Below are 115343 nucleotides of genomic sequence, written 5' to 3' on the forward strand. Positions count from 1 at the left end.
GTAACTGTACCATCCACCGGAGATTTCAATTCTTTGCCGTTCAAAGTTCCAATAATTTGCCCGGCAGTGATTTTTTCTTCTAATTCTACCGCTGTATTAAATATGCCATTTTCGGGTGAGGAAATAATAAACGGTACTGCCGGAACAATAGTCGTTTGCGTTGAAACGGTTGGAGTAATTGTCCCTCGTACAACTGATACCGTTTTTTCTGCGGATGTTGCGCTATCTATAAGATTGTTTTCGTCTGTCTGCCCAATTGCAGAGCAGGCAGATAGCGTAAATACAAGAAACAAAATAGAACATAGCAGCATTTGTTTTCTTAGCAACTTCATCATTCCTCCTTATGCTGTATCACAAAAAATACGAGCCTCTATCTTGATACTTTTATTGTACCAAAACAGAAGCCCGTATTTTCTTGATTGCTCGTAAGATATTCCTCTTTTTTTCTATGCAAATTCTTACAATTTTCCTACGCCAACGGCAAAGTAATTGAAAACTTGTTTTGATCCTCTTGGCTCTCTGCAACGATTGTACCATTGTGTAGTTCAACAATCTGCTTTACAATCGCCAAACCTAATCCAGCTCCTCCACTGCTTGTACTTCTCGCTGCGTCAAGCCGATAAAACTGCTCGAAAATCCTGTTTAACTTTTCTTCCGGCAGAGTATCGCCGTGGTTACAAAAAATAATGCTGACCGTATCTTCCTGACATTGTGCGCTGATCGTGATATCCGTATTTTCAAAACTGTAGATAACCGCATTTCTCAAAAGGTTATCAAAAACACGCTGAATTTTGTCTGCGTCACATCGAAGCATTATATCATCATCAACACAAAGATTACATTGCAAATTCTTTGTGTTGAGCATAGGCTTAAATTCATATACAAGTTGCTCCAGCAGGCGAGTTAAATTGATTTTCGTGTATTGTAATGTAATATCGTATATATTGAATCGTGTTATCTCGAAAAACTCGTTAATCAGATCCTCTAACCGTTCTGCCTTACCAAGAGTGATTGAAAGGTACTTTTCTCGAAGTTCCTTTGAGATTTGCGACTCATCACGCAGTAAAGTAAGATACCCGATTACAGAAGAAAGCGGTGTTTTCAAATCGTGTGCAAGATACATAATCAGGTCATTTTTTCGCTGCTCATTTTCTTTTGCAAGCCTTGCATTACTTTCAGCCTCCTGTTTTAACTGATTGATGTTAGCGGCGATTTCACTCAACTCCGGGGACATTTCAATGTAACTGACATTCTGATCGAACATTTTTCCTGTCGCAGCCTGTACCTCGTACACGTAGGCGACTACTTTTTTCAAAAGTAGGTATGTCAAGTATATAATACAGCCACCCCACACGATTACAGCCACTATATAAAGATATTCTGTTCTGTAATACAAGTAATAATACAAAACATACTTGCGGAGAATTTCTTCTGCCATAATTCCTAAAAGAAAAGTACCGCCTAAAATAAGCACAGAGCAAATCGCACATTGAATTACATACCCTTTGAACAAGGTAGAGAGCAGATAGTTTTTTTCTTTTTTATTCAATTTCATACCCTACCCCCCAAACAGTTTTAATGAACTTCGGATTTTTTGAAGGTTCATTCAATTTTTCCCGAAGCCGCCCAATGTGCGCCATTACCGTATTGTTACTGTTGCGAAGATACTTTTCTTTCCACACGGCTTCAAATAATTCCTCCGAGGCGACAACTTTACCCTGATGTTCGCACAGATACCACAGAATAGAAAACTCCAACGGAGTCAAGGCTATTTCTTTGCCATACAAGTAGCACTTGTGGCTGACTCTGTTTATCAGTAGACCTCTGATGTCATACTCGTCTTTTTCTTCGGATTGGCTCAAATTAGGACTGTTATAGCTCTGATAACGCCTTAATTGCGTCTTTACTCTTGCCACAACCTCTAAAGGATTAAACGGTTTCGTTATATAATCATCCGCACCAATCGTAAGCCCCATAATCTTGTCGCTATCCTCAATTTTGGCGGTAAGCATAATAATAGGGAAGTAAAACTTTTCCCGAATTTTTTGGCAAAGTCGAAAACCATCAATATCCGGCAGCATAATATCAAGTATCGCTAAATCAATCTGCGACTGTTTGATACATTTCATCGCCTCTAACCCATTATAACATTTATATACTGAATAACCATCGTTACTCAAATACACTTCAAGCAGATCAACGATTTCTTTTTCGTCATCCACAATTAAAATCTTCTTGTTCATTGATCCTACACCTCATTTTCGGGTACGGCTTCCATTATGTCGCCAAAATCACACTCTAAATATTCGCATATATTCAACAGCACGGGAAGGGTAACATTTTCATTTTTTCCGAGTTTCGCAAATGTACTTTTGCTTGCCCCGACCGCTTCTCGTAATTGACTCTTTTTCATTCCCTTGTCAATCAGTAGTTTCCAAAGTTTGTTGTACCGTACTTTCATTTCCGCACCTCCACCCAAATATAGTTTGTATTATAGTACTTTGAGAATGAAATTGCAATTATTAAGTCTGTATTTTGATACTTTTAGTTTTCAAACCGGCGCAATATCTTTCTGATATGTAATCCAGCCATTTGAACATATTTACACAAGATATATGTTGCTCCGGCACGAGTAAGGGGGTTGCCCTGCCGATTTACAAAAAATGCTCTGTCTAACCTTTCTGGCGCTGACAGACTAATTGTATGTTGGACTGCCCGTTGCTTCAAGCAACGCATATTAACATTCAAGGCTTTTGTCTCGATTTTGAGCTGAAATATGTGTATTGTTTAACTCGAATACAGAAAAGGACGATGTCCGATAATTTCAGACACCGCCCTTATAAATTCTGTTGTATCGCCTGTAATTATGCGATTTTTTAGGCTCTGCACCGTTTCAAGCACCATTTGGTGTAAATTTGGTGTATTTGTGTATTTTCAGAGCTTTTTCACAAATGAAGTACATCCCGTTTTGTAAGATAAAACGGTACTTCTTAATAGAGCTTTGCACCTGCCGGAATGTGGTCATCTACCATCAGAAGGTTTAGTCCTTCGTGACCGTCTTCCTCGTGTACTGCTGAAATCAGCATACCCTCGGAATCAATTCCCATCATCTTTCTCGGTGGCAGGTTCACGATAGCGATTGCTGTCTTACCAACCAGTTCTTCCGGCTCGTAATAGTCGTGAATACCGCTTAAAATCACACGGTCTTTGCGTTCTCCGTCATCTAATGTAAACTTCAGAAGCTTCTTTGACTTCGGTACTGCTTCACAAGCTAAAATTTTAACTGCACGGAAATCAGATTTTGCAAATGTATCGAAATCTACCATTTTTTCAAAGATTGGCTCAATCTTCACATTAGAGAAATCAATCTTTTCAGACTCAGTTTTTACATTTTTTTCAGGTGCTTCAGAAGCTGTATTATTTACATCATTTTTCTTATTTACACCATCTAATGACTTCATTGTCGGGAACAGGAGAACATCCCTGATCGCCTGTGAATCTGTAAGGAGCATAACCAGTCTATCTATACCATAACCGATACCGCCTGTAGGTGGCATACCGATCTCAAGTGCATTGAGGAAATCCTCATCTGTGTGCTCAGCCTCGTCGTCTCCGGCTGCTGCGTTCGCATCCTGAGCGGCAAATCTCTCACGCTGATCGATCGGATCGTTCAGCTCTGAGTAAGCGTTACACATCTCCCATGTGTTGATAAAGAGCTCGAAACGCTCAACCTTTGTAGGATCTGAAGGCTTCTTCTTTGTAAGTGGTGAGATCTCTATTGGATGATCCATGATAAATGTAGGCTGGATCAGGTTCTCTTCACAGAACTCCTCAAAGAACAGGTTCACGATATCGCCCTTCTTGTGACGCTCCTCGTACTCTACATGATGCTCGTCAGCGATCTTCTTCGCCTCAGCATCATCAGCAACCTGATCAAAATCAACACCTGTATATTTCTTGATAGCATCGACCATAGTCAGACGCTCAAATGGCTTGCCAAAGTCGATCTCTATTCCATTATATGAAATCTTGGTGCTTCCACATACCTTTTCTGCGAGGTAACGGAACATTGACTCTGTCAGCTCCATCATACCATAGTAATCTGTGTACGCCTGATATAACTCCATAAGGGTGAACTCAGGGTTGTGACGTGTGTCAACGCCCTCATTACGGAACACTCTTCCAATCTCATATACTCTCTCAAGACCACCGACGATAAGTCTCTTGAGATAAAGCTCCAATGATATACGAAGCTTTACATCCTCATCGAGTGCATTGTAATGTGTCTCAAATGGTCTCGCTGCAGCACCACCTGCATTGGATACAAGCATAGGAGTCTCGACTTCCATGAAATCACGTCCAGCCAGGAAATTACGGATCTCCTTTAATATCTGTGATCTCTTGATGAATACCTCCTTGCTGTCCTGATTCATGATCAGATCCACATATCTCTGACGATATCTCATATCTGTATCTGTCAGTCCATGGAACTTCTCCGGGAGCATCTGAAGTGACTTGGACAGAAGTGTTATCTCTTCAGCATGTATGGATATCTCGCCCATCTTTGTTCTGAAAGCATATCCTTTTACACCATATATGTCACCTATATCTGACTTCTTAAAGTCAGCATATGACTCCTCGCCGATCTGATCTCTGGCAACATATACCTGAATATTGCCCTTGAGATCCTGAATATTACAGAAAGAAGCCTTACCCATGACACGCTTGAACATCATACGTCCCGCAATGCTCACATTGATAGGTGAAGCGTCCATGATTGCTCTTCTCTCATTGTAATCGTTGTTGATAACTTCTCTCTTCTCTGCCTCGTCAAGACCTTCTACTGAAGGCTCCTGTCTTCCCGCAAGGAGCTCAGCCTCGAGTGCTGTGTACATGTCCTTTACTTCTATACTGTGCTGCTGCACATCGTACTTAGTTATAACAAATGGATCCTTGCCTGCTGCCTGAAGATCTGCCAGTTTCTCGCGGCGAACCATCTTCAGCTTATTAAGATCCTGCTCATTTCCCTTGTTATTCTGCTCTGCCATCTTCTCCTACAGCTCCTGTCTCTTAATATCAAGTACTCTGTACTTAAATTCTCCGTCCGGTGCCTCAACCAGAACTTCCTCACCGACCTTTGCACCCTTGAGTGCCATTCCAACCGGTGACTCATCTGAGATCTTGTTGTTCATGATATCTGCCTGTGATGAACCAACGATATCATACTCAATTTCCTCATCATACTCATAATCATACACTATTACCTTACAACCGATACCGACAACTCCTGTATCGACCTCATCCTCATCTACGACCTCAATATTCTTAAGCATTGCCTCGAGCTGTTCGATCCTCGCCTCGATGTCTCTCTGCTCATCCTTTGCTGCATCGTACTCTGCATTCTCTGACAGATCTCCCTGCTCTCTTGCCTCCTTGATCTTGGCTGCAATCTCTCTACGTTTGTTAACCTTCAGATCCTGAAGCTCTTCCTCAATTTTTTTGAGACCTGAATAGGTAACTACATTCTTTTTCTCTGCCATCGCCGCACATACCTCCTAAAATATTCTTATGATTATATCCTATACTATGGTATAAAAAAATGCGGAAGATGGGACTTGAACCCACACGGTATTGCTACCACAGGCACCTGAAGCCTGCGCGTCTGCCAATTCCGCCACTTCCGCATGTTCACAACGAACGTTAATATAATAAACTGTCAGCTATGATATGTCAACCACTTTTTTCAAAATAAAGGCTGTACCTTTTTACAAAAATACAGACCACACGACATAATATCGTATGATCTGTACTTATTTTCTGCTGATTTCCGTCTTTTATATCCTGTACGGAATCTTTATGCTTATATACTACTTAGAGCTCTTAGCACCTGCTACTGCTGAATAAGCTGACTGAGCTTTTACTCCGGCACCGCTCACTGCAGCAGCTGCAACCTTATAGTAATATGTGCCGCCCTTTGCCGCCTTCTTGTCAACATAGCTTGTTGTTGCCACACTGGCGATCTTGGTGTACTTACCATTCTTGCTTGTAGAACGGTATACCCAGTAACGCTGAGCACCTGCCACGGCATACCACTTTACTTTGACCTGTCCCGCTGCTGTGTTCTTTGCGCTGCCCATCTTTGGTGCTGCAAGCTTGTGCTGGTATTTAGCGAAGTACTTTGCATTACCCTCATATATATAATGGCTATTACCCCAAGCTCCTTCAAAAGATGACTGTGCCACTACATAGTATTCATAATCTGTCTTTACCGAATAATCCTTGTCCTCATACTTTGTAGCAGTTACATTACCCCTACACTGGGTTTCTCCGCTCTGCTTGTTTGTTCTGTATACAGAATATCCTGATGCACCCGGCACAGCCTTCCAGGAAATGACAGCCGATGAATTGGTCTTTCTGGATACCTTGACTCCCGATGCAAACGGCATACAGTTTACATTGATCTCAATTGGGGTGTCGCTGACAACTGAGCCCTTGTATGGTCTCACCCTCACATATGTGTATTTCATTCCCTTGGTACTTGTTCCAGGGTTCTTAAATCTGTATGTGTTCTTTGTGCCAGAAGAGATCTTTGCGACATTCTCTTCCTTGCCTGTATATCTGTTATACGCTGTGATCACATATCCTGATGCCCAGTAGTTCTTATCCCATGCCAGATTCGTATATATCGCAAGTGTCTTCTTGTCCTTGCTGATGGCTGTACTTATATATGTAGCTCTGAGACTATATATATTATCATCGTAGCCCATAATGACTCTTCCGGTATCATTCTGGTTCTCACATACGACCTTGCCATTTGATACATTCTGTGCCTTGAGCATAAATCTGTAAAGATGACCATTCTTCAGTCCCTTGACCGTATACGAATTGCCCTTTGTGACTCCCAGCTTGCTGTACTGATTACCGCTGATATCGGTCTGCATATACCATATCTCATATACATTAGCGCCTCTGACCTTATCCCATGTCAGCTTCACCGAAGTAGATGAGGTGATCTGCGCGATAGGAACCGGAGTGCCCATAGTCACCTTCACACCGACGGCCGCTGTGGTATTTCCAGATACCAGCTTGCCAGTCCTTGTCTCATAGTACTTTGGGATCACCTTATAATAGTAGATCTTTCCCGCCTTGACTGTGGTGTCTGTAAACTCATCACCGGTTATCGTCTTGATCTTCTTGTAGCCGCCATTTTTACTTGCCGATCTATAGATGTCAAACTGATTATAAATTCCTCTGTCTTCGATGTTTAACTTAACACCTTTGTGGTCCAACTCGGCATTTACATATATATTTTTCCAATTGTCTGCACTGACTTTAATGACAGGGGATGTTGCAATCACCTTTGTGGTCTTTATATAATCGTCCTTTTCAGCGACTACCTTTATCTGATAGTAGTACGTCTTTCCATATGCTGCATTGTAGTCATAATTGTAACAGTTCGTTCCGCCATACACCGTGTTGCTGGATATCTTCTTGAACCCGGTCTTTGGATTTGTCGATCTGTATACATAATAGTCGTATTTAGCCGAAACTCTTGATAAAAATTCTGTATTTACGTATAGTGATGCATATTTAGAGTAGCCGGTCTCGTCTATCTCACTGTTCCACCAGCCGCGTGTCGTACTTTTATCAAAAACAGGAGTTTCAAACTTTCTGTTGAAAGTCTTTGTGACTGTTGAGCCATCACTTCCCTCGGCTTCAAGCTTAAATGTGTATGTCACACCGGCCTTTCCGTAGAAATCTGTGTTTATATCCCAGTATCCATATGACGTCTTTCGTGACTCGAATTCAACTCCATTTACATATAATTTGGCACTCGTTCCTGAGCCCCAGGCACTTATCCCAACATGGTTATCTGTCACTGTAGCAGAATTTCCTGCTTCTATTCCGTCTATTGAAGCAGAAAATGTATCCTCTGCAACAACAGCCTGTCCCTGATCCAGGCTCTTGGTAGCCGCCATAGCCGGCGCAGCCTCTCCAAACATCAGTACAGAGGCAAGCGCTACGCATAATGCTTTGCTGATTATCTTTTTCTTCATACTCTACCCCTTTCCCTTTATTTGCTTATCTTGACGCCCTTTGCCTTGGATGCCGCTGACTTTACTGTCTGTCCGCAGTCATTTATTGTGTAGGCAACTACCTTGTAGTAGTACGTCTTTCCCTTTTTAAGCTTCTTATCTGCATATACACACACATTCTTGGACGTCGAAGCAACCTGTACATACTTTCCGTTTGCCTTATCTGAACGATATACCTTGTACACCTTTGTGTTAGCAGTCTTTGCCCATTTTACTGACGCGGTTCCCTTTACAGGGTTTGTGACCGCTTTGATCTGAGGCGTTGAGAGTTTGTGGAAATATATACCATACCCTGCACTCCATCCACTGTTGAACGCCGTCTTTGATGTTGACGCATACACGCTGTATGTATATCCCAGTCCATTTGTCACATGTGTATCTACATATGAGGTTCCCTTTACCGTTGCCAAAGTCTGTGTGACACCCAGAGCCGTGGTCCTGACCACTGTATATTCCGTTGCGCCCTTTACCGCTGTCCATGCAACTGTGACTGCTGTACCGGATTTTCTTGAGACCTTCACCTTCGCAGGACTTGGAAGCGTGTTAAGCTCATATCCATCATATTCTGATACACCGATGGTCTTTCCCTTGTATGGCAGTACCTCTATATCGGTGTACTTAAGCTCCTTTCCAACTACTCCCGTGTTCTTAAATGTATAGGATGTAGTCTTTCCGGATGTGATTGTCTTGACCGTCTCTTTCTTGTTTGTATAGTTGTTGTAAGCTGTTATCTTGTAGCCCGATGCATTCCAGTCTCTGTACCATGTCATCTGGTAATAAACTGCAACTGTCTTGGAATCTGCATTTGACTTTACAGGAGTCCTATTCAGATCCTGTACCGAGCTTGTGTATCCCATAATACGTCTGCTGCTTGCACTCATAGCATACTTTACTACGCTTCCAGCCTTCTTTACTGTGCGTATCTTCACATCATACTCGCCATTTGCTGCAAGGCCCTTGATGACGCATGAATTTTTCTTTGTGACAGCCTTCTTTACAAATGCGTCACCTACCACATCTGATCTTCTGCACCATACCTCATATGACACATCTGCGCTGTTTTCTGCATACCATTCACACTTCATTGAATTTGTGCCAACCTGTGTGAGTGTTGGTGCCGAACCGTCCATAAGATACTTTGCTGCAACGGCTTTTGTCGTGTTACCAGTAATCGTCTTACCGGTTGTCGAATCATAGTACATTGGAATTATCTTGTAATAATATACAGTTCCCTTTTTCACTTTTGCGTCAGTGTAATAATTTGCATATGCCGTAGCTATTTTCTTAAAGCCCTTCGTCGCACTGGTAGAACGGTATATATCATATCTGTTTGCCAAGTCCGACCATATACTCAGATTAACAGTTCCGTTTGCACCCTTATCTCTTCCTGATACATATGCATCAAAGCTGCACTCAGGCTTTCCATAACGAACTCCCGCAGCTCCAGACACCGCCAGAACCTTATCTGACGTAACATACTCACTTGTTCCTCTGAGTATCCTTACCTTATAGTAATATGCTGCTCCCGCCTTTGCCGTGGTGTCAACATACTCCAGGCGCCAGCTCTCTGAGGAAGTTCCCTTGTAGATGCACTTGAAACCGCCATTTGACTTTGTTGATCTGTAAACCTCATACTTATAATTGTGGCCATTCTGATTGTGGATATTCGCTGACACACGAATTCCGTCCGGCTGCTTTATACCGGTCTCACTCACCTTTCCACTTATGCTTTCGGCTGTTATTGCCGATGTACCACTCCTAAAACCAACTGACGCAGCAACCAATTTCTCCTGGGACTTAACCACCGTGCCCTCAGAATTGGCAATCCTGACCTCCACTGTGTAGGTTGCTCCCGGAACGGCATCTATCTCCTTGCTCACGCTCAGATAATATGAATCATAATCATATGACTCTTCCGCCGCTTTCTTGCCGTTGATATAAAGTACCGCCTTACAGCCAGCTCCCCCTGCACTTATCCTTATGTCTGATCCGTACTCCTCGTCAACATTCAAATAGTCTACACGCGGGGCACTCACCGCCACATCTGCTGTGCTCTCGTCAGCCACTACACTGACCGCTTCCTTGCTGTCTGCCGAGCTGCTCTCCGCCGCTGACACTATTCCCACATCACCGAATACCATCGCGGAGGCAAGAGCAATGCACAGACACTTGCTTGCAATGCCTTTTCTCATAAATTCCCCTTTCTCTTTCCCGGTCAGGTGCATCCCATGCCCTGATCCTGTCCACTTAGCCAGTCTTACAGCCTTCAGACAGGTGTTGCCATACAGGAACACCACTTCCCTGTTTTAAATAATATTAATTCTTTTTCATTTTATATACATATTTTGTTTTAGTCAACATGATTAAACTACAAAGACAAAATTATTCAAAATGCACAATCCCTTATATGCAAAAAGGCAGTGGAAATATCGTCTACTTCCACCGCCTTACATGCGATATGTTACATCAGCTATTTATTCTTCTGTTGTACTCTCATCTGTCGCAGATTCACTGTCCGCATCAGTTGCTGTCGCAGTCGTCTCCACCGCTCTCTTCATAAGGAAATCAAGGACGTTCTCCTCCGTCGCATAGAAGTTTAGGTCGTCCTCTGAATAGTACTTGTCAACGTCCTCATCGCTCTCCAGATCGTTCTCTTCAACAACCTTGGCCCTGTATGCTTTCACGTCCGCATCGTCAGCTATCAGGTTATTGTCAAGAGCTATACATGATACTACGATCTTCTCCTTCATGACGCTCTCAACTATTGTATGAAGCTTCTCAAGGAACGCTGCCTCATCGCTGCATCCGTAGAAATATGCCATATAAGTGCTGAAATCTATTCCATAATTCTCTGCATTCTGCTTTGCATTGTCTACAGTTGTCTGGATATATGTCTTTATCTCATCCTCTGGATACTTGTCAAATGTGACCTTCTCCTCTACCGCCTTGAGGACTGAGGTTCTATCCTCATCATCAGCTGACTTGTCCTTATCTGTCTGAAGGTCCTTCCTGAGGTGCTCTGTGTATGCATCCGTTGTGGTGTACTCTCCACCTGAAGCCTTCTTTACAAGTGCATCTGTGTACTCCGGCACTGTTGTGACCGAGATATAGTTTACGGTAACCTTGTAAGTCGCAGTCAGTCCTGCCACTGTGGTATCTGAATAATCGTCTGGATATGTAACAGTGATCTCCTTCACGTCACCAGCCTTGCTGCCTATGAGCTGATCATCACTGCCGTCACCCAATGTATTGTTGCCAATAGTAAGAGAATAACCTGTCTTGCTGTCTTTCTCCGTTCCGGATATCGTCTCAACATAGTCAACGTTAACTTTATCGCCATCTTTTATGGCGCTGGTCTTATCTTCGCTTGTCTCAGAGTTATCGTTGCAGAAACTATCTATAGAACTCTGAACATCGTCATCTGTAACCTCTCTGGAAGCCGGGACATACTCTATATCAGTATATGCTGCCTTGTCCACCACTGCGCATTTTGAATACTTGTTAAACTGGCTTTTGTTGCTGCTGCATCCGGTCATAAGTCCCGCACACATCGCCGCCATGATTCCGGCTGCTATTATCTTCTTAGCTCTCATAATATTTTTCGCTTACCCCTTCGTTATCTTTTATATATCCAGCACTTTACTCTGCTGCTTCTGTATCTGCTTCTGTATCTGCTTCTGTATCTGTATCTTCTGCTGTTGTAGCTTCTGTTGCAGCTGCTGTTGTCGCATCCACAGCCTTCGCATCCTTGTAAAGCACATCGTTCATGACCTTGTAAGCAAGAGCATTGTACTTGATGTCAATAGCTGACACATTGCTTCTAACGCTCTCCTCATCAACATTGTTCTTGGCTGCATAATCAGCAATATATTCATCAGTCTCCTGATCTGTAACTGTCAGTCCCTCAGCCTTCGCTATGGCACACATTACCATCTTCTCCTTCAGAGACTCCTCGCAGATATTGTATATAACCTGAGCAAATGCATCCTCGTCATCATATCCATAATAGTACTTGATATATGTTGCATAATCCATACCGTAGTTCTCAGCCTGACTCTTGATGGATGTCACAAGCTGCTGTGCACTTGCCTGTACCTCTTCTGCAGAGAGATTCGAGATCTTACAGTTGTTGATGACCTTGGTCATGATATCGCTCTGTGCACTTGCAAGGGCTGAATCCTCCTTGCTTTTATTCAGCTCCTCACGTACAGATTCCTCGTACTCCTTTGTCGTCTTGTAATCTGTGTTGTCTGAAACAAGCTTATCGTTGTATGTGGCAGGCTTATCAATCTTGATATAGTTGAGAGTAGTCTTGAACTCCGCCTCCTTGCCCGCAAGGCTTGTCTCACCATAATTTTCTGGGAATGTAGCCGTTACAGTGAATGTCTCTCCCGGCTTATGGCCTATGATCTGATCCTCAAAATTATCTATGAATGCACCGGAACCAAGTACAAGATCATAGCCACTTCCGTTGGTATTACCACCGTTGAACTCCTCTCCGTCAACTGAACCTACATAATCTATATTGACAGTGTCTCCCTTCTTTGCTGCATTTGTTGTATCCTTGTCAAATGTTCCAAGTCCATCAACAAACTCATCTATCTTCTGCTGAACCTCGTCGTCTGTAACCTCAACGTCCGTCTTGGTATACTCAATACCCTTGTAATCGCCAAGCTCAACATTCTCTGCATATTTCTCTACATACTCATCTATGCTCTCTTCATTCGCCGCTACATCCTCTGCCACGTCAGAAGCTGTAGCCTCTTTCTGAGTATCACCCTTCTTATCATCGCTCTTATCTCCGCATCCGGTCATAAATGACATGGACAATGCCAGTGCAAGAACGACCACACACCCTTTTTTAAACTTTCTCATAAATATTACCTCTTTTATTTTTTATTTGTAGAAAACCCATTTGTTAATGATAATCTTCAACGAATTAACTTATATCATATTTCTTTGTAAAAATAAAGCAATTTGACTTAATTCATACAATTCTCACAAATAGCTGTATATATGATTACTGCCTGATACCGCTTTCTATTTTGGATACGTTTTTGTGACGCAATCAGCATCTTCCACATTAATCAAACGCAAAACTACAATATGTTGTGCCCACATATTTTTTTATTTTCTATATTTTGTATTTTTTACAAATAACATATGGACAAACATTTTTACGGGTGATATAATCAACGATATTGACACACGCTGTAAAAATTCTTATACACAGATCATCTGTGCAGAACATTTTACAAAGCTAGGGAAACTTGCGACGGAGCACTTAATTGTCGCTAATTTTTTTGCGGCTTTTTCAAGCCAAACACGACATATTGTGTTTCTTTTTGCTTTATCCCACTATATTTAGTGTCATATAGTTATGCATAGAATTCACAACACACAGGGAGAATGGGAAATGTTAGTAATCAAAAGAGACGGCCGTGCAGTCAATTACGACCGCAGCAAGATAATCTTAGCCATCCAAAAGGCCAATTCCGAAGTTGAACCTTGCGAAAAGATTTCTGATGAGAAGATCGAGGATATTGTCGGAAGCATCGAGGCCAAGAATAGAAAAAGAATGCTGGTCGAGGATATACAGGATATCATCGAACAGGGAATAATGGCGGACGGAAAGTTTGTCCTCGCCAAAACTTACATTATATATAGATACAGCAGAGAACTTATCAGAAAGGCGAACACCACTGATGATTCCATACTGAGTCTTATTCAGAACAGAAATAAGGACGTTATGGAGGAGAACTCCAACAAGAACGCCACAGTAGCATCGACACAGCGTGACCTCATAGCTGGCGAGGTTTCAAAGGATCTTACCAAGAGAATGCTCCTCCCTGAGAAGATATCAAAGGCTCATGAGGAAGGTGCCATCCATTTTCATGATGCTGACTACTTTCTTCAGCCTATCTTCAACTGCTGTCTTATCAACATTGGAGATATGCTTGACAACGGGACTGTCATGAACGGCAAACTCATCGAGAGTCCTAAGAGCTTCCAGGTTGCATGTACCATTGTCACACAGATCATCGCATCTGTTGCGTCAAGTCAGTACGGTGGTCAGTCTGTTGACGTCCGTCACCTGGGCAAGTACCTCAGAAAGAGTTATAACAAATACAAGAAGAGATATACTGAAGAATTCGGGGATAAAATAGATCCTGAGACACTTGAGAAGCTCATCACCGAGCGACTCAAGGACGAGCTGAAATCAGGCGTACAGACTATCCAGTACCAGATCAATACCCTGATGACGACCAATGGCCAGTCTCCATTCGTCACCCTGTTCCTCAATCTGAGGGAAGATGACGAATACATCAAGGAAAATGCCATGATCATTGAAGAGATCCTGAGACAGAGACTTGAGGGAATCAAGAACGAGGCCGGTGTATATGTAACCCCAGCTTTTCCTAAACTCATATATGTCCTCGACGAGCACAACTGCCTCAAAGGCGGCGAGTATGATTACATAACCGAACTTGCCATAAAGTGCTCAGCCAAGAGAATGTACCCTGATTACATATCAGCCAAGAAGATGCGTGAGAACTATGAAGGCAACGTATTCTCATGTATGGGATGCCGTTCATTCCTCTCACCTTGGAAGGACGAGAACGGTGAGTACAAATGGGAAGGACGTTTCAACCAGGGTGTTGTCAGCCTGAACCTTCCACAGATAGCAATACTTGCAAAGGGTGACGACGACAAGTTTTGGAGTCTGCTGGACGAGAGACTTCAGCTTTGCTACGATGCACTTATGTGCCGTCATAGAGCGCTCGAGGGTGTCACATCGGATGTCAGTCCGGTCCACTGGCAGTACGGTGCCATAGCAAGGCTCAAAAAGGGCGAGGTCATAGACCCTCTCCTCCACAATGGATATTCGACTATTTCTCTGGGATACATCGGAGTATACGAGACAACGAAGCTCATGCGTGGCGTAAGCCACACCGATCCGGTCGGGGAGGAATTTGCACTCAAGCTTATGCATAAGCTCCGCGCAGCCTGCGACAAGTGGAAGTCCGACACAGGTCTTGGATTTGGTCTCTACGGCACGCCTGCAGAGAGTCTTTGTTACAGATTTGCAAGAATAGACAAGGAACGCTTTGGAACCATCAAGGATGTCACCGACAAGGGTTATTATACGAACTCATATCACGTTGATGTCCGTGAGAAGATAGATGCTTTCAGCAAGTTCAGGTTCGAGAGTCAGTTCCAGACCATATCATCGGGTGGCGCTATCTCCTATGTCGAGATACCTAACATGAGAAACAATCTGGATGCTCTGGCAGAGGTCGTCAGATACATCTATGACAATATACAGTACGCCGAGTTCAACACCAAGTCAGATTACTGCCATGTGTGCGGATATGACGGTGAGATCATCATCAACGATGACGGTGAGTGGGAATGCCCTCAGTGTGGCAACAAGGATCACAACAAGATGAACGTCACTAGAAGAACCTGCGGATACCTCGGAGAGAATTTCTGGAACGTTGGCAAAACCAAGGAGATCAAGGCAAGAGTTCTCCACTTGTAAAAGATAAGTTGGATCAAAGGAAAATAAGCAAAAAGCTGTTAAAACCTCTTGATATATCAGTCATACTGGTATATTATTAGAGCATGCAAGTAGTTCTGATATCATATATCAGTTATTTATGATCAAAGTTTTTGAACAGTTTTTATTCGTATTTAACTAAGTGCATTAATAATTTCAACTGTATGGTCTGCATGTCGTAGAGGGCAACGCAGGCCATACTTTTGTGTTAAGGTTTTTTCACAAATGTTTATTTCATAAATTTGAAAGGATTTTATTATGAATTACGCAGACATTAAACAATTCGATGTGGCAAACGGCACTGGCGTGCGCGTATCAATATTTGTGTCCGGCTGCACGCATCACTGCAAGGGTTGTTTCAATCCCGATACATGGGACTTTGGATACGGCAAACCGTTCACTGATGTGGAAATCGAACATATAATAGACAGCTGCAAGGAGGACTATATCGCAGGCCTGTCACTTCTAGGCGGAGAGCCAATGGAATATGTGAACCAGCAGGGACTGCTGCCACTTGCGCGCAGATTCAAGGAAACATACCCGGACAAGACTATATGGTGTTACACCGGCTACACATTTGATACAGATCTTCTGAACAGAATGTGCAATGAATGGGAATACACCCGGGAACTTCTCTCTTATATCGACGTTCTTGTGGATGGAGAATTTATGGAGGACCAGAAGGATCTCTCCCTCAGATTCAAGGGATCACGCAATCAGCGCATCATCGATGTTCCTGCATCCCTCGCCGCCGGAGAGACTGTACTTTGGAATGAAAAGGGTCGATACTTCTGATATAAGTATTATAGTAAAAAGCTGTGAGCCTCTCTTCTGCTTTATAGCAGAGCTGAATTGAGACTCACAGCTTTTTTATTTGCTTCTTAGTCTTTTACTTGCTTCCTGTCGATCCAAAACCTCCCTCACCACGAACTGTCTCTGAGAGCTCATCCACCTGATGAAATGCCCCTACTATATATGGAGCGATCACAAGCTGGGCAATCCTCTCTCCCGGCTCCACGGGCTGTGCCTGTGTACCATGATTGTGAAGAGCCACCATGATCTCTCCTCTGTAGTCCGCATCAATGACGCCAACCTTGTTTGCAGGTGCCAGTCCTTTTTTGGATGCCAGACCACTTCTCGCATATACCAGTCCTGCATAACCTGCTGGAATCTCCATAGCTATGCCTGTGTGTATCAGCACTGTCTGTCCCGGTTCTATATCCACCGCCGAGTCAAGGCACGCATACAGATCTGCTCCGGCAGCATATTCTGAACCGTATGTTGGTATGATCGCCTTGTCATCAAGTTTTTTTATATTTATATCGTATATCATAATTCACATATCTCCTCTTTTTCTGTAATATAAACTGCTAATCTGCATTTTCACATCATTTGAACGATATCTTGTTGTACACATCCATATCCACTCTCTTACTGTATGAATAGCTGCTGTCCAACTCATCTATCCAATCTGACATCAGATTGTCGTAATACTCTCCATCCGCAGCCTCCGTAAGTTTCTCCTTGTTTTCAGCAGTTGCGGTCTCATCTGTGAGGCTTATCATTTGGAATATATGATATCCATACTCAGTCTGTACGACCGGCGAGATATCCCCATCCGACAGGCTGTAGAGTATATCTAGTGTATCCTGACCGTATGTGCTGACTATCTCATCCCTGCTCATTGTGTGTGTTCCCGCATACTTCAGGGATTTTGCACTTCCAAGGAACGAAATGTTGAGATTTGAATTGTCTGACTCCTCAACGATAGCTGCATATGCCTCATCAGCTTTCTTTTTCTGAACATCTATCTTCGACTGAGGATACAGGGTTATATTTCCAAAGTCATCCTCCGAATAACATTCAAAGAACATATCATAAAATGTGCTCATCCGCGCCTGCTCATCAGATATCTCAGTTGAACTCTGTTTCATGACATAAGTGTATATCTTGTCAGCCAGAGCACTCTCCTCAAGAACCTGTTTCACTGTGTTTTCCTCAAGTCCAACCTCGGCTATCTGCTCATCCGTCAGCAGTTCGTAAAACTTTTCTGCATCCTGCTCCTGCATTCTCTGCTCACTGTCGGTAAGGCTTATTCCATACTCATCCGACTTAGTGATCAGTGTCTTGGTCTTGACTATTCTTGATATCGTCTCTCTTCTCGCAGAATCCTCGGCGTTCATTTCTAATCCGTCGTCCGTAACTATGCTCTGTCCCCACACATCCTTGCCATACTTTGACTCATATCTTTCCTTGACCGTCCTGGCGTACACATATACCTCATCAATATATATATCCTGTCCATTGTATCTGAATACAACTTCTTTTTCCGTGTCCGCGTTGCCATTTCCGCCACATCCCACAAGCATCATGCCGATCACGCAAGACATTATCATCCATATAAATCTTTTCAACTAATCGGTGCCTCCATTCTTCGTTTCATTATCTGAGGTTATGAGAAGCTGTGAGATATCCGCAACGACAAATTCTGCCTGTCTCAGTATATCCCTCTTCTCCTCCTTTGAAAGCTTTAACACAAATTCAGGCTTTGCGCCCATCTGAAACTTCATCCTGCCCATATAATTGTTCACCAGATCTTCTATTCCGTCAACATTTATATTTGCCTTATTGTACATGGAAAATCTTAGCAATCCATCCCTGTACCATATCCTGGTTATATAACACACATACGCTCTCGCCCTGAGAAGCGCCGCATCCAGAAGATTCATAGTCTCATCCGGTATGTCCCCGAATCTGTCTATAAGTTCATCTATTATATCGTTATACTCGTCCTCGTTCTTGATGAGTGATATCCTCTTACAGAGCTCAAGTTTTATGAAGTCATTCTTCACATATGTTTCTGGGATAAATGAATCTATCGGTATATCAATCTCAGTCTCATAATCATGAAATACTGTGTCTCCCCTGCGCTCTCTGACCGCATCATTGAGCATCTTGCAGTAAAGATCATATCCGACCACCTCATAATTGCCCGACTGACTCTCCCCGAGCACACTACCCGCACCTCTTATGTTGAGATCTGCCTTGGATATCTTCACGCCAGAACCAAGGTCTGTGTACTCCTTTATCGCCCTGAGCCTCTTCTCTGCAACCTCAGATATCACCTTGTTCCTTCTATAGAACATGAATGCAAATGCACTTCTATCAGAGCGGCCCACACGTCCTCTCAGCTGATAGAGCTGTGCAAGTCCGAAATTATTAGCATCATGGATGATGATCGTATTCGCATTCGGTATGTCAAGTCCCGTCTCTATTATCGTGGTGCAGACCAGAACGTCTATCTCCTTCTTGTTGAAGCGATACATTATATCCTCAAGGGTTCGTCCATCCATCTGTCCATGAGCAAATTCTACATTTGCATTTGGTACCAGCTTCTGAACCTCCGCAGTAAACTGCTCTATATCATTTACCCTGTTATATACATAATACACCTGCCCCTGTCTCGCCAGCTCTCTGGCGATAGCCTCCCTGGCAAGCTCTTTGTCGTACTCCATAACATATGTCTGTATAGGTCTTCTGTCAACCGGAGCCTCCTCAAGCAGGCTCATATCCCTTATTCCAACCAGGCTCATGTGAAGAGTTCTCGGGATAGGTGTGGCTGTGAGTGTGAGGACATCCACGTTAGTCTTCATCTCTTTTATCTTTTCTTTGTGATTGACACCAAATCTCTGCTCCTCATCTATGATCAAGAGTCCAAGATTTTTAAACTCAACATCCTTGGACAGAAGTCTGTGGGTTCCTATCACTATGTCGACTTTCCCCTCCTTGAGTTCTCTGAGTGTATTCTTTATCTCCTTCTGCGTACAGAATCTACATAGAAGTCTTATAACCACCGGATAATCCTTCATTCTCTCGGTAAATGTCTCGTAGTGCTGTTCTGCCAGAATCGTCGTTGGCACCAGATACGCAACCTGTCTGCTGTCCCCGACCGCCTTGAACGCAGCCCTTATTGCAACCTCCGTCTTGCCAAATCCAACATCTCCACAGACAAGCCGGTCCATTATACGGCTGCTCTCCATATCCGCCTTGACATCGGCTATGGCGCGTAGCTGATCGTCAGTTTCCTTATATGGGAAGGTCTCCTCAAATTCCTTCTGCCACTCAGAATCCGGAGAATACGCATGCCCCTCCTTCGACTGTCTCTCGGCATACAGCTTGACGAGGTGTTCTGCCACCTCATCAACGTGTCCCTTGACTCTGTTTCTGACCTTCTGCCATTCATTTCCGCCAAGGCGGTTTATCTTAGGAGGTCTGCCCTCCTTGCTCCTGTACTTCTGTATCCGGTCGGTTTCCGATGCCAGGACATAGAGTTTGCCACCCTCGGCATACTCTATAACCAGATAATCCTTGAGTGCGCCGTCCACCTCTATCTTCTCTATACCCTTATAGACTCCTATTCCATACTTCTCGTGTACGACATAATCACCCACACTGACATCCGAAAATGACTTGATTATCTCTCCTGAATATGGGAGCTTCTTCTGTGTTCTCTTTCCTGACGATGATCTGCTTGAGAATACATCGCCCTCACTAACGACCACTAGATGCATAGCCGGTATCATGAATCCGGATCTGAGTCTTCCCGCCATCGCTGCAATCTCACGAGGGGTAAGTACTTTATCCGCATCGCTCAGATAATGACAGATGATATCCGCATCCATAAGATTATCCACCATTCTCTTTGCACCCACCGAAGAAGGCGACACAAAGAGCACACTGTTCTTGTTCTTCTTCCAGGATCTTATATCCGCTACAAGTGTGTCAAAACTGTTTCTGTAACTGTGCACTTCGTGGCATTCAATCTCAGTTTTATGTGCATAACTTATCCTGTCATCCCTGCCATCAAACGCGTCAAATCCTACGACATTGTACTTCTTGGCCTTATCTATCACATCATCATAGCTGTACATGACATTCATCTGTCCAGGAAGCACGTAGCCGCCCTCAAGTCTGTGCACCATGCTGCTTCTAAAGCCCGTCTCGTCCGTTGCAGCCCTGTCACTGACCTTTCTCGTCTCATCTATGAGCACGTAAGAATCATCCGGCAGACAGTCTATGAGTGAAACTGTGTCACTGTAAAAATAGTCGACATAACTGTCAACTCCGTACACAGCACTGAACTCCGTGAGCTGTTCCTTAAGCTCCGCCACCTCACGTTTTATCCTTGCATATGCCTCCGTGTGAAATGACTCCTTAAGCTTCTGTGCGTACGGCTTCAGTTCCGCCTCAATCTTCCTGATTCCACGGTTTATTCTATCCTGGGACAGCACTATCTCTCCTGCAGGGTAGATCACAATCGAATCAACCGTCTCTATGGATCTCTGGCTCTCAGCGTCAAATGTCTTGATGGTATCCACCTCGTCATCCCACATATCTATTCTGTATGGACACTCCTCAGTGAGTGGATAGATATCTATGATCCCGCCTCTCACTGCAAACTGACCTGGCTCCTCTACATTGTCCACCTTATCATATCCGAGCGCTGATAATTTCTGCCTGAGATCATCAACATCAAGCCTCTGTGCAGTACATATGTTGATGATATACTTATTCATATATGAAAGTGCAGGGATCTTGTCAAAAAGAGCATCCACAGTTGCAACTATCGTGCACGGTTCTCCTGAGACAAGCCTTCGCAGTACATCCATACGTTTTCTCGTTATGGCATTTCCATGGACATCAGCGCTGAAGAACAGGATATCCTTTGCCGGATACATGTACACATCCCTGCTGTAGAATCTGAGGTCACTGTACAACTGCTCTGCCCTCTTGTCGCTGTACGTCAGCACCAGTTTCACCGACGACTCATCAGACACTGCATTCATGAGAAACACCCTGTCTGTTCCCTCCATTGAGGAGCCGATAACGTCCACAAATCCATCGCCGGCAGCCAGCCAGTCCTTTATCTGTCTGTATATATTCAGTTGTTCGAATGGCTCCTGAAATACTCTCATAATCTATTCCCTATCCGCTTGACACATATACAAATCCTATCCATTATACCTGTTCATGGCCGCAACTGCGCCGTCAGACAATATGACCTCCAGCGCGTCGCACGCTTTACCGCAGCTCTCCCTCATAAATGGAAGATCTTCCCTGCTAAATCTTGAAAGTACATGATCCGCCAGATCCATATGCTCCGGCTTTTTTCCAACACCGACTCTGACTCTCACAAAGTCCTGGCTTCCACTGTGCAGGATGATATTTTTCATGCCGTTGTGGCCTCCGGCGCTGCCTTTCTCTCTTATGCGGATTTTCCCAACATCAAGATCTATGTCGTCATAAACTACTATCAGATCATCAACTGTAAGTTTGTAGAAATCCATGATAGCCCTGACACTCTCTCCGCTCAGATTCATAAACGTCTGAGGCATAGCAAGAATAACTTTCTCTCCATTTATAACGCCTTTGCCGATGAGTGCCTTGTGTTTGCAGGTGTCCACCTTGATATTGTGTCTCTCTGCAAGCTCATCTATTACAGAAAATCCAGCGTTGTGCCTTGTTCCGGCATATTTTGCCCCAGGATTTCCAAGTCCCACTATGAGTTTCATAATATATCCCCTTTTATCTATCTGTTCTTCATTATCTCTTCAGCTTCAACAAGCTGTTCGAGAGTATTCACTCCACGTATCTGGTCAGCATCATCCATTGGGACCGCATCAACCGGAAGTCCCATCGCCTTGATTATACCTATCGTATCAGGCAGATAATACTCGCCCTGAGCATTATCATTTTTCACCTGGGAGAGAGCACTCAGAAGTGCGTCACACTGGAATATGTACATTCCCGAATTGACCTCGCACACTGCCTGTTCCTCCTCAGTAGCATCCTTCTGCTCAACTATTCTGTCAAGTCCCTTATCATCCCTTATAATCCTTCCATATCCAAATGGATCGTCCAACATAGCTGATATGACAGTTACACCATTGCCGTCTGTCTTGTGTCTTCTGATGGCACTTTCCAATGTGTCGGCAGTAACTAGCGGTGTGTCTCCGCAGAGTACCACAACATCACCATCATTGCCTATAAAGTCTGACGCACATTTTACCGCATGTCCTGTACCAAGCTGTTCTTTCTGCAGTGCATAACTGACTCTGTTATTCATCTCATCCGCAAGTCCAAGGCTTTCATATGTGGCATGTATGCTGTGTTCAACTTCTTCCGCCTTATATCCTACTATCACGCATACCTTTTCGCAGCCTGCATTCTTTGCCGCCTCTATAGAATAATACACCATTGGCTTTCCGAGCACCTCATGCACCACCTTTGGCTTGTCTGACTTCATTCTAGTTCCCTTGCCCGCAGCAAGTATGATCGCTTTAAGCATATCTGCCTCCTATAAACATCTTATATTATTCATCCAGATATTATTTCATATTTATATTCACACACAAATACTTTCTGTCCGGATCCTTTTTCATCACTGCCCACAATTTTACTGTATCGCAGGCACTTTTTCAACCCAACCAGAGATATATTCAGCGTTACAGTCGTCACCTGTGCTGAAGCCAATCCAACTCCGCTGTCCATATACAGCAAAACCAGCCACCGCATTACTGCAATGGCTGGCCATTTCTGCTTATTCTGCTGTTGTGTATCACACCCAGATCTATTCTTCTTCCTGAGTCTCGCGATACTTTGCAAGTATCATATTCTGCAGACGCTCTCTGGTGGCTGTATTGATAGGATGTGCTATATCCCTGTACTCACCATCTGAAGCTTTTCTGCTAGGCATAGCAATAAACATTCCCTTTTCACCCTCTATGATCTTGATGTCATGGACAACAAACTCATCATCTATGGTGATCGAGACAACCGCCTTCATCTTGCCTTCCTTCTCAACACTTCTGATTCGGATATCTGTTACCTGCACTTTGTTTACCCCCTTAACCCTGACGCACTCTGTAATCCCACACACAGATTGTCATTTGTATTATTTTGTATAAGCCCTCTTTTACGCTTCTGACTAGAGAGCGTATCTGAAGTTCTTCTCCACTATAACCTTTATATCTTCTGGCGTTCCCTGATGAACTGTATTCGCGCGGAGAGTATCCCGGCTCTCCACAATACAATTCTCTATGATGGAATTGTCCCCGATATTAACATCGTTAAGTATGATAGAATTCCTTATCACACAGTTGTTGCCGATGTATACCTTCTTAAATATGACTGAGTTCTCAACAGTACCGTTGATGATACATCCGCTTGCTATCAGACTATTGTTGACAACCGCATCAGCATTGTACTTTGCAGGTGGAAGATCGTCTACCCTTGAGTAGATATCAGGATGCTGCTTGAAGAAGAAATCTCTTACATCTTTCTTGAGAAAATCCATATTTGCTCTGTAATACGATTCCTTTGTTCCTATATTTCTCCAATAAGTATCCATCTTGTATCCGTATATTCTCTTGACGCCCTTATATCTCACGAGAATATCTCTTACGAAGTCATTTCTTCCCTCGTTGGCGCATGTCTCAAGGAGCTCTATGAGCTGTCTTCTTCTTATTACATATACACCGATAGAAACGGTGTTAGTTCCTGCAACAAGCGGCTTCTCCTCGAAGTCAATGATGCGTCCATCGTCGTTCATCTTGACAACACCAAATCTGTTGATGTCATCCTCGCCCGGTGCCATATCCTTACATACTACTGTGATGTCTGCACCATTGCTTATATGCTCTTCGAGAACCTTATTGTAGTCCAGTTTGTAGATTCCATCACCTGATGCGATAACTACATATGGCTCATGGCTCTCCTTGAGGAACTTGATATTCTGATAAAGTGCATCCGCTGTTCCCTTGTACCAGTAGCTGTTCGCTGCTGTAATGGTAGGAGTGAATATAAACAGACCTCCCTGCTTTCTTCCGAAATCCCACCACTTGCTTGAGTTCAGATGCTCGTTCAGTGATCTCGTATTGTACTGTGTAAATACCGCTACCTTCTGTATATGAGAATTCGTCATATTGGAAAGTGCGAAATCGATTGCTCTGTAACTTCCTGTGATAGGCATAGCTGCAACGGCTCTCTTAGCTGATAAATCTCCCAGCTTATTGCTGTTACCACCTGCCAGAATAATTCCTAATGCTCTCATGTCTACTCACCTGCCTTTATAATACTACCGCCACTTGGGAGCTGTCCGTCCGGATAATCAGATGGATCTGTGTCTCCAAATATAGCAGTGTTCTTACCTATCGTTACGCCCTCAGGTATAACGGAGTTCTCACCTATAGTTACAAGGCCAAATGCGTAGATATTAGGTTTCATCTCATTGACAGCCTCTTCTCCAACACCAAGCTTGGCATTTGCTCCAACCTTTACATTCTCAGCTATAATTCCCTTTTCAATGTAAGCTCCGGCCTCGATCGTAACCCCATTCATGATAATTGAATCCTTAACGACCGCACCCTCTCCTATTGTTACACATGATCCTATAACTGAGTTTTCCACAGTACCATATATCTCGGTTCCCTCTCCGATGATACACCTTGTCACCTTCGCTGACTCATCTATGTACTGAGGTGGTATTGCGTCTGTCTTTGTATATATCTTCCAGAACTCCTCATAGAGGTTGAACTCAGGAACTATATCAACCAGCTCCATATTGGCCTCCCAGTATGAGCCAAGAGTTCCTACGTCTTTCCAGTAGCCCTTGAAGTCATATGCACAAATCTTGTTGCCATTCTCATGGCAGTATGGAATGATGTGCTTACCGAAATCGCATCCAGGCTGATCCTTCATTGTGACGAGTGCCTCACGCAGGATCTTCCAGTTGAATATGTAGATACCCATGGAAGCTTTATTGCTTCTAGGATTCTCTGGCTTCTCCTCGAACTCGGAGATGATTCCATCATCGTTTGTTATAACGACTCCGAATCTGCTTGCCTCCTCCCAAGGAACCTGATATGTTGCAAGCGTTACATCCGCATTCATGGATTTATGATATTCGAGCATATGCTCATAATCCATCTTGTATATATGATCTCCTGAAAGTATGAGTACATAATCCGGATTATAGTAATCGATGAACTCGATATTCTGATAAATGGCATTCGCTGTACCGGTATACCATTCGCTGTTGTTGCTCTTCTCATATGGCGGAAGAACTGTAACACCGCCTATGTTCCTATCCAGATCCCATGGAATACCTATTCCGATGTGCTGGTTAAGTCTGAGTGGTCTGTACTGTGTAAGTACACCTACTGTGTCAATCCCCGAGTTGATACAGTTACTCAGTGGGAAATCGATTATCTTGTATTTGCCGCCAAATGCTACGGCTGGCTTGGCAAGCTTGGATGTAAGAACCCCAAGACGGCTGCCCTGTCCGCCCGCAAGAAGCATGGCGATCATCTCTTTTTTAATCATGTAAGTCACCTCTCCATGCAAAATTATAAAATCATTATACCATTCTTTTTATAATAATCAAAGTTTTTTATGCATTTTCACAAAAAGAATGCGCATTTTTCGATTTTTTTAAACATTTTTTACCCAGTATATATTTTTTCTTGATGGAATTTGTCAATATATGGATATTTATTTTAGTTATAAAGCACTTAAACTTTCCATTCGACAATATTTAAGTGTATAATAAGCGAGTGGGAATCGTATCAATACCGCAGTTTTGTATTATACTATTCCATAAGCAGCACTAAACATAAGAAAAGTATTTATAAGGAGTAATCATATATGTCAGAAGTACTTATAAAAGAATATCGCGGTAATATTGTTGAGAATGTCCACCGCGGCTCGATCGCCATAGTGTCTTCCACCGGCGATACCGTAGCCTATCTGGGCGATATCGAGAAACAGACCTACATGAGATCAGCCAGCAAACCTATACAGGTCCTGCCTACACTTCTGGCCGGACTTCACAGAAGATTCAACCTCACGGATGAGGATGTTGCCATGTTTAACTCATCCCATTGGGGCAGTAACCACCACATATTTGTTCTCGAAGAGATAGCGAGAAAGACCGGTCTGAATCCGGATGACATGATCATGAAGCCATGCAGCTCCACATCGGCTTCTGCCCTTGCAGCTAAGCTTACAGACAGGTCAAAGCTCCATCCAAGGCAGGGACAGAGCAAGCTCCAGCACTGCTGCTCCGGCAAACATTTCAGCCTTATGCTTCTTCAGCGTGAACTGACAGGTAAGCCGGACGGATACTACCTGAAGGATTCACCTGTCCAGCAGCAGATAATAAACTTCATATCAATGCTGAGCCAGACCCCGACCTACAAGATTGGTCTGGGTATCGACGGCTGCGGTGTTCCTGTATTTGCGCTGCCGCTCAGAAGCATCGCCATGTCCTACGCCAAGCTCATGGATCCGTTCAGTATGTCCGGGGAGCTCAGAGACATCATAGACTACAACTTCTCATGTATCCACAAATACCCTGAGAAGATCAACGACTACGGCACACCTTCCTATTATATTAACCAAAATCCGGACCTGATAATGAAGGACGGCTCAAGGGGCGTGATCTGCATGGCCATAAAGAGCATGAAGCTCGGAATAACGGTCAAGCTTGAGGACGGCTGGACTGACGAATTTCAGGGACTCATCATCGCAAATATTCTTGAGCAGCTTAAATATGATGACACAGAGCTTATCGAAAAACTTAAAAACTGCTATTCCACAAAGCTGTACAATGACTGCGGAATAGAGGTCGGCCACTCAGAGGTCGACTTTAAGCTTAATATAGATCCGATTTTCTTTGAACCAGCAGAGGAATACATTGATACGGACGGTGACGCCGAAACCGATGAACTTAACGATGAAGGTGGATCTGATATATCCACGGATGATGATGCCTCTATTCAGGAATACATCCCTGACCTAGGCAAGGATTCAGCTTTTGAACAGGGCTCACAGGACGTCAACTCCGCCTTTTCAAAGGATGCAAGCACCTACGATCCGGATGCTGACAGTGCTTTCGCTGACGGGGAACCATACTCACCTGAGAATGATTCGGCATTTGACCGAACACCTGACGAGATTCGCGCTGCATTTGACCGAAAAGTAGCCGAGGCTTACGACAAGGTATCAAAGGCGACCGAAGAGGCTGATGATGACTCTGTTATAGACGATATAATTTCAAAGGAAAATGAGAAGCAGACCATAGAGAAATCCGATATATCTGAGGAAGAACAGAGAGCCATGCGCAATAAAAAGTCTATACTAGGCATGAATGTTGTAAGGCCGTCAGCCAACCGCACCGTTATAAGCAATCCAAGAGTGGACCCTATAAGCGTAAAACCAGGCCAGGCAGCCCCAGCCGAGCAGGCAAAACCTGTCTCCCAGACTGAGACCTCAGGGATTGCTGAGCAGGCAAAGAATACGGTGAGATCCAGTTTTCAGGTATTTTCCCCAGTATCAGCGGAACCGACCAGGCACGTCGCACAGGATTACACCAGCAGAGACATCAAGCTCGCCAACATAATCTCACAGAAAAAAAAGGATGATTGACCAGCGGGATCACCCTTATAACGCAAAAAATCTGCAGTCCGTACCAGATATGGACTGCAGATTTTTTTGAGCAAATGATCACAAACTCTTCAGACTGTCCTTACAGTTCGGGCAGATTCCGATAAATTCCAGGTTGTGGGACAATATGACAAATCCACTGTCCGTCTCCACTCCCATACGTGTGATGGAATCCTGATATGGAAGCTCACTGTCATATATCCTGTCACACACTTTGCATCTTATATGGTAATGCTTTTCCGTGTTGCCATCGTAGTGTTCCATCTTGTCCCCAGAATATACATTCATGACGATTCCTTCATCAACCGCATCCGAAAGCACCCGGTACACTGTTGATTTGCCAATCTTGTACCCTCTCTTTTCCAATTCATCTATCAGACTCTGGACTGTAGGATGAGTCTTGAGCTCTTTTATAACAGAGTAAATGACCTTTTTCTGCCATGTATTTCGCTTGTCACTCATTATATAGTCCTCCTTCTGGAATTTGTAGACATTTATTGAGGTCCGCCCCACTGATAAATATTACAGACATACAGATCAAATTTATCAAGAACAATTCTCTATAAGAGTAAGATAACACATTTTAGATATTATTTCCACTATTTTTAAAATGTAAGTTTTTTCCAACTCCTCGATCCAGTATATTAATGTTGCATGTAGTAATATACGTCACTGTCTAGTGAAGGTATATAATCTCAGTCCATGCTCCGTCCATAGAGCCGTCTGGTCGTTGTATCCCGTTCCCGCAAAACCAGGCGCAAGGTTCACTCCGACACGGTTAAACACCGCACCGGACGCTTTCACGCATTCTTTCTCGCCGGGCAGTTTAACCACTTTGTCTATCGCACTCTGAGTCAGAGAATCCGGCTTTACATGAACCGGTGTCACCATGTTGATGAGATCTCCCATGATTTTTACGCTGTACTGCAGGTTTCTGCCCTCCAGGACATACATAGCGTTTTCATCAAGTCCTTTTGTTCTCAGGTGCTTGTAAGTGTAATTCGGTATCACCTGGCCCTCATAATAGCAGGCTACTGCATCTGAGCCATCCTGCGCCACCGTCATAAACTGGTACACATTTCTCTTTAGTTCTGACACCGTGCCATTCTCAATCCTGTGATACTCACCGAACTGAAGTGTACGCCTGTGTTTCTTGTAGAACTCCACCTGCTCTTTTATAGCCTCAAGATCTTTCTTCTTCATATCGCACAGGTTGCACTCATAGCCCAGCACTCCAAATGCCGCTACTCCGAATCTTGTCTCAAGCGGAGTAACCCTGAGCGTCTGATGATTCGGACATCCCGACACATGACTGCTGACGACCGACATAGGGTAGCCATAGCTGTAACCAGTCTGTATCTCAAGCCGTTCCCTGGCATCCGTATCGTCACTTGCCCATATCTGCGGCATGTAACACAGTATGCCGAGATCAAATCTGTTGCCCCCGGCGGCACATCCCTCAAACAGTATCTCAGGGAAACGCTTCGTAAGCCTTCCCATGATATCGTAGAGTCCCAACACATACCTGTGTCCAAATTCGCCTTGCCTGTCAGATGGCAGCGTCTGGCTGTAACGATCCGACATGATCCTGTTCATATCCCACTTAACATATGAAATATTCGCAGATGAGAACACCTTCGTCATAGAGTTCACTATATGATCTCTCACTTCCTTGTTAGTGAGATCCAGCAGCATCTGATGACGTCCCTCGGCATGACTCTGTCCCGGCACTCTGACCGCCCACTCTGGGTGCGCCCTGTAGAGGTCACTATCCTCGTTCACCATCTCAGGCTCAACCCATATGCCAAATTCCAGTCCAAGTGCATTTATCTTATCCGCAAGCTGTTTTACTCCTCCCGGAAGCTTGCTGAGGTTCTCCTGCCAGTCCCCAAGTGAGGATGTGTCATCATCCCTGTGCCCAAACCATCCGTCATCCATGACGAACAGCTCTATGCCGCACTTTTTTGCCTCCTTTGCAAGCTTCAAGAGTTTCTTCTCATTTATATCAAAATAAGCAGCCTCCCAGCTGTTCAGCAGAACCGGTCTCTCCCTGTCCGCCCAAAGGCCTCTGACTATATGTCTTCTGACAAATGCATGCATACGGCTGCTGACCCCGCCAAATCCTGTATCTGAATATGTCATGACTGCCTCCGGCGACTGGAACGACATTCCCGGTCCAAGTACAAATGTAAACCCTTCCGGATTGATTCCGCCAATGATTCTCATACGCCCATAGGAATTCTGTTCACAGCTCTCCATATGGTCACCTGAGTATATGAGATTGAAACCGTAACACTCACCATGTTCCTCAGAACAACCGTGCTCCGCCACCATGAAAAATGGATTTGCCCTGCTGCCGGAGGTTCCGGTTGATGATGAGACAGCCACCTTTCCCTGCCGTACAGGGTGCTCCGACCTGTGCATCTCCCTTGCCCATGCTCCTCCAAAATGTATCATGTCATATTCCTTATACATTCTCATGTCGATCTGTGTGGACATAAGTCTGTCCACCCGCTCTACATCATCACTTTCATTTGTCAGTCTGGCACTTCTAGTTATCACGTCACAGTCATCCCATGTGACATATATAAGCTCAAGCTTCTGTCTGTAGAATGTGTCCCGCAGGGTTACAATGAGCTGTGTTACTTCATCAGCCACACCAGTGCCTTCGCCCATTCCACCACCACTTTCCACTGCACAAGGAAGTCCTTCAAGCTCATCCCTGCCATTCTTTATCTCATAAGATTCGTACACGAAGTCGCAGGTCGTACTTCCATTTGCATGAGTCATGCAGACAAACGGCTCGCTGACATCCCCCTTGCCGGTCGATGACAACTCCTGCAGCATATTCTCAAGTGTGAGGCCACCGCCTAGCGCTATGGCATTACCGGTCTCGAACAGACTTCTGTCACGTGCCGCATCCCAAAGGCCCACCGTATTCAGATCTCCGCCATCCTGACTCCTGCCACCATAATACAGGTGCTCAAGGTGTCCATCTGGGCGCACACACATGGCATACTGAGTTGACTTTGTCTCCAGTATGAATACCTGATTTTCTTCTATATATCTGATCATAACGGTTCCTCCTAATAATATATATCGCCCCTCTCCTATCTCAGTTTTGTCATGATCTCCTGCATCCGCTCCTCTGTCAGCTTGTATTTTCTAATGAAGAATACCAGTCCTATAATGAGAAGAACTATCGGAACAACTGTCATCATCATGGAAAGTCCCATGAGGGTTCCCGTGCTCTGCTCTATGACCTCCGATGTTCCATCCGCTGACTGTACGAGCCCCACCCATTTGATGGCAAGTCCGGCAAAAAACACTGCAACTCCCGACGCAAGCTTCACGACAAATGTCTGCATGGAGCATATGACGCTCTCATCCCTCTGTCCGTTCTTGTACTCTCCGTAGTCTATGCTGTCTGCAAGACACACAGTTATCAGCACGTTGAGAAGTCCGCTTCCCGCAAATACCAGAAGTCCCGGTATGAACAGAACGTACCAGCAAGGCACTCCGGCCACGTTCATGTGTGTAACTCCTGCAAGGCTGCAGGCAAGCAACATCACATAGCCAACGATCTCATATACAACAGAGTGTACGAACAGTTTTCTCTTGGACATCTTTTTTCTAAAAAGTGGAAAGAACATCATAGCCAGTATCTGCGCGCCGCCGCCAAATGCGGAGAATAGCGCATATCCGCTCTCACTTCCTATGTCATATGTGAAGAAATATATGAGAAGGTTGCTTGTTATATAGAGTGCGGAATTTACGAGCACGATGGTGATGACTACTGCCAGTGCCTGGTCATTTGTCACAAGTGAATGGAACATCTCCCCTATACCATGAGCCTCTGGGGCAGTGTCACTCTTCTCCTTTACATTTGCCACGCATATGGTCTCTGAAATGACAAATACAACTGCAACCAGCAGTGCCCACCACTTAAATCCGATACGGTAATCCGTAATATTCAGCTTGTCCACCGCCAATGCTGCGCCACTTATGGCTGGAACCACTATCATGGTAAGTACAGTAGGTATGGCAGAACCCACGCCAGCGCAGGATCTTGCCAGCGCCGACAGATTCTCCCTCTCCTTGCCCGGCTCAGTGATGGCCGGGATCATGGACCAGTACGGAATATCCATCAGCGTGTATGTGATTCCCCACAGGAAATATGTCACTGTCAGGAACACCTTCATGCCACCAGCTCCCATACTCTCCGGCACAGCGAACATAGCATAGAGAACCACCGCGTTCAACACAGTTCCCGAGAATATCCACGGTCTGAATCTTCCCCATCTGCTTCTGGTCTTTGCCACCACGATGCCCATGATAGGATCGTTAAATGCATCAAACACCCTCGCCACCATCAGCACGGTTCCTATAAACACCGAGCTGACGCCGAGCACCGAATTGTAATAATACAGTATATAGCTGGCCACCAGCATATACACCATATCCTTTCCCACAGCCCCTACTCCGTAGGCTATCTTTGTCCTTTTCTGAAGGCCACCCTCAGACACGCCCTGCTGTGTATTATCTCCCATATATAACCTCCTTAAAGGCCTAACCTTTTATATCTGCCAGCCTTGTCTCCAGCCATTTGTCAATATCGTCAAACACCTTATCCCTGCACAGCTCGTTCAGTATCTCGTGCCTGCAGTCCTCATACAGATAGCATGCAACATTGTGTGACACCCTTCTGTGGTATAGCTCGTAAAGCTTCAGAACATCCCTGCCGTAGTGTCCCACTGGATCACTGTCACCGGACACGAACAGAACCGGCACATTCTTCGGTATCCTGGCGATATTTCTGTCTTCCTGTATATAGTGAAGGGTGTTGAAGAGCGTCTCGTAGCCCTTCAGTGTAAATGAGAACTGGCACAGAGGATCATCCACGTATGCGTCCACGCGCTTCGGATCACGGCTCACCCAGTCTTTATTTGTCCTCTTTCTCACTTCACCATTCACTATAGTTGTCCTTGGAATACCCCTGTTGTATGTTCCAAATGCAAGCAGTTCCATGAGGGTACTCCTGTACCTCTCGCCATGCTGGCTCTTCTCAAGCTCCAGCACAAGTCTGCCGATCTGTAGCATATACTCCGGCATGCTTCCAGTTCCCATGCAGATAAAGCCGTCCACACTTGAGCCCTCCGTGTAAGGTGACGGATATTTTGGATCCCAGCCGTAGTCACTCATGTATCGTCTCGCCATAAATGAACCCATAGAGTGTCCCATCAGGAAGAACGGTACTCCTTTGTATGCCTTCTTCAGACTTCTAGTGACTCTATGAAGATCCGCGACTATTGCCTTGCTCGCATCGTAGGCATTCATATATCCAAGTTCATCCATATTTGCCGCCGTGAGTCCATGTCCCAGATGATCATTTCCTGCCACCACAAAGCCCTTTGCTGCAAGATACCTTGCAAATTCATCATATCTGTCTATCAGCTCTATCATTCCATGGGATATCTGAAGTATCGCTCTTATCTCCCCCTGTGGCTCCCACACGATAACATGCAGCTTGTCCTTGCCATTTGATGATGGTATAAATGTCTCTTTCTTCTTTACCTTATACATAATGTAACCCTCCTTAAAAGCAGTGCTAATCCACGCCTGCTGATTATTCTGACCGCAATCCTTACGCCTCAGTTCTTCATATTCATCGCCAGTTTTACTACCTCATACGCTCCGTCATATATTCCGTCCGCTTTGTTTCGCTTTATGTTCTCACACATGCCTGTGAGTATGCTGTCATCCTGCATGAACAGCTTCATCATCTGGAGTGTGTGTGGTATGTCACGGCACTCCAGTGTTCCATCTCCGATCTCCGCCGAGTGTATTGCGCCCCACTGCTCATGCCCGCCAACTCTCTTGATGAACAGCTTTGGAACTGGATAAAAGGCCAGCTCAGACGGCTTCGTTATGAGTACATCACAGCTTCTCATGAGAAGGTTAGTGCAGTACACAGCCTCATATATATTCTCGTGGCAAAATGCGTGTATTCCGTGCACCTCTTCCTTAAGAGCCGTATCCGCAAATGCTGTGGTGTCGCTCCAGTCATCGAAATGTGTAGTGACAAGGCTCTCCATAGCTGGTATCTCTCTCACCAGCTCTTCCCATACATTCATATAATCGCCTAGATTCACGTACAGAACCATGTTGCCCTTCTTCACGCTGGCAAGCGCCGTCCTGATAATAGCTGCAAATATATCCTTCTGCGCTCCGGCTCCTCCTATGGTGAGGAAGAAACGCATCGGTGCTTTTCTCTTTCTTCTCTCTATTCTCCTGTCACAGTCCTCCTCTATGGCTGCCACCAGCTCATGGTCTATATAGTGTCCAACGTATCTGATGGAATCGCCGGGCATAGGCTTAAGCACCTCATCCCCCTGCATTCCATTCAGCGTCCTGTAACCGAGGTATGCCGATCTTGTCTGCACCGTATGAAGGCTTCCCTCCGCAAGGTGGAGCGCCATAGGCCAGTTGTCCGGAATGGCGTTTACCACATGCTTCATTCCTGCGTGGACTGCTGCCTGAGCCGGCCACACATGTGTAGCCACAAGTGGGATATCCTTTGGAACATTTCCAAACACCGGTGTCATAAGCTCCGCATTCATCTGATCCGAGGCATTGTATGACAGCTTCCTGAAGCCCTCATAGTTCATTGGCTCCCACACCGCTTTATTAAAGACCTTACTCTTTCCTGATATCCGTGAGCCCAGAGAATACAGTTTGTTCTGTGCCTCTATGACCTTTCCGCCTGTGGTCTCACTGTAGGAATTGAGATCCATCCAGTATGGCTTATATCCCAAATGATTTGCCGCAGATGCTATCGCCATGGATATTCTGTAGTGTCCAAATCCCATCCTGATATTTCCAACTATGATTCCTTTGTCACGGTCAAAATCCTCCCAGCCGCCAGTACCCGCATCGTCACTGGCTCCGCTGTCTATAACAATGTTGGAGACGCCGAGAGTATCTCCAATATAAGGATTTTTAACAATTGCCAGCGGATAGTCAACATCACTGTCATCACCGAATCTCCTGACAAATCTCTCCCTGGAGTTCTCCGCCCTTTTCACTACCTGGCTGCTCATCCTGTTTCCAAATATAACCTCAGATCTTTTTCCCATAGCACACCCTCCTGTCTTTAATATATACCGCCCATCTCACCCCGGTGAATTGAACCGGTCGCGGGGGCCTATTCCAGATAATCCCTTCATTCATAGCAATTTCTGCTCCTTACAGGATATACCATCCATAAGCACATCCAGTGTATACTGCACCGCCTCGTCAAATGTAAGTCCTGCATCTATCAGGACTGTAGTCTCCATATATTTCTCAAGTGTGGCCTCGAACATGGTCTTGATAACCGGTATCGGAATATCTCTTATAACTCCCTCGTCAATTCCACGTCTCAGGAGCTCTATGGTATTATCCCACTGCTGCTCCATCATTACTCTCACCCTGGCAAATATCCTTGGATACGATTTTTCAAGCTGATATATCTGTCTCCAGTCCAGCTCGCTGTAGCTGTCAGGCATGGCTATGAGTATTGCCTTTATCTTCTCCACCGTGGTCAGGCTGTCGTCATCCATGACCGCCTGCTCACTTCTCTTAATCTGCTCATATATATATGTCGCTGTGTCAAAGAATAATGTTTCCTTGTCTCTCACAACCTGATATATTGTCTTCTTGCTCACACCAAGGCGTCTTGCCATATCGTCCATGGTGAATTTGAACCCCTTCTCACGGAACTCTTCTATGGTCGCCTCGTATATTCTAAGCCGTAACTGCTGCTGTGTTTCTCCGTCCATAACACCCTCCTGTCCACAGGTATCCATCATGTCCCTGTACTTACTGAACATTCTCAGGAAACTCGAAAACTCTTCTTGGTTTCCTCGTTTCCTTGATAATAGCATTTATTTGTGTGTTCTGCAATAATAAAAGTGCGTTATTTGTGTTATTATGTAATTTTTGCACAATTTGCACAATTTGCAAGCACGGACTTTGGCTCGTTGCTCGCGTAAAATACGGCATCTTCATTCAAAATGAAGATGCCGTATAACTTTTCTCTATATTGTATCTCTGTAACTATATCACTCACTCTGCATCACATCGATAACATAAAGCTCATGCAAAGCTCTCGTACATGCAATATAATGTGTATGTCTTGTCACCATACTGTTTTTATAAGTTCCATCCGTCATGACGTACACCGCGTCAAACTCCATTCCCTTCGCAAGGAACTTTGGAAGCACGACCACACCTCCAGAATATACCACTGACTGGTTTGTGATTAGTGTCACCTCAGTGTACTCGGATAACTGCCTGTACACCTCGTACGCATCCGCCTCGTCATTTGTCAAAATGGCTATATTGTCGTACGCATCCATATCTCCGTAGCTCAGCTTGTCATTTATAAATTCCACAGCCTCATCCAGGGATCCGCACTGTATCTCCTCCGGCACCCTGCCATGCCTCTCCACTGTATTTCCGCCTATACCCTCGTCGCCGAGTATATTATTGCAGAACTCCGTGATCTCCGCCGTGGATCTGTACGACTCTGAAAGCTCCATGAGCTCATAACCACCCTGGCCGTTTCTCTTTGCAAATATCTTCGTGAGGACATCTACCACAGTCTCTTCCGGATTATAGAAAAGCACCTGATAGCGGTCTCCCAGGATAGTTTTTTTACATCCAAATATCCTGTCTAAAATCGCGTACTGGAATATCGTGTAGTCCTGCATCTCATCTATGACTAGATGCTTTATATTGTTGTAGGTATTGCATCCGTAGAAATATACCTGAAGATAAAGTATCGGAAGTATATCCTCATAACATATCTTCCCGTATTCATTTTTGTACTCTGATATTCCCGGATATTCCGGCTCCATCTCTGCAAGAAAATCCACATATAGCTTCACTAGATTTCTCTCCGCAAACAGATTGACCATCTGTTTCTGTATCTGCCTTGCAAGATTATTTTTCTTCTCCTCCGGGAATTCCTTCGGAGAATTATCCTCGACTCTGTCCACTATAAAATAAGCTATATTTTCAAATCTCTCATACACCGGCTTCCTTGAAAATCTTCCGTTGAACATGGCTGATATGTCATCGCCTGTGTACTCCACTTTCTGGTAGTGGAACGTTCTGAACTTTATCTCTGAAACATACCTCTCCAGGAATTCATTGAACCTGTCATAAAATCCTATGGATGACTTGACCTTTAGGTTCCTTATCCTCTGGTTCTCCTGATCCCCGCTGTCTATGATGAACTCGGACTGTTCAAGCTTTGTCTCATACTCCTCATCTATATACAAAAGCTCCTCAAGGAGACTGTCAAATTCCTTCTCCGGCACACTGTTTTCTTCAAGTTCCGGGAGCACATCCGATATATAATCTCCAAATATACTATTCGGTGAAAGTATCATGACCTTGTCACTGTCCAGCGTCTTGTAATTGTAGAGCAGCCAGGCGAGCCTGTGCATGGCGATGACAGTCTTGCCGCTTCCTGCCCTGCCGTCAACAATCAGGTTGTATGCCGTTCTATTTCTTATGATAGCATCCTGTTCCTTCTGTATTGTCGCAACCACACTCTTCATCTTCACACTGCTGTTTCCGCCAAGAGCCTCAAGCAGTATGACATCATTTATATTTGCATCGGTATCCACAGCCTCCCTGAGTTTTCCATTTACGATAACGAACTGCTTCTTCTCAATTATATGCCCTGTGAACTTCTCACTGCCCATATCCTCCGTGTTCACCGTGTATGACGCCGGTCCCTTCTCATATGCGTAATACATAGAAGATACCGGGGCACGCCAGTCGTATATAAGCTGTTCATTGTTCATATCCGACTCATATCCAGCCATTCCTATATAAAATGGAATGACATCTCCTTCATCATCGTATCTGAACGTGACCTTTCCAAAATACGGATTTTTCTTCTGATGTTCATACACCTCAAGCCGTTTTGCAGCCCTTGTGAGGTATGCCTCATCATTGTTCACAAGCTGCATGTTCTGAAGGAACTCCTCATCATCCATATCGCCATGGCTGTCTCTCATGTATTTCTTCTGTTCTTTTATGCTGTCTTTCTTCAGTTCAACAGAGCCCTCGGTCACACTTATGCTGTAGTCGAGTTCAAGCTCAACATTGTCAAAATAATCCTCTTCCTCCTCTGCGGAGGTTGCCCTGTAGTTCTCCATATCTTTATTTTCTGCCATATATCCTGCCTTCTGTCTTCTATAATATAATCATAATTACCTGACTTTTATCTTCTTCACTGTGCTCCAGGCCCCATAATATACTTTTCCGCCTGACTTTTTATAACACCTTATCCTGACATAACAGGTCTTACCAGGCGTAAGATATTTCATTGTTCTGTCCATCGCACTGCCGGAAAGATTAACCGCCCTGTATTCGCAAAATGAGGCATCATAGCTTCTCTGCAACTGATATCCCGTGATACCGGAAAGCTTTTTCCACTTTACATACACAGACCTTTTAGCATCAGACCTCACCGATACAAATGTAGCATCTGGCACTCTATACGCCGATGCCCCGCCAGAACTATAAGAGCTCCACACATAGCTGTGATATGCTTTCACCGTGTAAATATATGTGGCGTTCGGGCTGGCTCCCGTATCCATCATTGAACACGTTCCGGCTTTGACTGACTTATACACCGACCAGGAAGACGTTCCCTTCTTTTTCCGGTATATCCTGTACCCCTGGGCGCCTGCCGTCTTGCTCCATGCAACCTTTATTCCGCCCTTCACATTCTTCGCTGCGACATTTGGCGTTGCAAGTCTGATTGTGAGAAATGTTCCCGCACATGAACCCAATTTTTCACCTCTACAGGCCTTTACCGCGTATCTATAGTACGTTCCCGGCTGTACATCATTGTCCTCATATGTGAAAGTTTCCCCATTCACTACCGCTATACAATGATACCCAACACCAACCTCCTTGCGGTACACCATGTAACCGTCCGCATTTTCTGCCTGATCCTAGAATACTTTGATGCCCGAAGAGGTATTGTCAGCCCTTGTGACAGTACATTTTCCCAGAGCGATATCGGATCCATCATCATACACGTTCCGGAAATAGTCAGCCATGTACGGACAGCCATATCCACAGTAAATATCCTTGCCGGCATCGCCCAGATCTACGCTGTACTCTATAAGTCTCGCCTTTAGCTCGTAATTTGTGAGCTCAGGCTCCGCCATCTTGACATAGGCTGCTGCCGCCGCGATGTGAGGTGACGCCATGGATGTTCCCGTATTTGATCTGTATCCGCCATCCTTCCATGCCGACCTCACGGCACTTCCCGGCGCAGAGAAATCAACCTTGTCACCGTAATACGAGTATCCCGAGGCAAACTTCACTGTGGTATTGTCAACTTTCACCGTTGTATCGCCCACACCATCTGTATCACCTGCTGTCAGCTTCTGCAGCGCGGACACAGTTATCACATCCTCCCTGTCTGCCGGATAGGAATTACCCTCGACATCCATCGGAGATCCATTTCTGCCCGCATTTCCCGCAGCAACACACATGACTATGCTGCGTTTTTTCGCCTCTGCTATGAAGCCATCTATTGTGACCTTTGTATCCTCTTTCGCATTATCCCCATAGAAACAAACGCTCATATTTATCACGTCAACATCCTGATCGATGGCTGCCATTATACCCTTCTGTATAACCGTTCCGGATGTAGTCCCGCTGTCGGAGAAGCACTTCAATATTGTGAGTCTGACATTGTCTGGCGTGGCATCCGCAATTATCCCCGCTACATGGCTCCCATGGCCAAGACTGTCACTGTAATCCCCGATGTTGTCACTGTCATAGCAATTCCTGCTCGCTGTCTTATCTATCCTTCCCTCAAAGAGGGTATTTGAATCGTTCACTCCTGTATCTATGACCGCCACATCCACCCTGGCTTCCACACTGTACGATGACACGCTCGCTTTCAAGGTATCCATTCCCATATATTCCGTTCCCCAACTCACTGCCGTATATGAGCTGGTAGATGTGCCGCTGTCCGCCAGTATATCATCCGCATGCATTATCTCATCCAGCATACATTTGTCGCTGCCATAATCCGCTACCATCTGCCGGTATGCCTGCTCTGTGTCCTGTTCAGTGTCAAATCCAAATATATAATAATCATATTTGTCGTAGCATATTATATCAGAAGCACCATAATCATCGCTCACCTCATCGGCAAATAACACTATTCGTCTGAGGCTGTATTCTGACTGTGCTTTTGTGTCACCGCCTACATCATATCCTGCCAGCTCGCCACCTATTTCTGCTGTGTATCCACTTTTTCCCAGATCTTCAGGTTTTACCATCCCTGCTTCGTCCATGGCCTCATCCAGCTCGTCCACGCTGTCAACCATTTTCACTGGTATACCTTCAGAGGCACCTTGCTGAATACTGCTCCGTTTATCGCAATCTGCATATACCTGACCAGCTCCGGATGTCAGCCCCTCAAACACTGTACCGGTACATACAGCAAGCGCAGCCACAAATGCCAATATTCTTTTTCTCTCTTTTGATCGCATATGCGGCCTCCCTATGCGCATCTTGTTATTCAAGTTCAAAGCTTTGATAACCATTATAACCATTACGCGTAATTAGGTTAAGTATAACACATTCCCCCTCTTCTGCCCAACATTATATGTAACCTGCCAGCCGCATTTATCATATTCTATAGAAGAGACTTAAACAGTCTCATCACAACATATCACGGAGGTAAAGTAATGGCAACATTCACTAATCAGGCAACTCTGTCATACAACGGAGGATCCACCAATTCCAATATCATAACCGGAGAAATCGTTGATGTCCTTACCGCATCCAAGACCGCGGTCGTTGACACTTACAGAACGCCAGATAACATCACATATGTGGTGAGTCTGGTGAACACTGGCACGCTGGCACTCACAAACCTCACGCTCACAGATAATCTCGGAGCTTACACAGTGGGAGCAAATACAATCTATCCATTGAACTATATTGCAGGATCTGTCAGATACTATACAAATGGCACGCTCTCAACAGCGCCGGCAGTCACTGCAGGTCCACCTCTTGCCATTACCGGAATATCTGTTCCGGCAGGAGGAAATGCTACTATCATATATGAGGCTTCAACCAATGATTTTACACCTCGTGGCAATGAGGACTCTGTTGTCAACACCGTGACCATCACCGGCGGAGGACTTGCAGATCCTATAACTGCAACGGAAACAGTATCTCCTGTCGCTTCACCGGATCTCACGATCACAAAGTCCGTCAGTCCAAGTATCGTTCCGGCAAACGGTCAGCTAACATACACATTTGTCATTGAGAACTACGGAAACACTGAAGCAGCCGTGGGTGATAACGTGACGATCACAGACACCTTCAATCCGGTTCTCCGCAACATTTCTGTGACATACAACGGAAATGCATGGACTGAGACCACTAACTACACCTACAACGAGACAACCGGAGCTTTTGCAACGGTTGCAGGGCAGATAACTGTTCCTGCAGCTACATTTGCCCAGAATACAGCCACAGGAGTCATAACGACAACGCCTGGAACTGCGGTAGTCACCGTGACAGGAAATATCTAACGAGCCTGTAGGTACAGCGTCTAAAACGATTTGTTTTTCACAATGATGCAAATATCGCGATAAAAAGGAGAATTTTATCCTGATTCCGTCTGAAATACAGGGGATAAGATACAAAGTCTTTCATTTGTGTATCTTTTACTCCCTTTCAGACAGTAAAAAGGATAAAATTCTCCTTAATTACCATTATTATAATGCCATAGTCCGATCACACGTGCTACTCTACATTTTTCAGTGCCTCGTCCATCGGGATCTTCTTTATCTTCTTCATCTGCATCAGCGCTATAACAAGATAGCATGCAAAGCTGAGGACAAACATAAGCGGGAATATCCAAGGAGCCATGTATATCGGAAGCCATCCACTGAGCATTTCCGTGAGCATTGCTCTGTATATGACTTTAAGAGATACATAGCTGAGCAGAATGTCTATCACTGTCACCACCGCCACCATGATAGTTGTGGACGACAGATACAGTTTTCCTATCTCCCTGCCGTCATATCCAAGTATCTTCACCATTGATATTGAGATCGTGTTTCTCTCAACTATGAGCTTTGTGAGCAGGTATACAAGCAGCATGAACATCAAAAGTGAGAATGCTATGACTATGTAGAACATGCTTCCAATAGATTTTTTGAGCTGTCTCGATACCTTTATCAGATCATCCTTTGTAATCTCGGACACAACATGGTCGCTGATGTCCGTCAGTTCTTCGTCCGAAAAATAACCTGTGAAGTATCCCTCATCCAGTCCAAACGTCTGTCTGAAATCATCCTCTGTCATGAATATCGCCAGCGTGGATGGATACTTGACCGAACCCGTCAGTTTGAATTTGTAAATATCATCCCCATAGTTTTCCTTGAGCTTGATCTCATCTCCATCTGAAAGCCTGTATTTATCCGCATAGCCATCCGAGACAAGAACATCTCCATCTTTTAACTTCTTCGGGAAATATCTGCTGTCCTCATGGATTCCATACACCATGATCTCATCATCGATATCCCCTGTGGTCTTGAGTGTCTTTACGCAGTAAGTCTCAGCCGAATCAACAGAAGTCTCAACCTGTGAATCAAGTACATATTGATGTGCAGCCAGCATATTGTCCAGCACATCATCCTGGTAGTGCTCCAGCAAAGGATTGAGCATCAGCCCGAACATCATAAGGACCTGTGCAAAATATATTCCTATGAGCATGACCACATATCCAGGGATATTCTGAAGTATCACCCTGGTCTTGAATCTTGTCATAAATTTCCAATGTGGAAGTTTTACTGCCTTCTTTCGTCTCGATCTGCTGAGATCATGTCTCAAAAATCTAAGCGGAGACAGCTTCAACTTGTTGCTCACCACCAGTAAATTTACAACCAGCATGATTATCAATGGTATGACCGTAGTCAGGACAAATGCATCCGCATTCCAGATAGTCTCGTACTTTGTCAGCGAGTAGCTGTCATAATACAGCTGCGCCCCCATATCCTTAAAGCATGTATACCCCAGTATATTTCCAACTATCGATGCCACAAATGTAACTATGACAGGAAGTGATATGTAATGGATGAGCAGTTCCCTCTTTGTATATCCTGACGCGCGAAGAGTTCCAATGACAGACGCCTCCTTTGTCAGAGTGTTGCTGATGGTAACGGCAAATATGAACGCAAGTATCACGATGACGATATATTCGAACCACTTCATCATCTCAGTATCGCTGCCTATATCCTCCCCGGTAAAGTTGATGGCCTGATTCTGATATCTCGGGATAAAGGTGTCGACTGTGATCCCATTCATCATTGCCTGAGTGTATACCGTCTTTAACAGATCATCGGCAAGTTTCTTCTCTTTCTTCTCGTCATCGGGCATGCCGTCGTTATATTTCCAAGCATAGGACCATTCCCTGCCATTTTCAGGCAGCCTGTCAAATTCAGTTCCAGTCACAACAGCGACACCAAATATGGTGGCATCGAACATTGTGTCATTGTTATTCTGAAACATTGTACTGTAGTCAGATAATGCCACATATCCGCACACCTTGTAATCTCTGCCGCCGACCTCAAGTTCATCCCCGATCTCAATGTCATTGTTCTCAGCAAACATTCTGTCAATGGCAAGCTCATCATCTCTGTCTGGCAGGCTGCCTTTCATTGTGCACATCCTGTTTACATCATGTCTGACCTCAAATATTCTCAGTGTCCTTCTTTCACCATCTGCCGAAGTATTATCAGTTTTACTATCTGATTTTTTTATGCTCATATCAAGGTCATAGTATGGCATATCATAAAGAGTTACACCCTCGTCCTCGATAGCTTTCTTCATATCGTCAGTCGCCTCACTGTTCAGGGCAAAATGTCCATCCTCAACATTGTATTTGTCAAAGCTCTGATTGTACGTCTGTTTCATGCTTTCTCCGGCAACAAGAAACCCGGACACCATTCCCGTGGTTATCACCATGAACAGGAATATTACTATATATTTTCCAAAGTCATCTTTGAGCTCCTTTGGAATTCGCCTACACAATGGATTCTTCATATCAAGTCCCCTTTCCGATCGAACGTCATCCTTTTACCAGTCAAGATCAGCCGCAGATATCTTGTTCTCGTTGACTATGTTGCGTCTTATCATTCCATCCCTGAGTTTTACTGTTCTGTCCGCCATGTTCTTGATGGCATCATTGTGTGTTACCATGATTATGGTGTTGCCGTACTTCTGATTGACATCCTCTATCAGCTTGAGTATCTCCTTGGAGGTATTGTAGTCCAGTGCTCCCGTCGGCTCATCACACAGAAGTATATCCGGATTCTTCACGATGGCTCTGCCTATCGATGTCCTCTGCTGCTGTCCACCGGAAAGCTGATTTGGAAGCTTATGTCTGTGCTCATATAACCCAAGTGTCTTGAGGAGCTCGTCCACATCCAGCGGATCATCACTCAGATAAGCACCGACTTCTACATTCTCCTTCACATTGAGGTTTGGGATCAGATTGTACATCTGAAATACATATCCGAGATGCTTTCTCCTGTATCTTGTCAATGTCTTCTCGTCCATGTCCCCTGTCTTTTCCCCGTTTATGGATATGTAACCCGAATCCGGGCTGTCGATCCCACCTATTATATTGAGAAGTGTGGATTTTCCCGATCCGGATGGTCCGAGCAGCACACAGAACTCCCCCTTTGCAACTTCAAAATCAATCCCTTTTAAAACCTCTGTCCTATTCTCACCTGAGCCAAAGCTCTTTCTTATTCCACTGATCTTCAAGAAACTTTTTTCTCCCATAATTCTCTCCTTTTTTCATCTGACGCTATACACAAAATCGCAATATGATTTTTCAAAAATCGCTTATAGCACTTATCGCAGTGTTTAATTAAACATGTGAATAACTGTTCATATATTTAATAGCACAGATCTTTTTCCCTGTCAACTTTCATAATGATACTTTTTATCATTATGCCATTGCCGAAGTACTCATTATATATCAAGTGCCTCGGCATATATCTTTTAATACAAAAAAGTGTAACTTCTATGGTTCTTATCCCCATAAAAATTACACTTTTCTTCTGAATCTATCTGAATCTATATTCCCGGACTTCGCAGTTCTTTATTCCAAATGCGGCAAATTCCTTATTTGTCATATCATTGAAATATGACTGCACTATCCTTGAAATTCCGTTGTGTGCAACAAGCAGATATGTTTTGCCATTTTCCTGGGACTCCGCTTTTAGTTCATCCAGCAGATTGTAGACTCTCTGGCACAGATGCACCATAGTCTCACCGCCTTCATAATGATCCAGGAAATGTGTCTTCGCCTCAGCAAATATTGCTCCATCTCTGGCGGTTCCCTCGTATTTACCAAAGCACTGCTCCCTGAGTCTCTCCTCCGCCCTCATCGGGATCCCGGTGATCTCAGATATATGCCTTGCGGTCTCAGATGCTCTGACCAGAGGAGAATACAATATCTCATCTATATGATATCCGCCATTCTTTATGATCTCACCAAGCTCCTCCGCCTGTCTGTGTCCAAGCTCTGTGAGTTCTATGTCTGTGGCACCGCATATCTTATTTTCCACGTTCCACACCGTCTGTCCATGCCGTGTGAAATACAGTGACGCACCTGACTGATTCTCATGTTCCGTTATCTTCTTCCTGAGTCCGAAGTACCGCACCAGGACAGCCCTCGCGTCATTATATCCCTGGGCTATCCTCTTTTCCACCCCCTCCGGTGAGAAATCCAGCATTCCGTCTATGGCTCCGCCGAGCGGCACGGATGGATAGATGTGTATCATCTCTGCATCGTCATATCTGTCAGTCCTTCGCGCATCCAGATGAACCACCACAAATTTGCGGTATCCCTCATCATAAAGCGGCTGTATCGGCACATTATCACCGCCGAGGAAGAAGCCTCCGTCATAATACTTAGTCTGATCTATAGTTTCCATCGGAAATATAACCGGTATCGCAGATGACGCCAGAAGTATACGCTCTATCTCTGAAGGCTCCATGCCTGCAAGCTGAAATCTCTCAGGTGTGGGCTTACCCTCCACATTGAGACAGGTCGCATAACAGCTCATCTTGCTGTTGGATACCCCGGTCAACACAGGTGAATTTTCCAGTATATCCATGAGTCCTTCCCTTGAGAAAAATCCATCCTTTATCTTCATTCCCTTTGCCACCGCGTCAAGTCCTATACACTCTATAGCACTCTGAATGACCGGATTGTCTATGGTCGTAAGCTTCTCCTTGATGGACTCATACCACTTATTTCTGTTGTCCTCGTCTATATCTTTGTTGGAGAGTATTCTGTCATTTGTTATGTCGTACCACATCTGTGTCGCCTTATCCAGATCACCACAGGCATAAAGCGCTGCATTGAGCGCGCCCACCGAACTTCCCGAAACTGCTTTTATGTCTATGACATCCTTATACTCCTCAAGGGCTTTCCACACTCCGATCTCATAGGAACCTCTGCCTCCGCCTCCTCCGAGAACCAGACCATATCCATCTTTGATGATTACAGTCTTCTTATCCTGGCTGTCCCCGGCTCCAAGCTCTATATACCTCGCCTCCTGATGCTGCTGTTTTTTCTGGGCAATGGTCTCCTCTATCACCTTATGCAATTCCTCCGCTCTGCCCTTTATCTCCTCAGTCTTTTCCTGTATCTCTTCAAGCATTTTTCCTTTATCCATATATTTATACCCCCTTTTTAAGAGTCATTTTCGTATGATGCACATCAATTTTCATACAATCATTTTACCATGCAAAAACCTTAATCTACAACCGTCCTCGATAATACTTTATAACTTTTCATATGGCGACATCCAGTAGCGCTACGCTCTTGTGTTTCTCGTACACACTGAACATACTATAATTACATTTTCAACATACTTCCTTAACATCCGATACACAAAATAAACACAGTATCCCTGTAGTATATAACCAGATTGATGAGGACAGCGGATGTACGAAGTGCCCAGGCAGCATCAGCGCACTCGCCGTCACTCAGACTAACAACAATCATATTTACATAGATGAGTGGTCCGGCGCCTCTGAAATTCCGGAACCCACTCCTCATAACCTTCCTTTTTAATTTTAACATTATAAAAGACGGATATCAGAAATTAACATTTACCCATTTTACACTTCTGATATCCGTCTTTTATTTGTTGTATTTTCAATTATTCATCATTACACTGATTTTATCTATATTCACTGTCCATCCGCAGCTTTGCGATCCTGTCTCAGACTGTACCACCACTTGAACACAGCACTTCCGATGATTATCACGTAGCCAGTAATGCTGAGCGCATCCGGTATCTGATCCAGAAATACAAATCCCAGTATGGCTGCAAATATGACCTGGCTATAATCAAATACCGATATCTCCTTCGCCGGAGCTTTCTGATAAGCCGCCGTGATGCTGAACTGTCCGCCTGCAGCCGCAAGACCAGCGCAGAGCAGGCATACAGTCTGCTGCCACGACATCGGCGCATGATCCACTATGATAAAAGGCAGTGTCACGATGCATGAGAACACTGAAAAGCACATGACTATGACTGGTCCGCGCTCTCCCTGTTTGCCAAGTTTTCTCACATATGTATATGCAACGCCTGCGCCAAGTCCGCCGGCAACCCCGACCATCGCGTACAGAAAATCCATGTGAAATGAAGGTTTTACCACAAATACCGCCCCAGTAAATGCAAGTATAACGGATGCCCACTCGATCCTGTTTGCCTTCTCCTTCAGAACAAAATAGGACGCGATGATCGCAAAGAACGGGGAGAGCTTGTTGAGGATATTTGCATCGGCAATATTTAATTTGTCGATGGCATAGAAATTACAGATGAGTCCGGCTGTACCGCATATACTCCTCGCCGCAAGCCCCGGCCAGCTGTCCTTTCTTATCCTGAACTTCTCCTCAGTCCTCATGAGCATCGCGATCGCAACGACCGCAGCCACCGCATTTCTGAAAAATGCCTTCTGCATAGTTGGCAGATCACCTGATATCCTAACGAAAAATGTCATAAGCGAGAAAAAGAATCCCGCCATGATTATGAACAGGATTCCCTTATATTTGTCTTTTATAACTAGATTTTTTGACATTTAAGCCTCCTTACAGTTATAGCAGCGATTACCAAATGTCCGCGCAGCCGCAAGCCCTGATAACCACCTGTTCCGGTCACAGTTCCGGCGCACTCACATGCGTCTTCACCGTGATTCCCCGGAATCTATGAACTCTAATTAAATGCATCATCCTTCAGACCATGTGAATAGAGATAATCCTCCCACACACTGTAGTACTGCGCTTGAAGATGTATATCATCCCATGTGTAATCCTTGATAAGACCGCCCTTGCCGTCGTCAACCACGGTATTCATATCCAGATAAAACAGCTTAATCCCATCTGCATATGCGGCTATGGCACCATTCTTCTCATCTATATTATCGTTATTCACTATATCGTGCGTGTCGGAATAATCGCTTGACACATGCATGCAGCCCATCATAAATATGACCGCATCTGGCTGTAAAGCCTGAATCTGTGATACCGCATCCATGTAACTAGATACATACGAATCTGTATTGTATCCCGCCTCATTTATTCCAAGCATGATATATATCTTCTTGAATGTCTGACTGCCCAGAAGATCGGTGAGTGTCGCCGTTCCATTTGCTGCTATCTTCTCACTCATAAGGCCAAATGTCGTAAGTCCCTCCATATATGCAAACTGCGCATTGTCAAGACCTGAATACAGCGCAAGTCCCTCTATACGTGAGTCTCCTATAAACAATGCATCATCAAAGTATGACTTGTCGACCTTTATATAAGGATAATCTGTCTCCAGTGCGATTTTTGTCAGATCTCCGTAGCAGTTGTTTCTAGATTTTCTGGTCTTTATCTTCTTGTACTGTGTCGGTCTGCTGATCGGCGTCGACGAACCACCTGTATCTATTGAAGCCTTTTTCTCAGTTGTAGCCTCTGTTTTCTTCTCTGTAGATTTCTTGGTCGTCTTTTCTGTAGTTTTGCCAGATCCCTTTTCTGTTGATTTCTCTGTGTTTTTCTCAGAAGACTTCTCTGTGGTTTTTGCATCGGATTTGTCTTCTGACTTTCCATCTGTCTGCTCTTCTGTCTTCTCCAACGGTTTCCCGTTCTTTACAGCCTCCGTGCTGTTATCTACGTCTTTGTGCTGTTCATTCTTATCCAGGTCTCCTTTCGCTGTGGACACCTCCGAAGCATCGCTCTCACTTCCAGATTCGGCTTTCTCATCAAGAAGCACTGTCTGCACCATAGGATGTTTGAATGTCACATCCCATTTGTATATTCCCAATGCTGCACCGGCATATCCACCAGCGGTGACTATGATCCCAGACAATATCAGGATTGTGAACAGTGGGCAGCCCTTTATCATTTGCCATAATTTCTTCATGTGCCCACCTCCTTAAAACCTGAAGTAAAGGAATGGATTTGAACCACCCTTTGCTATCTGATATACACAGAACCAGAACAACACAAGCATGATAAGCTTGCATAGCCAGTTCTTGTAGAATCTCTCTATAAGCTTTCTCGGCCACGGTGTACTGAACACAATGCAGAGGAGCAAAAGCCACCAATACGTTTGTATCAGCATATTTAATTTGTCCGTAGCGTGAATAAGCACCGACCCCTCTATATTCATTCCAAGCATCCTCTTAAGATACAGGTAGAGTGTCTTGAGATCGCTTATGTTAAATATTGTCCATGACACTGGTATGAGGAAGAACATGTACACATGTCCTAATATCTTCACCTTGTCAAATACCTTGCCGAGAAACAGTTTCTCTATGAGAAGCACTACAAAAAGAAACAATCCCCATATGAGAAAGTTCCAGTCTGCCCCGTGCCACAGTCCTGTAAACATCCAGACTGTGAACATGGCAAGTATCATTCTCAGCCTGCCCTTTCTATTTCCGCCCATAGGTATATACACATACTCACGGAACCATCTGCCAAGTGTGATATGCCAGCGCCTCCAGAAATCTGTCAAAGAGTGCGCCATATACGGATCCTTGAAGTTCTCTGGGATCTTGAAGCCGAGGATCAGACCGATTCCTATAGCCATAACCGAATATCCCATAAAGTCAAAAAGCAGCTGGAACGAATATCCCCAGGAGCCAAGCCATGCCGTGAGCGTATTTATTCCAAACGGGCCAACGGTCAGAACGTCATTCCATAGACTTGCGATCTTATTTGCAAGAAGCACCTTGTATGCCAGTCCGAGCACAAACAGAGTCGCACCGCGCTCTATGTCGTCAGCTTTTGTCTCACGATGATCCAGTTCAGGCTTAACCTCATCATAGCTGACTATAGGTCCCGCTATGAGCTGTGGGAACATGCTCACATATGTTCCAAACTTGATGATGCTCTTGTCCGCCTGATACTTCAGTCTGTACACATCAAATATATATGATGTGATCTGAAATGTATAAAAGCTTATTCCAAGCGGCAGAGTAACTGCCACATCGTCAAATATCTTCGTGCCTGCAGCGGTGTTGATTATCTCAATAAAGAAATTGATGTATTTGAACACAAACAACATGCCAAAGTCAAACACCATGGCAACCGCAAGCCAGCAGTTGCGCTCAAATGAACAGTCTATCTCCGAATAGACTTCTATGTCATAGAAACGCTTTATACGCCTTGCAACTGAGTAGTTGAACACAATTGAAAACATCATCAAGAACACATATACAGGCTCGCCGTATGCATAAAACACAAGGCTGCCCAAAAGCAGTACAATATTCCTGTACTTCGGCTTTGTCACAAAATAGATAAGCAAAAATAAAGGCAGGAATCTAAACAAAAACTCCATGCTCGAAAAAACCATGATACACTCCTTAAATCTCTAAATAGTCAGTCCAGTGTGAGTATAAATACTTTTAACACTTATGTCAACCGACACAGATCCTATTTTTTCTTAATTAATCGAATGTTTTAAACGCCATTTTCCCCACCACTATATATGGTGTCAGGATCTTTTCCCACGTACAAAAAGCAAAAGGCGCAATTCACTTTTCATTCATGAACCGCGCCTTTTTATTTACTATATAAATATTTCTTTACAGGTAATCCAAAGGGTTAACATATGAACCATTAAGAAATACTGAGAAATGGCAATGTGTTCCTGTTGAATATCCTGTGGATCCCGCATACGCAATCGTCTGTCCCTGGGAAACCACATCACCAACGCTTACTGCAAGTGATGAGTTATGTAGATACATTGTCACAAATCCATTGCCATGATCGATCATAACGTAGTTACCACCACTTTCGCCCCACTCGGCTACTGTTACAACTCCCGAATCAGCCGCCGCAATAGGCACTCCATACGAACATCCTATATCAATACCCATATGGTTTGAACTTGCCCCTGCTGTTGGAGACTCTCTAGGTCCAAAGTAATCTGTGATAGGACCTGAAACCGGCCAAATGAACCGACCTGTTCCTGTGGATGAACCGCCTGTATTATTGCTGTCATCACCACCGGAATTGTCGTCACTGCCGGAATTGTCAGTGTCATCAGCACCACCATTATTATCTTCCTGCTGTTCCTGCTGTTTCCGTAACTCCTCCTGCTTACGCTCCTCTTCAAGTCTGGCTGCCTCCTGACGTGCTATTTCAGCCAGCTTATCATCCAACTCTGACTCCTGTCTCGCATACTCCTCAGCAAGAGCCTGCTGCATGGCAGCGTCACCGCTGTACTTATTGATCTCCTCATTCTTCTGGCTTATTACCGCGTCGAGATCTGACTGCTTCTGCTCCAGATCAGCCTGAACCTTCTTAACATCTGCCAGATCATCCTTCAAAGTCTGCTCATACTCAGCTATATCATTCTTTGTCTTTACCAGCTTGTCCAACTGCTTCTGGTCATATGAGCTGAGCTGATCAACATACTCTGACTTATTCAAACTGTCCTCAAATGAAGCGGATGACATAAGAGCATCTATGTATTCTACATCGCCCTCCTCATAGAGGTACTGTATTCTCTTCTTCATAGCCACATACTGGTTGTCCTCGCTGACCTGTGCCTCAGCAAGTTTTGTCTGTGTCTCATCTATCTCTGTCTGAAGATCATCGGCCTCCTGCTTCTTCTGTACGATCTGTGTACTGATATCTGTGGCCTGCTTATCAAGCTCGTTAACCGTCGCAGTAAGTTTGTCAACCTTCTTCTGGTACTTCTCTGCGTTTGCCTTTGCCTCTGCCTGTCCCTGCTGAGCCTCTTCCTTCTGCTGCTCAACCTCCTCCTTGGTTTCCTCTGCATGTACACTGAATCCCGGAACTGCAAATAATGATGTAAACGACATGAGCACTGCTCCTGTGGTAACTACAGCCATCTGCATACCTTTCTTCTTTATATTATATAAATCTATTCTCATTATCCATGCCTCCTAAATGCATATCACAATGTTTTGTCTTTATGCCCTACTTATCAATATTATAACACATACTACCGCTAAAAAAGTGATAACTAAATGTGAAATTTTTGTGCATTGCTACTATCTCTGCACTGCTATATTCTCTCATCGCCTTAAAGCACTACACTCTCAAATGCTTCCTTGTCGTCAGAATACTTCCCACAAGTCCGACTCCTATACCGAGTACAAGTCCGACCGGAACCATCGTGCTGAACAGCTCCTTCTGGCTCACAAATGCAAACAGTGTCGTTACAACCTGGAATCTTCCTGCCACATATGTCAGTATCTTGTCATACATATAATACAGAAGAACCAACGGTATCGCCGATCCCACAGCTCCTATGATGACACCCTCTATGATGAACGGCGCCCTTACGAACACATTTGTCGCTCCTATGAGCTTCATGATCCCGATCTCTTCCTTGCGCACCGTGATTCCTATCGTGATAGTGTTGCTTATAAGGAAGATGGACACCAGCATCAGTATGACTACTATTCCGATGGATGCATATCCTACCAGTGACGAAAGTGTCGTTATGCTGTCAGCCGTCACATCTGAACTCTTGACCTTTCTCACTCCTGAAAGCCCCTGTGCGAATGCAACGAACTCTGGCTGCTTTGACACATCCTTGAGCGTCACCTCGTATGACGCTGCATTCTTAAGCGGATTGTCATCTCCAAATGCATCCTTTGCAGCCTGTGGATTGTCATAGTTCTGCTTAACGAAGTTATCCCACGCCTGATCTGCCGATACAAAATCCATCGTATTTACATAATCAAGTGTTCTTATCTGTTCACCTATCAGCTGTATCGTCTCATCTGAGGTATCCTCATCAAAGAATACCGATATTGTAACCGTGCTCTCAAGCTCCTGCATTCCCGACTGGAAGTTCACAACCACCGCATAGATGATTCCAAACAGGAAGAGGCACGATATGATCGTTCCTATCGATGCCAGTGAGAACAGTATGTTTCTTCTTATATTCGCAAATCCCTGTCTGAGGATATAGAAAAATGTACTAATCTTCATCTATATATCCTCCTTCCTTCTCATCGCTGATGATCACGCCCTTCTTAAGCGTGATAACTCTCTTCTTCATCTCATTGACGATATCCTTGTTGTGAGTTACAACCACAACCGTGGTTCCCCTCTTGTTGATATCCTCAAGGAGATTCATGATATCAAGCGAATTCTTCGGATCAAGGTTTCCGGTCGGCTCGTCCGCAAGGATGATATCCGGATTGTTTACCAGCGCTCTCGCCATGGCTACTCTCTGCTGCTCACCACCTGAAAGCTCCTTCGGATATGACTTGTATTTGTCTGCAAGTCCCACCAGTGTAAGCATCGCTGGCACTCGTCTTCTTATATATCTAACCGGAGTCTGGATAACTCTCTGTGCAAATGCCACATTCTCGTATATGGTCCTGTCCTTAAGCAGTCTGAAGTTCTGGAACACCACTCCTATCCTTCTTCTGACCTTCGGTATATCCTTGTTCTTTATCTTGCTGTAGTCATAACCGGCAACCGTGATATTTCCGGCTGTAGGATCGAGTTCCTTGAGCAACAGCTTGAACAGTGTTGTCTTTCCTGATCCGCTGCTTCCAACTATGAATACGAACTCTCCTTTTTCTATGTTTATATTCACATTCTTGAGAGCCTCTATACCACCAGGGTATGTCATGCTCACGTTCTCCAATTCTATCATCTTACGTCTCCCTGAATGAAATTATGTTATTTTTTCCCTCATTCAATAATCAACGAAATTGTAACAATTCTGTAACAATATGTCAAGTGTTACCAGATCTTACATATTTGATCAGATCGTGTATTAAAATCTCCGTCTGATTTTCCAGCAATATCCATACAAACTGTATAAATCCTGTGTTTATGCGGTATTTATCGAATTTTCGCGCCGCTTATGTGCACAATAAAATTATGTCATATACAGATTAATTTTTTATTATGATCCAATCCTGAAATTATTAATTTTCTATATCAGTATCAGGCTCGAAATTTGACATATTTTTTTACAAAAGTGCACTAATCAAATTGACCTTACCCATAAAAAAAACTATAATTAGAAAAAACAAAAAGGGAGGATTATTACTTATGGATAATCAAAAAGATGCCATCCGTGACGCACGTCAGCTCGGAATTCCAAAGATGCTTTTGCTCGGATTCCAGCACATGTTCGCCATGTTTGGCGCAACAATTCTAGTTCCACTTCTCGTAAACGGCTACTTTGAAGGCGAGGGACTCTCAATTCAGGTAACTCTCATATGTGCCGGTCTTGGAACACTCTTCTTCCACTTATGTACGAAACTCAAGGTACCCGCATTTCTCGGTTCATCATTCGCTTTTCTCGGAGGTTTCTCCACGGTGGCAGGTTTGAAAACAGGAATTTTCAAAGACATGACAATGGGCGAAAAACTTCCGTACGCCTGCGGCGGTATCGTGGTTGCCGGTCTCCTTTATCTGATTCTGGCTCTCATCGTCAAACTTGTAGGTGTTAAGCGAGTCATGAGATTCCTTCCACCTGTGGTTACCGGACCTATCATCATATGTATCGGCCTGAGCCTTGCACCGTCAGCCATATCAAACGCATCAAACAACTGGCTGCTTGCATTTATCGCACTGGCTGTCGTAATCGTGTTCAACATATGGGGCAAAGGAATGTTCAAGATCATCCCTATCCTCATGGGCGTGCTCATCTCATACGGTGTGGCACTTATCCTTCACCTCTGTGGTGTGACTAATCCTGGCGGAACAGCTATTCTGGACTTTTCGACAGTTTCCGATGCAAAGTTTCTCGGACTGCCACCTTTCCAGATCTGCAAGTTTGACATAACAGCCATACTTGTAATGGCTCCCATCGCCATAGCATCCATGATGGAACATATCGGTGACATCTGTGCTATATCAGCTACAGTCGACCAGAATTTCCTTGAGGATCCGGGACTTCACAGAACGCTTATCGGTGACGGTCTTGCAACCTCACTGTCAGCCCTCTTCGGCGGTCCTGCAAATACAACCTACGGCGAGAACACAGGAGTTCTCGAGCTCAGCCGTGTACACGATCCAAGGGTCATCAGACTTGCTGCTTTATTTGCAGTAATCCTCGGATTCATACCTAAGGTTTCAGCAATTATCAGCTCAATGCCACTTGCCATCATAGGCGGTATAAGTTTCATCCTCTACGGAATGATATCTGCCATCGGCGTAAGAAATGTGGTCGAGAACCACGTTGACTTCACAAAGTCAAGAAATCTGATAATAGCAGCCGTTATCATGGTATGCGGTCTCGGATTTACAAATGGTCTCACATTTACAATCGGCGGAACAACCATCACCCTCACAGGTCTTGCCCTTGCCGCTATATTCGGCATCCTGCTGAATGCTATTCTGCCTGGCAACGACTATACATTTGGCGAGAACACCAAGGGCGACGTAAGCCGCGGACTTGGAATGAATCCACAGAATTCTGATATAGAATCATAATCATAACATTTGCGGTTGTTTCCGATCTGTGTGGTTTTTATAACACGCTGATCGCTCCGCATTACATTATCCGTATTATTCAGGAGGTTACACAATATGACAGATTACACAGTAATGACACATCCACTTATTCAGCACAAGATATCAAAGCTCAGAGACAAGAACACCGGAACTGCTGAGTTTCGTGCACTCGTTGAAGAGATTGCAATGCTTATGGGATATGAGGCTTTAAAGGATCTTCCTACTGAGGAAGTATGCATTGAGACTCCTATTGAGGAGTGCATGACACCGGTCATCGCAGGAAGAAACCTTGCGATAGTTCCTATTCTCCGCGCAGGTCTCGGAATGGTCAGCGGACTTCAGGCTCTTGTTCCTACAGCCAAGATCGGACACATCGGACTGTACAGAGATGAGGAGACACATGAGCCTCATGAATACTACTGCAAGCTCCCTGATCCTATCGATGAGAGACTCATCGTTGTTACAGACCCTATGCTGGCAACAGGCGGATCAGCAGTTGCAGCCGTGGACTTCATCAAGCAGCACGGCGGCAAGAACATCAAGTTCATGTCCATCATCGCTGCACCACAGGGTATCGAGAGACTTCTCAAGGCTCATCCGGACATACAGCTCTACGTTGGACATGTTGACCGCGAGCTGAATGAGAACGCATACATCTGCCCGGGACTTGGCGATGCCGGCGACAGAATATTTGGTACGAAGTAAAATCAGCAAGGATTTGCAGTAAGAATTTAACGGTCTGGATTTCGTTGCAAAGATATTTGTCGTAAAGAATTTCTAAGAAAGACTGCCACGCATATATGATAAATCTACCATCCACGATGGCAAGATGTCATGGCTGCGGGGCAGTTTTTTGTCAATTATCCTTTTCACGCTGTATAACTTTTCGCAAGCAATTCCCAATCAAATTTTCACACTTCTAACATTTTTATTAAGAATTGCTTTTCGATATCCATTTGCGTGGCTTTCATGTTATCATATAGAAGAATGTATCAGTTTTTCCAGGAAAATCTGACAAGAAGCATCAGTCCTCTCAAAAGAGAGTTTTTCATAAGCTGATGTTCAAAACCGGAGGTCTTTTATGGAATCGCAGAAGAGATATACCAAAAAACAGAGAACGTTGGACATTATCGAGAGGCTGAAGAAGGAATACCCTGATACGGTATGCACTCTCGACACATCACACGCATGGCAGTTACTTGTCAGTGTCCGCCTGGCGGCGCAGTGCACTGATGCAAGGGTGAATGTTGTGGTGCAGGATCTTTTCGCAAAATATCCGGGAGTAAAAGAACTGGCCGCTGCAGATGTCAGTGACATTGAGGCCATTGTCAAACCTTGCGGACTGGGGAAAAGCAAGGCAAGAGATATTAGCGCATGTATGAACATGCTTGTTGATTCCTACAACTGTCAGGTTCCTGACAGCTTGGACGAGCTGCTAAAGCTCCCTGGCGTTGGCAGAAAAAGTGCCAACCTCATCATGGGTGACATATATGGCAAGCCAGCCATTGTGACTGACACCCATTGTATCCGGCTTGTCAACCGTATGGGATTGGTTGACGGGATCAAAGACCCGAAAAAAGTTGAGATGGAACTGTGGAAACTTATACCTCCAGAGGAGAGCAATGACTTCTGTCACCGGCTTGTGGATCACGGGAGAGCCGTGTGCTCAGCCAGGACAAAACCGCATTGCGATGCATGTTGTCTAAATGACATATGCAAAAAGATCTTATAAATTTCATAAGGAGGAACTATATGGAGTATATGGAAAATCTTACAGGCTACGTTGAAAAACAATCACATCTTTGTCAGCAGCACGATAACATCGACAAAGAACTGTACAGAAAATATGGTGTAAAGCGTGGTCTTCGTGACGAGAATGGTCAGGGAGTATTGACCGGACTTACAAACATTTCCCAGATCATAGCATTTAAGGATGTGGACGGCCAGAAAGTCCCATGTGATGGAGAGCTGCTATATCGCGGCTACGATGTGCAGGATCTGGTAAAGGGCGGCAAGGGAAAACGTCATATATTTGAGGAGGCTGCTTATCTGCTGCTTTTTGGTGAACTTCCTACCAAGGCACAGCTCACAGAATTCAGCGGAGTTATATCTGAGTCTATGAATCTGCCAACAAACTTCACACGAGATGTCATCATGAAGGCACCAAGTGTTGATATCATGAATTCGATGACAAGGAGTGTCCTGACACTGGCATCCTATGACAATCAGGCAACAAACCTTGACATCGACAATGTGCTGAGACAGTGCATAGGACTCATCGGCACATTTCCTATGATGGCGGTCTACGGCTACCACGCATACAACCACTATGAGAATGATGGAAGTATGTATATACATCGTCCTGACAAAGATGCATCAGTGGCAGAGAACCTGCTCAGGATGCTCAGACCAGACATGAAGTACACTGAGCTTGAGGCGAGGGTTCTGGACATCGCTCTCCTGCTTCACATGGAGCACGGTGGCGGTAACAACTCAACATTTACAACAAGGGTTGTAACATCCTCAGGGTCCGACACCTATTCAGCGATTGCCGCTGCCCTCTCATCCCTTAAAGGAAGGAAACACGGCGGTGCAAATCTTCAGGTTATGAATATGATGGACGATATAAAGGAACATATCAAGGATTATCACGACGAAGAAGCTATTGAAGCTTATCTCGATAAACTGCTGAACAAGCAGGCGTATGACCACAAAGGACTTATATATGGTATGGGACATGCGGTATACTCCCTGTCCGATCCAAGAGAAAAGGTGTTCAAGGCATTTGTAGAACAGCTCGCAGCAGCCAAAGGCAGAGATGAGGACATGGCTCTGTACAACAACATCGAAAAGATCGCGCCTAGGCTCATCGCAAAAGAGCGCAAGATTTATAAGGGTGTAAGTCCAAATGTGGATTTCTATAGTGGATTCGTATACGAGATGCTCGGCATTCCTAGAGAACTTTACACACCTCTCTTTGCGGTTGCACGTATCGTTGGCTGGAGCGCCCACAGAATTGAGGAGCTTGTAACCACAGACAAGATCATCAGACCGGCATACAAGAGTCTTGTGACACATAGAGACTATGTAGACAGAGATGCCAGATAGTTCAGGCAAATAAAAACTCCCACTCTTCAAGTATGTACATACATTGTATATGTACCTCTCAAAGAGCGGGAGTTTTATTTGTTTTCAAATATTAAAAAATATTTTCAGATGTCTTCTCTTTTAAGTTTTTCTTAAATATTTGACGGTAAATGTTTGACATTTACTGATCTTACTTATTTTTGTTTATAAAATCAATCAGATCATACTTGGATATCGCACCAACGCTTCTGGATACTTCCACGCCATCCTTGTACAAAATCAGCGTAGGTACGCTGAACACTTTGTTTGATGCGGCAAGTCCTGGATTCTCATCAACATCAACATTGAAAAAGCTGGTCGCATCCTTCATGTCCTCTGCAACAGTGTGAAATACCGGAGCCATCATCTTGCAAGGTCCGCACCAGGTTGCCGAGAAATCAGCTACGGCAATCTTACTCGATTTTATCTCGTCAAAATTATCTCCAACTACTTTCTTTACCATAATGTATCCCTCCTGACAATATTATCTGTATATCTGTAAATTTTATGTGATTTAGTTAACCTGTCTTTTAATCATATAATGTCATATTTGGGTGCATAAGGTCAATACATTTTAATGATAAAAACTAATCTTATAAAAATTAATCAAGCAGTCTCTTCATACTATCCATGCTTATAAGCAGAGTCGATGAATTATGGAGCAGTGCCGATGTCGTCGGCTGGATCACGCCCATAACACCGAGTATGATAAGCCCTGTGTTAAATGTAACTATCTTGCGGTAATTTCTATTGATCCTGCTCATCAGCTTATTGCTAAGTTCCTTAAGAGTGACAAGTTCATACAGATTGTCTGCGCTGACCGTTATATCCGCGATCTCTCTGGCTATCTCAGCGCCATCACTGACTGCTATGCCTGCATCCGATGCTGACAATGCCGGAGAATCGTTGATTCCATCACCGACCATGATAACCTTGCGTCCCGCCGCCTTTTCGGACTCCACAAACCTTGCCTTATCCTCCGGTAGTACCTCTGAGTAATACTCGTCCACGCCCACCTGTTCAGCTATAGCCTGGGCAGTTCTCTCACTGTCCCCGGTCATCATGACTACCTTGCCGATGCCGAGCTCCTTGAGTTTTCTCACGACCTCCGCAGATTCAGGTCTCACAGGATCCTTGATAGATATTACCGCTGCAAGCTTGCCATCTATTCCCATGAACAGATGTGAGTGAGACTTTGAAAGTGATTCGTAAAGTTCTATCTTATCCTCCGGTATCACGCAACCTTCATCCTCAAATACAAAGTGATAACTTCCTATGATGACCTTCTTGCCATCTATACTTGATGAGATTCCATGGGCAACAACATACTCAACCTTGGAGTGCATCTCCTCGTGCTCTATTCCCTTAGCCGCCGCTCCGGCCACAACAGCTCTCGCCATCGAATGAGGGAAATGTTCCTCCAGACATGCCGCTATCTTGAGCAGCTCTTCAGGGTCTCTGCCGTCAAATGACACTACTCGCACTAGTGTCGGCGATGCCTTTGTAAGTGTTCCTGTCTTGTCAAATACTATGGTGTCCGCCTCCGCCACAGCCTCAAGGAATTTGCCACCCTTGACTGTGAGATGATGCTTATTTGCCTCCTGGATAGCCGACAGAACAGCTATAGGCATAGACATCTTGAGCGCACATGAATAGTCGACCATGAGAACAGCAAGCATCTTTGTTATATTTCTCGTAAGCAGGTATGTGAGGATAGTTCCGCCGAGAGTCCATGGAACCAGACCGTCTGCAAGATGCTCTGCCTTGCTCTCAAGTCCTGACTTGAGCTTCTCAGACTCCTCAATCATAGCCACTACTTTATCATATCTGCTTGTCCTGCCGGTATTTGTGACTCTGACCACAAGCTCGCCTTCCTCAACAACTGTACCTGCATACACAACATCGCCAGCTCCCTTGTGAACAGGAACAGACTCTCCTGTAAGGGATGACTGGTTAACCATTCCCTCGCACTCTGCCACAACTCCGTCAAATGGGATCACGTTGCTCATATGAACTACCACAAGATCATCCTTTGCGATCTTCGCGCTGTCCATAAGCACATCACAGTCGTCTACTCTTACCCATACCTTGTTAATGTTGAGCGACATACTTCTGGCAAGCCCTCCAACAGACTTCTTGTGTGTCCACTCCTCAAGGATCTCACCGATCTCAAGTAGGAACATGACCGAGCCGGCAGTTGCAAACTCATTTGTGAGTATGGATGCTGTGATGGCTGTGGCATCTAGAACCGGTACCTCAAGTTTCCTGTCTGCGAGACACTTCAGGCCCTTGCCTATATACTTGAGCGCCTTCACCGATGTAAAGCAATATCTGAGCGGCATCGGCATGATCCACTTCTTTGTCATATACCATACAGTCTTCCAGAACAGCTTGTCCTCATACTGTCTATTCATAGTTCTTCCGGATGTCTCCGTGAGATCCGCAGGAATCTCTACTCTATCATAACCAAACTGTCTGAGTGCATCTATGATACCTGCCCTGTCGCCCTCATAGATAATAACCGCATCACAGGTTCTGTCATGCACTTTGACATCTTTAACGCCGTCACAGTTCTCAAGATAATACTGTAATATGTCAGCCTGTGCCATAGTCATACGGCTCTGTGTCATGTGTATACGCAGACGATTCTTTGTCTCATTCAAAATTGAAAACTTCAAGATCTTCGCCTCTTTCTACAAATAATTTACTGTGTTTTTGCAATAGGTTTTCCGGGATTACTCCTCTGCGCCCACCTCTTCCTCTGCAGTCTCAGTACTCTCAGCATCCTCAAAATCAGCCTCTGCTGCCTTCTGCGCTCTTGCCTCATTGATATCCTTTGCTCCTGCATATATATCACCACAATTTTCCTGAATAGTATTCGCTGTCTTCATAACGCAGTCCTTTGCTCTGAGAACACCGGCTGTACAATGTGTATATACGTTCTTTGCATCCTTGCTTGAGAGAACCTTGATACCAGCTGTTCCGAATAATACGCCGCCTGCAAATATTCCAAGTTTCTTCCAGTTTACCTTCTTTAATGCTTTCATCATAACTATGTCCTCCTTAAAAATATATTTGTCTAATCTTTGTTCGACCTGTCGAACTCCTCTTAACGTAAAAAATGCATTCTCTTCGTAATCATCACCACCAAAAGTCTGCACCTAATCCGTAATTTTATTTTCTGTCAGTATAGCATCGTATCTCCCGTCAGTCCAATATAACAGCCACTTTTTCGGCAACTTTTTTTCTCAATAAGTTTCAATAAGGAATAGCTTTATTTACATTTATACGATTCTGTAAGGTTGCTTTTTTTCAGACTGTATACTATCTTATTAGTATTGTTTTATTATTAATACGAGATTTAAATCTGTAATTTTCAACTATACAAAGGAGTTAAACATAATGGATAATTTTAATATCAAGAGCATCCTTGTGATACTGTTTTTATTTTTTATCGGCTGTATCATGGGCTGGTGCATAGAGGTCATTTTCAGAAAATTCTTTTCCAAGAGCAACCCGAGCCACAAATGGATAAATCCGGGATTTCTGATCGGACCATACCTGCCTCTCTACGGTTCAGGTCTTGTCGTTCTGTATCTGTTATCACTCATTCACATCGATGCCGTCGATTCGCATCCTGTTTTACAGAAAGTTCTGATCATACTGATAATGACAATAGCAATGACCGTTGTGGAGTACATCGCCGGCCGTATATTTATAATAGGTATGAACATCAAGCTTTGGGACTATTCGGATGAATGGGGAAACATTCAAGGTATCATATGTCCTCTGTTTTCTTTCTTCTGGGGACTCATCGCCGCACTTTACTATTTCTTCCTACATCCGCATATATTAAATGCTGTGTACTGGCTTGCCGACCACCTGACATTTTCCTTCTTCATCGGATTCTTCTACGGAGTGTTCGTTATCGACTGTGTTGTATCGTTCAATCTCATGAACAAGGTCAAGAAATTTGCAAAGGAGAACGACCTCATAGTACGAGTGGAGGAACTCAAATCGAAAATCGCACTGGACAGGGAAAAGCGCAAGGAGAAGCCAAGCTTCCTCCTCATACTTCACGATACTGCCTCCGTCAAGCGTGCATTTGAAGATCATCCCGAGAACTTTTCAATAACCAAAAAAATTAAGGAAAAAGCAGAACAGCTTACCGAAGCCATCAAAGAAAAAAGTGAGGGCATCAGCGAAGGCATCAAGGAAAAGAGCGCTGTTATAAGTGAAGGTATCAAAACGGTCAGTGCGGAGACAAAAGACAGGCTGTCAGAAACGCTCTCCCGAAACGACTCCTCTGATGTAGCCGATACTGACCTGTTTGACAACTCACACCGCAATATTACAGACAAGAAAAACTAGCATTTAACAGAAAAGAGCGCCACCCGGCATCGCATCACCGGACGGCGCTCTTATTTTATATTTTACGAAGATATATCACTTTATATACTATCTCTTACATGAAACAGTTACAGGCGTATATGCGCCACCAGTCTGCTTTTTGTATGGCACTACTGCATATGTATATTTCTTACCTGCCACCGACTTGCTGTCCACCCATGAAGCTGCGCCTGATCCTGCGATCTTCATCAGCTTGTATGCGGAATTTCCTGATTTTCTGTACATCCTGTATGAATCAGCACCAGCCACCTTGTTCCATGCGATCTTCACGCCCTTGTTCGTGTTTTTCGCTCTCGCCTTGACATTTCCAAGATACAGTCTCGACACTGTTGTTACCTTGCTTGTCGTATATGCATTGCACGCCACGATCTTGTATCCATATGTCTTGCCACTGGATATTCTTCCATCCACAATGGATAATGTGTTGGCCTTCTTAAGCAGCTGATATTTACCGCTCTTAGTCTTCTTGTACACTTTATACGCTGTCGCTCCGGACACCTTGTTCCACGAAAGCCTTATACCCTTAACTGTCGCAGCGGTCTTCACAACCGGCTTGCCAAGCTGAAGCTTCGGTGTTGCCACACTCTTCTTATAACTGCACTTCTTACATGTATAGAGTTTTGTTCCTGTTGATGTATATGTAGCTTTCTTCGTGACCTTTCCACTGTTCCAGCTATGTTTCAGACACGGAGCCAGCAGATATGCATCCCTCGGATTGCAGAGCGGAGTATTTGACACCCACACCACTATCTGCTTATTGTGCCAGCCCATGGCATATATATTTACACCGTCCGAATACTTACTTCTTATATCATATAGAAGTGTATACTCGTTTTTCGGGGAATCTAGATCTATCCTGCCTATATATCTGGCTGTATGGAAATACAAGGATTCCTGCGCAAGGAATATCGAGCCGTATTGCTTTGTATAATAACTTCCATCCGTTTTATACCAAACTGATGTTCCTGACAGTATGACTTTCTTTCCACCTGTCGAAAATCTGTTCTTTATAATCTGGAAATCCATCCAGCTTGATCCCTGTTTGATACAGTACCAGTATCCCTTTCGGTAATACATGACCTTCTCAACGCCGCTCCACATCTGACCACTCTCGTATTTCTTGTCTGTGGCTCCGTTGTAGCTGCCGGTCCACGTTGCGCTAATCTTCGTATCATACCGTCCAAGCGAATATGATGAACTTGCATTCTTTGTTCGTCTGTTCAAAGTGTTCGTGCTTATAAGGAAATAGTCATGTCTAGACTGTCCTGGCTGATCTGTGACAGGATCATCCCATGTGGCATCAACGTGATACCATTTCCCATTTATCCTGACAACATTCCACGCATGATTTATATATTGGCTTGTTGCAAGAGCACATGGAACTCCCGATTGTTTCAGAAGATAATTCATGGTTTCTGCATATCCCTGACACACGGCTTTCTTATCAACGAGGGTGCCATACATGTCATATTTGTGATCCCTGCCATACACTGTACTGTAGTCCTTTATTCCACTGGCATCATATTCCACCGTGGACGTCAGATACTCGTGGTATGCAAGAACTATCTCAGCAGGTTTCATATTCTTTGTGTCCACCTGCTTGTTTACCTCTTTTACCGCCGCTACAAGAGATTCTCTCACCTTCTTTGCATTCGGTATATAGCTGATAACCAGAGTTGAAACCGATCCGTTGTATCTATTGTATACATACGATGCATTTGCTACATATACAATCTCCGGATGCAGTGCCAGAATGTTGACAAATATCGACTTAACATTACTGGTTGTGACACCCATTCCGTGCACGTCTATATTCTTCTTGAATGACTTTATCGAGTTCGCCACCCTGTTATGATATTTGAAATTGCCGGATGAGGCTATTGAAGCGACATCTCCCTCTTCCGCCACTTCGGCATAGCCGCCGATTTCGTATATATCCGCAAGGTCTATATCCCCAGTGCATCCCTTTGCTGGCGAGTCTGACTCCTCCACAATTCCCTGCTGTTCGCCATCCGCAGCACATTCTTCTGTCGAATCCTCAGCAGCAAATACTGTCACAGCACCAGCCGTAAGTGCCGAGCCTGCCACTATGCATACGAACGCACACATACACAAAAACCTGCACAGCACCACCCTGCACACGCGATAATGTCTGGCGCATCTGCTCTCATATAGCTTTTGTTCTACTCTCTCTTCCTTTTCCATCAAAACTCCTTTCTTCCGCACACTTCTTCCCCGGTATTATACTGTTATGACCGTATATTTATCAATTCTTAACGCTTTACATTTACTGCTTTAGAGGCGGCACTGTAATAATTTCCCTTAAATGCTCTCACATAGTAATAATATGTCTTTCCCTTAGCGGTATTCGTGTCTGTCCAGCTGAGAGCATTTGCACCGCCGATTTTTTTCACCAAAGCATATTTGCCGCCGGCCGTCTTTCTGTATACACGGTAGGATGTAGCACCTGCCGTTTTCGTCCACCTAACTGTAACACCGTTTCTGGCTGCACTCACTTTGGCTGTGACAGGTCTAAGACACACATATTTCGATGCGACGTACGTGCCCGCTGTCCTTCCAATGTAAGGCTTTACAGCATATGTGTATATTGTTCCCGCTTTCACCGCCTTATCAAGATATGTGAATGTAGTGGATGACGCAGTCTTGATACAGGTGTACTTTCCAGTTCCGATCCTTTTATATATCTTATAAGACCTTGCGCCTCCCACTTTGTTCCATGAAAGCTTTATACCTGTGGATTCATTTGCTGTTTTTGCCTTTGCCGTTCCAACGAAGCATCTGCTTGCTTCCGTTCCGGCACCTACCACGGTTCCTTTGTATGCCTGAACCTTGTATGTATATATCACTCCACTTGTAACCTTCGTGTCATTAAAAGCAAGGGTGTTAACCCCGGTAACCTTCTTCAACAGCGCATACTGTCCCTTTCCGGACTTTCTGTATATATAGTATCCGGATGCATTTTTCTCTGATGTCCATGAGATCTTTATTCCCGTGGAGTATACGGCTGTTTTTACTGTAACCTTGCTCAGCTTCAGCATGGCGATCGAGCTCGTCTTTGTGGTTCCACAATTGACACATGTGTATTCCTTTGTACCCGCGCTTGTGTAGGTTGGCTTCTTCGTCACTACTCCGGCATCCCATACGTGGCTCGTACATACCAGTTTGGCTATCGTTTCGGTCTTGGTCTCACCGCAATTCTTACACGTGTACTTCTTGGTTCCCTCTGTCTTGTATGTCGGCGCTGTCACAACCTTGCCACCATCCCACACGTGGCTCGTACATACCAGCTTGGCTATCGTTTCGGTCTTGGTTGTTCCACAGTTTTTACAGGTGTATTTCTTGGTTCCTGTACTCGTGTAAGTTGGCTCCTTTATCACTACTCCAGCATCCCATACGTGGCTCGTACATACCAGCTTGGCTATCGTTTCGGTCTTGGTTGTTCCGCAATTCTTACACGTGTACTTCTTGGTTCCCTCTGTCTTGTATGTCGGCGCTGTCACAATCTTGCCGCTATCCCACACGTGGCTCGTACATACAAGTTTGGCTATCGTCTCGGTCTTGGTTTCACCGCAGTTTGTACAGGTGTACTTCTTGGTTCCTGTACTTGTGTAGGTCGGCTCCTTTGTCACCACTCCAGCATCCCACTTGTGGCTTATGCACATCTCGAATGTATACTCGGCATACTCCTTGTTATACTTGCTTGAATTGCTTGAATCCTTAGTTTTCTTTATATTAGGAGAATCTGTAATAAAATACACCAGCTTACCATACTGTTCTCCAAACGCATATAAATTATTTCCTGTTGAACTATTATACTGTGTTCGTATATTTATAAGCTCTGTAGGATTTACATTTGTCGATGTTATATCTATCTTGTTCAAGCTATCCGGAGTCGTAAAATATAAATTATCACCTCGGAGATATATTGAACTATAAACACCAGGATAATACCCACCACTCGGAGTTGTCCATTTTGCAGTGCCCGAATACAAAACCTTGTTTATGTTAGTCGAATACTGGTACTTATTTATGTTAAATGATGTTTTCGAACTACCCTCACTTATGCTGTACCAATAACCGTCTTTATAAAAAATAGCTTTCTCAATACCATTCCAGAACTTACCACTCTCATAAGTGGTGTCCACCGCTGTCGTATATGTATCTCCCCACTGTGCGCTGACAACCATATCCGTTCTGTCCTTAGTATGGTTGATGAGTGTATTCTTATTCATTGTATCAAAGCTGACAAGGAAATAATCATGATATGATCTTCCAGGCATATCCCACACCGGATCGTCCCAAGTTGCATCTATGTGATACCATTTTCCATGTATCTTAACTATGTTCCATGCGTGATTGATATTTTCACTTGATGCGATTGCACATGAAAGACCAGCCTCTCTTAGCAGATAAAACATAGTCTCGGCATATCCCTGACACACACAACTATGTTTAACCAAAGCTCCATACATATCGTACCCGTGATTTGCAGCGATCGTTCCATTGAAATAATCCTCATATGCATATGCAACTGTGGATGTGAGATACTCATGATATGCAAGTACTATCTCTTCATCGCTCATTCCACTGGTATCTATCTTACTCTTGACTTCCTGAAGTGCAGCATCAAGCTCCTGCTGCTCCTCCTTTGCATTTGTCAAATATGTAAATTGTATTTTGGTGATTGAAGAGCCAGAAGTCCAATATGTATAGCCTCCCGACAGACTGATAAACTCGGGATGAGAATTGATAATAGATTTTACTGCCCCGTTATCAATATCGTCTCTCGTAAGGCCAAGTTCCGATACATCTATACTCGTCTGCCACGCCTTGATTCCTTCAACAATACGCTTCTCAAGTGCTGTTGCATCATATGTAGATGCCAGTGAAGCCGCACCATCCTGCTGCTCAACGACAACGCCAAGTCCGCCTTTCTGCAAAGTGTCGTCCAGATCATCATACCCTACCGTAACCTGACTCTCATCTGAACTTACCCGTGTCTGATCAGATGCATATGCTCCCACTTTACCGCCTGTCAATAGCACAACCGCCGCCGAAAATGCCAAGGCACCGATACAGATTTTTCTGCTCAGTCCCCTTAACCACTCAGACCTTATACTGCCTGTCACCGCTATATATGATTTCCTCTTTTTTCTCATAAAACTCCTCCTTAAACGATACGTTTCTTCCTTATATTTCCGTTCATCCCTCAATACTTTTATTATATAGATTTTTGACACTGTTCGATAGCTTTTTACCTCACTTTTGTATATCTTGTAGGAATTGACAAATTGCGCAACTTCGAGCAATTCATTATATCTTAATCACAAGCAATTATATCTCTTACTTCAAGCCGTTTTTCTTAATTATATACAATATTGTCCTGATGAATGGCAGTGTGTATATTTTGTGTATTTTGCACAAATTAAAATGTATTATCAAATTACAATTGAATTATTTGTCTATTTGTGCTACCTTTAGATAGTAAGCTGTGCAACCGCTTGCGCATATGTTTTACACTAAAAACATATAACATAGAGCACATTACCTTTATTTATAGGAGATGACAGATAAATGAACAAAAACAAGCTTTTTCCACAGATAAACGGAATACTACACGGCGGTGATTACAATGCTGAACAGTGGCTTGACCGCCCTGATATTCTGGCAAAGGATATCGAGATGATGAAGGAGGCAGGAATGACTTCCGCCACTCTTGGCGTTTTCTCATGGTCAGCTTACGAACCTATTGAGGGCGAATATCATTTTGACTGGCTGAAAGACGTTATGGATAATCTTTATAATGCTGGGATTTACACAGTTCTCGCAACGCCATCTGGTGGCAAACCGGCATGGATGGCGCAGAAATATCCCGAGATCAGACGTGTGGATTCCTATGATGTACGGGAACACCAGGGTGTACGTGAAAACCACTGCATGAGCTCACCTATTTACAGAGAAAAGGTCTACAATATCATCCGTCAGCTCCATGCCCATGTGGGAAACCATCCGGGACTCATCATGTGGCATGTGTCAAATGAGCTTGGCGGCGAGTGCTACTGCCGTCTCTGTGTGAAAAGATTTCAGAATTACCTCGCAGAGAAGTTCGACCACGACATAAACAAGCTGAACAAAGCATGGTGGACCACCTTCTGGAGTCACTCATACAACAGTTTCTCACAGATTGAGCCACCTTACAAAAATGGTGATTTCAGTATCATGGGGCTGAACCTTGAATGGAAGAGATTTACCACATGGAACATGAACGATTACATGAAGTCAGAGATAAAGCTTCTCCGGGAGCTCACCCCTGACATACCTATAACGACCAACTTTATGCAGCTCTACGAAGGTCTTGACTACAGACCAATGGCAAAGGAACTCGACGTGATCTCCTGGGATTCATACCCTAGATTCCACAACGACTATGAAAGCCTTGCGGATGTCATGGGGCAGAACACATTTGACCACGCAGTCATGAGATCCATGAAGAAGGATAAGCCTTTCATGCTTATGGAGAGTGCTCCGGGGCTTGTAAACTGGCATCCATATAACAAACTCAAAAGACCGGGCATCCACAAGCTGTTCTCATACAACGCTATAGCATGCGGTTCTGACACTGTTCAGTACTTCCAGTGGCGAAAGGGCAGAGGCTCATTTGAACAGTATCACGGAGCTGTCGTCGACCATCTTGGAACAAATGACACCAGGATATTTAAGGAGGTTGCCGCTCTCGGCAACGAACTTGCCGGACTCTCCGAGATAACCGGAACGCTCATCAGATCAAAAGTGGCACTGCTATTCGACTGGGACAATATGTGGGCTATAGATGATGTCAAGGCATTAGGTCAGGAATCAAAAAAATATCCTGAGACCTGCATGTCTGTATACAAGGAACTGACAAAGCTTGGTGTCGACGTAGATGTGATCGCATCCGATGATCCGCTTGACGACTATGATGTGATCGTGGCTCCTATGCTCTATATGCTCAGGGACGGTGCTGCAGAATCTCTCGCTGCATTTGTAAAGAGAGGCGGGCAGCTCCTGGCTACATACTTCACCGGTTACGTGGACAAGAATCAGCTCTGCATCCTTGGGGGATTCCCGGGAAATGGGCTTGCAGATGTATTCGGAGTCATCAGTGAGGAGATCGATACTCTGTACCCATCTGACAGAAACAGCGTGACATTCACAGATGGAAGTTCATGTGGACTCCGGGACTATGCGGAGATCCTGAGAGTTGGAACAGCGGAAGTGCTGGGAACATACGATTCTGATTTCTATGCAGGAAATGCAGCAGTGACAGTGAACAGCTACGGCAAAGGCAAGGCCTACTACGTAGCTGCAAGAATAGATTACAGCAAACTTGGTGAGATCATGGAGCGGATGCTGGCAGATACCGGAATAGCAACCAAATGTCTGCCTGACGGAGTTCAGTATCACCGCAGATACGCAGATGACGGAACCTCATTTGGTTTCTACCTAAATAATACCGATGAACCTCAGTCCATATCCGATGTTCATGGAACCAATATTCAGACTCAGAATGTAGTTGATGGAGAGCTTGAGTTAACCCCGCTCGGAGTCGCCATCATCAAAGAAAAACAATTAATATAATCATAGTAATGACTTATCTTCCTGTCTTACCCATACAGGAAATATAGTTTTTATATTTTGCAGTCTGCCTGATGCTTGGACCGTATCTCCCTCCCTTGATATTATATCCTTTGCGGTCAGACACGCCAGGTGGAACATATACCTTAAAACCTTTTTAAAAGGCGGTGATACCTTAATATTGTGTATCACCGCCTCGTGTTTTTTGTACCTTTACTTATATCTGTCACAAATGTGTTATATCATTCTGGGTATCGAGTGATCGCATCCGGCGCCCATCATTAATTGTCGAGCTGTTCCAGCTTATCCTCTATTGCCTTAATCACGATCTTGAGGGCTTTTATTCTTGCATACTTTTTATCATTTGACTCCAATATGTGCCAAGGTGCAAAGCTTGTGTTAGTCTTTTCCAGCATCTCATCCACCGCCACCTCGTAGCTATCCCATTTGTCACGGTTACGCCAATCCTCATCAGTGATCTTCCAGCGTTTCTCAGGCGTGTTCTGCCTGAGTGTGAATCTCTCAAGCTGCGTGTTTTTGTCTATCTGGACCCAGAACTTGATGACGATGGCACCCCAGTCGTGCAGCTCCTTCTCGAACTCATTTATCTCGTTGTATGCACGCTGCCAATCATTCTCCGAGCAGAATCCCTCAAGTCTCTCAACCATGACTCTTCCATACCAGGTTCTGTCAAATATAGCCACATGCCCGGACTTTGGAAGTCTTGTCCAAAATCTCCACAGAAAATGCCTTGCCTTCTCATGCGGCTCCGGACTTGCTATAGGATTTACCACATAACCACGGGCATCAAGTGCCTCCGCTATCCTTTTGATATTTCCACCTTTGCCTGCCGCATCCCAGCCCTCGTATCCGATGATGACCGGTATCTTCTTCTGATAAAGTTCATTGTGCAGTCTGCCGAGCTTCTTCTGCAGCTTGCCGAGTTCTTCCTTGTACTCCTCATCCGTCAGTTTCCTATCGAGAGACACCTCGGAAAGTTTCGGAATCTTCTTGAGCGCAAATGTATTCTGCAGTATAGGTACAGCATGCCCCTGATTGAGCAGCGCAGTCTCCACGCCCTGATTTATGATGTCAAGTATCTGAAGTTCTGCCCATTTTCTCTCCTTTGCATCTATCATGTACCACGGAGCATTTGACAGATTGGTGTCATACATAAAGCTGTCGAACGCCTCAAGATACTCGTCGTACTTTTTGTTCTGCTTCAGATCATGCTTAGACACTCTCCACTTCGTAGTTTCATCTTCAAGAAGCGCAGCAAGCCGCTTCTTCTGTTCGTGCTTGTCTATCTGGAAGAAGAATTTCATGACCAGATATCCGTTGTCCGCCAAGGTTCTCTCGAATCTCTTGGTACTGTCAACTCTCTTCCTGTATTCCTTATCTGACAGTTCCCCGGACATCTTGCCACCTACTATGTCCCTCATCCAGCCACCATCCAGAAATACAAACTCCCCCTGCTCTGGTATTCTTGTAAAATACTTGTACAGGAATGGTCTGCGTTTTTCCTCGTCAGTGGAATACTTTACCGACTCCACCTGAAAAAATCTAGGATCCATATTCTTGATGATCCTTCCGACAAGACTTCCCTTACCTGCGGCTCCCCAGCCCTCAAATATTACAAATACAGGTATCTTGCCTTCCTTAACCTTGATCTGATTGCGCGTCAGATTCTCTCTGGCGATCTTTAACCTTGCGTCTATCTCTTCATCCGATGGACGCTCAGGCTTATTCCAGTCCTTTAACATGTAACCCACTGCTCCTTTCACATTGTCTCTTCATTTGTTTTCATGAATAATATGCCCCAATTTACAGAAACAAATGCCGCTTCGCATTTACTAATACAAATGCCGCTTCGCGTCGCTTGTTTTTTCTTCTTGCGATATCATTATACTACTTTCTTTGGGGGTGATACATCTGAAAAAACATTAAGATGTGTGAGGGAAAGCATATTGCAGAGTTAGAACTCATATGCTATAATGCCGGCAGACAAAGATACTAATATTTTCAAGATGTACTAACCCATAGTACAACAAAAACCCCAGTAGCGCCTACTACTGGGGTTTTCTCCGTCTTTCAAAGGCGACGTACTCCTTGGGCTGATTGCCAGCTACCTGTCTCTGTCCAACCACTTGCAGATATACTTTCTTTTCAACAGGTTTACATAACTATACGAATAGGATAGTTTTGTGCTTGTCTTATTTTTGAATTTATTTCTTATTATCACAGAGGAAATGAATGTTGCGAAGATAAGAATCATATGATATAATGTCAGCAACAATGAAACAAGAATTCTGACATATGCTTTCCCAAAAGCATAACGAAAACCCCAGTAGTTGGCGCTACTGGGGTTTTCTCCGTCTTTTAAAGGCGACGTACTCCTTAGGCTGATTACCACTTACTTATCTCCGTTCTGCCACTGCGATCCCCCCTTTCCTAGCCTGTCTAGGGGTGGCAACATTTTTATTGTGACATATTATCTCTTTCTTTTTCAACAGGTTTACATAACTATACGAATAGGATAGTTTTGTACATATTCACGCAAAGAAAAACCCTGGCAGCGAACAGCCACCAGGGTTCTACTTATCGTTATTGATCTTGCTATTATGACAGCTCCAGATCCGGCTTGCCATACTCAGCAAGCTTCACATCGTATGCCTTGCGCATAGCTGCCTCAAATGGTATCTCCTTCATAGGAGCGTCCAGTCTTTTCAGCAGATAATGTACAAAATCAGGATTCTGAATGAGCAGTGGTCCATGAATGTATGTCGCAATGACTCTATTCTTGCAGATTCCCTCATTCATGGTATCTGGATTGCTTCCCTGTCCGATCTCCACCTTGCAGAATGTCATATCCTCCGGTATGCCGTAGGTATGGGCAAATCGGCTGGTGTAACCGATGAGTGTCATATCGTTAAACTTTGCCTTGATGAGAGTGTTGAAACGATTTGGAGCCTGGCGGACTGAGTACATGCCCGGAACAACGCCAAGTCCTGTAACTCTGGTTCCGTCCTCTCTCTTGATATAATCTCCGAGGAGTTCCATGGAATTGCCAACCAGAAGGAAAAGCGCCTTTCCATCCTTCATGCATGCTGCGATCTCATCCTTGTACTGCATCAGTCTGTCAAGCACGAGCTCCTGACTCTTCTCACTCATGGAGCACATATATACCATATCGATATTCTCTCTCAGAAAGAGAGGTTTCTCGTTAAGTCCTGTTGTCACAAATTCTGCATCCGGCAGACACTTCTGCAGATACATTGTATTTCCCTTATCACCGTAGAGTGTGCATATTTCCGGATATAAAATCTCGATCTTCATTATTTGTCACCCTCCAGTCTCTTGATTATCTTCTTCTTCATCTCACATGACATTCCGTAGTTCTCGCAGTCATACAGGATGTATATTCTGTCGACGCCATCTATAGTCACATCATCTGCCGCAGCAACCTCGCTGAGATTTGTGAGTATCTTCTCCTCCGGGATACCTGCCAGCAGACATCTCACCTTGTGGTCGTAGCATCTAGGTCCAGTACAGATGACCTGTACAACATCATCTCGGTTGAACTGCTCATACTCCAGATCATATATCCAGCCTGAGAACTCTATACTCTTCTGTCTGTCCTCGAGATCATCCATCGCAAGAAGGATAGCCTTCTTTCCCTCCTCATTTGCCACATACTCAAATGTTCTGGATGAGGAAACTGCACTCTGTCCCTTTGAGAGTGCCTGAATGACCGTAACACCATTAACTGTGGTCTCATTGTGACGGGAGTCTGGAATATGGATCTGACCCATGAGTTCCTTTACCCTCTCAGCCGAGAGGCCGATCTCGCGCAGTGCCGATATAACTGTAACTTCATTATATATATTGAAGAGAGCTGTGTGGATCAGTGGATAAACTGTCTTCTTGTCTCCCTCCTGTATAGTAATTGTCATCTTCTCTCTGTCTATATCGGTTGCCAGATATTTCTTGTCTGGTGAGTGAAGTCCACACTTTGGACATACCACATCACCGATGTGATGATATCTGAGATAATTGTACTTCAATTTCTCGCCGCAGTTAGGGCAGATCTGATAATCCGCAATAAGATTATACGGCTCAGTCTTGTCATCAGGCTGCTTGCCGATTCCATAGAACACTCTGTAGCTATCTTTCTTCAGCATGCTTGAGCAGAGCTCGTCCGCATTCAGTATAACCTTTGCCGAATCAGGGCAGTAGGTATCTATGACACTGAAAATATAATCAGGGTGAGCATTTCTCTTGAGAGAATCTCTGAAAAGTCCTGTCACAACGAGATAATCCGGCTTCACATATGGAAGTATCAGTCTTGATGCACGCTCATCCACCTCAAATACAGTGGCGTCCACTCTGACTTTTCCTGTAAATGTCAGACTGTTGATGACATTTGTCGTACAGCCTGGAACGATATTAGAACCTGTTCTGTTGCTGACAACTCTTCTTCCATCTTTCTCCAGAACATCAGTTATCAGGTTGCTACAGGTTGTCTTGCCATTTGTTCCTGTGACACATATAGTAAGCGGTGCCTTTGGAGCCTGTGCCAGAAAATCCGGACATATCTTAAGGGCTATAACTCCAGGTGTGTGGGTACCGTTTCTACCCAAGAGCTGAATGAGTCCCTTACTCAGTTTTGCGGCTGCGAGAGCCACATGAAATCTAAAAGATGACATAGCTATTCATTCTCCTTCATACTTAAAACTCATGTCATTCTACATCCTTTGACATTGCTTGTCAATTACACCAGCCCATTACAAGCCTATGATTTCGTCTCTTTCCAATGTTTTCTGTAATTTGTCCTGCGATATGCACTCGGAGTACTGCCAAACCTGTTTCTGAAGCATTTTGTAAAGTAACTGTTGGACGCAAATGCAAGATACTGGGATATCTCTGTGCAGGAAAAGTCCGAGTAAAGCAACATATTTCTTGCGGTCTGGAGTTTCTTCTCCATGATGTAATCAGAAATTGTCTGCCCAACCTCCTTATGGAATAGTTTACTCAGATACGAACGTTCCACTCCCACAAATTCTGCAATCCCTGTAATTTCTATTCTTTCGTTCAGATGATCATACACATAATCCATCGCCCTTACACAATGCGGTGATATCGCTGCTTTCTTTTTCACCCTTTTCATCCGTCTGGCATAGTCCATGATCAACTGATTATGTACGTTTATGATCTGCTGTTTAGTCTGCGCCTTGTCCAGCTTATTAATATAGAAGTCACTGAGATTGTAGCTCTCCATCTCTTCCATGCCCTCTTCTATGCAGAATCTGGATATCATCGCCACTAGTACTATCTCATGATATCTCTGATTGCGGATCTTATCATCTGACAATATGCCCCTTGCAGCAAGAACCGCCTCATCCTCCTCTCCCGTCTGCAGCATACCTGACACTGCCTTCACATCACCACTGCTCACAAGCTGGTAGAAATCCAGCTCGTTGTCATATGTGGAATGTGCCAGTCCATATTCCCTCTGCACAAATTGCTGCTTTACTATCTCATCCGATATCTTCATTGCCTTTCTGCCTTTCCTCTGTGATATTCATATATCTCTATCACACATTTGTTATATAATTGACACATTTATTATATCCTCTTATCAACGCAAATGCTACTATAAACTCACAGAAAATGAAACAGACAAATGCTCATGAACAGACAAATGAGCACGTTATATAATTTATTATTTCACAGGAGGTTAATGATTATGAAAACTTTAGACGGATTCAAAAAAGGTGTAAACTTAGGCGGATGGCTTTCACAGGGACCACTTGACAAGGAGCATCTTGACACATTTATCACAGAAAAAGATATTGCAAGAATAGCATCTTGGGGACTTGACCATGTTCGTCTTCCTATCGATTACGATAATTTTGAAAACGAGGACGGAAGCGATAAGGAATACGGCTACGCTTACATCGATTCATGCATTGAGTGGTGCCGGAAGTACAAACTCAACATGGTCCTTGACCTGCACAAGACATATGGATATATATTTGACGACGAGGCTCATCTTCTTGAATTCTTCCACGAGAAACCTCTTCAGGAAAGATTCTATGGAATATGGAGAAAGCTTATAGACAGATATGCTAAGGATGCAGACATGATAATGTTCGAGCCGTTGAACGAGGTCGTAAGTCCAACCGTTGTAAACGAGTGGAATGAGATATCAAGCAAATGCATCGAGATTATCCGTGCGAAAGCACCTACTGCCAAGATCCTGCTCGGTGGGGTTGGCTACAATGCTGTTACATCTATAAAGCTTCTCCCTCATCACAACGATGAGAACATAGTTTACAATTTCCACTGTTACGAGCCAATGGTATTTACCCACCAGTCTGCTTACTGGGTAACAGGTATGCCTTCAGATTTCCATATCGAATATCCGGGGGATTTCAATGACTACATGGAGAAATCCCGCCAGATCGAAGGGTGTATGCATGGGGCCATCACCGAGAGTAGCCTTGGACTTAATTCCATCGGACCTGATTTGTTCGAAAGAATGTTCCTCGACGGCATCAAGGCTGTTGAAGAAAGAGACGGATTTATGTACTGCGGCGAATATGGTGTTATAGATCAGGCACCACTTGACGGAACTCTGAACTGGTACAAAGATATCCATTCTGTATTTGAAAAGTACGGAATAGGCCGCGCAGCATGGAACTACAAGGAAAAGGACTACGGTCTTGAGGGCGAGCACTATGCGCCTATCATCAGCGAGCTTGTCAAATATATGTAATACATAAAACGAACCTTCCCAGTTATATAAGCCAAGCCGGTTCTCACTCATAGAGAACCGGCTTTTTGTCACTCCTGTTATTGTATAAATATAACTACAGGAGTGTTTTACCATGCAGAATTTATCATTTTGTTTTATATCCATGTTGTCCAGCGCCCGCCCTGGTTAGGAGCACCACGGTTTCTACCCCGCGGGTGAGCGGGAACATGTCCACCGGTGTCATCCTGATGACCTGATAGCCGTGCTTTGTCATATATTTCAAGTCGCGGGCAAGGCTCTCCGGGCCGCAGGATATATACACTACTCTCTTAGGTCCAAGAGTGATGACCGATGACATGAACTCCTCGGTACTTCCTGACCTCGGAGGATCCATAAATACCACGTCTATGCTGTCCCCTTCATCAGCGACATCCACCATAAATCTACCTGCATCGTTACTGTAAATATCAACATTCTGTATCTTGTTCATCTTCACATTCACCCGGGCATCATGCACTGCTGCCTCATTCAGCTCCACGCCGATGACCTTCTTTGCCCGGTCGCTTGCAGCTATGCCTATGGTTCCTATACCGCAGTAGGCATCTATCACAGTCTCCTTCTTCTTGAGATCCGCGTACTTGATAGCTTTTCCATATAGAACCTCAGTCTGCTCCGGATTGACCTGATAGAAGCTGCCTGGCGATATACGGAAACGCTTTCCGCATAGGATATCCTCTATATAACCTTTACCGTAAACGACCTGATTCCTGTCGCCGATGACCATGCTGGTGTCCTTCATGTTGATATTCTGAACAACCGTTGTAATCTCCGGATGAGCCGTCACAAGTGCCTTTGCGAGATTTTTCTTGGACGGAAATACCGGCGACGCTGTAACTATGATCACCATGATCTGCCCAGTCTTTCTTCCAACTCTTATCTGCAAATGCCTGATAAGTCCGGTTCCTGTATCCTCGTTGTATATCTGCAGCTTGAACGACTTTATCAGTCCGGCAAATGTCCTGATGATGGCCGCAGCCTTCTCATCCTCCACATAACAGTTCTCGACTGGAAGTATGTTGTGTGTTCCCTCCTCATACACCCCGGAAATTATTTCTCCGCTCTTCATTCTCCTGAATGCCGCAGTGACCTTATTCCTGTAGTGATACGGATTCTCCATGCCTATTATCTTGTCCACAGGACCAAATACGCTGAGCAGGTCATCTATATACTTCTGTTTCTCGGCAAGCTGCTGCTCATATGGCATATCCACATACTGACAGCCACCGCACAGATGGGATATAGGGCATTTGCTGTTCAGGTTGGGCTTATACTGTGATGAGTGTGCCTGTCGCGGTTTTCCCTGTACAGCTTTACCTTTGCTTCCTGTTTTTATTTGTTTCTCTCCACCTGTTACATCGTACTTTCTTCTAGAGACTTGAGACTTATTTGCATTTGAGTTTGCAGGATTTTTATACGCTGTCTTTTTTGTTCCAGCGTTATCCTCCCTATTGTTCGCCACTCCACTTTTCCCAGATCTGCTATGTGACTGTCTTTTTCTATTGTTTACGCTGTCTTTCATTTTATTATTTTCTTCTCTGCGAGGCTTGCCCCCGATTCTCCGCTCTGCCATCATTTTACCTCTTTAATCAATCTGCGTTTATATACCACTCTACCACTCCTATTCTCCGGTGAGCGTCACCTTGATCATATCGTGGTGAACCGCCTCAAGAAACTTTCCAAATATATCCTCCGTCCTGATCTTCAAGCTCGACGTGCACACACACGGATGGCATCCAAGGTATTCACCCTTCATAACATCCTCATCAACAAGCAGCTGCACATGATTCTCATGGTCATTCATGAGTCCCATGACGCTGACCGCCCCCGGCCTGATATCCAGATACTTCTCCATATCCTCCGGCGATGCAAATGAAAGTCTCGCGCTGCCTATCTGCGATGTGATCTCCTTTGTTTTGAACGGCTTGTCGCCCGGCATCATGAGCAGATAGAACTGTGTCTTCTGCCTGTTGCACAGAAACAGATTCTTACAAATGGTTGCCCCAAGCACCGCATCTATCTCGTAGCAAACTTCCATTGTATCTGCTGGTGCATGATCTGTGCGCCAATACTCTATGCCGTGATCATCAAGGAAATCATAAACTCTGATCTCCCTCTCAAGTCGTCCTTCATTTGTCTCTGGTCTGCCTTTGTATAATTCCATTTGTGTGCCTCCGTTGGTGGTTTATATATTTGTATTCTCTATTCATTACCATGCCAAAGAACTATTTTTCTCTCATACATTTATGCGTAAATCATATCACGTTTTCCGTGGCGTTGCTATATAAAACAAGCAATATAAAATCAATATAAAATCATGCCTTCGAGAGTGTAAACACATACCGACAATACCTTGTCAGAATAAAAAGGAACAATCTGACAACATCAAATGCACCTGTGTTCAGCTAATGCACTCAATAATATCCCATTGTTCCCATTTTGATAATATTATCTACAACCTATCGCCTTGTCTGAGATACTCAAGAAATCCCTCGCACCCCTGACACACATCCCTGTATGTCTCATCAAATCGTCCTGTATACCACGGATCTGCTATAGATTGTCCATGTCTTCCCGCATAATCGAGCAGCAAATGTATCTTGTCCTGGTAGTCCGGACCGGTTATGCGCATTGTGTTTCTCAAATTTGCTGTATCTGCGCAGAGCAGGTAATCATAATATTCATAATCCTGCCTTGTAATCTGCCTGGCTCTCTTGCCACTAAAGTCTGTGTAAACAGTCTTACCTATGCCATGAGCCCTCAGCACTTCCTGCGCCGGCGGATATATCGGATTGCCTTTTCCGCCCCAGATCTCCTCAGTGCTGGTGGCCGCAGAAGCTATATCAAATTTATCTGCTATGCCGAGCTTTTCTACCATGTCCTTGAGGACGAACTCGGAGATAGGGGAACGGCATATATTGCCATGGCAGATGAAAAGTATTTTAATCATTGTTTTGTTTCTCCTTGTTTTGCCCCGAAATGCCCTGTTATGCGAAGGATTTCGGGGATTTGTGAAATGTGTGATTTTGCTGGCATCTTGGCAAAATAGGGCAAGATGGAGCAAGTTATTGCGGGCTGTTAGTAGTAAAATTGGTAGTAAAACGAGGTAGGCTTACTACTAAGGATTTTCACAATATCACTTAACTACTTTGAGTGCGTCCTTGTCTGGCATTTCAAAATGCTTTAGCTTTTCACTATTTTTTAATATCCGATAACACGAAGATGATGTAAGCGAAAGTAACTTTATAACTGCCACACCAAAATATAGACAAACACCTGTAGAGCAAGCATATTCACTTATGATGCCATGTGCAATTTCATTTCGTATATTAGCACCAGATTGCTCGTTTAGCAGCCCTCTAAATGTAAACAAAATATCATTATCATAGCAATCTAATAATTCTGGCAAAGAAAAAATTGAACTCAATACCTTTTCCATTGACGAACCATCTTTTTCCAATGTTACTGTTAAGCCTCCAACCTCTCGTGCAATATTTCTAAAAAGGTTTTCTACCTGTGGTGCAAGAATGTGTAATGCTTCATAATAATCTCCGTTCAAAAACATGTATAATCCGCTTTGAAAAATTCTTTCTCTTCCATCTGGAATAATTGGATTATCTTTAATCAAAAACTCCACCATAGATTTATTAATAACAAATTTATCTCTTATTATAAGCAAAGCATTCTTCATCCAAATATCACCCGTAACTTTTTGCTTTTCCAATGCATTTTGATACATATGTAGTTCCATAAGTTTCGGATCTTTTTCTGGATCATGAATATCAAGTGGTGGTAATGCCAGCACTGTTTGTCCTTGAGCATTTATTAAACTCTTACCAAACAAATGTGAAATCGGATTATCTTTAAATTCTTCTATTACACGTTTTTTAATATCCTCCTGCTTTTCAAACACAAACATTTGAGTCAGCCGAATTACACATTCCTCAAACGATAGACCCTCCATATTAACTTTAAGATTGTCGACAACACCTTTAATATCTAATTCAATAGAAAACGGCACCATTATTTTGGGGATTTCTCTCTGAATTTCAACAAGCCTTTTATGAGTAGTTTCTGCCTTTTCTGGCTCTCCATTATTCCGATATAATATTATTCCTTTTTGAAAAAAATTAACAGCTCTTAACGCTCCTTGTATATCCTTCTGAAATATTTTCTCAGCAAATTTTATATAATAATCTGCCAACAAAATATTATTTTGCGTTGCTTCTTCTTTTCTCTGCAATTTAAATAAACATTCCACTTTTAACTCATAAGCTTGTTCTACCTTTGCAATATTATCGTTGTTTTCTTCAATCAAATCATCTAATACTTTCAAAATTACCGATACGTCAAAATGCTTTTGTTCAAAGAACAATTCCATTACTCTCAATGCAAAAAAGCCCTCTGTACTTGCTGCCCTAGTATCTATAAACTCCTTAAACCACTCTTGTATTTCGTTATACAATGCAGTTTGCTTTGTTTGCGCTGAAATACACACTGCTCTGCGAATCATATCAAGCGTACCAATATTATCTTCGTCCTTATACCACAGCTTAAATAATTGCCAATATGCATCTGCTGCAATTTTAGCTGCATCAAATTTCTTTTTCTTAGTCCACAGTAGATCTGCAATCAACGCACGTAAGATCAAAGGTATTTTATCCAATTCCAAATTCTGCAACACAAAATAATCATCTTCAGATATATCATCTATCGAAAAAGTCCGACTACCATCGGACATTACAAAAATTGGATGAAATTCTATTCCTTTATTATTAATTTTTGTTCCTAGAGAAGATATATTCCTCAACAAATCAAAAATATGTTTTTCGTTCTCATCTAATTCTTCCCTAGCTTCTTCAGTAAACAAATTGGCCGACAGCGAATGTCTTCTATTCACTACAATTTTATTCAATAATTCGTATATATTCATTATCTCATCTCCAAATCGCAACTTATCCTGTATCATATTATATCGTCATTTTCACTTCTTTTCCACAGAAAAAACGCCCTAGTCTAAACCAGAGCGTCATCCCTTTTATATTAAATTACCTTAAACATCTTTTGCGACATCGTTTTCTCATTCTCCTTTTCAATCTCTGTCTGTGCCTTGCGGAAGTCTTCCATTCGTTTCAGTTCTTCCTCAGCATCATCAAATCCGATATGCGTGTAGACATTCATCGTGACCGATATATCCGAATGCCCCATGAGGTACTGCAGTGTTTTCGGATTCATTCCCGATTTCGCCATATTACTGCAATAGGTGTGTCGGCATACATGAGGTGTAATGTTTGGCATCTGCACTCGGTAAATATCATTGTATCTGCCGATCATGTGGTTGAATCTGTGCTGCCAGTGCATTGCCACAAGGGGTATTCCATTGTCATCATAAAATAAAAAGCCACTGTAGCCATCAATGGATTTTTCCACTTTTGGAGCATTCCTGTCCTCGATGATTGCCTGAAACATTTCTGCTACATCCTCTGTAATCGGCAGTACCCTTGTTCCGGCATCTGTCTTTGTTGTTTCTATGATATATCGCATATCTGATGTTCTCTGCAACTGATGATCGATATTCACTGTTCGTTTCTCCAAATCAATATCTTTCAGTGTCAATCCACAAAATTCCGATATTCGCATTCCTGTATGAAAGAGTATGTACACCACTTCATAATATTTACAGTACACCACATCGTCATGCACAAACTTTAGGAACTTTCGCATCTGGTCTTTGGATATTGCCTCTCTTGTGACTGCATCATTTACCAATACTCCGGCAAGCTGGAATCCGAATGGATTCTTTACAAGAATGTCATCATCCACCGCCATCTGAAAAGCTGGTCGCAACACTCCCCGGATTGTATGAATGGAACTGTAGCTTTTTCCATCTTCCTGTTGTAGCTTTATAAGAAACAACTTGGCATCCGATGTTTTCACACTTCGGATTGTCTTTTCCCCGAAAGATTCCTTTGCAAGTAATCTCTGCACTGTAACATATCCCTGCTTGGTGCTCTGCCTTACTCCTGTTTTGGTTTTCAGATATCGGTCTACCAATTCGCACACTGTCATCTGCCCGTCCACGATATTTATAAGCAAATCCAAATCCGTATTAACCTGCTTCTCTAATTCTCTGAGTGACAGGCATGGCTTTTTGCCCTTTGGCAGTTTGTCCGTTGGTTCTAGTTTCCAGCTATAGACAAAATGTGGTTTCCCATCAATATGGTACTTATACTGATATTTTCCATCTGCTCTTACGCTCTCTCCCGGCCGAAGCACTCTGCGTTTAGAATCCCGCCTTGTCTGTCCTCTTCCTGCCTTTGCCATTAGCCTCGCCTCCTCAACTCTGGATGGTGCAGCAGATATTTTTCAAATGCAACACGGAGAATCAGCTTGCGCTCTCCGTAGTATGCCAGAAAATCTTCTCCATCCGTATTACTCAATAAATCATAAAATTTTCTCCGGCTCAAAACAAAATATTCAATTGCCTCAGAAGGATTTAAAATATCCTTTTCTCCTAAACTTGGTCTTGCCATAAAAGTACTTCCTTTCTGCCAAAAGTGGCTGTTTTCACAGGTTTTCGAGGTCATACTATATATCACTCTGAACGCTGATAATATCAACTACTTTCGGCAGACAAACGGAATTATATCTCCGAAGAAGCACTGATAAATTTTTCAAACTGCGGGCGGATAATCAGATACCTGTTTCCGCTGAATACCGCAAATCTTCCTCTGTTATCTTCTGCCAGTCTACGCATTTTCTTTGTCCCGATATTAAAATACGATGCTGCTTCTTTGATTGTCAGTGTGTACTTTTCACTCACAGGGACAAGTGTATTTTCCGTAGTATCATGTTTTTCTATTGCCATGTGCAATCCTCCTTCCATACGGGCTGCAGTATTTCCACAGCCCCAACTGCTTAGTCTGCTGCCATCTGAAGTACCTTGACTGCATCCTTACGGATCAGTTTTCCGTCCAGATACTCACATCCCAGATACCCTACCTGTCCACGCATGGCAAACTTTTCTTTCAGTGTGCGGATAGTCAGTGGGAAACGCTGAACGAGCCAGTAATTGCTGAAATCTCCAAATGCGATTACTTTCTGCCCCTTTCCGATAGACGGCATGGAATCAACGATCTGCACAGGCTTTGAGAAAATTGTTTCATTGCTGTCTTTCCACAGATAGTTTCCGGCTGAATCTTTGAGGGTACGGAGTGCCAGAGCCGTTTCATCGTTCATAATCCATGTACCATGCTTACGATACTTCTTATCCACAGACAGATACAATTTGATAATTTCATCATAGCTGATAGCTGAATCACTCTCTGCTGTCACGCCCGTTTCAGCCCCTTCAGTGGCATGCAGAATGCCTGTCGGCTGATTTACCCCTGTTCCGTTAATAAATGCCTGCTCCTCGCTTGAGCCGAAACAGCGTGCCATTTTCCTGATCACATAATTCTCAATAGCAAAGGACTGATCAGAGGTAAACACTGTTCCCAATTTAACAAGTTCAGACAATCTGTATACCTGTACATCAAATCTTTTGAAATCGCCCTCATTATTCATATCTTCTGCATCATTTCCCTCTCCCCATTCTGCCTGACCTTCACAGTCAAATGCATAGATACGGCTATCGCTTCTGGTTGCATTCACAACGGTTGCCAACTGGCGGACCACGCTTTCTTCCTGTAATGCTGCCGTATATTTCCTATTTGATGCTTCTGGCAGATGGTACGCATTCGTTTTGCTCTCACGGTTGTTGTAAAAGCTGTCTGTAACCACCTGTACTCCTCTCATTTCATTCCAAAAATCGTTATAATAAGCTGTACTGTTAACCATAATAACCCTCCTGAATTTCTTATTTTTGTGTCATATAACCGCTTTGTCTGCAATAATCCACCGCTTCGGAATAAGACAGATAGAACATTTCCAATGCCCCGTCAATCACACGGTAATAGGGTGGATCACAGGATTCGCTTGCCATAATAATGACAGGGCATCTATCCTTTAAATTGATGACATTTACGCATCTGTACTTATCTGTTGAAAAATCCGATGGTTCAAACCGCATCGGTGGTGCTGCCTTCTGTTTTCCCATGTGTACCTCCTTTTTCGTCAGCAGAGAAAATCTCTGCACAAGAGCCGATAACCTGTTAAAAGTGTGGTCTTTTCTCCGCCATCCCTCGGACGCCTGCGGACTACCGAGCCGATTGTACGGAGTGCCTGATTGAAATTCCGGCTATTCTCCGCAAAATATCCATTGTCATTGCACCAGTTGCGATATGCCTGATACACGGCTGATGTCCGGCATTCCGCATCCTTCTCCTGTTCCAGAAATTCCTCTACGAAAAGTTCTATCTTATCGCTGTCATGCTGATAGGACATGGTGGCATCTTTTACTGATTTTGGCTGAGAAAAGCCTTCCTTCTGTAATAGGGTGTATCCTTCAATCAGCCAGTTTAAGATGGCACTTGCTGCCTCCGGCTTGGAAAATTCCGCTTTCAGATTCTGTTCCTGCTCCCATTCCTCAAAATGCCTGTCAAAGGGAATGATTACGATACGTCCGCTCGAAAACAAGGTCATATCTGTAATAGCCGGAAGATAATTCGTATTCACATACAATTTGAACTGTGGTTTGAAATCAAAACTATTCTCATGCAGAAATCTGGCATTCAGTGTATCATTTCCCGTCATACTTTTTATCTGTGCTTCATTCAGTACCAATCCTCGCCTTGGCTCTGAAATATTGGCAAACCGTACTCCGGCAAGTCTTGCAATATCCTCTGTTGGATTCTGACTGTTGGCAGATGGCTTCGCAGCAATCGTTTCCGGGCGGACAGTCAAACCGTAATCTCCCATCACATGAAGTGTGCTTTCCATCAGTGTTCCTTTTCCATTTCTGGTGGTTGCACCATAATAGAAAAACATACATTCATAGCGGGTATCACCAGTCAGACCATAACCAAGGCTTTTCTGCATGAACTTTGCTTTATCCATATCCCCGCTCATCACCTCTGAAACAAATCTGGTAAAACGTGGATTCTTGGTCTTCGGATCATAGGCTGCCCCGGCAATCTTGGTCAGCTTATCCTGTGGTGTATGCGGATGAAATTCTCCGGTCTGCAAATCCAGTGTTCCGTTCTGGCAGTTCAGGTAATAAATGTTGCGATCAAATTCAGACATAGCAATCGGATACACGCTCTGAGCATCACTGATATAAGTATTGCGATAATTCCGGCTCTGCCATTTTGCGGAATACTCCAGATAATCTTTTCTTCTGCGTTCATCGGTAATCGTCAGTGCATATCTGACCAGACTGTCTGCAAGGGATTTTGCAAGTTCCATTGTTTTCAGTCCTCCAATATCCGAAATCCAACGGGTACCGTCATACACATACCACTTTTTTCTTTTCGGAACATACCTTGCGATATCTTTATACACATCCGCAAATAATCTGCCTGAGCCGTTGTCGTTCCACGGGTATCTGCTGTTATCCGACACGTTCAGTTCTATCAGCTTCTGCAGCATATCGTCAAAATCACTCTCTGCTGATGTTCTTGCATAAGGTCGGTAGAAATCCATTGCCTGTGCCACTGCTTTTTCCAACGTTAATGCACCATAGGTCGAGCCACTCTGCACACGATCCCATTTGGTTCGCATCAAGCCAGATTTTCTAAACAGCCTGTCCATCTGCTCTGTATCACCGCCACACCAGAATGCAAGAATACTTGCAAGTGACATATCCGCATCACTGTGGGACTTTCCATCCGGGATTTCGCCATTCCATAAGGCTTTGAACTTTTCGCCCTGTCTGGAATCAGATGCCAGACGAATTACCGAATCATCCGAAAGATAACTGCCCGGAATATCCAGCATCCTATTCTTTTTCTCAGGAATCGGACGGAACATATACGTTTCCAATATTGTGCCAAGTTCAGCACTCCGTTCCTCAATACCACGATTCCGGATTACATTTCCTGTCAGGGTACAGAATTTTCTCGTCACACCTGCTGCATAAATTTCCAGACCAAGTTTCTGATTATTGATGTAATATCTGTCCGTATCATAAGACAGGGAAGAAGCCTTACACACAATGCGGACTCCCATGCCTGATGGACTGATTTCTGTATAAGAATTCATTTTCTCCACGATGTCCTCTGCCATCTGTGTCAGCTTTCCACCAAACACACAGTGGTCAATATCGACCATACAGAAATCATCAAATGCTCCCATACCGATTCCGTCATACCCATCCATTGCACTGACTGCCAGTCGAAAATCCGAAAAAGTCTTTTTATCGGCACTGCTCGCTCTTTTGCTATTGATCTGATACGGCACTTTGGTCATGCGTCCATTTCTTTTTTCATATTTCCACAGACAGAACCGTCCGTCTTTTTTCAACTGCTCTGGAAGTTTCTCGTACATCCTTTGCTCCTCCTTACCCGTTTTTTCCCCGGTGCATCATTTTTCTGTGGCTCTTGCCGATAACCACACTTTAAATTCGGAAACCGGAATCAATACCCGCTTGCCGACACGGACGATTGGGAAGTCCGCCTCTCTGGTCAGAGCATATGCTTTGCTCAGGCTGATTCCCATCTGCATCGCCATTTCCTGTACACTCATCGTGACTTTATCCATAGCCATCCTCCTCTCTGCATATCAAACATGAATTGCTCTTGTTTTCTATCACAGTATACTTTATAATGTTACCAAAGGCCATTTTCTATTGGTAAGAAGCCATACTGGAAATAAGTTCTATCGGTAAGAACGGAGGTAGAATATGAATGAAGATTTCAGCTTAGGAAAAATGAGTGCGGATGCAAGACTGACCGCAACTTTCAAATATTATGAAAAAACAGAACAAGATGGAGAAATTATAATAACCGCCTGTCTGGGGGATGGAGATGTGCCACGGCTCAATCGTGGCTATGGCTTGGACGGAAACGGACTCTGGCTTTCCCTGAACAACCTGTATCAGAGCATCCGTGGGAAAGATGACAACACTGCTGCCGATGATATCATTTCATGGTGTCAGCAGTACGCACATCCTTACTACGCATCCGGCGTTATTGCTGAATATAAATGGGATATAGATAAAGATGCAGAATATTGGAATGTGTCTACCAATATACTTGGAAGTTTTACTTTCGCTGTAAAAGAGATGAGGGATGATTTAGAAAAACTGTACCGTGACACTCTTGTTATCCTTATGTTCAAAAAATGTCTGAATCAGCTTGATATTTCCGATGACCTTGCACGGATCACATGGACAAATGAATTTGCAGACTTTAATTCGTTTCTTACGCAGACACATCTCGGTAAAATATCTGCTTATCTAAATGAAATGAGCGGGGTGACCATGAAACTGGGACTGGATGAGAATGGTGAATTGAAGGTCATGCCAGATTTCCACTCTGTTTTTGATGCTGCCCGATTCGCCCTGTCGCAATATGTATCTATCCCTACAGATTATCCGATTGCCTATGCAGACCGTGTGGGCGTAGCCACCTGCGAGTGTTGCGGCCGCCTGTTCATCAAAAATGGTAACAGACAAAAATACTGTGATAACCCGGAATGCAAGAAAGAGCGTAACCGCAGAAAATCCCGCACTGCTTATCGCAGAAAAATACAGGAAGAAAATGATAACCGCTGGGCGTGACCACGGCTGTTTTCACACTGGGGCAAGATGTGGCAAGTAATATAGGTTATTTTCTATATAGGTTCTATAAGAATAACCTAAATTATCTGCCACAAGCTGCCCCAACTGTTTTTTCATAGAAAAAGGGCATCGGTCCGCACCGACACCCTAGTGTGATTTTATCTTTATACTCCATAGCGAAATGCTGAATTTCCCGCAAGATTTCTAAGCAGAATCTTTCTTGCTGTCTTATATTCTTTCCCGATAAATCCAAGTCTGAGCAGGAAACATCGGAAAGCATATTTGTCATTGTCTGTTTCGGTCGGCTTTGATGATACCCTTTTTGCATCTTTTGCCATATCACACAGTCTTGAGATAAATTGCGTATAGGCTGCGATCTCATCGACATCCGTTGTGTATGGAAACCATGTGAAATTTATTTTTTCCTTTGTAATGCCAATTTCTGTGCTGTCCGTCCGAAATGCACGTTGAAAAAGTATCTGCTTATTTGCTATGATCTTCTGTAAATTTTCCAATGCCGTATCCGTAAGGATTTCTTTCGGAACAGCTATTGTAAGCTTGTCCTGCTGCATTGGCACTTCTTCAGTAAATTCCGTATCATCTTGAAAACCACACTCTCGTAATTGCCGAATTAAGTGTTCTACCATTTCTACCGCTACTCCCTCCGGGATGTGCAGCACTCCCTCTTTGTCCAGTCGGTATCCTGCAATATCGTAAGCACAGCTTGGTACTCGCTCATAATGTGGTACTGTTCCAAGTATTTTTCCAATCTCCTGTGCCAGCTTCGGTCTCTGCTTCGATTCTAATGTAAATCTGATTTCATTCTTCATAATATGTACCCGCCTTTCTTTTTCGGTAGTACATATATCACTCTGATGGCACAGAATAGCAAGACGTTTTTAATTATATTTCTACAAAAAAATACGCATAAAAACTGTGCTTTTTCTATCGTTTTACACATGGTTTTTATGCGTATTTTGGTATTATCCGGCAAAACAAAATCGACTAAAGAAGCGGTATTCTATGGGAATTTTCATATAATATGGATTCTATGGGTATCCCCCTGTTTAATTCTGCGAAAATTCGCACGAAGGGGGCCATCGGTCTTCAGGCAGAAAGGTTGTAGAGATTTGGATACCCCTGTCTCATTTTCATGTTTTTATTGATTTTTTCACAGAAATGTGATACCTTTATTTTATTCTGGAGGTAGGAACATGAGCGTAAGCTATAAAAAATTGCAACACATACTAATTGAGCGTGAAATATCGCATTCTCAGCTAATGAGAGCCGCTAATATTTCTGCTAATATAATTTCAAAAATAAAAAACGGACAATACATTGCCCTTGATAAAGTTGAAAGCATTTGTACTGCCTTAGATTGCACTCCAAATGATATTCTTGTATTCCTTCCCGATTCAGAAGTCAAAGATGATACACATTCAAAGAAAGCAGAAAAATTTTCACAGGAGGGATAATTGTTTAGTACTAATTCAAGCGCATATAAACTTTTTAACGAAAACAACCTTGATTTTATGAAAAGATTGCCAGACTCATCTATTGACCTAATTTTGACAGATCCCCCATACAATCTATCCCAATTTTCTAGAGGAAATATTCATTTAAATAACGGTAAAACAATCAATAACAAAATCGCCGAATGGGATAGCATTCCTTTAAATCCAAACGACTATATAGAACCGTTTACCAGAATAATAAAACCCACGGGGAATATATTCATATTCACTAGTTATTCATTACTTGGCAAATGGTATGATGCATTTAACCCGTTATTCTCAACATTCCAGATATTCGTTTGGCATAAGACAACTCCCACACAAAGTGTATACCACAACAGTTTTTTGAACAGTTGTGAACTAGTTGTGTGTCTCTGGAATAAAGGTCACACTTGGAATTTTTCTTCTCAAGACCAAATGCACAACTTCTTCGAGTGCCCATCATGTATGTTTCCCGAAAAAATCATCTCTCCGAAACATCCAACGCAAAAGCCACTTGAACTTATTGAGCATCTTCTGTTAATTTCCTCTAACCCAAATGACATCATCTTTGATCCATTCATGGGAGTTGGCACTACAGGCGAAGCTGCATTAAAGAATAACCGGCGTTTTATTGGAATCGATATAGATGAAAAATATGTAAAAGCATCTCTTAAAAGGCTGTCTATATACTAACATTTCTTATGACCAGCAAAAATACAAAAGTGACATGAACACTATCCCAAATAGTCTCATGTCACGTATTACTATGCTGTCTTTCGTTTAATAAGAATACGAAAATATGGTGCTTTACCATTTATTTTCAAATCTTTGTCATCATCACCTTTCCTAAATTTGATAATCTCAAACTGCTCAGGATCATATTTATTTAAGAAAGTAATCGGCACCCCCATTGCACCCATATAATCCATCGGAATATCTTGCGTTTTATTCACATTTATTCCCCGATAATTATCATAAAAAGGATATGATTCCTCATTTCCCTCATATTGCTTAACCAATTCAATGGGCTGATGTCTCTTCTCATTATCCAAAGAAGTTAACCACATACAATTATTCGGTGAAATTATTCTGTTTCCATTTTCATCAACCTTTGTTTCTGTTCCATATAATTCATAGCTTTCTGGAACAATAAACCCTGATATACCTCTTCCAAAGCAAACTCCTAACCATGCCTTATTGGATTGAATTAATGGAAAAACCTCTTTATAAGTAATCGCATTTATATTGCTTATAACCAAAAAATCTTTATCATATTTATCTAATTGACTGATATACTCACGGAACAAAGAAAACGGAGGATTGGTTACCACTATGTCACTCTGCTTTAATACCTGTATACACTCATTGCTCCGAAAATCTCCATTTTCTTTTAATTGTGTAATAGTTATTTCTTTTCCATCATAATTGTAGAACCTTGCATCTTCTCCAAAATATGTTGCATTCAATCCTTTTAATCCCAATTCTTCAAAATGCTCATAAAAAAATTTCCAAAAATTTGAATACTCCGGATCGTCACAATTACAATAAACCACCTTATCTCTAAAGTGTTTTGTATAATAAACCACTTCTTTTTCAATATCTATTAGTTGCGTATAAAATTCATCTTTCTTATTAATCTTCGCCTTATCTAACAGTGAATGATCGACTTCTCTTTTTTTCATTATATTTTCCTACTTCTTTATAAGCTGGTTAAACAAGTCTTTACCAAGCATTTTTAGTGATGTTCTTGCAACATCCATCATAACTTCTATCATATCCTTTGCATCCCAATGACCGCCTTCGCCTTTGGTATATATTGAAGCTGCTTGAAGCATTATTGTTGCTCCATTACATTTAACAAATCTGTTTTCACACAAATTTGTGTTGATTGGCATACCATAGTTTGCTGCAGTTAATCTATCTAAACGATTTAACATTCCATCATTGTATACTAATGTTACTTTTCTTCCATCTGGTCTTGTAACAATAACATTTTGAGTCAAAAAATTTGACCCTTCAAGAAATAGAATATATGGAAAGTAATTTTCAGACAGCATAAAATTTGCAATTTCGTTTACATTTTTATAAGCTCTTTCTATAGCATTGCCCGCTGCCATGAGATCTTGATTATTATTTTTTCCAACAAGCTTCCCCGCCTTAATATTCTCAATATCTTTCCCTTGATGCTTAGCTTCAGATACAACTACAACACGCCAATTTCCATCATCATCTTGGACTTCAATAATTCCACCATCTGGTTTTATACTCGCACTTTCCACAAAAAGTGTTTGACCTAAATACTTATCTACTCTTTTTAATGCTTCATTAATCTCTTTTTTTGATAAATCCTTTCTATATCTAAAAGTCAGCATCGGGAACTCATACTCTAGCTGTTTTTTTACAAATAAAGACGTATTTCCAACCTCTGCATCATGTATTTGAGCATCTTTATGAAATATTGTAACAGGTCCCTGACCTTCTTTTTGCTGCATTGTTAATCTGTTAGATTGTCCCTTTTTCATTTGCAGTATCTCCTTTTGTATTATATTCAAAAAAATCTTGTATATTTTCAACTTTTCTATATTGTGTATTCTGTCCCAGTTCTTCCATTAACGAAATATGCTTTGCAAAATATTCAAGAGATTTATTATCACTGTCACACATCAAACAGTTTCTTCCTTCATTTATGCAAACTCTTCCCACAGTTCCACTACCTGCAAAGAAATCTAACACGGTAGCTCCCGGATATGATAGTGCTTTTATAAATCGTTCTATAATAGCTACCGGCTTTTGAGTTGGATGACCTACACGTTCTTTGCTATTTCCATTTAATCTTCCAATTTCCCACACATTGGTTGGGTTCTTTCCTTTTCTTGTTGTCTCAGGATTTAATCTTTTATCTCTTAATGCAACTTTTAAATCTTCTTCTGAATATGGTACTCTGACTGAATCCAAGTCAAAGTAATAATCATTTGATTTTACCAGCCATATAGCTTCTTCATGCCTATTTGCAAAAAAACGATGTGCTGACATACCATTTTTATAATGCCATATGATTGTATTTACTAATTTAAATTTTGTATTTTTACGAATATACTGAATTATATCTAACAAATCTCCTGATTTTGCATCTCTAAACTGTATACCGCCAAAAATAACCATACTTCCATTATCGGATAAAACTCTATATGCCTCATAAATCCATTTTGATGCCCATTCGATATAATTTTCGTAAATATCCCACCCTGCCAATTCCAGATTATACGGGGGATCAATGCAAATCAATTGAATCGATTTATCAGGTAATTGTTTCAAAAAAACTCCACAATCAGATATACTATGTAAAAGCTTTATTTCTGCAGGCATCTCAAAATCAGAACTTATTTTATTTTTTAGGCTTTCCTCTTTACGCATTTTATTCAAAGACATTAAAGCGTGATTATTATGGGATTTATTATGAATCGCCATGAGAATCCCCTCCCTATCCTAGTAACACGTTTTATATATCACCCTGTTTTTTCCTCCCTCTCCGGAGTTCTTGCGGCTTCTGAGTATTACTTGGAATTAGCCAAAGAATACCTTTTTGAATTGCACCTTCGACTCTCCCTTCACCGCACAGTATTCTAACTCTGCGACTTGAAATATTCCATTTTTGAGCTATTTCATTTGATGTTAAATACTCCATATTTTTTCCTCCAAGCACTGTAATATTATATTCCAAATTCGGAATAAATTCAACCAAAGATAACTTCAATCAAATTTCTGGTTATGAACTTAAATATTAACTAGCAATCAAGAAGTCACATCTATCAAATTTTTTTCTTTTTTATTTTATTCTCTTTATCTGTAATAAAATAATTTATCCACAGGTAATCAAGCAAAATACCTGTAATAAAAATCTTTATACCACCATTCTCATTGATTAAAAGCAATATAAAACTGACAGATGTTCCCAAAACTGTATACAGTTGAAGTCTTTGTTTTATGTATGATATTTCTATTTTTTTTGGATTTATATATAAATGAAATGCAAAATAGAAAAAACTAAAAGCAAAAAATATTATGCAAAACAATATCTCTATATTAGGAAAATATACTTCTCGTTCCAATATAATTTCAATAACACAGACAATAAAAAAAATGATATATTCTACATTAATAGAAATAATTATTCCATATATGTACGATAAATGCGTCATATTTTGTAATAACTGTCTTGGGTTATCATATTTACCTCTCGATATGAAATGAACAAATTTGGTACCTGAATCCAAATACATAAAAAACCACAATAGCCCAAATATTACCATAGAAAGCAATCCCACTTTCACTGCAATCGTCTCATTAAATTTCATCATTATCGCTCCGATTATAAAGGGTGTCATGAGAGCAATCGCAGCACGCTTAAATCCCCATTTTGTTTCTGTCATCCAATAGTCCATCATCTTTCTGTAATTTCTTACAATCGCACAAATTAATTTTTCCATTTTCACTCCTCGTATATTTGTACATATTCACAAAAGCCAAATAGATCAGCGGTAATTACTTTATTGTAAAATATTTAAAAAAGCTGAGCACAAGTCTCAGCTTGGTCCCCAATGTCAAAAAACACTGGGCAACTCTGTTGCATTTAGTATATCCAACCCTCAATAAACATGCAATAGTTTTTATTTTTTTCGCATTTTCATCGTTACAAGTTCTACTACATTGCCTGTAAGTAGTCCCTTACTACTAAGGAATCCGCCCAACACCTTTGCCTTTATCCCACTTCCAGCCATGAGCCTTAGTAGTCTAAACCGTAGTAATTCCAAGACTTTCCGCCATATTATGCCGTACTCTGCCCCAGTCTGCAAGGGTATGCATTATCATAAAACTGGAGTGCCGTGGCAGATAAATAAAACCCTAATCATAAATTTCTCCTGTTCTGAAATGCCCTGTATTGCCCTATTTTGCAAGGGTTTATCGACTTTTCCGAGCATCGTATTTTTATTCTCTAAAACTACACTTTTTGCAAAATAATGCAAAACGGAACAAATCAATGCCTTGTGTAGTAGTCAAATCGTAGTCAGTTAAGGGGGTCAGACTACGGATGGAGGTGTGCATTATTTATAATTTTAATGTTAATCCTCGTTGTCTAATTTCAACTGATTTTCGTAACCATATAATATCTCCCTTATATCTACTCTACTCCAACAAAAATGGCCTCCCTTACTACTATTATTTAAAGGATAATGAATTCCGTCACACTTCCCAAGCAAAGTTAAATCCTTTGGACGATTTCTCCTCGAGCTCTCATAAATATGCATTTGGTATCTATTACCTGTTTTTCCTATATGAAAGCATACTCTTTTCGATGTACGAAGAGCATCTATACTTTCGGGTTTATCTTTAGTTAAGAAAAAGTATACATCTGCTACTTCATCAGCCACTCCATTTACATTCCAATCCCTCAAATATATTTTGTTCACATAAAACAAAGCATACCAACCAAGATATTTTTCATAACTCTCTATTTTCTCTTTAATTTGAAAAAAATATACATCTCCCTCTTCCCATCCCAAGACATATGGTTTATGAACAGGAATTTTTTTATATTCCGGCATCGTCTCTTCTAACTGCACTTTCAACTTGTCCAATACCTTACTTCTCTCATACCTAATTCTTTCTGTTTGCCAACGTTGCGATACTCTATCTTCTTCTATCAACTGAAGTGCTATTGTTTTAATTTTCTCTGTCAATCTTCCCTTTTTCCACAACGTATCTGCCAGACCAAAATAAAAATCATATTTGCAGTCGATATCCTCCATGTCCTCCTGATATTCTGATGATATTTCCTTCAGAGCAACTTCATCACTTTTCCCCGACTTAAGTTTTGCAATATAATCTTCTTTCACATCTGCACTTATGTCATTTTGATAAATGCCTACTCCCCATGTTCCCATCAAATCTCTCCTTAACAAAATATTTTTTGTTTTCAATTTACATTATATCGGCCAAGGCATATTTTTACCAGTCAAAAAGGCACCCAAGCTATATGCCTGAGTGCCACCAGTTTCCACCAATATTCTATTATCAAATCACCTTGAACATATTCTGTTTCAAAGGCTTATCATCCTTGTCCGAAATCCCCATCTCTTTTCTTGCATTTTCCAACCCCTGCATCTTCTGAAGTTCTTTCTCCGCATCCTCAAGTCCAACATGGGTGTAAACATTAAGTGTCACGGCAATATCCGAATGCCCCATGAGGTACTGCAATGTCTTAGGATTCATGCCAGATTTCGCCATGTGACGGACGGCTCGCAATGCTATCAACTTTTTCATTCAAATAAGCACCTCCAAAGCTTTATGTTTCTTTTTCAAACTTGCTGGCGGCGAACAGCATTTTATGCTGTTTGCGGACGGCAAGTCCACAGGGGATAGCCGCTTTAGCGGCGCAAGGGGGTGTAGCCACCTTGGCGGAACGAAGTGACGAAACATTCACGGTCGGGCAGTTTTCTTCTGCCGACCGGGAGTGAAGCTCCGCAGGACGCACATACTCCCGATAGTAGAGTATAGAAGTGCGCCCTTTCGTTACTAAAGGGCTTTCGACAAACTGGCATCAGACAAAGGCGCGTTTTAAGCACTATTGACTTACTACTGTTTTGCCGTCTTTATCAAGTAACGGCGTAAATCCTGACACTGTTCCCTTTCTGTGTAAAACATGGTTTGTGCCTGTTTGTTTTAAATAATCTTTCAATCCTTTCCATAAAATGTCATTGACTGTCTCTGTCAGATTCTTCTATGCTAGTATTTATAGGTCGAACTTTTTTAATTTGCTCATCTTTTTCGTATTTCTCAACACTCATTATTTAAGTTCAAGGGAATTAGAAATATAAAAATGGAAATCTTGCTCCTTGCAGTATTCTTTTATTTTTCGAATCAGTTTTTGATTAGTTGTATATTCCAACAGATATACTTCCAGCCCATCCGCCTTGCACGTTTCCAAATATTTGCAGAAATAATCTCTCGTCTCGCTCGTTTGTTCACCAAAAGTTCCGCTATCAAAATCAATACTGCTCCATACTGATTCCTGATTTACACCTGTCATAATCTGATCAATCGCCCCATAGCGTTCCCTATATTCCGCCACATAAGTATCTCCACCGTTGATGATGACCGCTTTTCCAAACGTCATTATGTTTTTTAGAATCGCTGTAATACCTTCAAAAATACTCTCGTGCGGATTGTAATAATATACATCACAATTATCTATAAAGAATCCGTCAACACCTTTTTCATATAGTTTCTGAGAAAGCTGTCCTATAAACTTCTGCCAGTCTGGGTTTGCTACATCTACCCATTCTTCTTCCTCCCAGTGCTCATACTCACCGATTGCCAGTTCCGCATAGGTTGTATAGTACTCCCTGAAGTTTTCAATCGACCCAATATTTAGATATGTATATACGACTGTTCCATTTTGATGGAGCAATTCAATATCCCTTTTTGTAAAATACTGTGCATCAATTACAATCGTTTCATACGTTTTAAATCGTTCCAAAGATGAGGCGTCCGCATTTAAAAACACCCCATAATCGTTTTTCTCAAATTTCTTTGCTTGATTGGCTTTCACAAAAAAACATACACCAATAAACATTAGAACAAATAATACAGCCAAGGCTACTAGTTGTTTGGTCCTCTTCCCGCACAATGCCTCCCACACCCTTTCGGTAATTCTCGTTTTTTCCTCATGACTATCACATTTTACACATTGATAGTTATGTTTTCCCAGATTTGTTGCTCAATTTGCATTCAAATTATACAATAAAACTTGTGAACAGTTCTACCGTCATTTTGGAATATCCTAATTCTTCATCCAGTTCTTCATCCAAAGCACCTTCCAAAATGACAGACATCATGTCACACATGATGCTGTTAACATCGGTGCCATCTTTGATGCTGATATCATTATTTTTCAGATAGTCACGCATCATTTCTCTCATTGCTGCTTTTTGTGGGCCGTTTTTTCTTATTGCAATAAAAATAACCTCCAAACTGAGTAATTTTATCTTACATCAGTTTGGAGGTTTTCCGCCATATTCTGCCCTGTGTTGCCCCATTCTGCAAAGGTATGCATTATCAATGCGTGCCCACCCCTACGATGCTTAGCAATCTGTTATTACTTGTTAGTTATAAATGTGTTATATATTGCCTTTATGGCTGTCTCAAAATCACTGTTCTTTACTCCGATTATGATATTCAGCTCTGATGAACCCTGGTCTATCATCTTTATGTTGATGCCTTCCTTTGCAAGTGCGCTGAACAACTTGCCTGCTGTACCACTTGCTGACTTCATTCCACGGCCTACTACAGCTATAAGTGCAAGTCCTGACTCAATCTCAACTGAATCCGGCTCTGCAAGTCTATGGATGGCAGATATAACTCTCTGCTCCTTGTGTACGAATTCATCAGCATGAACTACGATAGTCATCGTGTCAATACCTGATGGCATATGCTCAAATGAGATATCATTCTCCTCAAATGCCTGAAGCACCTTCCTTCCAAATCCTATCTCTGAATTCATCATAGCCTTTGTAATAAAGATTGTACAGAAATCCTTCTTACCTGCAATACCTGTTACAACATAATCCTGCTTCTGGCAAGTACTCTCAACTATCCAGGTTCCTGCGTCCTCAGGCGCATTTGTGTTGCGGATATTGATCGGGATACCACAGTGGCGTACAGGGAATATCGCATCCTCATGGAGAACTGATGCACCCATGTATGAAAGCTCACGAAGCTCTCTGTAAGTAATATATTTGATCGGCTTTGGATCTGGAACAATACGTGGGTCAGCTACAAGGAAGCCTGAGACATCTGTCCAGTTCTCATATACATCGGCTCTGCTTGCCTGTGCGACTATCGAGCCCGTTACATCTGAACCGCCTCTGGAAAATGTCTTTACCTTGCCATCCTTGCCAAGTCCATAGAATCCTGGAACAACCGCATGCTGTGTCTTGGCAAGCCTCTCACCAAGTACCTTCTCCGTCTTATAGCTATTGAGATTGCCCTCTGCATTGAAAAAGATAACCTCTGCAGCATCTATAAACTCAAAGCCAAGATATGCAGCCATAATCTTACCATTGAGGAACTCTCCTCTTGATGCCACATAGTCCAGTGTGCACATTGGGTCCGGATTGGTAAGATCCTCCAACTGCTTTGTAATCTCCTCAAAATCCTTATCAAGTGAAAAATCCTTAATCTCAAGGCCTTTGATGATCTCATCATATCTGGCCTTGATCGCCTTCACTTCCTCTGTGAAATCATTCCCTGCCTTCGCTGTTTCATACACATGAAGGAGCATATCTGTTACCTTTGTATCATCTGAAAATCTCTTTCCAGGTGCAGAAGGAACAACGTATACACGGCTCTCATCTGATTTGATGATTGCTCCAACCTTTTTAAACTGCTCTGCACTTGCCAATGAACTTCCGCCAAATTTTACTACCTTTTTCATAATTCCGCTATTTTCCTTTGCCATATTCTTATTTGAATGTCGTTCTTCTTAAGATTCGCTGGCGAATCTTGCCGCAAGCTGCCAGTCAGCTCTGCTGACATATATCATATCAGCGGCTCAGCAATCCTCACGGAGTGTATATCTCTGTCGAAAATAGAGTCCAGACTGAGATATAAAACATAAAAATACACATGCATTTTATACGTCTTTTTGCAATATAGCAAGAGAATTTTAGTTTTTGCTATTAAAAAAGGCAATATATACCTGATTTGTTCCTGCCGGCACCATTCTGTGCAATATTATCTTTTCCCAGCCAAGCTACTTCTCCTTATCCCGATTCTCCATATAAAACACCTTTCCTTTAGCCCTGAATGGAAGTCTATTGCCATTCGGAATAAGATATGCGTGCTCACGTCTGACCTTGAGATCATCCTCTATGTATCCGTCCGTGATGATGAGTATAGGTCCAGACAGTGGGAAATCTTTTGCCCGCTCCAGTGTATCCACACCCGGCTGAAGAACTGTGCCGCCACGGCCGGTAACTTCTACGCGGCCAGCGATGTCCTCCGGAGCCATATAGCCGACGTCCGCAGCCTCCGCATCACAGAAAATTATCCGCACAAATGGCACGTCCTTTGAGACTGCATAGCTTGCAACTGCGCCAAGTGCCAGTCCGATCTGTGACGTGCTCATGGAACCCGAGGTGTCAATGACTACGCCAAATGTTCTGCTCTCCAGTTCTTTCTCCCACAGAGCGTAGCTTGGTCTCGGAATATCAGGTGTAGAGCCCTGCCGTCTACTTGGTCTGGCATAGGTCCTGTGCTTTTCAAGTGGTGGAAACTGCTCGTCAAACCACCTGCCAAGTTGAACCTCCCACGGAATAGGCGGCATGGAAAGAGCCCTCACCTCCTCCACCAGCCCTGCTGGAAGATAACCGCGCTTATGTATGATATGATAGTCAAGGCCCTCTCTGAGTGAATTCTTGAAGAATTCTTCCAATGTGACCCCCTTACCCATTCCTTCAAAGTGTGGGCCATTCTGTCCAAATATATCTCCCTGGCCATATCCCCTGAAGGTTGCATGCTTCTTGAACTTTCTCATTTCATTCACGATCAGGTCATATATCGTCTCCGCCGACATGTTATGCAGGGATTCATCATACAAAAGCCCCTCATCCGGCATATCGCCGATGTGCATCTCATGAAGCCAGTCATTTATCACATAGTCACAGGCCACATTCCAGAGATAGTGATCGCGTCCCTGACACCTCTCATGATGGCAAAGTCCCGCATGAAGGTATTCGTGCGCCAGGACAAATTTCCACTCTTCAAGAGTAAAACCACATGATGGGTTTGCATATATCTCACCATGAGCTGCATCCACTGCGGCTATATGTATCTCGTATTTGTGGCATATATCAACATCCTCAATGATCTTAAAGGACGATGCCAGTCCACCAAGGAGGGGGTAATGTGCCAGAAACCAGCCTGCCGCCTTGGTTACCACCGTGTCCTTCTTCTTTTCGATGTCATGTCCACCCACATCACACACAGCTTTTTTGATGGAGTGGGTGATCGCCCGGGAAAATGTCTCGGCATATTCATTTCTCTCGCCCTTCTTGTAGCAGATCGGCGAATCCAGACCGATCATATCCCTGGCCTTCTCCGAATTAAGACCGTATGTCTGTTTCTGTACATCCCCATACTTCTCAACAAGATACTCGTATATCCTGAGCTCATCATTAAGCTTTATATCGTACTCTTCTTCCGGATCCGGAATGATAGGCTTTCCAAAGCCAACATCCGCAAGGAACCTTGTGACATATATATCACATGCCTTATTCCATGCAAATGTGTTCACGTCCCCTGTCGGCATCCTATCCTTATCGAAATGTCCCAGTGCCAGATGCAGCAGATTGTGAGCCATCACATACGCCCATTCATCCGGGCGGAGCCTGGCTTTCGGATTCACATATATATCCCCTGTCTTTGTCACGCATGCATAGCTGTCCTTCTCTCCCAGATGCGAAGACCTTTCAATGATCGTTCCATCAAGCAAAGAGAAAAGAGGATGCTCATTTAAAATGTCATATCCCGCATAGATTGCCTTCACTTCGTCAGGAACACCCTTTTGCCAGGAATAAAATTTCTTTCTAAAATATGTCATTAATATACGTACCTCTCGTAAACCACCTACTTGCTGCTGACAAGACGCGGAAGATCCCTTATGATCTCCAGTGTGAACCAGTCTGGAAGAGCTGTGTCATCGTCCGACGCAACCACCATCTGCGCTATCTCAAAGTTGATATTTGACAGCTCCTTGATCATCCCCTTCGCTCTGTACACAAATGACAGCATATTCCCGGATATATCCTGTTTGCTTTTTGGCAGTTCTGTGAGAAGCTTTGCCCTGAATGACTGTGCCAGAAAATAAAGAATATCTCTGTCCTCTGGTCTGGATGGCCACTTGGCAGTATCCGCTATAATATCATCCAACATGTGGTTATTCTTAATGCTCTTCGTATAGGCAAGAAACATTCCGGCATGGGATGGACTCAAGCAAGCATACGCAAGCATTTTGAGGACATTGCTGTCCACATCCCGCATTCCCGCGCCATATTCTGTGAGCGCATCACTGAGCATATGCCATGATCTCGGTGTGGAAAATGGCTCCTCTGTCTTGGGTGGTTCCGAGAACAGATGATCCGGTCTCTGGATAATGTAATCAATGACCCACGGATGTATTCCGCTGCTCTGGGCCCATTTGATCCACTGCCTTGCATCGGCTTTCATCTGCACATGAAACATTCTGTTGATAAGAGCCGATGACATGGTTTTGACAATGGCAGAATCCTGTGCCCTGTTGCCAGCTCCCACGACGATACTTCCCTCTGGGAGATGGTACTCGCCAATTCGTCTCTCATGTATAAGCGAGTAGAAGGCTTTCTGTACCTCCTGTGAACATGCATTAAGCTCATCAAGGAACAACACATAGGGTTCTGTTCTTGCTATCATCTTAGGTGGCAGGAACTCCGATGTCTCCCCATTGATCCTCGGAATTCCAATAATATCCTCTGGGGCCAGCTGACTTCCGAGGAGCGAGACACATGGCAAGCCCACTTCTTTTGCGAACTGCTCAACCAAAGCAGATTTTCCTATGCCCGGCGCTCCCCATATAAACACAGGCCTTATCGGCGCTACATTTATCAATATCTCCAGCAGATCTTCCTGTGTCACTGTGATTGGCAGATTCATATATATCCTCCTATAATTTGCAGATCATTTTCGATAGTTACTCATTTAGGTTTTATTATATGATCTTAGATAAAGCCTGTCATATAACCTGTAGTGTAATTTCAGCTTCCCTTTTGATCGTTCCAAGCTCTCAGCTTTTTATTTATTTTCTTATATCTTTTTCCAGCTCTTCAACCAGATCCTGTAATTCTTTTATCTTCTCCTTGATTGTTCTTAACTTTAGCTCTACATCAGGGGAAGGACCAGTCTCTTCCTGCATATCACTCTCTGCTTCTTCGTCAGCATTCAGCTCTATAAGTCCCCTCAGCGCAGTTGCCGGAGTGACGTTCAGACTCTTTGCTATGTCAAGCAATCTGGCATGTGATCCCACGCGGAACGTGAGTGTACGGGGAGATTTTGGCAAATTTGCATCTTCTTTTATTTTCTCTATTAACTTGTCCTCATCAGATATTCCATAGCTATCAATAATCTGATTACACAGGAACGAAGCCCTGTAGTCGCTTTTTGTTGCTCCCTTATAATGCTTCTCCCTGATCTTATCGATCTTGTCATCAAAATCTGTTGCCATCTGCATGTTTACTTTCATTATGGAACCTCCTTGTTTTTATAAGTTCAAATATTCTTTATCATATCGATTGTATTTTAAGTCATAATCATGTATACTGTCAAGCATAAATACGCTTTTTATCATTAATATTTTTAATAATATTTTTTATCCCTTGATACCAACAAGTGCCAGATGCAACAAACTAGTTGCACCTGGCACTGATAATAAAGCTCTATAAACTCATAATTTGTAATAAAAGTGTGATTATAATCACATTATTATATATAATAATGTGATTCATAGGATGATGCGCCCACTTTCTCTACCTTGCCGCCATAAATTCCTTTACCGCATTCAACCCGCACACATCTTCTATCGTTCCGTAACTTGCAGGGATATAGCTTATATTAATGTTACTTATCGACCCCTTTGTATTTCCAGAGTAGGCATCACTTGTCTCGCATACATCCAACGCAACGGCATAGTCTGCGAACTGCCATCCAACACAATATTCATATGCTGTGACTTTGTCACTTCCGTATTTTTCCGGATGTCTCATCTCGTCTATGAACTCCTTTGCATCATAACTGCCACCGTACATGGTTGAATTATCTTGGTCGCAGAACCAGCCAATATAATTTGGTGTTCCAAACTCCTCATACAGCTTGTCAAGGAGTAAATATTCACCATCCGTATCCGGGTTATCATTACATAAAGTGTTATACTCTTCTTCGGTGAGTCCGAGTGTGTCATAATATACTTTTGATGGTCCCATCATCCAGTTTCCGTCTGTCACTGCCTGCTTGATAGTCAACTCGTTTTCGCTGTCTTCATCGCCCAATACCAGATCTGGAAGGTAGAGCATATTCTCACCGGTTTTATCATAGACGATAAAACTAAAATTGTTGCTGCTCTCCGTATATGTATCTATGAGTGATGACAAGGTATTTATGCCTTCTATGCCTACTCCATCCAGAGGATAATCCATAAGATCATCTATCTTTATCGGAAGCGTCAGCTTGTCCGCAAATAATGTTGCTCCGGTTGGGGCATCGAGAACATCCTTGTCTGTCATATCATACCTGAGCACCCCGGCTCCCATGCTGTCATCTGCAACACTGCCTGTGTCATTTGCATCCTTATCACTGTCGTCATTTACATCTGCAGCGTCCTGAGAATATCCAGTTTTTCCAGAATCCCCTGTATTTTTATCTGCATCGGAACCGCCTCCGCAGCCTGCAAGCATTGCCGCTATGGTTATTCCCATAGCTCCACATAAAAAGCCTTTCTTCATTTTTCCTCTCACATCATTTGTCATTATTTTTTTCATTTTCTTTAACTCCTTATTTTGAATATTATTTGAGCTTAACTATCATTATGTATTTATATTTATTCTTTTATATCACTTGCTACCGGTCTTTTCCTTTACATTCTCCTGTGTGATCTTAACCATGTCGAACTGTCCACTATATATATTGGTATAGTCGTCTATAGATATGCTTCTGTATGCCGTTTCGCCGTGTTCCGCTACATATATATCATATGTGGTAACCCCTCCATAACTCTCAGTATAATCGCACACATCTACGCTCACCGCAAATGGCTCTCCACCTTCGACTATCTCCTTATTCCCGACCGCATTGTCCTCCTTATCTAATCCCGCATCTATCATAGACGATGTTATATAGCCTGTTGTTCCCGCCATGAGACGCAGAGGAGTATCGTATGCTATGTTATCACCTTTGACCGACACACCCAGATCGTGATCCGTCTTATTTTCCACATAGAAATTCATCCATGCGCTATAATAATTTTTATCCGCTATCTCATCATACACATTCGTCCCTAGATATGTCACTTTAACCTGATCATTGTCAGTGACGACCTGTTCGCCATCAACATGAAAATTCCTCGTATAATTGACCGACTCTGTCTCGCCTTTTCCGCTCAGATCCACGTCAACCATGACACTGTCAACTGCCCTGAACGGTCCCGCATTTCCTGTTGTATCTTCCAGGGTGCAGAATAGTATCTTAGACGTGACCGTCGGCTTTCTTCCTAAGTCAAAAAATGTAACGCCGTCAGAATCCACAATATAAAACTTACTTGTAGAATTTGGCTGAACTCCCCAATTAGTTGGAAGTCCCCCCTCGTATGACTCATTATTCGAAGTCAGGAGCATGATATTATAATAAACCATGTAGTCTTTATGATTTACAACCGTATACTCAAGCGCACAATCATTTTCAGATATATCATATCTCTCTGCACTCGCTATGGTTTCATCCTCAGGACCGCAGCCAATATCGTATACCTTATCTATTGTAACCGTAAGATACTCGTTGTCGCACACAACATAATTGACTTCCCTGTAATTCTTTCCTCCACTTTCTGAATCTTTATCCCTGTTATGGATTATGATTCCTGCCGCGCCGCCGGCTACTACGGATGCCGCCACAACACCGGCGACTATCTTTGCCTTCAGCGTCTTAAATAAGCCCTTAAGTCCAAGCTTGCCCGCAGTTTTAACCCCTGCAGACGCCACACCTGTTGCGGCTCCTCCGGCTCCTCCGGCTGCAGCACCCCCAGTCAATGTTCCCACTGCAGCTCCTCCGGTTGCTGTTCCTAACACTGTTCCAGCTGCAGCTCCAAACACGGCAGAAAATACGCTTGTAAGGAAATTCGGGATCACCAGTCCCTGTGTCTCCGCCAGAAACACCGCGGTGAGAAGTGCCGTTGTTCCAGATGAATACAGTTTTACGCCACTTGTATTCTCATACCTCTGCACACCCGCTTTTATCTTTCCTCTGGCAGCGGACAGTCTGTAGCTCACTGTACCTTCCGGACACTCCATGCATGCCGCGATCTCCGACGTGCTCATCCCGTCAAAGTAATACATTATTATCGTCTGGTACTGAACCGCCGACAGTTCCTCCTGCATGATATTCAGGATTATCTTACGCTTTTCCGCATTTAGCACGTAACTTTCCGGCAGAAAATTGTCATTTTCCTCCAAAAGATTAGTGGATGTGGCTTCATCCAGCTGCACAGGCATTTTCTTTCCAAGAAACTGTCTGCATTTGTTTACAGCGATGGTATTCAGCCATGCTGTTATCCTCTCAGGATTTTCGAGCTGTTGCAAATGCGTGAGTGCCGTTATGTAGGTATCTTGCATCACATCGTACACATTCTGCTCATTCTTCAAAAAGCTCATACAGGTGTAATAAACCTGCCGGTAAGTATTCTGATATATGACCTCAAATGCTTTCATATCTCCACTCACCACTCTGGCGACCAGCGCCCTTACGTCATACTTTCCGTATTCGTCTGTCATACCTTAGTTGTCCCTCCATTTTTATGATCTCCCTATATAGATTATCCCAAGACGATTTTCGTTGGATTTTTTGGAAATTTTTTGAAAATATTTTATCCGGGTTCCTAGAACAGTTTTACTTGGATTTTATATCCCACAAATGCAAGTGCAAATATTCTTTTTAAAACCCCGCCGTAACGCTGCACGATCGCACATATGCTCCGAACGCCTTTGATTCACTGCCTCATTTTCACAGTATATTTGGACCTTCTGTGCCTCAATCTCCTTACAGATTCCCGATATATAAGCCTGCGCCTGTTCAACTTCACCATTTTCTATACATGTAGACACATACTGCAGGTGATGACGCATATCATGGCGATACTGTCTGGTCAATGTCTGCGACTCACGCAGACTGCCGATTTCCCTCACCGCCTGACTTAACTGCAGATCCAGATTATTCCTGATCAGCTTCATCTCATTCTGCATCTGTTCCTTTTTGGAGTTATATAAGAGAAAGGCCAGATATGCAACACAGCATACAAAAGGCATAGCATCCTTTACTTCATTGTATTTCCCTCGTCGCAATCTTTGCCATAATCCCCTTTATGCCTCCTTGGCGCCAAATATTTTCCAGCACTTATTATCCACAATTCGACAACAAAGGGGATATTGCATTGATTTATACGAATTTATTTTCTCACCCACCTGGCATAGAGTTTCCTGCTGCCGGTGCTGCCGGCTGCAATCTTCGTAACCTTTTTCTTGTACTTGGGATCGCTGTACCACCCCTTAAATGTGTAGCCTTTTCTGACCGGATTCTTCAAGACGATAGTCCTAGACGCGACGGTATAACCGACTGGATTGGACCGGTTGTTTGTCCCCTTGCCAAGACTGTACTGGATCTTATACTTTACCAGCTTCCACCTTGCGTATAATGTCTGATTTTTGGTAGTCCTTACAACCGAACTGCTGCCGATCCTGCTGCCGCCACTCTTTGCTGTGTACCAGCCTGCAAATGTATATCCCCTTTTGGCCGGTGTCGGCAGTGTTCCGTAAGTTTTTCCACAAATGACTATCTTACTTCCGGAGCTCACACGACCTCCATTTGGAGCAAATACTATTCTCACGCGCTTTACTGTGTCCGTATATTTTGCAGTAAAAGAAAGCTTGGTGGATGTTCCTGCCACTCGCAATGCAACCTTTTTACTTCCCGCCTTCCACGTCATCTGATTTAAGGCATATGCGATAATCCCATTTTGAATACCCGAAATGCTCGGCGGATATGACGCATTGTCAGTGCTGACTTCGAATTTGGTTTTACCTGCATTGAGATTTTTCTGAATCCTCTCAGCGTAGGCTCGCGCCCACTTTGCGGCATCTCCGTTTCTGACAAAGTAGTTGTCTGCCAGGCTTGTAGAACGTGTGCCATAACCGCTTGCCGTATAAATCTGATCATGACCGTTGTGTGCCAACGCCATGAGTTCATCCGTCAGTCCAAAATACAAATGCGTTTGATCAAAGTTATAATAATTGTCTTTTGTATCATCCCATGTACAGTCCACCTGATACCATTTGCCATCCAGCTTCATGGCATTCCAGGTATGTCCATCATAGGTATCCCTTGTCTCAGCATTTGTTATGCCGGCTGCAGTAAGCAGTTTTGAATAGGCACTCTCATAGGCTTGACATGTGCCCAGCTTTCGTGTCAGTGCGCTCTCTGCCGAAGACCATTTCAGGGAATGATCGTAATCAAGCTGCTTCAACAGCCAGTCATGCAGCCACAATGCCTTTTCATAGTCCGAACCATCCGTATCCTTGCTGCACTTTTTTACCGCAGCATTCACAATGTCACCCACGCTCGGATAAGCCCTGTCCGATACCTGTATATTTGTGCTCACACGCATATAATAGACACCTGACGTCTTGTCCATTACATAAAACCTGAAGTTATAGACTCCCGAAGCAGTCATTGTGAATTCAAAGTCGTGAGATTCACACTCATCTGTATATTGAATCCACGCTCCGCGGCTTGGATCCGCCACGGATTCAAAGCTATACTCATCCGGATTGGAATAACTCGGTGCATCCATTCTAAACAAATACCGGCCACTGCCACCATCCGCCGAAACGTGGAATGTTGTATTCTCCCCTAATTTGGGTTCGTTCCATTCAACCTTCAATACTACACCATTTTGAGGGTCACTTTCTGCACTGTACTTATATTCTGTAACTCTCTCTTGAGGATTTGTTGATGAACCAGCAGATTCTTCCTGCGCATAACTTATCACCTTGATCATCGATACGCCTGTCATCACCAGCATTAATGTCAACATAAATGTTGCTAATTTTCGTTTTATCATAAGCAATACCTTGAACCTTTCTTAATGTCAAAATAACATCGCTGCATATCAATCTCTTAATATATCCAGCATAACAGAAACACCATTTTTTTGCCACAAAAAACCCCACTGCAGAGTATTTCTGCAGCAGGGTTTTGCGGTTATTTTGGCGTTATGAACGGTTGTAATTATTAAACCGTAATCATGTTCGATAAATCATAATAAGAACGGTTATGGTTCCATAAATTTAAAACTCGCCTTTTTTTAATAATGCGTCTGACTTAATTTATCTGTTGACCGGTTCAGATAACACCATTACTTGATTTTCGCGCTGACAAGCTTGCTGAAATCAGAAGCCACAACAGCCTTTCCAGCCTTCTTGTTGGCAACAACCTTAAAGTAGTAGGTCTTACCACTTGTAAGCTTTTTGATGTCCGCGCTATTTTTGATAACAGTGAGCTTTTTGAAGCCGCTGTTTTTCTTTGTGCTGTAATATACTGTATAGCTGTTTGCACTCTTATCCTTTGTCCAGCTGATGATTGCCCTTTTCTTTCCTGCCTTGACCTTGACCGACGTCGGCGCAGAAAGTTTTGTTGCGGTCAGAAGCTCCTTTGAAACAAGAGAAAGAGACTTTTTGCCGTCAATCGTCTTATAGGCTTTGACAACAATCTTGTATCCCGTGCCCTTTGAAAGCTTTTTAAATGTGAGGGTGCGCTTCGTTGTGTCAACGCTCTTGGCAAGCTTTTTGCCCTTGTAAAGGTATACTCTGTACCCGCTTACACCGGCAACCTTTTTCCAGGAAGCCTTGATCGAGTTTGTGGTCTGTTTAACAGCGATCTTGCTCGTCGCGGCGGGAAGGATTTTAAAGCTCAGCTTTTTGCTGCCGCTATAATTGCCCTTGAAGGTAACAGTTACGATCGCCTTGCCAATATTTTGGTTTTTGCTGTAAGAAACGGTGTAATCCATTCCATTCTTAAGTGTTTTTTTGTTTGCGTCCTTAACAATGACCGCAGGTTTCTGAGCCTTTCCGTTATATGTGTACGCCGACTTTTTCAGCGAAACTGACTTAATTCTCGCTATCGAAATTGTTGGTTCTATCGTACTGCAAACAGTGCACTTCCTGGTAATCTTGCCATTTGAGGTAAGAGTAGCCTTGACAACAGACTTGGAGTACTTATGACCGAGAGCCTTGACTTTGGTCTGAGCGACTATAACGGTGTTACAAACTGAACAGTGCTTACCTTTGGTGAGACCTGTCTTTGTGCAAGTTGCTTTAATTTCGTTATCTATAACCGCATTATGTTTCTTACAGGATATGTTAACTATGCAGTCTTGACTTTCTGAATTAGTTATATATGGTGTAACATCGTAGGTTTTGTCTTTTTCAAGCCTGACTTCGGTAACTTTGCCTTTATCGTTACTAGAGACGGATTCACTAAGCTGGTTATTCTCAACAAGGTTTACTTCTGTTCCCTGAATATTTCCGCTGCCGAGATTTGACGAAGTTATGGTGATAAGATAAACCTTCGTTTCCGTCGGAGTAAAGAAGTAAGCGGTTATGTTTTTACAGGAATTGTCACCGTAACCTATTTTGGTCGGGTTAACATATTGCTTGCAGCTTTGGCAGTATGTGCCATTACATACAAGGCTCTGGTGCTGCTTCGGAATGACTTTCTGAATTGCATACTCACAGCCAGTGTGTTTGCAGTGTCTGGATTCCCTTCCATCTTTGTCGCAGGTTGCCGGCCAGTCAACCGTATAGGTGTCGCTCAAATCGTGTCCAAGTGCTGGCAGTTCGGTGTAACCCTCATAATATTTGCAGCCGAAGCATTCATAGCCGACCGTTCTTCCCTTTCTGATGCATGTTGCCTCTTTAGCAGCGAGAGTTCTGCCAAACTGATGCTCCTGGAAGCTTTCAAGAGCATCACACTTTTTACAGTACTTGTAGTGACCAAGAAGTGATGTCCTTTCCTCTAATTCAGGCTCAGAATCGTGACAGGAGGAGATAATTTTTATATCCGCATCCAACTTAACAAAGTCAGGCCAGGTATTGTATGCCCTGGTACCGTTGTGCATAATAACATAGTTCGGCTTTTCCAGAGATTGTGATAGAACTATGTCATAGAAATGAGGAGGCTGACCACCGTAATAGATTGAATTTACATTTCCCTTTTGTCCAATATAACAGCCGCCAAGCCTTACTTTTCTGCTGGATGGGGTGTTTTGGAAATATATTGTGCTGAACGGCTGTTCATTAAGAAGCTGATTTGAAATTACTTCTATTTCTGAGTTTCCTGTTATTGTAACATTGCCCTGCGGCTCCGGTCCGTATGAATATATACAAGACGGGACGCGTGCATTATTCTGAATAAGAGTACCGGTGATATAGAGATTGTTTATATCATAGAAGGAAATAACGTGGTGCCTGTTCTTATCGTTTATATAAGTGTCACTTCCGGATTGTGCTGTAAGAGTGAGATTATAGTTGATAAACTTCCCTGCTTTTCCAAGAATATTCACATCTGCGTTTGGGTTATTCACAGCGATCATCGAAGTTCCGTTGGCTGTTGAGTTAAAGATTATCTGTCCGCCGGACTGGGTTGTGGTAATTGTGAAGTCGGTGTTTGCCTTGGAACCTGAAAAAACCACAAACAGATCCCTTGTCTCCTCGTCTGAATGCATATCTGTTGTAACTTTCAGGGTTTTTCCGTTCAAGTCAAGGGTGATTTTTCCGGGATAGCTAACTGTGATTTCGGAATACCACTCCTGCTCATCCTGATAGCTCCAATCGCCCGGAACTTGCTCTTCGTAATCTATGTTGTTTTTGAGAACAACAAGCTTATCGGGTGGGGTTGTCTCGTTCGAGGTGGCCTCAAGAGCTTTTTCAAGCTCAGCAAAGTTGGTTACATAGGTTGTGTTTTCGTCAACCGAATGATTGTCCGCTGCCGAAACAGTAAATACTGATGCCTCGAGCATCAGTATGACTAATGTTACGACAGTCAAAATTTTTTTCTTTTTGTTCATAGTTTTCCCTCCTTTTTAAATTAATAATATGTAAATGTTTCCCTTCCCTGCCTTAATCGGCATTGCAGGATTTTAACAGGATTCAGCTTTTTATTTTCCACTTTTCGCTATCTCCGTGAAAGCTATAACCACAATAAGAACAGCATCCGTTTTCATCGGGCAAGAATGTTGCTCCGCAGCTAGGGCATTCCTTTTCAGCAAAGAATTCACCGTCAGACTTTCTTTTTTCTGGATATCTTGCTCTTTGCATGGTCAGTTTCTTTTTGAATTTTTTTGTAAACGGTTTCTTATTTTCAGGAAGAAAGGTTTTTGTTCCATAAACTTCAGACTTAACCGTTGTTATTTCATCTGTGTTAGAGACTTTTAAAAGCTTGATCGTGCCGATACTGAAATCAAGCAGATCATTGTCATTTTCGTTTTTGCTAAAGTATTCGTTTAAGCAGGATCTGAGGTAGTTCTCTGAATATCCTACGATCTTTTTCGCTAAATTGTCTTGTTTAACTTTTCCACAAATAATAGGTGTAACAATCGTTCCAAAAGCAAGAATCGCTGCACCGACGCCGGCTGCAAGGGAAATCTCCGTATCCTCGATCAAGTATAAGCATAGAAAGACACTTAAGAAAAGTATGAAACCGGATAAAAGAAGCTGTAAAAATCTTTTCATATTTGTACTGATCGTTTCATAAATCTCAAACGATTCGGTCTGCCAATCGTAAAACTCGTTTTTTATAACGGCGCCACAATATTCACAGGTAACCTGCTGACTGTTCAGCTTGACTCTTGCACCACATGATGGGCAGGTTATTCTCAACATATCGTGATAATAGCTTTTCTTATTCTCTTTTTTGTCTGTGCGGCGAACGTGTCTCGACTGAAGTATTCGGAGATATGAATTTTTACGGTATATCTCATGCTGAACCCTGTTGCCTTGCATTGACTCGAAACGCTCCAGGGTGCTGCACTTCAAAACCGATTCCCGCCATTCTCTGCCATCATCGTTCCATGTTTCAAAGTTATTTTTAGGAATGGGAACAACATCCGTGACGTAAATTTTGCGGCGTAGCTTATTCTTATTAAGTACGTCGATCTGACTAACGATTTTTTTTCGAAAAGCCAGGTCCATTCTTGCCGTAAGAAGCTTTTGATCCGCTTTTCCAAGCGGAATCAGTACTCTTTCAAATGCTTTTCTTATATCCTTTCGGATTTTCGAATCCTGTAGAGGAGTTTCCCTTTTTGCCAGCAATCTTTTCAGCTTAGCTTTTTTCAAATTCTTGGGAAGATATTCCGAAAAATCCATTACAAGTATACTTTTACCGATATAGAATGTACATAATATAGCAAAAGCGGCTGCAATGCACAGCGATACTGATAAATCCATAAAATCACCTCTGATTTATTCCTTGCTGACCACTTCATTTTCGCACTGCTTTTTCCGTTTGTCTTTTACAATGTCACACATCATTATAACAACAAGGAACAAGCCAAAAGGGATTGCCGCGCAGTAGAGCAGGAAATCAACGGGATTACCCTCCGGGGAAAGCTTGTAATTTCCTTTTGTAGTTTTATAGACCTCTACTTTTATTGTATCGCCTTTTCTCAATTTATCGTATGTGTATCCTTTTGCGATATCTCTTGGCCAAACGCGTTCTTCGCACTTTCCTTTATAGGTCTTTCCGTCAATTTCATATGAAATTCTGAATTTATATGTTGTATAATCTACATCGCCATTGTCATCCTTACTATCGTGGGTTGAAAAGTCAACAATAACAGCGGAAACTTTCCGTATATCAGTTGAGGCTGCATATTCTTTCTTTTCAATTCTGCTTGTGACAATTCCGAAGACACCCACAACCATCGATGCTATGCCGACGACCATAATAAATATGGTCATTTTAATGTCCTCTTTTTCTTTTCTTTTACTCATAACAAGTCCTCCTTTCGCAATCAGGACTGTGCCCGAAAGAGTTCAGGCACAGTTCCCAATT

General features: G+C 43.2%; 92 protein-coding genes, 1 tRNA gene and 2 pseudogenes (1 of these 95 only partly in view). 14 read left to right on the forward strand and 81 right to left on the reverse strand.

Features of this window, described 5'->3' with window-relative positions:
* The 11 genes from NQ536_RS11435 to tig form a co-directional block, all read right to left on the reverse strand.
* A protein-coding gene (locus NQ536_RS11435) for an RND family efflux transporter (protein WP_004853369.1) crosses the window boundary here: on the reverse strand, positions 1 to 335 show its beginning. It extends 523 nt beyond the left edge of the window; 335 of the gene's 858 nt are visible here — the first part of the coding sequence; it begins with the start codon at positions 333 to 335; the stop codon falls past the left edge of the window.
* 134 nt (positions 336 to 469) lie between these two features.
* Positions 470 to 1555: a sensor histidine kinase gene (locus tag NQ536_RS11440; protein WP_004853368.1), complete on the reverse strand. Its 1086-nt coding sequence runs from the start codon at positions 1553 to 1555 to the stop codon at positions 470 to 472.
* Positions 1542 to 2243, reverse strand: a complete 702-nt coding sequence (vanR, locus tag NQ536_RS11445; RefSeq protein WP_004853366.1) for a VanR-ABDEGLN family response regulator transcription factor — start codon at positions 2241 to 2243, stop codon at positions 1542 to 1544. The genes NQ536_RS11440 and vanR overlap by 14 nt, the downstream gene beginning before the upstream one ends.
* A gap of 5 nt (positions 2244 to 2248) precedes the next feature.
* Positions 2249 to 2461 (reverse strand): helix-turn-helix domain-containing protein, encoded by a 213-nt coding sequence (locus NQ536_RS11450; RefSeq protein WP_008703822.1) that lies wholly within the window; start codon positions 2459 to 2461, stop codon positions 2249 to 2251.
* 529 nt (positions 2462 to 2990) lie between these two features.
* Positions 2991 to 5048 carry a lysine--tRNA ligase gene (lysS, locus tag NQ536_RS11455; RefSeq protein WP_004853359.1) on the reverse strand — a complete coding sequence of 686 codons (2058 nt, stop codon included), beginning with the start codon at positions 5046 to 5048 and terminating at the stop codon, positions 2991 to 2993.
* 6 nt (positions 5049 to 5054) lie between these two features.
* Complete coding sequence (greA, locus tag NQ536_RS11460; RefSeq protein WP_004853356.1) at positions 5055 to 5540, reverse strand: transcription elongation factor GreA; 486 nt, start codon at positions 5538 to 5540, stop codon at positions 5055 to 5057.
* 60 nt (positions 5541 to 5600) lie between these two features.
* Positions 5601 to 5684 (reverse strand) — tRNA-Leu (locus NQ536_RS11465).
* Between the two features lie 183 nt (positions 5685 to 5867).
* The gene (locus NQ536_RS11470) at positions 5868 to 8057 is read right to left on the reverse strand and encodes a fibronectin type III domain-containing protein (RefSeq protein WP_004853354.1); all 2190 of its coding nucleotides are present in this window, start codon (positions 8055 to 8057) and stop codon (positions 5868 to 5870) included.
* Positions 8058 to 8074: 17 nt separating this feature from the next.
* On the reverse strand, positions 8075 to 10288 hold the full coding sequence (locus tag NQ536_RS11475; protein WP_044998359.1) for a fibronectin type III domain-containing protein: 2214 nt from the start codon (positions 10286 to 10288) through the stop codon (positions 8075 to 8077).
* 282 nt (positions 10289 to 10570) lie between these two features.
* Positions 10571 to 11689 carry an FKBP-type peptidyl-prolyl cis-trans isomerase gene (locus NQ536_RS11480; RefSeq protein ID WP_004853350.1) on the reverse strand — a complete coding sequence of 373 codons (1119 nt, stop codon included), beginning with the start codon at positions 11687 to 11689 and terminating at the stop codon, positions 10571 to 10573.
* A 46-nt stretch (positions 11690 to 11735) separates the two neighbouring features.
* Positions 11736 to 12971: a trigger factor gene (gene tig, locus NQ536_RS11485; RefSeq protein WP_004853347.1), complete on the reverse strand. Its 1236-nt coding sequence runs from the start codon at positions 12969 to 12971 to the stop codon at positions 11736 to 11738.
* 541 nt (positions 12972 to 13512) lie between these two features.
* On the opposite strand from tig, the gene nrdD reads away from it, so the two are divergent.
* Together nrdD and nrdG are read left to right on the forward strand one after the other, a co-directional pair.
* Positions 13513 to 15639 (forward strand): anaerobic ribonucleoside-triphosphate reductase, encoded by a 2127-nt coding sequence (gene nrdD / locus NQ536_RS11490; RefSeq protein ID WP_044998358.1) that lies wholly within the window; start codon positions 13513 to 13515, stop codon positions 15637 to 15639.
* Positions 15640 to 15915: 276 nt separating this feature from the next.
* Positions 15916 to 16452: an anaerobic ribonucleoside-triphosphate reductase activating protein gene (gene nrdG, locus NQ536_RS11495; RefSeq protein WP_004853344.1), complete on the forward strand. Its 537-nt coding sequence runs from the start codon at positions 15916 to 15918 to the stop codon at positions 16450 to 16452.
* A gap of 94 nt (positions 16453 to 16546) precedes the next feature.
* Here nrdG and dut read toward each other — a convergent pair whose 3' ends face one another.
* From dut to NQ536_RS11535, 8 genes are all read right to left on the reverse strand, one after another.
* A complete protein-coding gene (gene dut, locus NQ536_RS11500) occupies positions 16547 to 16990 on the reverse strand; it encodes a dUTP diphosphatase (RefSeq protein WP_004853342.1) in 444 nt (147 codons plus the stop codon).
* Positions 16991 to 17045: 55 nt separating this feature from the next.
* A complete protein-coding gene (locus tag NQ536_RS11505; RefSeq protein WP_022058119.1) occupies positions 17046 to 18071 on the reverse strand; it encodes a peptidyl-prolyl cis-trans isomerase in 1026 nt (341 codons plus the stop codon).
* On the reverse strand, positions 18072 to 21632 hold the full coding sequence (mfd, locus tag NQ536_RS11510; protein ID WP_004853336.1) for a transcription-repair coupling factor: 3561 nt from the start codon (positions 21630 to 21632) through the stop codon (positions 18072 to 18074).
* 36 nt (positions 21633 to 21668) lie between these two features.
* Complete coding sequence (pth, locus tag NQ536_RS11515; protein ID WP_004853335.1) at positions 21669 to 22229, reverse strand: aminoacyl-tRNA hydrolase; 561 nt, start codon at positions 22227 to 22229, stop codon at positions 21669 to 21671.
* Positions 22230 to 22246: 17 nt separating this feature from the next.
* A complete protein-coding gene (locus NQ536_RS11520; protein ID WP_004853332.1) occupies positions 22247 to 23005 on the reverse strand; it encodes a sugar phosphate nucleotidyltransferase in 759 nt (252 codons plus the stop codon).
* Positions 23006 to 23287: 282 nt separating this feature from the next.
* A complete protein-coding gene (gene spoVG, locus NQ536_RS11525) occupies positions 23288 to 23551 on the reverse strand; it encodes a septation regulator SpoVG (RefSeq protein ID WP_022058123.1) in 264 nt (87 codons plus the stop codon).
* Positions 23552 to 23644: 93 nt separating this feature from the next.
* The gene (glgD, locus tag NQ536_RS11530; RefSeq protein WP_004853328.1) at positions 23645 to 24769 is read right to left on the reverse strand and encodes a glucose-1-phosphate adenylyltransferase subunit GlgD; all 1125 of its coding nucleotides are present in this window, start codon (positions 24767 to 24769) and stop codon (positions 23645 to 23647) included.
* A gap of 2 nt (positions 24770 to 24771) precedes the next feature.
* Positions 24772 to 26040, reverse strand: coding sequence for a glucose-1-phosphate adenylyltransferase (locus NQ536_RS11535; protein ID WP_004853325.1), 1269 nt, complete (start codon positions 26038 to 26040; stop codon positions 24772 to 24774).
* Between the two features lie 321 nt (positions 26041 to 26361).
* Here NQ536_RS11535 and NQ536_RS11540 point away from each other — a divergent pair, with 321 nt between their 5' ends.
* Entirely contained in the window at positions 26362 to 28143 is a 1782-nt protein-coding gene (locus NQ536_RS11540; RefSeq protein WP_004853323.1) for an asparaginase, read from the forward strand.
* 78 nt (positions 28144 to 28221) lie between these two features.
* On the opposite strand, the gene NQ536_RS11545 is transcribed toward NQ536_RS11540, so the two are convergent.
* The 9 genes from NQ536_RS11545 to NQ536_RS11585 all read right to left on the reverse strand — a co-directional run bounded on the left by NQ536_RS11545 (position 28222) and on the right by NQ536_RS11585 (position 40739).
* On the reverse strand, positions 28222 to 28623 hold the full coding sequence (locus NQ536_RS11545) for a Fur family transcriptional regulator (protein ID WP_022058125.1): 402 nt from the start codon (positions 28621 to 28623) through the stop codon (positions 28222 to 28224).
* 207 nt (positions 28624 to 28830) lie between these two features.
* Entirely contained in the window at positions 28831 to 31236 is a 2406-nt protein-coding gene (locus tag NQ536_RS11550; RefSeq protein ID WP_004853321.1) for an alpha-galactosidase, read from the reverse strand.
* A gap of 35 nt (positions 31237 to 31271) precedes the next feature.
* Complete coding sequence (locus tag NQ536_RS11555) at positions 31272 to 32711, reverse strand: glycoside-pentoside-hexuronide (GPH):cation symporter (RefSeq protein ID WP_004853319.1); 1440 nt, start codon at positions 32709 to 32711, stop codon at positions 31272 to 31274.
* Between the two features lie 19 nt (positions 32712 to 32730).
* Positions 32731 to 33744: an alpha/beta fold hydrolase gene (locus NQ536_RS11560; RefSeq protein ID WP_004853318.1), complete on the reverse strand. Its 1014-nt coding sequence runs from the start codon at positions 33742 to 33744 to the stop codon at positions 32731 to 32733.
* A 68-nt stretch (positions 33745 to 33812) separates the two neighbouring features.
* Positions 33813 to 35297, reverse strand: a complete 1485-nt coding sequence (locus tag NQ536_RS11565; RefSeq protein ID WP_004853315.1) for a DUF6937 domain-containing protein — start codon at positions 35295 to 35297, stop codon at positions 33813 to 33815.
* Between the two features lie 90 nt (positions 35298 to 35387).
* Positions 35388 to 35981, reverse strand: coding sequence for a TetR/AcrR family transcriptional regulator (locus tag NQ536_RS11570; RefSeq protein ID WP_022058130.1), 594 nt, complete (start codon positions 35979 to 35981; stop codon positions 35388 to 35390).
* Between the two features lie 282 nt (positions 35982 to 36263).
* Positions 36264 to 38393, reverse strand: coding sequence for a HelD family protein (locus NQ536_RS11575; RefSeq protein ID WP_004853308.1), 2130 nt, complete (start codon positions 38391 to 38393; stop codon positions 36264 to 36266).
* A 36-nt stretch (positions 38394 to 38429) separates the two neighbouring features.
* Positions 38430 to 39152 (reverse strand): fibronectin type III domain-containing protein, encoded by a 723-nt coding sequence (locus NQ536_RS11580; RefSeq protein ID WP_004853305.1) that lies wholly within the window; start codon positions 39150 to 39152, stop codon positions 38430 to 38432.
* A gap of 27 nt (positions 39153 to 39179) precedes the next feature.
* Positions 39180 to 40739, reverse strand: a complete 1560-nt coding sequence (locus tag NQ536_RS11585) for a S8 family peptidase (RefSeq protein WP_044998356.1) — start codon at positions 40737 to 40739, stop codon at positions 39180 to 39182.
* A gap of 198 nt (positions 40740 to 40937) precedes the next feature.
* Here NQ536_RS11585 and NQ536_RS11590 point away from each other — a divergent pair, with 198 nt between their 5' ends.
* Entirely contained in the window at positions 40938 to 41792 is an 855-nt protein-coding gene (locus NQ536_RS11590; RefSeq protein ID WP_004853301.1) for a hypothetical protein, read from the forward strand.
* Between the two features lie 214 nt (positions 41793 to 42006).
* On the opposite strand, the gene NQ536_RS11595 is transcribed toward NQ536_RS11590, so the two are convergent.
* The 11 genes and pseudogenes from NQ536_RS11595 to ftsE all read right to left on the reverse strand — a co-directional run bounded on the left by NQ536_RS11595 (position 42007) and on the right by ftsE (position 54431).
* Positions 42007 to 44310 (reverse strand): ABC transporter permease, encoded by a 2304-nt coding sequence (locus NQ536_RS11595; protein WP_004853300.1) that lies wholly within the window; start codon positions 44308 to 44310, stop codon positions 42007 to 42009.
* Between the two features lie 33 nt (positions 44311 to 44343).
* Positions 44344 to 45054, reverse strand: coding sequence for an ABC transporter ATP-binding protein (locus NQ536_RS11600; protein ID WP_004853298.1), 711 nt, complete (start codon positions 45052 to 45054; stop codon positions 44344 to 44346).
* 287 nt (positions 45055 to 45341) lie between these two features.
* Entirely contained in the window at positions 45342 to 45881 is a 540-nt protein-coding gene (locus NQ536_RS13975; RefSeq protein ID WP_334290441.1) for a histidine phosphatase family protein, read from the reverse strand.
* Between the two features lie 315 nt (positions 45882 to 46196).
* A pseudogene (locus tag NQ536_RS13980) lies at positions 46197 to 46961 on the reverse strand (patatin-like phospholipase family protein); the annotation flags it as partial.
* A 203-nt stretch (positions 46962 to 47164) separates the two neighbouring features.
* Positions 47165 to 47293, reverse strand: coding sequence for a hypothetical protein (locus NQ536_RS11615; protein WP_256276475.1), 129 nt, complete (start codon positions 47291 to 47293; stop codon positions 47165 to 47167).
* A 188-nt stretch (positions 47294 to 47481) separates the two neighbouring features.
* Entirely contained in the window at positions 47482 to 48375 is an 894-nt protein-coding gene (locus NQ536_RS11620; protein WP_004853289.1) for a DMT family transporter, read from the reverse strand.
* Positions 48376 to 48509: 134 nt separating this feature from the next.
* A complete protein-coding gene (locus NQ536_RS11625) occupies positions 48510 to 49700 on the reverse strand; it encodes a GDSL-type esterase/lipase family protein (protein ID WP_004853287.1) in 1191 nt (396 codons plus the stop codon).
* A gap of 12 nt (positions 49701 to 49712) precedes the next feature.
* Complete coding sequence (locus NQ536_RS11630) at positions 49713 to 51137, reverse strand: MBOAT family O-acyltransferase (protein WP_044998355.1); 1425 nt, start codon at positions 51135 to 51137, stop codon at positions 49713 to 49715.
* A 232-nt stretch (positions 51138 to 51369) separates the two neighbouring features.
* Positions 51370 to 52686 (reverse strand): murein hydrolase activator EnvC family protein, encoded by a 1317-nt coding sequence (locus tag NQ536_RS11635; RefSeq protein WP_004853284.1) that lies wholly within the window; start codon positions 52684 to 52686, stop codon positions 51370 to 51372.
* Positions 52687 to 52846: 160 nt separating this feature from the next.
* On the reverse strand, positions 52847 to 53755 hold the full coding sequence (gene ftsX, locus NQ536_RS11640) for a permease-like cell division protein FtsX (RefSeq protein WP_147335350.1): 909 nt from the start codon (positions 53753 to 53755) through the stop codon (positions 52847 to 52849).
* The gene (ftsE, locus tag NQ536_RS11645) at positions 53745 to 54431 is read right to left on the reverse strand and encodes a cell division ATP-binding protein FtsE (RefSeq protein ID WP_119203457.1); all 687 of its coding nucleotides are present in this window, start codon (positions 54429 to 54431) and stop codon (positions 53745 to 53747) included. The genes ftsX and ftsE overlap by 11 nt, the downstream gene beginning before the upstream one ends.
* Before the next feature lie 404 nt (positions 54432 to 54835).
* Here ftsE and NQ536_RS11650 point away from each other — a divergent pair, with 404 nt between their 5' ends.
* The 4 genes from NQ536_RS11650 to NQ536_RS11665 all read left to right on the forward strand — a co-directional run bounded on the left by NQ536_RS11650 (position 54836) and on the right by NQ536_RS11665 (position 59353).
* On the forward strand, positions 54836 to 56224 hold the full coding sequence (locus tag NQ536_RS11650; protein ID WP_044997873.1) for a uracil-xanthine permease family protein: 1389 nt from the start codon (positions 54836 to 54838) through the stop codon (positions 56222 to 56224).
* Positions 56225 to 56320: 96 nt separating this feature from the next.
* Positions 56321 to 56950, forward strand: a complete 630-nt coding sequence (upp, locus tag NQ536_RS11655) for a uracil phosphoribosyltransferase (protein ID WP_004850520.1) — start codon at positions 56321 to 56323, stop codon at positions 56948 to 56950.
* A 376-nt stretch (positions 56951 to 57326) separates the two neighbouring features.
* Positions 57327 to 57977 (forward strand): endonuclease III domain-containing protein, encoded by a 651-nt coding sequence (locus NQ536_RS11660; protein ID WP_004850519.1) that lies wholly within the window; start codon positions 57327 to 57329, stop codon positions 57975 to 57977.
* 29 nt (positions 57978 to 58006) lie between these two features.
* Positions 58007 to 59353: a citrate/2-methylcitrate synthase gene (locus NQ536_RS11665; RefSeq protein WP_044997914.1), complete on the forward strand. Its 1347-nt coding sequence runs from the start codon at positions 58007 to 58009 to the stop codon at positions 59351 to 59353.
* A gap of 169 nt (positions 59354 to 59522) precedes the next feature.
* Here the strand turns inward: NQ536_RS11665 and trxA are convergent, their stop codons facing one another.
* The 3 genes from trxA to NQ536_RS11680 all read right to left on the reverse strand — a co-directional run bounded on the left by trxA (position 59523) and on the right by NQ536_RS11680 (position 62421).
* On the reverse strand, positions 59523 to 59834 hold the full coding sequence (gene trxA / locus NQ536_RS11670) for a thioredoxin (RefSeq protein ID WP_004850514.1): 312 nt from the start codon (positions 59832 to 59834) through the stop codon (positions 59523 to 59525).
* A gap of 139 nt (positions 59835 to 59973) precedes the next feature.
* A complete protein-coding gene (locus NQ536_RS11675) occupies positions 59974 to 62049 on the reverse strand; it encodes a heavy metal translocating P-type ATPase (RefSeq protein ID WP_044997869.1) in 2076 nt (691 codons plus the stop codon).
* 57 nt (positions 62050 to 62106) lie between these two features.
* Positions 62107 to 62421 carry a DUF6110 family protein gene (locus tag NQ536_RS11680; RefSeq protein ID WP_022058074.1) on the reverse strand — a complete coding sequence of 105 codons (315 nt, stop codon included), beginning with the start codon at positions 62419 to 62421 and terminating at the stop codon, positions 62107 to 62109.
* Between the two features lie 352 nt (positions 62422 to 62773).
* Between NQ536_RS11680 and NQ536_RS11685 the strand changes: the two genes are divergently transcribed.
* The gene (locus tag NQ536_RS11685; RefSeq protein ID WP_004850508.1) at positions 62774 to 63742 is read left to right on the forward strand and encodes a putative ABC transporter permease; all 969 of its coding nucleotides are present in this window, start codon (positions 62774 to 62776) and stop codon (positions 63740 to 63742) included.
* Positions 63743 to 63829: 87 nt separating this feature from the next.
* Here the strand turns inward: NQ536_RS11685 and NQ536_RS11690 are convergent, their stop codons facing one another.
* Positions 63830 to 65986 (reverse strand): transglutaminase domain-containing protein, encoded by a 2157-nt coding sequence (locus NQ536_RS11690; protein WP_044997868.1) that lies wholly within the window; start codon positions 65984 to 65986, stop codon positions 63830 to 63832.
* A gap of 68 nt (positions 65987 to 66054) precedes the next feature.
* Positions 66055 to 68961, reverse strand: coding sequence for a transglutaminase domain-containing protein (locus tag NQ536_RS11695; protein WP_044997867.1), 2907 nt, complete (start codon positions 68959 to 68961; stop codon positions 66055 to 66057).
* Positions 68962 to 69376: 415 nt separating this feature from the next.
* On the opposite strand from NQ536_RS11695, the gene NQ536_RS11700 reads away from it, so the two are divergent.
* On the forward strand, positions 69377 to 71419 hold the full coding sequence (locus NQ536_RS11700; protein ID WP_004850503.1) for a beta-galactosidase: 2043 nt from the start codon (positions 69377 to 69379) through the stop codon (positions 71417 to 71419).
* Between the two features lie 278 nt (positions 71420 to 71697).
* On the opposite strand, the gene pap is transcribed toward NQ536_RS11700, so the two are convergent.
* The 4 genes from pap to NQ536_RS11720 all read right to left on the reverse strand — a co-directional run bounded on the left by pap (position 71698) and on the right by NQ536_RS11720 (position 76970).
* The gene (gene pap, locus NQ536_RS11705) at positions 71698 to 73179 is read right to left on the reverse strand and encodes a polyphosphate:AMP phosphotransferase (protein WP_044997866.1); all 1482 of its coding nucleotides are present in this window, start codon (positions 73177 to 73179) and stop codon (positions 71698 to 71700) included.
* 856 nt (positions 73180 to 74035) lie between these two features.
* Entirely contained in the window at positions 74036 to 74752 is a 717-nt protein-coding gene (locus NQ536_RS11710) for a hypothetical protein (protein ID WP_004850495.1), read from the reverse strand.
* A complete protein-coding gene (locus NQ536_RS11715) occupies positions 74752 to 76122 on the reverse strand; it encodes a Mur ligase family protein (protein WP_004850494.1) in 1371 nt (456 codons plus the stop codon). Before NQ536_RS11715 ends, NQ536_RS11710 begins: the two co-directional genes overlap by 1 nt.
* Positions 76123 to 76208: 86 nt before the next feature.
* Positions 76209 to 76970, reverse strand: coding sequence for a helix-turn-helix transcriptional regulator (locus NQ536_RS11720; RefSeq protein WP_004850492.1), 762 nt, complete (start codon positions 76968 to 76970; stop codon positions 76209 to 76211).
* A 192-nt stretch (positions 76971 to 77162) separates the two neighbouring features.
* On the opposite strand from NQ536_RS11720, the gene NQ536_RS11725 reads away from it, so the two are divergent.
* Positions 77163 to 78194, forward strand: coding sequence for a glycoside hydrolase family 5 protein (locus NQ536_RS11725; protein ID WP_044997865.1), 1032 nt, complete (start codon positions 77163 to 77165; stop codon positions 78192 to 78194).
* Positions 78195 to 78318: 124 nt separating this feature from the next.
* Here NQ536_RS11725 and rlmD read toward each other — a convergent pair whose 3' ends face one another.
* From rlmD to NQ536_RS11780, 11 genes are all read right to left on the reverse strand, one after another.
* On the reverse strand, positions 78319 to 79752 hold the full coding sequence (gene rlmD, locus NQ536_RS11730) for a 23S rRNA (uracil(1939)-C(5))-methyltransferase RlmD (protein WP_227909630.1): 1434 nt from the start codon (positions 79750 to 79752) through the stop codon (positions 78319 to 78321).
* 99 nt (positions 79753 to 79851) lie between these two features.
* On the reverse strand, positions 79852 to 80394 hold the full coding sequence (locus NQ536_RS11735) for a prolyl-tRNA synthetase associated domain-containing protein (RefSeq protein ID WP_004850483.1): 543 nt from the start codon (positions 80392 to 80394) through the stop codon (positions 79852 to 79854).
* Positions 80395 to 80682: 288 nt separating this feature from the next.
* A complete protein-coding gene (locus NQ536_RS11740; RefSeq protein ID WP_004850481.1) occupies positions 80683 to 81180 on the reverse strand; it encodes a low molecular weight protein-tyrosine-phosphatase in 498 nt (165 codons plus the stop codon).
* Between the two features lie 186 nt (positions 81181 to 81366).
* Positions 81367 to 83163: a DUF4209 domain-containing protein gene (locus NQ536_RS11745; RefSeq protein WP_227909629.1), complete on the reverse strand. Its 1797-nt coding sequence runs from the start codon at positions 83161 to 83163 to the stop codon at positions 81367 to 81369.
* A 110-nt stretch (positions 83164 to 83273) separates the two neighbouring features.
* Entirely contained in the window at positions 83274 to 84554 is a 1281-nt protein-coding gene (locus tag NQ536_RS11750; protein WP_004850476.1) for a site-specific integrase, read from the reverse strand.
* The gene (locus NQ536_RS11755; RefSeq protein WP_044997864.1) at positions 84554 to 84763 is read right to left on the reverse strand and encodes an excisionase; all 210 of its coding nucleotides are present in this window, start codon (positions 84761 to 84763) and stop codon (positions 84554 to 84556) included. Before NQ536_RS11755 ends, NQ536_RS11750 begins: the two co-directional genes overlap by 1 nt.
* 110 nt (positions 84764 to 84873) lie before the next feature.
* Positions 84874 to 85098, reverse strand: coding sequence for an excisionase (locus tag NQ536_RS11760; RefSeq protein ID WP_015541248.1), 225 nt, complete (start codon positions 85096 to 85098; stop codon positions 84874 to 84876).
* 50 nt (positions 85099 to 85148) lie between these two features.
* Positions 85149 to 86069 carry a phage major capsid protein gene (locus NQ536_RS11765; protein WP_004850471.1) on the reverse strand — a complete coding sequence of 307 codons (921 nt, stop codon included), beginning with the start codon at positions 86067 to 86069 and terminating at the stop codon, positions 85149 to 85151.
* Between the two features lie 19 nt (positions 86070 to 86088).
* Positions 86089 to 86328, reverse strand: a complete 240-nt coding sequence (locus NQ536_RS11770) for a hypothetical protein (protein WP_004850469.1) — start codon at positions 86326 to 86328, stop codon at positions 86089 to 86091.
* 17 nt (positions 86329 to 86345) lie between these two features.
* On the reverse strand, positions 86346 to 88655 hold the full coding sequence (locus tag NQ536_RS11775; RefSeq protein WP_004850467.1) for a phage/plasmid primase, P4 family: 2310 nt from the start codon (positions 88653 to 88655) through the stop codon (positions 86346 to 86348).
* Between the two features lie 36 nt (positions 88656 to 88691).
* Positions 88692 to 88868 (reverse strand): excisionase family DNA-binding protein, encoded by a 177-nt coding sequence (locus NQ536_RS11780; protein ID WP_015541244.1) that lies wholly within the window; start codon positions 88866 to 88868, stop codon positions 88692 to 88694.
* Positions 88869 to 89010: 142 nt separating this feature from the next.
* Here NQ536_RS11780 and NQ536_RS11785 point away from each other — a divergent pair, with 142 nt between their 5' ends.
* Positions 89011 to 89889 (forward strand): hypothetical protein, encoded by an 879-nt coding sequence (locus NQ536_RS11785; protein ID WP_004850463.1) that lies wholly within the window; start codon positions 89011 to 89013, stop codon positions 89887 to 89889.
* Between the two features lie 164 nt (positions 89890 to 90053).
* Here the strand turns inward: NQ536_RS11785 and NQ536_RS11790 are convergent, their stop codons facing one another.
* Positions 90054 to 90719: a hypothetical protein gene (locus NQ536_RS11790; protein WP_004850461.1), complete on the reverse strand. Its 666-nt coding sequence runs from the start codon at positions 90717 to 90719 to the stop codon at positions 90054 to 90056.
* A 384-nt stretch (positions 90720 to 91103) separates the two neighbouring features.
* On the opposite strand from NQ536_RS11790, the gene NQ536_RS11795 reads away from it, so the two are divergent.
* Both NQ536_RS11795 and NQ536_RS11800 read left to right on the forward strand, forming a co-directional pair.
* On the forward strand, positions 91104 to 91364 hold the full coding sequence (locus tag NQ536_RS11795; RefSeq protein ID WP_004850459.1) for a helix-turn-helix domain-containing protein: 261 nt from the start codon (positions 91104 to 91106) through the stop codon (positions 91362 to 91364).
* On the forward strand, positions 91365 to 92078 hold the full coding sequence (locus NQ536_RS11800; protein WP_004850457.1) for a DNA-methyltransferase: 714 nt from the start codon (positions 91365 to 91367) through the stop codon (positions 92076 to 92078). It abuts the gene before it with no gap.
* A gap of 71 nt (positions 92079 to 92149) precedes the next feature.
* On the opposite strand, the gene NQ536_RS11805 is transcribed toward NQ536_RS11800, so the two are convergent.
* The 21 genes and pseudogenes from NQ536_RS11805 to NQ536_RS11900 all read right to left on the reverse strand — a co-directional run bounded on the left by NQ536_RS11805 (position 92150) and on the right by NQ536_RS11900 (position 115282).
* Positions 92150 to 93067, reverse strand: coding sequence for an adenine-specific methyltransferase EcoRI family protein (locus NQ536_RS11805; RefSeq protein ID WP_004850455.1), 918 nt, complete (start codon positions 93065 to 93067; stop codon positions 92150 to 92152).
* Between the two features lie 9 nt (positions 93068 to 93076).
* Positions 93077 to 93907: an EcoRI family type II restriction endonuclease gene (locus NQ536_RS11810; protein ID WP_004850453.1), complete on the reverse strand. Its 831-nt coding sequence runs from the start codon at positions 93905 to 93907 to the stop codon at positions 93077 to 93079.
* Positions 93888 to 94853: a DNA-methyltransferase gene (locus NQ536_RS11815; protein ID WP_004850451.1), complete on the reverse strand. Its 966-nt coding sequence runs from the start codon at positions 94851 to 94853 to the stop codon at positions 93888 to 93890. The genes NQ536_RS11810 and NQ536_RS11815 overlap by 20 nt, the downstream gene beginning before the upstream one ends.
* Before the next feature lie 31 nt (positions 94854 to 94884).
* Positions 94885 to 95070: a hypothetical protein gene (locus NQ536_RS11820; protein WP_015541237.1), complete on the reverse strand. Its 186-nt coding sequence runs from the start codon at positions 95068 to 95070 to the stop codon at positions 94885 to 94887.
* A gap of 124 nt (positions 95071 to 95194) precedes the next feature.
* Entirely contained in the window at positions 95195 to 95872 is a 678-nt protein-coding gene (locus NQ536_RS11825) for a hypothetical protein (RefSeq protein ID WP_004850446.1), read from the reverse strand.
* A 633-nt stretch (positions 95873 to 96505) separates the two neighbouring features.
* The gene (locus NQ536_RS11830; protein ID WP_004850442.1) at positions 96506 to 97327 is read right to left on the reverse strand and encodes a hypothetical protein; all 822 of its coding nucleotides are present in this window, start codon (positions 97325 to 97327) and stop codon (positions 96506 to 96508) included.
* 130 nt (positions 97328 to 97457) lie between these two features.
* Complete coding sequence (locus tag NQ536_RS11835; protein ID WP_004850440.1) at positions 97458 to 97706, reverse strand: tyrosine-type recombinase/integrase; 249 nt, start codon at positions 97704 to 97706, stop codon at positions 97458 to 97460.
* A gap of 301 nt (positions 97707 to 98007) precedes the next feature.
* Complete coding sequence (locus tag NQ536_RS14055; RefSeq protein ID WP_233419683.1) at positions 98008 to 98064, reverse strand: hypothetical protein; 57 nt, start codon at positions 98062 to 98064, stop codon at positions 98008 to 98010.
* A gap of 165 nt (positions 98065 to 98229) precedes the next feature.
* Positions 98230 to 99018, reverse strand: coding sequence for an endo alpha-1,4 polygalactosaminidase (locus tag NQ536_RS11840; RefSeq protein WP_044997912.1), 789 nt, complete (start codon positions 99016 to 99018; stop codon positions 98230 to 98232).
* A 196-nt stretch (positions 99019 to 99214) separates the two neighbouring features.
* A pseudogene (locus NQ536_RS11845) lies at positions 99215 to 99400 on the reverse strand (hypothetical protein); the annotation flags it as partial.
* A gap of 140 nt (positions 99401 to 99540) precedes the next feature.
* Entirely contained in the window at positions 99541 to 100878 is a 1338-nt protein-coding gene (locus NQ536_RS11850) for an aspartate kinase (protein ID WP_044997861.1), read from the reverse strand.
* Positions 100879 to 101196: 318 nt separating this feature from the next.
* Positions 101197 to 103044 (reverse strand): DUF2201 family putative metallopeptidase, encoded by a 1848-nt coding sequence (locus NQ536_RS11855; RefSeq protein WP_004850430.1) that lies wholly within the window; start codon positions 103042 to 103044, stop codon positions 101197 to 101199.
* Positions 103045 to 103070: 26 nt separating this feature from the next.
* Positions 103071 to 104132, reverse strand: a complete 1062-nt coding sequence (locus NQ536_RS11860) for an AAA family ATPase (RefSeq protein WP_004850428.1) — start codon at positions 104130 to 104132, stop codon at positions 103071 to 103073.
* 142 nt (positions 104133 to 104274) lie between these two features.
* Complete coding sequence (locus tag NQ536_RS11865) at positions 104275 to 104718, reverse strand: hypothetical protein (protein WP_004850425.1); 444 nt, start codon at positions 104716 to 104718, stop codon at positions 104275 to 104277.
* 283 nt (positions 104719 to 105001) lie between these two features.
* Positions 105002 to 106009, reverse strand: coding sequence for a hypothetical protein (locus NQ536_RS11870; protein WP_004850423.1), 1008 nt, complete (start codon positions 106007 to 106009; stop codon positions 105002 to 105004).
* Positions 106010 to 106081: 72 nt separating this feature from the next.
* A complete protein-coding gene (locus NQ536_RS11875) occupies positions 106082 to 108013 on the reverse strand; it encodes an RNA polymerase sigma factor (RefSeq protein WP_004850421.1) in 1932 nt (643 codons plus the stop codon).
* Positions 108014 to 108139: 126 nt separating this feature from the next.
* The gene (locus NQ536_RS11880; protein ID WP_227909619.1) at positions 108140 to 108481 is read right to left on the reverse strand and encodes a Spo0B domain-containing protein; all 342 of its coding nucleotides are present in this window, start codon (positions 108479 to 108481) and stop codon (positions 108140 to 108142) included.
* Positions 108482 to 108684: 203 nt separating this feature from the next.
* A complete protein-coding gene (locus NQ536_RS11885) occupies positions 108685 to 110328 on the reverse strand; it encodes an InlB B-repeat-containing protein (RefSeq protein WP_259805364.1) in 1644 nt (547 codons plus the stop codon).
* A gap of 321 nt (positions 110329 to 110649) precedes the next feature.
* Positions 110650 to 113358 (reverse strand): fibronectin type III domain-containing protein, encoded by a 2709-nt coding sequence (locus NQ536_RS11890; RefSeq protein ID WP_004850416.1) that lies wholly within the window; start codon positions 113356 to 113358, stop codon positions 110650 to 110652.
* A gap of 82 nt (positions 113359 to 113440) precedes the next feature.
* The gene (locus tag NQ536_RS11895) at positions 113441 to 114736 is read right to left on the reverse strand and encodes a zinc ribbon domain-containing protein (RefSeq protein ID WP_004850414.1); all 1296 of its coding nucleotides are present in this window, start codon (positions 114734 to 114736) and stop codon (positions 113441 to 113443) included.
* Between the two features lie 15 nt (positions 114737 to 114751).
* Positions 114752 to 115282, reverse strand: coding sequence for a DUF3592 domain-containing protein (locus NQ536_RS11900; protein ID WP_004850411.1), 531 nt, complete (start codon positions 115280 to 115282; stop codon positions 114752 to 114754).
* Positions 115283 to 115343: the final 61 nt, after the last annotated feature.

It is taken from the genome of Coprococcus eutactus, from assembly GCF_025149915.1.
GTDB classification, from domain to species: Bacteria; Bacillota; Clostridia; order Lachnospirales; family Lachnospiraceae; genus Coprococcus; species Coprococcus eutactus.

Excerpts from the sequence above, each read along its gene's own strand:
- NQ536_RS11440 (WP_004853368.1), bottom strand. The coding sequence starts at position 1,555 with ATGAAATTGAATAAAAAAGAAAAAAACTATCTGCTCTCTACCTTGTTC.
- vanR (WP_004853366.1), bottom strand. The coding sequence starts at position 2,243 with ATGAACAAGAAGATTTTAATTGTGGATGACGAAAAAGAAATCGTTGAT.
- NQ536_RS11450 (WP_008703822.1), bottom strand. The coding sequence starts at position 2,461 with ATGAAAGTACGGTACAACAAACTTTGGAAACTACTGATTGACAAGGGA.
- lysS (WP_004853359.1), bottom strand. The coding sequence starts at position 5,048 with ATGGCAGAGCAGAATAACAAGGGAAATGAGCAGGATCTTAATAAGCTG.
- greA (WP_004853356.1), bottom strand. The coding sequence starts at position 5,540 with ATGGCAGAGAAAAAGAATGTAGTTACCTATTCAGGTCTCAAAAAAATT.
- NQ536_RS11470 (WP_004853354.1), bottom strand. The coding sequence starts at position 8,057 with ATGAAGAAAAAGATAATCAGCAAAGCATTATGCGTAGCGCTTGCCTCT.
- NQ536_RS11475 (WP_044998359.1), bottom strand. The coding sequence starts at position 10,288 with ATGAGAAAAGGCATTGCAAGCAAGTGTCTGTGCATTGCTCTTGCCTCC.
- NQ536_RS11480 (WP_004853350.1), bottom strand. The coding sequence starts at position 11,689 with ATGAGAGCTAAGAAGATAATAGCAGCCGGAATCATGGCGGCGATGTGT.
- tig (WP_004853347.1), bottom strand. The coding sequence starts at position 12,971 with ATGAGAAAGTTTAAAAAAGGGTGTGTGGTCGTTCTTGCACTGGCATTG.
- nrdD (WP_044998358.1), top strand. The coding sequence starts at position 13,513 with ATGTTAGTAATCAAAAGAGACGGCCGTGCAGTCAATTACGACCGCAGC.
- nrdG (WP_004853344.1), top strand. The coding sequence starts at position 15,916 with ATGAATTACGCAGACATTAAACAATTCGATGTGGCAAACGGCACTGGC.
- dut (WP_004853342.1), bottom strand. The coding sequence starts at position 16,990 with ATGATATACGATATAAATATAAAAAAACTTGATGACAAGGCGATCATA.
- mfd (WP_004853336.1), bottom strand. The coding sequence starts at position 21,632 with ATGAGAGTATTTCAGGAGCCATTCGAACAACTGAATATATACAGACAG.
- pth (WP_004853335.1), bottom strand. The coding sequence starts at position 22,229 with ATGAAACTCATAGTGGGACTTGGAAATCCTGGGGCAAAATATGCCGGA.
- NQ536_RS11520 (WP_004853332.1), bottom strand. The coding sequence starts at position 23,005 with ATGCTTAAAGCGATCATACTTGCTGCGGGCAAGGGAACTAGAATGAAG.
- glgD (WP_004853328.1), bottom strand. The coding sequence starts at position 24,769 with ATGAGAGCATTAGGAATTATTCTGGCAGGTGGTAACAGCAATAAGCTG.
- NQ536_RS11535 (WP_004853325.1), bottom strand. The coding sequence starts at position 26,040 with ATGATTAAAAAAGAGATGATCGCCATGCTTCTTGCGGGCGGACAGGGC.
- NQ536_RS11540 (WP_004853323.1), top strand. The coding sequence starts at position 26,362 with ATGTCAGAAGTACTTATAAAAGAATATCGCGGTAATATTGTTGAGAAT.
- NQ536_RS11545 (WP_022058125.1), bottom strand. The coding sequence starts at position 28,623 with ATGAGTGACAAGCGAAATACATGGCAGAAAAAGGTCATTTACTCTGTT.
- NQ536_RS11550 (WP_004853321.1), bottom strand. The coding sequence starts at position 31,236 with ATGATCAGATATATAGAAGAAAATCAGGTATTCATACTGGAGACAAAG.
- NQ536_RS11555 (WP_004853319.1), bottom strand. The coding sequence starts at position 32,711 with ATGGGAGATAATACACAGCAGGGCGTGTCTGAGGGTGGCCTTCAGAAA.
- NQ536_RS11560 (WP_004853318.1), bottom strand. The coding sequence starts at position 33,744 with ATGTATAAGGTAAAGAAGAAAGAGACATTTATACCATCATCAAATGGC.
- NQ536_RS11565 (WP_004853315.1), bottom strand. The coding sequence starts at position 35,297 with ATGGGAAAAAGATCTGAGGTTATATTTGGAAACAGGATGAGCAGCCAG.
- NQ536_RS11570 (WP_022058130.1), bottom strand. The coding sequence starts at position 35,981 with ATGGACGGAGAAACACAGCAGCAGTTACGGCTTAGAATATACGAGGCG.
- NQ536_RS11575 (WP_004853308.1), bottom strand. The coding sequence starts at position 38,393 with ATGGCAGAAAATAAAGATATGGAGAACTACAGGGCAACCTCCGCAGAG.
- NQ536_RS11580 (WP_004853305.1), bottom strand. The coding sequence starts at position 39,152 with ATGGTGTACCGCAAGGAGGTTGGTGTTGGGTATCATTGTATAGCGGTA.
- NQ536_RS11585 (WP_044998356.1), bottom strand. The coding sequence starts at position 40,739 with ATGCGATCAAAAGAGAGAAAAAGAATATTGGCATTTGTGGCTGCGCTT.
- NQ536_RS11590 (WP_004853301.1), top strand. The coding sequence starts at position 40,938 with ATGGCAACATTCACTAATCAGGCAACTCTGTCATACAACGGAGGATCC.
- NQ536_RS11595 (WP_004853300.1), bottom strand. The coding sequence starts at position 44,310 with ATGAAGAATCCATTGTGTAGGCGAATTCCAAAGGAGCTCAAAGATGAC.
- NQ536_RS11600 (WP_004853298.1), bottom strand. The coding sequence starts at position 45,054 with ATGGGAGAAAAAAGTTTCTTGAAGATCAGTGGAATAAGAAAGAGCTTT.
- NQ536_RS11615 (WP_256276475.1), bottom strand. The coding sequence starts at position 47,293 with ATGATTGTTGTTAGTCTGAGTGACGGCGAGTGCGCTGATGCTGCCTGG.
- NQ536_RS11620 (WP_004853289.1), bottom strand. The coding sequence starts at position 48,375 with ATGTCAAAAAATCTAGTTATAAAAGACAAATATAAGGGAATCCTGTTC.
- NQ536_RS11625 (WP_004853287.1), bottom strand. The coding sequence starts at position 49,700 with ATGAAGAAATTATGGCAAATGATAAAGGGCTGCCCACTGTTCACAATC.
- NQ536_RS11630 (WP_044998355.1), bottom strand. The coding sequence starts at position 51,137 with ATGGTTTTTTCGAGCATGGAGTTTTTGTTTAGATTCCTGCCTTTATTT.
- NQ536_RS11635 (WP_004853284.1), bottom strand. The coding sequence starts at position 52,686 with ATGAGAATAGATTTATATAATATAAAGAAGAAAGGTATGCAGATGGCT.
- ftsX (WP_147335350.1), bottom strand. The coding sequence starts at position 53,755 with ATGAAGATTAGTACATTTTTCTATATCCTCAGACAGGGATTTGCGAAT.
- ftsE (WP_119203457.1), bottom strand. The coding sequence starts at position 54,431 with ATGATAGAATTGGAGAACGTGAGCATGACATACCCTGGTGGTATAGAG.
- NQ536_RS11650 (WP_044997873.1), top strand. The coding sequence starts at position 54,836 with ATGGATAATCAAAAAGATGCCATCCGTGACGCACGTCAGCTCGGAATT.
- upp (WP_004850520.1), top strand. The coding sequence starts at position 56,321 with ATGACAGATTACACAGTAATGACACATCCACTTATTCAGCACAAGATA.
- NQ536_RS11660 (WP_004850519.1), top strand. The coding sequence starts at position 57,327 with ATGGAATCGCAGAAGAGATATACCAAAAAACAGAGAACGTTGGACATT.
- NQ536_RS11665 (WP_044997914.1), top strand. The coding sequence starts at position 58,007 with ATGGAAAATCTTACAGGCTACGTTGAAAAACAATCACATCTTTGTCAG.
- trxA (WP_004850514.1), bottom strand. The coding sequence starts at position 59,834 with ATGGTAAAGAAAGTAGTTGGAGATAATTTTGACGAGATAAAATCGAGT.
- NQ536_RS11680 (WP_022058074.1), bottom strand. The coding sequence starts at position 62,421 with ATGATGAAAGCATTAAAGAAGGTAAACTGGAAGAAACTTGGAATATTT.
- NQ536_RS11685 (WP_004850508.1), top strand. The coding sequence starts at position 62,774 with ATGGATAATTTTAATATCAAGAGCATCCTTGTGATACTGTTTTTATTT.
- NQ536_RS11690 (WP_044997868.1), bottom strand. The coding sequence starts at position 65,986 with ATGGAAAAGGAAGAGAGAGTAGAACAAAAGCTATATGAGAGCAGATGC.
- NQ536_RS11695 (WP_044997867.1), bottom strand. The coding sequence starts at position 68,961 with ATGAGAAAAAAGAGGAAATCATATATAGCGGTGACAGGCAGTATAAGG.
- NQ536_RS11700 (WP_004850503.1), top strand. The coding sequence starts at position 69,377 with ATGAACAAAAACAAGCTTTTTCCACAGATAAACGGAATACTACACGGC.
- pap (WP_044997866.1), bottom strand. The coding sequence starts at position 73,179 with ATGTTAAAGGACTGGAATAAGCCTGAGCGTCCATCGGATGAAGAGATA.
- NQ536_RS11710 (WP_004850495.1), bottom strand. The coding sequence starts at position 74,752 with ATGAAGATCGAGATTTTATATCCGGAAATATGCACACTCTACGGTGAT.
- NQ536_RS11715 (WP_004850494.1), bottom strand. The coding sequence starts at position 76,122 with ATGTCATCTTTTAGATTTCATGTGGCTCTCGCAGCCGCAAAACTGAGT.
- NQ536_RS11720 (WP_004850492.1), bottom strand. The coding sequence starts at position 76,970 with ATGAAGATATCGGATGAGATAGTAAAGCAGCAATTTGTGCAGAGGGAA.
- NQ536_RS11725 (WP_044997865.1), top strand. The coding sequence starts at position 77,163 with ATGAAAACTTTAGACGGATTCAAAAAAGGTGTAAACTTAGGCGGATGG.
- rlmD (WP_227909630.1), bottom strand. The coding sequence starts at position 79,752 with ATGAAAGACAGCGTAAACAATAGAAAAAGACAGTCACATAGCAGATCT.
- NQ536_RS11735 (WP_004850483.1), bottom strand. The coding sequence starts at position 80,394 with ATGGAATTATACAAAGGCAGACCAGAGACAAATGAAGGACGACTTGAG.
- NQ536_RS11740 (WP_004850481.1), bottom strand. The coding sequence starts at position 81,180 with ATGATTAAAATACTTTTCATCTGCCATGGCAATATATGCCGTTCCCCT.
- NQ536_RS11745 (WP_227909629.1), bottom strand. The coding sequence starts at position 83,163 with ATGAATATATACGAATTATTGAATAAAATTGTAGTGAATAGAAGACAT.
- NQ536_RS11750 (WP_004850476.1), bottom strand. The coding sequence starts at position 84,554 with ATGGCAAAGGCAGGAAGAGGACAGACAAGGCGGGATTCTAAACGCAGA.
- NQ536_RS11755 (WP_044997864.1), bottom strand. The coding sequence starts at position 84,763 with ATGGCAAGACCAAGTTTAGGAGAAAAGGATATTTTAAATCCTTCTGAG.
- NQ536_RS11760 (WP_015541248.1), bottom strand. The coding sequence starts at position 85,098 with ATGGCAATAGAAAAACATGATACTACGGAAAATACACTTGTCCCTGTG.
- NQ536_RS11765 (WP_004850471.1), bottom strand. The coding sequence starts at position 86,069 with ATGGTTAACAGTACAGCTTATTATAACGATTTTTGGAATGAAATGAGA.
- NQ536_RS11770 (WP_004850469.1), bottom strand. The coding sequence starts at position 86,328 with ATGGGAAAACAGAAGGCAGCACCACCGATGCGGTTTGAACCATCGGAT.
- NQ536_RS11775 (WP_004850467.1), bottom strand. The coding sequence starts at position 88,655 with ATGTACGAGAAACTTCCAGAGCAGTTGAAAAAAGACGGACGGTTCTGT.
- NQ536_RS11780 (WP_015541244.1), bottom strand. The coding sequence starts at position 88,868 with ATGGATAAAGTCACGATGAGTGTACAGGAAATGGCGATGCAGATGGGA.
- NQ536_RS11785 (WP_004850463.1), top strand. The coding sequence starts at position 89,011 with ATGAATGAAGATTTCAGCTTAGGAAAAATGAGTGCGGATGCAAGACTG.
- NQ536_RS11790 (WP_004850461.1), bottom strand. The coding sequence starts at position 90,719 with ATGAAGAATGAAATCAGATTTACATTAGAATCGAAGCAGAGACCGAAG.
- NQ536_RS11795 (WP_004850459.1), top strand. The coding sequence starts at position 91,104 with ATGAGCGTAAGCTATAAAAAATTGCAACACATACTAATTGAGCGTGAA.
- NQ536_RS11805 (WP_004850455.1), bottom strand. The coding sequence starts at position 93,067 with ATGAAAAAAAGAGAAGTCGATCATTCACTGTTAGATAAGGCGAAGATT.
- NQ536_RS11810 (WP_004850453.1), bottom strand. The coding sequence starts at position 93,907 with ATGAAAAAGGGACAATCTAACAGATTAACAATGCAGCAAAAAGAAGGT.
- NQ536_RS11815 (WP_004850451.1), bottom strand. The coding sequence starts at position 94,853 with ATGGCGATTCATAATAAATCCCATAATAATCACGCTTTAATGTCTTTG.
- NQ536_RS11820 (WP_015541237.1), bottom strand. The coding sequence starts at position 95,070 with ATGGAGTATTTAACATCAAATGAAATAGCTCAAAAATGGAATATTTCA.
- NQ536_RS11825 (WP_004850446.1), bottom strand. The coding sequence starts at position 95,872 with ATGGAAAAATTAATTTGTGCGATTGTAAGAAATTACAGAAAGATGATG.
- NQ536_RS11830 (WP_004850442.1), bottom strand. The coding sequence starts at position 97,327 with ATGGGAACATGGGGAGTAGGCATTTATCAAAATGACATAAGTGCAGAT.
- NQ536_RS11835 (WP_004850440.1), bottom strand. The coding sequence starts at position 97,706 with ATGAAAAAGTTGATAGCATTGCGAGCCGTCCGTCACATGGCGAAATCT.
- NQ536_RS11840 (WP_044997912.1), bottom strand. The coding sequence starts at position 99,018 with ATGTTTATTGGTGTATGTTTTTTTGTGAAAGCCAATCAAGCAAAGAAA.
- NQ536_RS11850 (WP_044997861.1), bottom strand. The coding sequence starts at position 100,878 with ATGAAAAAGGTAGTAAAATTTGGCGGAAGTTCATTGGCAAGTGCAGAG.
- NQ536_RS11855 (WP_004850430.1), bottom strand. The coding sequence starts at position 103,044 with ATGACATATTTTAGAAAGAAATTTTATTCCTGGCAAAAGGGTGTTCCT.
- NQ536_RS11860 (WP_004850428.1), bottom strand. The coding sequence starts at position 104,132 with ATGAATCTGCCAATCACAGTGACACAGGAAGATCTGCTGGAGATATTG.
- NQ536_RS11865 (WP_004850425.1), bottom strand. The coding sequence starts at position 104,718 with ATGAAAGTAAACATGCAGATGGCAACAGATTTTGATGACAAGATCGAT.
- NQ536_RS11870 (WP_004850423.1), bottom strand. The coding sequence starts at position 106,009 with ATGAAAAAAATAATGACAAATGATGTGAGAGGAAAAATGAAGAAAGGC.
- NQ536_RS11875 (WP_004850421.1), bottom strand. The coding sequence starts at position 108,013 with ATGACAGACGAATACGGAAAGTATGACGTAAGGGCGCTGGTCGCCAGA.
- NQ536_RS11880 (WP_227909619.1), bottom strand. The coding sequence starts at position 108,481 with ATGCAGAATGAGATGAAGCTGATCAGGAATAATCTGGATCTGCAGTTA.
- NQ536_RS11885 (WP_259805364.1), bottom strand. The coding sequence starts at position 110,328 with ATGTTGACATTAATGCTGGTGATGACAGGCGTATCGATGATCAAGGTG.
- NQ536_RS11890 (WP_004850416.1), bottom strand. The coding sequence starts at position 113,358 with ATGAACAAAAAGAAAAAAATTTTGACTGTCGTAACATTAGTCATACTG.
- NQ536_RS11895 (WP_004850414.1), bottom strand. The coding sequence starts at position 114,736 with ATGGATTTATCAGTATCGCTGTGCATTGCAGCCGCTTTTGCTATATTA.
- NQ536_RS11900 (WP_004850411.1), bottom strand. The coding sequence starts at position 115,282 with ATGAGTAAAAGAAAAGAAAAAGAGGACATTAAAATGACCATATTTATT.